We start from the raw sequence: 115343 nt of genomic DNA, 5'->3' as shown, positions 1-115343 counted from the left end.
CGCGCTACGGCGACTAACAACACCTGTGCCATCGCTATATTGCACTCCCCATTGCGTTAGCATTTGCTCAGGACATAACATCCAGCCAAGGGCTAAAGCTAGAAACAATAAGGAAGTGAGTATTGCCACATGTCGAAAGCTCACAGGTGTTATCCTCTCTCATCAATCCGTAAGCTTTTACGTATGCCTTTATCCAATACGGAGGCAGGGGCAAATCTGCGTAAAAATCTAAGCTGGCTGGCTGCCTTACCAGCGGTATAACGTAATTGAGGCTTAGTTGCCTGAGCCGCTTTTAGCACCACTTCCGCGACGACTTCAGGCGTGTCGCCACCTTCCATCGCCTCCTCTACAACTTTAGTCAGCTTAGCGCGGATCTTGTCGTATTCAGGAAGCATAGAATCAGGTTGGACATTGTTTGCTTCGAATTTGGTTTTGGTAAACGCCGGCTCGATTAATGACACTCTAATGCCGCGTGTTCGCAATTCATGATCTAACGCCTCCGAGTAACCCTCAACGGCATGCTTGCTGGCTGCATAAAGGGCCACATAAGGCATAGGTACAACACCTATGATTGAACTAATGTTAATGATCCGGCCTGATCCTTGACGGCGCATATGTGGCACGACTGCACGAGTCATACGGACAATACCGAAGAAGTTTGTGTCTAGAATACTCTTGGCTTGTTCTATTGAACTTTCTTCAGCGCCTGCGGGGGCAACGCCAAAACCCGCATTATTAACTAAAAGGTCAATGCGTCCCTCAAGACGAAGCAGTTCGGTAACAGCAGCTTCGACAGATTCATCATTAGTCACATCAAGCGCCAGCATTGGAAAGCGAGCGCCACTCGAAGTTGCCCCACGTCGGCTGGTGCCGTAAACGCGGTAGCCAGCTGCTGCAAGTTTGATGGCCGTGGCTTCGCCAATGCCGGATGAGGCGCCCGTCACCAGCGCGACAAGTTTATTGGTCATTTTTTAAATCCTTAAACAAGGTTTTGATTGTCAATGCCTTAGGAACGCACTGAATTAAGGTTCGAACGTTATTTAGGCTGTTTTATAACGCGCAGCTGCATGCGACATCTCGATGTCTGAAAGCAATCCTTGTCGCGCCTTCTCTAAATCATCCCAACGTGTCTCTTTATGCAATGGCGGAATGGTGACCAGTTCTTTGCGATCGAAACCAACCAGTGCCGCATCGACGAGTTCATTGACTTCCATCATAGGTGAGGAGTTGCTGATATCGATTCCCGCGCGTTCCCAGATTTCGGTATAAGTGCCTGCTGGCAGAAGCGCTTGTACGTAAATGCCTTTAGGTGACAATTCTTGGTGCATGCCTTGAGATAAGAACAAGACGAACGCCTTGCTAGCACCGTAGACAGACATTTGGTATTCAGGTGCCAAACCGACAACAGATGACACATTGACTATGGCGCCTTTGCCTTGTTGGACTAAACGTGGCGTTACCGCATTGGCAAGTCTGGTAAGTGCTGTGATGTTAAGCGCGATCAGTTTTTCGATTGAATCTGATGTTTGTTCAACAAAGCTACCAGATTGCGCGATACCCGCGTTGTTAATCAATGTATCGATACGTGCATCGTCTTGCAGACGTTTTTCAACGATAGCAAGGTCGCTAGATTTGGTTAGATCAGCAGGCAACACATCGACATTGACGTTGTATTCCTGGCGCAAGCGGGCGGCCAGAGTTTCAAGTTTTGCGCCATCACGGGCAACAATAACCAAATCGTGACCACGACGCGCAAAGCGATCCGCATAGATAGCGCCAATACCAGTAGAAGCGCCAGTGATAAGAACTGTAGAAGTTGTCATTATGTTTTACTCTCTAAATAGTTCGTTAAAAAGTCGCGAATTACCTTATGTATTTCGCGAGTTAATGTTTTTAGGCGTTAGCATCGGCCAGCGTTGGGTAATCGATATACCCTTTGGCACCACCACCATAAAGCGTTGAACCATCCAGCTCATTTAACGGCGCGCCTGTTTTCAATCTTTCAACGAGATCAGGGTTTGAAATGAATGGGCGGCCAAGGGCAAATAAATCTGCCTTGCCTTCTGCTAACTGAGCAGACGCCAGTTCGGTGTTATAACCATTGTTGCCCATGTAAGTGTTTTTGAAACGTTGGCGGAGTGAACCGTAGTCAAACGGAGCGATATCACGTGGGCCACCTGTTGCGCCTTCGACAACATGAAGATACACAATGCCAAGCTCATTCAACTTATCCGCAACATAGTTGTATTGTTCCTGTGGATTGCTGATGGAGATTGCGTTTGCTGGTGAAACGGGAGAAATACGTACGCCGGTGCGATCCGCGCCAATTTCTTTACTAACGGCTTCGGTCACTTCTAATAGCAATCGCGCACGGTTTTCAACAGAGCCACCGTAAGAATCGGTACGTTGATTAGCGCCATCTTTTAAGAATTGCTCCAATAAGTAACCATTGGCACCATGGACTTCAACACCATCAAAGCCCGCTTTGATTGCGTTCGCTGCCGCTTGGCGGAAATCTTCAATAATGGTAGGGATTTCATGAATTTCTAATGCGCGAGGCTCAGAAACGTCAGCGAAACCGTTATTCACAAACACTTTGGTTTCCGCTCTGATCGCAGAAGGCGCAACAGGCGCATCACCATTGGGTTGCAAATCAACATGAGAAATACGGCCAACGTGCCACAGTTGAACAAAAATCTTTCCGCCCTTGGCGTGTACCGCATCGGTCACTTTTCGCCACCCATCGATTTGGTCCTGAGTGAATAGTCCAGGTGTGTCTTGGTAGCCTTGCGCTTGCTGTGAGATCTGCGTTGCTTCGGTAATAATCAGGCCCGCTGATGTGCGCTGTGCGTAGTAAGTGGCAGCATATTCACTCGGCACTAAGCCTACACCCGCACGGTTACGAGTTAATGGTGCCATCACAAATCGATTAGCAAGAGTAATCGATCCAAGCTGGTAGGGTTGGAATAAAGCACTATCTGTCATTTTTGCGTTTTCCGTTTTATTACTGGAGAATGACCTTTATGATGACGATCATAATCTAAAAAGTCAACACTTTGATTATGACCATCATCAAAGTATACTAAGCATGATTTTTACGAGGAGACATAATCAATATGAAAGTGACAAAGGCACAAGCCCAAGAAAACCGTGAGCGAATCGTTAGAACAGCTTCGGTATTGTTTCGTGAGCGTGGTTATGATGGTGTTGGCATCGCTGAGTTAATGTCTACAGCGGGATTTACTCATGGAGGGTTTTATAAGCATTTTCAGTCTAAAGCTGACTTGATGGCAGAAGCTGCTGCCTACAGCTTTGCACAATCAAATGCACAAATGTCTGATTTTGACATCGTCTCTTTCGTGCAAAAATACCTCTCTAAGGAACATCGTGATGCACCAGGTAACGGCTGTATCATGGCTGCACTTTGTGCTGATGCTGGACGTCAAGCAGAGCCACTCAAAGAAACATTTTTGACTGGAATTGAGAACCAACTGTCAAGTTTTTCGAATGGAAAAGAGTCTACTTTGGAAGAGCGCAAGAGCAGAATAAACGCAATTGCTCATGCTGTTGGTGCTCTTGTTTTGTCTCGATCTTGTCCTGCTGATTCTCTTCTTGCTGATGAGATTCTTGATGTATGTCGTGAAGACATACTGTCAAAACTAACCTAAAAAATAGAAAGTGTTCCGCAGAGCATCATCGAGCGAAATTGCTGTAATACCTTTAGGGTTTAAAAACGAGATTAGCTAGTACCACATAGCATAAAACGGGTCGAGGCGTTAAATTCAACTATTTCCAAAATTCCTAGGAATGAATTAGCTGTTGAGTATAGATAAGACTCAGTACAAGTTAACGAGCTGTTTCTAACCTTGGTGCCCTTTTATCAAATTTTACATTAATTCAAGTATTGCAAGTTCATTTGTTCAAAGTGAACTTGATTTTTACTCGCAGCACGGAATGGGGCAATAAAAGCTTTTAGCCAGATGAACTGTTGTTATCTTGTGTTAACAATTAAAGAGCAATGGCGGTTATCTAAGATTAACCGCCATTGACTTATAACCGTGCGAAGTAAACCTCCACTCTACGAAGTATTTCACCCATCGCTTTAATTAATCAAGCCCATTAGAAAGCACACTATTTGCCGCAGTTAACTCAATAAAGGCAGCGGTGTACATTTTCAGATTCAGCATAAACTGTTTATGGGTAATAAATTCTTTCTCCGTGTGGCCAGTGTATTCCACGCCCGGCATGGCGGGGCCAAAACTTAAGGCATTGGGAAATAATTTACTGTTGGTTGAGCCGCCAATAGCAACAGGTTTGGGAGATGCTATGCCGGTAAAGTGGGCAAATACATCGAGTAAGGTCTGCTGATGCGGTGCATCCTTCATCACCATAGGCTCGCCCCAATAACTTTCTACGTCGATGAGTGTCACTTGATGCTCAACTTGCCATTTGTTCAGTGCATCCTTGGCTTGGGCGGAGAGTAACTCAGGCGTTTTGCCCACTGGGCGACGTAGATTAATGGTGACTTCCGTCCCTTTACTCGTTTGCGCAACGACTGTGGGAGCCAGCGTTAAAGCGCCCATGAAATCATCTTTATAGGCCAGCTCGCCAAACTGCTCGGCATAAATCCCCAACCCCACTAACTCATTCATGGCGGCGACGGTTAAAGCTGCCGTGGTTTTTGGCCAAGTGTATGGCTGCAGTAATGCGGCCAAATGCGTCACGGCATTCACCCCATCTTCTGGTGTGGAGGAATGGGCCGCCTTACCGTCGGCAAAAATATGTAAGTCGCACACGGCCTGCTCGCAAGTCCGTTCGAATCGATACTTCATCCCCTGTTGGTTGGCCACGCTCGCCTGTAACTGTGCCAATAAGCTTGGGGTGATGGCATGAATTTTCGCCTCGGCTTGCTGTGGCACTTGGCTAGCAAAATAGCCGCCGGAAAATGCCGTTAGGCTCGGGACATTCGTTGCCGCGCCCGGCTCCTGCGTTGACTCGAGATTCGGTACAGTAAAGCCAATCTTACTCCAACCCTTTTCGGCGGTAACCACAGGATACTCAGCATCTATGGTGATATTCATCTGCGCTGGGGTGTAATGGGCTAAAAAAGCCTTTAGCGGATCCCAATCGGACTCTTCGGCTAAATACACCAACAGCTCAATGCGTTTTTCCCGTTTGAGTTGTTTATCTTTGATGGCCTTCATCGCATACATGGCGGTGACAATCGCGCCTTTATCATCTTCAGTGCCGCGACCTATCAGCTTGCCAGGTTCAGACTCGGTATCCAGCACATAGGGGCTCTTGGCCCAGAGCGCGGGATTGGCAGGCTGCACATCGCCATGGGTGACGATGCCCAATTTCTCAACCTGTGAGCGCTGGGTATCGACAACATTGGCATCGAGGCCAATCAGCACCACATAACCGTGGTCGGCATAATCGAGTCCGAGTTCTTGGCTCAAGCTTTTTAAACTCGACTTAAAACCAATGAATGCAGGGTTGGTATCGGGCGTTTGCCCCTCCACCGCTTGGGTATTAAAACTGATTAAATGCGCCAGACTCTCGACCATCTGCGTGTCATAGGTGCTCACCGCATAATCGGCCACCTTAAGCGCATCTTGGCTAAGCGTGGTTGGCGATGCTGCTGCTTGCGTCGATGTCCACAGCGCAGCGGCTAATAGGGAATAAGAAAAACGACGACAGAGGCGCGTATAGTTAAACTGAGGCAATTCCATAGAGGTCCTATTTATTATTTGTATGATTAGGGACTTACATAAAAACGCACCAATGCAATGGCTTTATCCTTTGCCAAATATTGCCTTAGTGCGCGGCTCAGTTTGCCATAGTTCTTCGATTAAAAACCGCAGACTAACCATTTGTTACAAACAAAACACAAAATCGATGGAACCCTTAGTCGGATACATGCTAAACAGTCACCTTAAAATAATATTAATGGTTTGCGTACCATTAATCCGACAGAATAATAATCACCTAACGGGGAATTGACATGAAGGGACTAAGCCTAAAATCACAGGCCCTTAACGCGCCGACACTCAAACCACGCGCAATCACACTAACCTTTAGCGCTATCACGCTCGCCCTCGCCTTAAGTGGCTGTAGTGCACAGCACAGCGATATTGCGGCGCAGGCGAAAGTCGCACCGAATGCCATGTCGGCACAGATCATCAGCCAAAATGCCAGCAACCCATTCTTTAAACCCTATGATACGTTTATGGAAATTCCGGCCTTCGATAAGATTAAGCCCGAGCATTTCCTCCCTGCCTTTAAGGCGGGTATAGCCCAGCAACACGAAGAAATTCAAGCGATTATCGATAATAAAGACAAGCCTACTTTCGCCAATACCATTGAAGCGATGGAGTTTTCGGGCGATCTCGTCACCCGCGTATCCAACGTCTTCTTTAATTTAACTGGCGCTGATACCACTCCTGAGTTGCAAGCGATTTCTAAGGAAGTCTCGCCGATGTTATCGTCTGCCGAAGACGATATCTTACTGAACGATAAGCTATTTCAACGCGTTAAAGCCGTTTACGACAGCAAAGACAGCCTAAAGCTCAACACGGCGCAGGCTAAATTACTGGAAGACACCTATAAGTCGTTCACCCGTGGAGGTGCTAACCTCAGCGAGCAGGATAAAACCAAGCTGCGCGCCCTGAATGAAGAAATCGGCAAACTTAACTTAGCCTTTGGTGACAATCTGTTAGCTGAAACCAATGCCTTCGAGCTAGTGATTGATAAGCAAGCGGACTTATCTGGTTTACCCGCCGATGTGATTGCTACTGCCGCCGAAACCGCGAAAAAGCGTGGCCATGAAGGTAAATGGGTATTTACCACGTCACGCCCGTCTATCACGCCGTTTTTAACCTATGCCGATAATCGCGAATTACGCGAAAAACTCTATAAGGGGTATATCGAGCGTGGTAACAACAATAATGCCAATGATAACAAAGTCATTCTGGCAAAAATTGCCGCGCTGCGCGCCGAACGTGCACAGCTCATGGGCTATAAAACCCATGCGGATTTTGTGTTAGAAGAGCGCACCGCCAAGACACCGGAAAATGTCTATGGCTTACTCAACAAAGTCTGGCCAGCAGCCCTTGCCCAAGCCAAGGCCGAAGTTGCGGATATGCAGGCGTTAATCGACAGCCAAGGCGGCAAGTTTAAGCTGCAAGCTTGGGATTGGGATTACTACGCCGACAAAATCCGTGTCGCGAAGTACAGCTTTAACGAGCAGCAAACTCGCCCTTATTTCTCCCTCGACAGCACTTTAAAAGGCGTGTTCTACACGGCTAATCGCCTCTATGGCTTGACCTTTAAAGAACGTACCGACTTACCCAAATACAACCCCGAAGTGCGTACCTGGGAAGTGTATGATAAAGACGGTAAGCTCATGGCCATCTTTATGGGTGACTATTTTACCCGTGATAGCAAACGCGGTGGCGCCTGGATGAACTCGTTCCGCAAGCAATACCATATGAATGGTGTCGATTCTAAACCCATTATAGTCAACGTGTTGAACTACCCTCGCCCAGCGGGTAATGAACCTGCGTTACTCACCTTCGATGAAGCCAGCACCCTGTTCCATGAGTTTGGCCATGCGCTGCACGGCATGTTATCCAATGTCGAATATCGCTCACAAGGCGGAACGGCAGTTCCTCGCGACTATGTGGAGTTCCCTTCACAGGTCAACGAAAACTGGATGACTCAGCCTGAAGTGCTCGCGCAATTTGCTAAACACTACAAAACTGGTGAAGTGATCCCGCAGGAACTGGTGAAAAAAATCCAAGCCGCCAGCAAATTCAACCAAGGCTTTGCGACCGTTGAATATATGGCCGCCACTAAGCTCGATTTAGATTGGCACACCCTAACCGATACCACGCCTAAGGATGCCGCCAAGTTTGAGGCCGACTCCTTAGCTGCCATGGGATTGATTAATGAGATCAGCCCACGTTACCGCAGCACTTACTTCTCGCATATCTTCGCGGGCGGTTATTCAGCCGGTTACTACAGCTACCTCTGGTCAGATATTTTAGGCGCCGATGCCTTCGAAGCCTTTAAAGAAAATGGCATTTTCGATAAAGCGACTGCCGATGCCTTCCGTAACAACATCTTGTCTAAGGGTGGCAGTGACGACCCTATGCTGATGTATAAAAACTTCCGTGGTAAAGAAGCTGGCATTGAGCCGTTGCTGCGTAGCCGTGGTCTGTTAGCGGATTAATCGCATTCCCTAAGGGGAAAGCAAAAGAGATAAAAATGGGGAGCTTAGCTCCCCATTTTATTGCGCGTAGACGCACTCACTCGCACATAAAACCACTGCTTAGCTGAACAGCTCCACCGGCGCATCGTTAGGGGTAAGCTGCAACTGGGTTTCAAACGACATGCCCAATTTATTCAGCAGCGACTTAGAGGCCTGATTATGCGGGCTGACGATCGCGACAATTCGTTCAATCCCTAAGGTTTTACCGAATTCCAGTGAGGCCTTAGCGGCTTCAAACGCGTAACCTTTACCCCAATACTGTGGCAAAAAAGCATAGCCTAAGTCCACGTCCGCCAGCGTTGGCCGTTTAATCAGGCCGCAAATGCCAATCGGAAAACCATTTTCGGCCAGCACCACGGCAAACAAGCCAAAACCATGCTCGCGATAGCTAATCGCGGGTCCATTGGCGATATAGTCCTTGGCATCTTGCAAACTACGCACACCCTTATCACCGATATTGTCGATAAATCCTTGGGTGTTGAGTAATACCAAAATAAATGACGCATCATCGGGCGTTAACTGCCGCAGCAGCAATCTTGGGGTTTGGGCAACTTGCATACTAAGGACTCCCATTCAGAGGGGATAAACTAGGTTATAGGTAGCGGGCGTACTGGCTGCCATCCTTTTGCGGTTTTTTCGGTGCGGCTACCGCTGGGGTGCCCACGTATAAAAAGCCGACGATTTGATCCTCTGGCGCTAAGCCTAATGCCGCATTCACGTTAGCGTCGAAGGCAAAATCCCCAGTGCGCCACACAGCGCCTAATCCCAGCGCGAATACCGCTTGCTGCATCGCCATCGTGGCGCAGCCCGCTGCGATTTGCTGCTCAAGCACTGGCACTTTAGGGTGTTGTTGGGTTTTCGCCACAACGGTAATCACCATAGGAGCGCGCATCGGCATCCCTTTGGCTTTATTGATAAAATCTTCATCGGCACCGCTGGCTTTAGCCGCGTTGACATAGATATCCGCTAAGGTGTCTAACCCTTGGCCTGTGGCAATAATAAATTCCCACGGTGCTAAGGCGCCATGATCTGGCACTCGAATCGCCGCATCTAAAATGATTTTAAGCTCATGCTCGTTGGGCGCTGGCGCGGTTAATCTTGGGGTGGATTGGCGGGTAAGTAAAAGTTCGATAGCGTCCAAGTGATTATCCCTGTTCTGAAAAATAGGTGCGTGTAAATTGGCTCAAGCATAGCAAATTGCGGCTAAAGAGGTACAAAAAATCCCACGCAAAGGTGGGATTGAAAGTGTTACAAGCAAAGTCACTTGGCTTACTTTACGTTATAACGCTTCGCGATAAAGTAATCGAGACTGGTATAACGCCCGCCTCCTAGGCTAAAGAGTGCCAGCAACATAATGAAGTAGGTCGCCGCGAACTCAATACCATTATTCAGCACCACCAAGTTACCCGAGCTGGTCAACCAATCGTAATTGCCGTATTCCTGCAACAGGGATTTGGCCTTATCCAGCTTATCACCCGCCTCGAGCACCCGCTCATTGGCGAGCCATGAACTGCCATCGGCAATCGCCAGCCAACCATTAGGCCAATGCACAGTAAACGCCGCCACCAGCATGGTTATCATCAAAGGGATAGAAATCAGCCGCGTCGCTAAGCCAACGAGTAATAAAAATGCGCCAAAAAACTCAGTGCCCGCCGCCATCGCCGCCATTAACGTCGGCATAGGTAAACCCAATCCCCAATCGGGATTAGCAAACCAAGCCACTGTGTCTTCAAAGTGCGCGAGTTTGTTATAGCCAGCTTGCATTAGCACTGGCGCGAGATACAGCCTAAGGGCTAAGGAGGCAAGCCCCTCAGCATAACGGCTCGCATTGAGGAATTTTTGATAAAGGTTAACAAGGGACATGGGCAATCTCAGAATTAGATGGAGTTGCCCAATAGACCTTGGCTTAAGGATTAATCTTTCGTGACTTCTGCCACTTTTTCGATCCCCTCTTGATTTAATTCACGAAGATCCTGAATAAGCTTATTCAGCTTTTTATAAAAATGCTTGGACTGCTTCGCCGACAGACTGGCATTGATAGTGAGTAACAAGCCGCCGAAGGCTTCGGTGTTTTGCCTTAAAATGGCGCGGTGTTTTTCCGACTTTAGCTCGTCAGGGCGCGTCATCAGCAGGGTCAATCGTTCGGTCAACAGCGGAATATCGCTGCGCTGCCCAAGGGCAACCTCAAATTGGCGCAGCCATTCGTGGCGGTAATCGAGCCACATGTCTAAGGTCGACAGTCGCTGCTGGTTATATTGATGAATAAGCGTTTTTTGCTCATCCGTTACGCTACCCAGCCAGTCATCAAATTGTTCAATAAGACTCTCATCGGCCTCTTGCTGTAACTGCTCGGGGGTTTTACCGGCAAATTCCTTAATCAATTCCTGCTCGTCTTTTCGCGACTGGGCAAGAATTTGCTTCACTTGTTCATCAGTTAAAGATGAGATGATCGGCAACATTTCCGGCAGTGCAAACTCAAATAGCCGAAACCAATGCCGTTTGGCGAGTGTGACATGCTCGGCCCACAATGCGGGAGTTAAGGTATTGGTTTGGATCTGCTGCTCAACTTCGGTTAGCTGCGCCACATAATGGCCGAGTTCTTCGGATTGGTGCCAAAGTACAAACTTGTCGATAAGCCCATCGACGACCTTTTGCTGGTTTTTATCAAGGCTGACATAGTCATCCAGCTCCCAACCTATGGCCCAGTCGAGAAAATGATAACTAAATTTGGTCGAGCAGGCCGTTAAGCCAAACAGCAACACCAGTAACAACACACCTTTTTTCATCAATTTGCATCCGTTCAGCCTTAGTCATCCTATGACACTGAGGTTAATAGAAAGTTTATTTTTTTAACACAACAACCTTAACCAAGCCGTGGCAATGTGAAACAAAATACTTAGGATGCATGGCTGATAAGTGGCCAGAATTGATCGAACCAGTCGAAGTATTCCTGCTGCCGCTCGCCATGGGTGTGCGCCGCCATCAATAATGCCCAATACACGGCAAACACCCAATACATCTCGATGGCAGCGGGTATCGCCTTGATGGCATCCGAGGTTAAGCCGGTGTGTCCAGTCAGATACTGTCGCACTAACAGATGCCGCTGCGCGGGCGTTAATAGGTGCGTGGCGAGCACAACGGCCAGTTCACACAGTGGATGGGAGGCGGTTGCATACTCAAAATCGATGCAATACAACTGGTTATCTTTAAGCAGTAGATTATGGGGATTTAAGTCGCGATGGCAAAACTGCGGTTTGAGTAAACAATCGGCTAGGGTTGCCGTCCAGCCATGGATCTGCCTTTGAATGCTGAGCAATTGCGCCAATCGGCTCTGCCACGCCTCGCCCTTATCCGCTGCGGCAAAGTCTAGCAACTGCGTGTGATATTCCTGCCATTGCTCAGTGATACTGATGTGGTACGGCCCAGTCGCTTGCTCGCGAAGCTGTTGCAGCAATTGCAGTAACAGGCTGTGGGCGCGATTCGGTGTTATGGCTTCCAATAGGGCGAGCCGTTCGGACGGATACCAAGCCTGCTTGTCCGCTGCGCCCTTGATATCGGCATGAGATTGCAACCAAGCCTCAATATGCGCTTCACCTTGGCAAAAGGTCGCCGCACTGCATTGAGACTCTAGTTCTTTCCAGCTAAATTCTTTCGAGCTTAATTCTTTCGAGCTTAAGTTTTGCAGGGTCAGTTTTTGATAACCTGATGTCATACTTGGCTCGCGTGGCACCTCGGGGTGCTCAAGTGTATAAGTCCCACTTGCCGTAATAGCCTTTTCAATGACCAGATTATCACTCCCCTCAATATCCTCCATCAGCGGCGCAAACTGAGATGCTATAGGGAGACTTGGAAGAGATTGTGCGAAGATATACTGGCTTAGGTAATAACGCTGATCGCCACTCACCCACAGCAACTCGGGGGCAAGCTTTGCCTTGGCAAGATGGCGCCAATAGAACAACTCTTGCTCCCGCGAACAAAAGCTGTCGGCGGCATCGGCGTTTTCACGCAAGACATAATGCGCCGTCGGCGTTTCGATATGATAGTTGTGGTTACTTAATCCATCCGCTAACGGCTGGATTTGGCTGATATCAGTAAGCCCTGCCTGCGCTAATACCGCAAGCAGCGCATCCTTGTCCTGCCCAATAATCGGCGGCATTAGCGGCTTACCACAACAATCATGTTAAATAGCTTATTAGGCATTCGCGGCTTACCACAACAATCATGTTAAATAGCTTATTAGGCATTCGCAGCCCTTGTGTATTGGCTATCATCTGTTGATATCTGCCGCCGTTAGCCGAGTAGTTTTGCAGCGCTCGACTCAATATGGGGATTGCGGCTATCGGCAAGGGCGGCGCGCCAGAGGAAATAGCCAACAACCGCTAGACCAACGTAGAGCACGAATAATAAGGAGGTCAGCATCAGTCCCTTGCTGAGGTAAAGGTAAATCGATACCAGATCGATAACCACCCAATACAGCCAATTTTCCAACACTTTTTTGGCGACTAAATAGGTTGTCATCACTGCAAAACAAGTGGTCGCCGCATCGAGGTAAGGAAAGGAAGCCTGGGTAAAAGTTGCCATTCCATGGCCAACGCCAAGGGAGACAATACCGGTCGCAACAATCAACTTTAAATGGGTTTTCAGCGGCCAAGTAGTCACTTTCACCCCTTGATGTTTGTCGCCGCCTTGGGTCCAGAGCCAGTAACCATAGAGTGCCATGGCCATGTAATAGATATTCAGCACCGACTCCATCAGCAGTGCGACTTTCCAAAATAAGACAGTGTAAATGGCCGTGCTGGTAAATGCCGCTGCCCAGCACCAAACGCTTGCCTTCATGGCCAGTAACACATAGGCCATGGCCAATACCACGGCTAAGGCTTCCCATGCGGTCATCACATGAACTTCCCCTAGGGCCGCATTAACACTATTGACCAGCGTTAACCATAATTCTGTCATTGCCTTGCTCTCACTCTATATCGCTTGCTTGAACCACTTCGCTTTAGCGTTCAAGTTAACTCAGGGCGTTACTCGCTATGGGCTAAATTCAGCTCACCACCAATAAACTTACATACAAACACCGCTTTGCCCCATTTTTCATGGGCGGCTTGCATCTCGGTCGCGAGCATTGCCATCACGTCTTGATAGTCGCCACACACTTGCGTCGCCATGGCATTGGTAACACGTTGAATTGTGGGGTAACTATCCAAGCGATGGATAAACCATTTGATCGGATCGAGATAATTTTCATTAAAGGGATACATGCTAATTTCGGCGGTGAGTTTCATCTTCACTCCTTAGGTCAAATGCTAATAATGCAATCGTCAGGCGGTGACGCAATGAGCGAGCACAGCCTGACATCTGATGTATCATTCTTAAGGGATTACATAAACTTAACGTTTAGTGTCACCCCGATTTGGCGTGGGTCGCCGTAGCGGATATATTGCTTTTCCGCCCAGCCGTTATCCGGCTCATTACCAAAATAGAAACCACGCACGCCATATTCTTCATCGAACAGGTTGCGGCCCCATAAATACGCCGACCAAGCACTCGCCTCGTAACCTAAGCGCGCATTCACAATGGTGTATGGCTCAGAGCGCGAGTCGTTGCTGTCTGAGTAGTAAAACTCACTCTTACCACTCATGTTGACGTTGGCAAACCAACCCGAGTTCGCACGATACGTACCGCCTAAGCTGTAGGTCAAGTGTGGTGAATGGGCCAAATCGCGACCCGTTAAATCCACATCGCTACCGTATTTATCTTGGTACTGGTAATCGCCGTACGCCGTCTCTAACCAACCTAGGCTTGAGTAAAACTGGAGATTATCGGTGGTATACCAAGTGGCGTCCAACTCGGCACCGTAGTTGTGTGAGCTACCCGCATTTTCAGTGTAGAGGATAAAGCGTTGTGGCTTATTAGGATCTTGCTGGGATGCGGCCACTTGCTGATCCTGTCTGTCCATATAGAACAGCGCCAGATTCGTGTCGATAAGTCCTTCAAACCAATGGGATTTAAGACCGATTTCGTAGTTATATAGGGTTTCGGTATCAAACTCTTTTTTATCATTGAGTTCGACTGGCAAGGTCATGTTAAAACCGCCCGCCTTGTAACCGCGCGCCACTCTGGCGTATACATTATGGGATTCATTCAGCACTTTGCTCAGCGCAATATGGCCGCCCCACATAGTTTCACTCGGGTCAAAATTATCATTGTTGGTGTCTGAGTAGTGGCTATTGCGACGCTCGACACGCAGTCCCACAGACAAGGCATAATCGGCGCCTAAATCCGTATCCAGCTGACCAAATACGGCGTAATTAGTTGCTTCATATTCAGAATCTAACACCTCATCGGGCCAAGTATTATATTCAGAATACAGTTGGTTATCTTCTTTAAGGTTCATCGCATAAACCCCAAGTAACCAGTCGATTGAGCCAGCAAAAATACGCCCTTGGTCGGTCGAGCTTAAGCGGAACTCTTGGGATAAGGTCTTACGCTGACCGGTTTTGTCCCAGAAGTAATCGTACTGACAAGGGGCGAGATTGCCCTCATCCTCACATTGCTTGGAGGCCCAATATTCAGGGTTAGCCCAATCGCCATCGTAACTATAATGGTGATCGGTATTGGCAAATGAAGTCAGCGAGGTTAACTCAAACGACTCTGCGCCCGAGTAAGTGGCTTTAAATCCTGCGCCCGTGGTGCGCTGGCTATCGACACCCGGCTGATCCGAAATAGTATGTTTAGGATCGTTGGTTAAGCTCCAGGCATCGTAGCCGTTATCAAAATCGGCATGCAGCAGAGTTAAATCGAGTTGCAGATTGTCGGTGGCATACCAGCGGAATTTAGCTCGGCCAGTAAATTCATCACGGCCATTGGTATCTTCTTTATTTAAATAGAGATTATCGCGATAACCGTTTTGTTGATGTTGCTGCAGCGACACGCGGTACAACAATTTGCCCGAATCGCTCAACGGCCCTGAGCTAAAACCGCTAAAGGTTTGCAAATCGTCATTGCCTAAAGAGACCTCGGCGCCATGTTCAAACACATCGGTCGGGTCATTACTCTTAAGGTAAATCAAGCCCGCTAACGCATTGGCGCCATAGCGGGTACCCTGCGGGCCGCGTAACACTTCGACTTGCTGCAGATCGTACATGCTCGACACCATACCGATACCAGATAAATCAATATCATCAATGATATAACCCACAGATGAGTTAGGCGCACCTTGATATTGCTCCTGCTCTCCTACGCCGCGGATCTGGAAATACTTAGGACGTGAGCTGCCACCCGACCAGTTGAAGTTAGCAATAGAATTCATCACGTCTTCAAAGTGCTGGGCACTTTCATCTTGAATTTGCTGGGCATCGATAACGGTAATGCTCGATGGCATTTTCTCTAAACTGGCACTGCGAAAATCTGCAGTCACCACCATGATTTCCATATCATTGCTAGGCTCAGGTTTATCGATAGCATCGGTTTGCGCCCATGCGGCCGTGCTTAACGCAGCCGAAATGGCCAGCGCTAATGGCGCACGCGTTAACGAAAAGGAGAAGTTGGAACTCTTGGTAGACTTTTTGTTATACATAGGACCTCAAATACATGTTTGAGATCCGGCAACGAATAAGCGATTCAGAAGTGTGCTGTTGATTGGCCCATTCCTACGCCGGTATTAGCCGGATCAGGTTCTAAGGGTTCGTCTGATGACATCTCAGTCTGCCACTTTGATTGGCAAACACCCCTTGGCGGCGCTAAGTATACATGACGAAAATCATAAAGTAGACACTCTTGTATCTGCACATAGGTAAATGACGCTTAGCTCACGCCATTTAAGCCCCGATTGAAACATCTGACAGCTCACAATCGGCCGATACAAACGCCCTTCTCTCCTTAGGCTGATTTGACCCAACATGCTTTCTAGTGCTATAGAAGGCGACGATTTTAAGTATGGTAGAAGGGTCAACTCAATGCAGCTAAAACCGTTAGCCAAGGGACGTTATAGCCAGCGATGGGAACAAGACTATCCTCTTATTGAAGCTGTGATTCTTAGCTGTATCAGCGAAGTCAAAATGCTCAAAAAAGGCGCTCACCTGATGACACAAGGTGAAGCCATAAACTCGCTGGTGTTAGTCAAGCAAGGCCGTGTATCGCTGGGGCACACCGCCAGAAATGGCCGTTGTTTCCAATTAGGGACTATCGATTGTGATTCGCAACTATTTGGTGAGATGGAGTTTTTTACCCAATACCAGTGCCAGCTGGACATCATCGCCAACGAGCCCTTGGAAATTTCGCTAATTAGCACCGAAAAGTTGCAACACTCCCTCGACCAACACCCACAACTGGCGCTGTTTTTTGCCAGTGCCATTGCGATTGATTACCAAGATACCGTCGATATTTTTACCCGCAGACTACTTTATCCCATCAGCTATAACGTGGCATTCGATATCTACCATGAGTATTTAAACGATTTACCCGTCGATGGTTTTAGTAAGCGTTATTTAGAGGCGGAGCGTTTTGGTACCACTGACAGAGTCTACCGACGGGCATTACAACATTTGGAAGAGCGCGGTTTAATCGAGCGTAAAAAAGAAGGCATTCGGATTAAAAACCTGAATGCACTTAAAGCTTTTGTCGAAGCAGGCATTTAACCCACTTCGACAACATCCATACTCGGCGGATATCAACTGAGTATGGGCCTTTAGCTTAACTTGCCGAAAGTGATTGTGCAGACATCGAAGGCTTCATCCGGCTCGATGCAATCAGCAGCATAAAGATTGCGGCGTAAAGTACGGGGATTACATACATCACGGTTTGTAAGCCGATAATACGCTCGAAGAACGAACTGATAGCCGGGCTAAACATGGCGCCCGTACTGCCACTGATCAAAATGTAGGAGACATTCTTGCTGCTGGCTTGCTTCACAAACGACACGCCATAGGCAATAAACGCATTGTAAAGTGCCGCGCAGACAAAGCCGTAACCGTAGGTTAAATAAGCAATCCAATTCAACTTGTCGGTAGTCACAATCACAAAGGTGATCACCATGGCTAAACCAATAATACCAACTAAGAAATGATGAATTTTTACCCGAGTCACGATTAAGGTTGAAATCAAAGCACCAATCAGCGCGGCAGACCAATATTGGGTAATGATATTGCCCGCCTCCTCAAATGGGATATCAAATTTTTGTTTTACAAATAACGGCGCCCACGTGAGAAAGGTATACAGTGCCAGCATGCCTAAAAATAAGCCGATGCCGCCGCTGATAATACCGAAATTCCACTCCGATTGTTGTTTCTCTTCAGTATTCGATGATTGCTCGCACAGAGAAAAATTGGTGAACAAGCTAATAATTACCGTGCCTAAGGCAACCAAACCCACGGCTAAGTAACTGTAACTCCAAGACAGGGCATTGGTTAAGGCGTAGGTTGTGATCAGCGGAAACACCACCCCAGCAACATTAAAGGTCGCATCCTGCACCACTAACATAGTGCTCTGCATTTTGGCTTGCCATACAGACACCACAATGGTGCCCGCGATACACAGACCAATCCCACCACAGACCCCAATTAAGGTCATGGCAATCATCACCACTTGTAGCGAACTGGTAAGGTGTAATGCCAGCGCAGAAAGCGCGACTAGACTGTAACTGAGTAAGGTGATCCGCTTAATGCCCAACTTTTCAATAAAGAAAAAGGCGGCAATGGTCCCCGCCAATGCGCCACCATTAAGTAAGGAGAAGATTGAGGCCACATCATTCACATCGGCCGCAAACTTCTCCGCTATGGGTTCTATCAACATCCCAAATTGCGTCGCAAAACCTGCCATAATAAAGTTCGCGAGAAAACTAATGGCGGTTAAGGTGATTTTATTATTCATTTTTGTCATTCCATCGTGAAATGCGAAAGGTGCAAAGGTTAGCGTGTGACCTAATTCAGCGCAGTCGCGAGCGCAAGTTCGATCATATTATTGAAGGATAACTGACGCTCTTCGGCGGTAGTTTCCTCACCTGTTAGGCAGTGATCGGATACAGTCAGAATGGCCAATGATTCAATGCCCTGTTGATGCGCTAAGCCATAAAGACCTGCGACTTCCATATCGATACCCAATACCCCAAAACGCTCTAGAGCCGGGATCATATCTTCGTCGGGATCATAATAAAGATCGCCACTAAATACGTTGCCGACTTTCACGCTAATGCCTTTTTCAGTGGCTTGGGTATAGGCTTTGTGCAGTAAGGAAAAGGTGGCCGAGGTTGCCATATGATAGCCACTGCTACGCTTGGCATTCGTGGGTGAGTCGGTACCCGCCGCTTGCGCTAAAATCACATCACGCATTTGCACGTGTTTTTGGGTTGCGCCTAAACTGCCGATACGAATGATTCGTTTAACACCAAAAAAATTAATCAACTCATGGCCATAGAGCACCATTGAGGAAATCCCCATACCGTGACCCATCACAGAAATACGCTGCCCTTGGTAATAACCGGTGTAGCCCAGCATATTGCGAACGTTGGTGACTTCTACAGCATCGGTAAGGTAGGTTTCAGCGATATATTTCGCCCGTAGCGGATCGCCAGGCATAATTACAGTTTCAGCAAAATCAGTAGGTTGTGCATTAATATGAGCAGTCATAGTTCTATCCTCATCTAATATTATGCTGATAGTAGTGCTCAACCCTGAAATAGTTTTAGGACTAAAGTCCGCTTTTCTATCGCGGCTAAGTCTTTTCCGTCAAACTGAGTCAGTTATCGCAATTTTGCTTCTCGGCGTAGCAACCGTCACTGGACAAACTCATCTCGCGCAAACGAGCAGAAGGAAGATGGGTTGGTGAGGATGAGGATAGATAAAATCAAAAGACTTACGTCTCAAAAACGTAAGTCTTTATCAATGTGGCGTAAATCTTTATCAATGCGCGTTAACTTAGCTTTGAAGTGCCAAATGCTCTAACGCGATTGTGACAACTAAACCCTATGGTTCAAGTTTAGTTTGAATAGGTCTCGCGCACATAGACATCGAATTTCGCCACTTGCGCATTTGGGGCCACGGCCGACACTTGTAGCTGTTGTTTACCGTGTAATTTCACCGATTTCCAACTGGTGGCTTCATCTTCGATGGTAAAGCCACTGGCGTCGTACCAAGTGAACTTATATTGCACTCGCATATCGCTTGAGGACTTGCTGACGATCAAGGCCGAACCTTGGATCAGATCGCCAACGCGGCGCGCCTCAACCCCTTCAACACTGATATCACGGGCGAAGCTGTTGTTATCGACGCGGGTTTCTCCCAGTGAGTTCACCGTAATGCCCGCCGTATTGGTGCAAGCGCCGAGTGTCAGAGCTGCAGCCAAGATTACTCCACTGTAAATTGCTTTCATTTTGTTTTCCCTCACTCACAAAAACCTAGGTGCCGAACAACGGATGGGCAATGACACTACGTTACGCCAGCTGAACTTATGCTTAACGTGCTCATCATGCTCCCCGCTCGCGATTAATCGATCAAAAAGTGTGCCCTTGCGGTAGCGATCAACTGCTTACGATTGGTTTGCCAACAATTGATGTTCACATTGGCGACCCGTCGACCCTGACGGGTGATACGGCATTCGGCAAAGCTGTCCTTATGCAGGCCTGCTCGCAGGTAATCAATCGAGAAATCAACTACTTTTGGCACTTTTGCCGTTTGCATAAACACCATTAATTGCACTATGGCCGACATTTCCATAAAACCAGCAATCACCCCACCATGAATCGCGGGCAGAATGGGATTACCGATATTGTCATCCTTAGCGGGGAGTTTGAAAATCAGCTCATCGCCAAAGCGCTCGACCTTCATGCCAATAAACTTAGCATAAGGTACATGTTCGAGCAGATGACCAAAGTCATTCAGCTCGGTGGCGCGTTTTACAATTCCCTGCACATCGAGGGTTTTCTGCTCGGTCGGCTTATTTGAGTTCATCTGTCTCTCCTAAGGGCGGCACGGCTTCTCCCATCAAGGCTTGTCTAAAGGCATCGCCCACCATTTCGGGGCTGATCCGCATAAAAGAGCCCACCGCATGGGCGATAGGATCATCAATGCTGTCCTGATAGGCGATGGCGCGGGTAAAGGCGATATTAGATGACAACTTATAGCACTCGGCGAAGCCATAAACTGGCTTATGGGGCTGCGCGGGCTTCATATAATCGACCCGTAAGTCGAGGGTGGGCGAAATCTCTAAGGATTGATATTTTTGAAAAATCGCACTCACTACCGCACTGCCACAGGCCGTGTCCATCAGGGTAGTGATCACCCCGCCGTGGATAACGCCCGTATCGGGATAACCAATTAACTCAGTGCTATAGGGCAACTCAATCAGTACATGGTGCTCACTGGCTTCGAGCACGGTTAACCCTAAGCGACGGCACTGGGCGAGCTGATCGACAAATCGCTGCGCCATTTGAGTCAGCGGAAAAAAATCAGGATTTACCTTCATTGACCTTGGCTCAGCATGGGTCCCAGTGGCTCTCCGCCAACGAGATGAATATGGATATGGTACACTTCCTGTCCGCCATGTTTGTTGCAGTTCATGATCAAACGATAACCGTCTTTGGCAATCCCCGCCTCTGCCGCCAATTTGGCCGCCACTGTCATCATCCGGCCGAGTGCAGGCTCATCCGAGGCTTTCATATCATTTGCAGTTGGGATCAAATGATTCGGCACAATCAGAATATGGGTTGGCGCCTTTGGTGAGATGTCTCTAAATGCGGTCACCAGCTCGTCTTGATACAGGATGTCGGCGGGAATTTCGCGGCGGATAATTTTGCTGAAAATGGTTTCTTCGGCCATGGGGAGTCCTCCTTGGGTTAATTGGGATAGTATACTAGCAATTCAACGCTTTGTGTCTCCAGATATTTTGCGTTTCATTTGCCTGTTGTGCGCATTTTTGGCAGCATGACGCCCATTAAAACGCATCGGTTTTACAGGATAAATTATGATCCACTATCACATCATTCCCGTCGATCCCAAGGCGCACTTGTTCGCCGTTACTATGACGGTACAAAAGCCTCACCCTAAGCAAGTTTTTAGCCTGCCCGCATGGCTTCCTGGCAGTTATATGGTGCGGGATTTTGCTAAGAATATTATCGATCTTAAAGCCACGGGCGATAACGGCGAGCCGCTTAAGCTCACTCAACTGGATAAACAAACCTGGTCGGTCGAACATCACAGCACCCAACTCACCTTAACCTATCAAGTGTATGCTTGGGACTTGTCGGTACGCACCGCGCATCTGGATATGACCCACGGTTTCTTTAACGGCAGCAGTGTATTTTTAGCCGCCCACGGCTTTGAGGCAGGCTTACACACAGTAACAATGGCGGCGCCGACCGAGCCAAGCCTAAGCGAATGGCGACTCGCCACTAGCATGACACGCCAAAGCGGCGATGAATTTGCCTTTGGTGAGTTTTGCGCGCAAAGCTATGACGAACTTATCGATCATCCGGTTGAGATGGGGCTATTCACCCACGCCAGTTTTGAAGCCTGCGGCGTAAGACACGATATCGTACTAAACGGTCGTCACCGTGCCCATATGTCGAGACTCTGCCAAGATTTAAAGGCGATTTGCGAGTATCAAATCAAGCTGTTTGGCACGCCAGCGCCCTTTGAACGTTATCTGTTTATGACGACAGTGCTCGACAATGGCTTTGGTGGTTTAGAACATAGGGCATCGACGGCACTCATGTGCTCGCGCAAGGATTTGCCGCTGTCGATGGATGCGCCGATCAATAATGACTACCGCACCTATTTATCGCTCTGCAGCCATGAATATTTCCACAGCTGGAACGTCAAGCGCATCAAGCCAGAATGCTTCTTACCCTATCAACTCGAGGCGGAAACCTATACGCCGCAGCTGTGGGCCTATGAGGGCATCACCTCCTATTATGATGATTTCCTTACCTATCGCGCAGGCTTAGTCGATGAGCAAAGCTACTTAGATATGCTGAGCGAAACCTTTACCCGGGTATACCGCAGTCAAGGCCGCTTTAAACAAAGCATTAAGGACTCGAGTTTTAACGCTTGGACTAAGTTCTACAAACAGGATGAGAACGCCCAAAACGCCATTATCAGTTATTACACTAAGGGCGCCCTGTTTGCTCTGTATCTGGATTTAACCCTCAGAAGCGAGACTCAAGGAAAATACAACCTCGACGATCTAATGACCATTCTGTGGCAGGAATATGCCCTGCAAAATCGCGGCACCACGGATGAATGTCATCAAAGGATTGTTGAACGCTTATTGGGGCGCGATTGCCAAGATATCTTCGCCTATCTAGACAATACCGACGATATCCCGCTGGCACCGTTACTGGCCGAGTTTGGGGTTGAATTGACCCTGAGAGCGAGCCAAGGCGCGCAGGATGTCGGCGGTGGCTCGGCCAAAGGGTATGAGATTGCCTTTGGCGCTAAGACGCAAGCCGCACCAATCGGCCTTAAAGTCACCACGGTCGCTCAAGGCAGCCCTGCGCACCTCGCGGGCTTAAGCGCCGGAGATATCTTAATTGCGGCGGATAATCTGCAGGTGACAGGTCAATTTGAAGCTCAGCTTCAGCAATACCCACTCGGACAACGCCTAAGCCTGCATTGGTTTAGACGCGATGAATTGATGACGGGAGAACTGATTATTGCAGAGGCGCCAAAGGATACGATTGCCTTAAGCATCACAGATAAAGACAAAATGCAGGCTTGGTTAGGTCTTTGATCTTTAATGTATTAGTCTTTAACCCATAAAGCACAAAAGGGGCAATCGTATCGACGATTGCCCCTTTCTATTTGTTTCTTTGTTTGTGCAATTGAATATTGGCTTAGCGAACCATCAACAATGGGTTACACCACCACATCGTGTAAATAGGTTTGCGCCCAAGCAATGGCTTGACCACGGCTCGACACACCAATCTTACGGAAGACACGGTACAAGTGAGTCTTAATGGTGCTCTCACTCACAAACAATTGATTGGCGATATCGAGGTTAGTGCTACCAGACAGCAGGGCTTGTAACACTTCGCGCTCACGGATGGTCAATGGCTCGGTATCTTCGAACAGTCCAAAGTCATCATTCACCCCGTTCACCAATTGGATAGGGATCACTCTGTGTCCACGCAGGATGTTGGAGAGGCCAAGGCTGATTTCAGTCAGTCCTGCATCCAGATAAAACACCCCTGCCGTAGTCGAGGCTTGCATTAAGAAACGGGCATCAACCTGTTTAGGGAACTGGATATAAACGACTCGCACACTCGGGTGTTCGCGGGCAAGTAAGCGTTGAAATTGATAGGCTTTTTGAAGATCGACGGTGGAAAGGTCAATCACTACCATAGAGGCTTGGTTATCTTTGATTTGATCACACATCTCGTCTGGACTGACTTGGGACAGCTTAACGAGAAACTCCTGCGGCCAGCGTCCGGCCAGTAATTCCATCAGAACTTGCGATCTTGACACTACAATCCAATGTAATATTTTGAACATCCTGCTCACTCCCTGTCTGGTTAACGATTATTCATTTTGAGAGGAGAAACATCTCTCAATACCACTTCAACATCCGTTCAATAGACTTCCAAGTCTACCGTGCACACGATATTAGCATTAGATAAAACAGATTCAAAAGACTTACGATAAAAATATTTACCGTACGCAAATCAAAAACTTCTGCAACTTTAGCATTGAGTATTGTCAATCAGAAGGCTGAATCTAAACTGAAAATAATGCGCTATTCATGATTGAAAGGCGTAAGATAAATCAACACAAATAATAAGGAAATATTATGTCCAATCAACAACCAATCCCAGTCGAAATGAAATCATATCGGGTATGGGACAGACCGACCCGCCTGTTTCATTGGATCAATCTGCTCCTCGTGCTCGCCCTACTGATTGTGGGTGGCATGATGATGTTTCGCAGCGACTTAGGCATAACCGAACTCTCCGGTAAAATCGGGCTTAAAACCCTGCATGTCATCATTGGCTATGGCTTTGCGATTAATTTACTTATTCGTTTAGCGTGGGGGTTTATGGGTAATAAATACGCCCGCTTTAGCCATATGTTCCCCAATGCCAATAGCAAGGCCGAGTTACAAACCTATAAAGCAGAGCTTGCCGCGGGTAAAAATCCCCAATACCTAGGCCACAATCCTAAGGGAAAATTTGCCGTACTCGCCATCATGCTCTTATTGGTCACTATAATGTTTACTGGCCTGATCCGCGCTGGCACTGATATTTACTATCCACCGCTCGGCAGCACAGTACAACAGTATTTAGCGGCAGCGAATGTCGACCCGAGTAGTTTAAAACCCTACGATGCCACGGGCGTAGATACCGATAAAGCCAATGCCATCAAGCCCATGAAGGGGCTGGCCGGTGAAGTCCACGTATACGCAGTGTATTTATTAATGCTCCTTATCGTGCTGCATGTGTTTGCGGTGGTCTATACCGAAATCAAACGTCAACCAGGGATCATTTCGGCCATGTTTTCCGGTAAAAAACTGATCCAAGGGCAACCCAAGGACGAGTGAGATAAATCCTGCATATAAAAAACGCCAGCAATTGCTGGCGTTTTTTTATCAAGCTTATACCGAAGTAGGGATTACTTCTTCAGGATAGAGTCTGGAGTACGACCATCATCATGGCAGCTTTCACAGGTAGGTTTTTGACCTACGTTCATATCGTGTGGAGCGTGGCAGTCAGCACAAACTAAGTTGCCATCGTGTGGCTTATGTACTGCGTCCATTTCAGCCAAAGAGCCGTGGCAGCTTTGACATTGTTCAAATTCGAAAGCACCATCAGCAGAAGGCGTACCATCCTTATGACAGCTTTCACAACCACCTGACTCAGCATGGAAGTCTGATAATTTTTGATCCGCGGCAAATGCGGTTGGTGACAGCGCCAGCGCTGCAAGACTTGCCCCGAAAAGCGCACTTAATAGTTTTTTGCTCACAATTGTATCCTCCAATGGCGATTGACAGTGGAAATTCTTGTCAGGGTGACTTCCATCTCGCAACCAATGTAAATAGCACGACTCGATTTAACTTAGCTAAGGATTGAGCAATAAGCAACCCAATCTTAATGCAAAGTAACTTTATCAATATACCAAGGGGTAAAATGTGCGCTGCATCATGTAACCACATGCTTATATAAGAGTTTTACATTGACTTAACCTATCGCTCACAACTAAAAACGGCCCTAGCCTAATCCGTAGAAAAAGAAAAGCCCCAATAAAAAAGGAGACACTAGGTCTCCTTTTTTAATCTTACAGCCTCGATTAACGGGTCTGTAAAGCGGCGATACGCTTCTCTAATGGCGGGTGGCTCATCATCAGCTCTGCCATTGAACGCTTGCCGTTAATACCGAAGGCAGACATTTGCGCAGGCATTGCTGAGCTTTCAGGGCCTTGGCGTAAACGCTCAAGCGCTGCAATCATCTTATGCTTACCCGCTAAACGTGCTGCACCTTCGTCTGCACGGTATTCACGGATGCGTGAGAAGTAAGCCACGATAATCGAGGCCAAGATACCAAACAACATATCGAGGACAAACACAACCGCCATATAAGCGAACATGCCTAGACCTTCACCTTCTTCGTCGTTGCTCGAGACGAAGTTATTGATAATGCCCGCAACAACACGCGCGGCAAAGATAACAAAGGTGTTCACCACGCCTTGAATTAAGGTCAGTGTCACCATATCGCCGTTAGCAACGTGGCTCACTTCGTGGGCGAGAACCCCTTCTACTTCGTCTTGGCTCATACCGTATAACAGACCGGTACTCACGGCGACTAATGAGTTGTCTTTACTTGGGCCAGTGGCAAAAGCGTTCATCTCTGGCGATTGGTAAATCGCCACTTCTGGCATTTTAATTCCAGCTTGTTGCGCTTGACGGGCAACCGTTTCCAATAACCAACGCTCAGTGCTATCACGTGGCGTGGTGATCACTTCACAGCCCATGGTCTTTTTCGCCATCCATTTTGAAATGGCTAAGCTGATGAAGGCTCCGCCGAATCCAAAAATCGCAGCGAACACTAACAGTCCACCCATAGTAGACGTATTCACGCCCAGAATAGACATCACAATTGAGGCTACCAGCAACACGGCTAGGTTAGTCGCAATCAATAAAAAAATACGCTTCATTTCAGCTCCTTTACGGCAAACACATGCCATTTAACTTTGCTCAAAGACATAATATGTCCAATTAATCGAAATTCAAGGGGTAAAGATAAGAGTTTTTCTACTCGCTAATTTTTCTCTCAATTTAGACATTGCCTTTCATGGCTCGTGAGTCTAGGGACAGTATATTAATCCAAGCTTAAATCTAGGCTCTGTCAGCATTACAGCCAAATTCATGTGTGTTTATCTATGTTTATCGCGATTAAACTTTGTTAACATGCCAGCACATTCCGAGATTTCAGGATAAAAAAATGACAGTTAATGCCCTACTACTGAGCAGTTCTCGCGTCGGTGATACGCCTTACCTTTCCCATGCGATTCCCTTTATCAAACCGCTCACCGCTAACGCCCAAAAATGGATCTTTATCCCCTATGCCGGTGTCAGCATGAGTTACGACACTTATTTGGCCTCAGTCGTGGCGGGATTAAGCGAACTCAGGCTCGATATCAGCGGCATTCATCAACATCCTGATCCGCGCCAAGCGATTAAAGATGCCGACGGCATTTTGATCGGTGGCGGCAACACCTTCCATTTACTGCACGAGCTCTATAAGTACGATTTAGTGCATCTGATCCGTGAAGAAGTACTGAATGGTAAACCATATATTGGTTGGAGCGCGGGCTCTAACGTCTCTGGATTGAGCATTCGCACCACCAACGATATGCCGATTATCGAGCCGCCGTCGTTTACCGCGTTAAATATAGTGCCATTTCAGTTAAATCCACATTATTCGAACTACCGCGCTCCGGGACATAACGGCGAAACCCGCGCCCAACGCTTACTCGAATTCACCCGTGTCGATCCTATCACCCCGGTTGTGGGTATCGTCGAAGGCAGCGCTCTCTGGCGTCAGGGAGACACTTTATCCCTGCTCGGTGACAACCCAGCCTATTTATTCTGTGGTGAGCAGCAGGAAATCCCTATCCCTGTGGGCAGCGATTTATCCCATTTACTGAAATAAGATCTATTCGGCGGCATTGCCAGGTCTAATCTGCTAATATCGGCCACCGAGTGTGAGTTTGTCATCAGACTGGCTGGCCGATAAAATGCCGCAAAATGTCATATAAAAGAGGCCTCTATACCTCGTACGGTGAAACCGGATAGCAGTAATATCCCAAGTTAACACCCAAGCTACCTGATGCTTTAACCGATAAGGTCAGCACTTATCCTGCGGGAGAAAATACTTGCACCACTTAAGTAACTGCTCTAATTTCGTTGTCGAACACTTTGATTAACAAGATTAAATTTTTATCCACCCCTAAGCACTTCCCGAACTAATGCATTCTAAGTGATTTATAAATCGGGAGTTTTGGGCACGTTACGGGTGCCAATCTTGCACCTTAGCCCATTGAAGTGAGGAGTTCCTATTTTGCGACTGCATTCAACAATCAATCATTTAGCCCCTATCACACAGCGAAAAACGAGCCAACCGCGGTTTTTTCTCGGTTCTTTACTCGCTTGTATGGTGGGCATCAGCAGTTTAATCCCTGCCTATGGTGCCGACTCGACCCCAGAGAAAAAAGCCAAGGCCTTCTCCCATGACACTGTCATTGAACTGGCTCAGCAACTGGCACAAAAACCGTTTAAAGAAGCAAGAAAAGCCCCCAAAGAGCTCATTGATCTTGATTACGCCACCTACGGCAAAATTAATTATCAAGAAAACGCCGCGATTTGGGGCGGCACTCCCACTAAGTTTTCGGTACAACTCTTTGCCCCCGGTTTTTTATACAAAAACCTCGTGGATATCGATGTAGTTGAAAACAGCCAAGCCTTGCCCATCGAGCTAACTGAGTATTCCTTTAGTGTCCCTAATGGCGCCATTGAAAAATTACTCACTCAGGTTGGCCAATATGCGGGCGTGCGTCTGCACTACCCTATCAATGACGATGAGGTAAAAGACGAGTTCATCATGTTCCAAGGCGCGAGCTATTTTAGAGCGCTGTCTAAAGGACAAATTTATGGCTTATCTAACCGTGGGCTGGCTATCGATGTGGCCCAGCCCAAAGGTGAAGAATATCCATTATTCAAGCGTTTTTGGGTAGAGCGCCCCTCTAAGTATCAAACCGCCATTGTGGTGCATGCGCTGTTAGACAGTCAGAGCGTTACTGGGGCCTACCGCTTTGGTATTTACCCTGGCGCGCCAACGCGGGTCGAAGTGGATGTCACGCTATTCCCACGCAGAGACATCGCCCATGTGGGCCTCGCACCGCTGACCTCGATGTTCCTCTATGGCGGGTTAGATACTTCAGATAAGCCAGACTATCGTCCTGCGGTACATAACTCCGAAGGATTACAAATCGATCGCGGAAATGGCGAGCGCTTATGGCGCCCACTTAATAACCCAAATAAATTGCAGATCAGCGCCTTTGGCGACGAGGACATCAAAGGTTTTGGCTTAATCCAACGTCATCGTAACTTCGATTACTATGAAGATCTGAGCGCAAACTATCAGCAACGTCCTTCCGCTTGGATTGAACCGCTAAACGATTGGGGTAAAGGCCAGTTAGTGCTGCTGGAAATCCCATCGAGCGCCGAAACCAACGACAATATCGTCACCTACTGGGAGCCTCAGGGCGGCTTAAAGCAAGGCGAGCCCTATCGCTATTCCTATCGCATCACGGCGTCTAACGATAGCCCTAGTGCCAACACTAAGGCTCGAGTGGTTCGCAGCTCTAAGGGACAAAAACAAGCGAAAGGTAAAGAGTTGCTGATCGATTACAGCAATATCAAGCCGCAAGAGATTGAAAAAATTGCCATTGATGCCAGTATCAGCAAAGGCAAAATTCTGTCTTCCCGCATAGTGGCTCATCCCGATATCAATGGTGCTCGCGTTTTCGTGACCTTTGAACCTGAAAGCACCAATGTGGCAGAGCTCAGAATTCAACTGCGTAAAGATGAAAAGCCCCTTGCCGCTACTTGGTTGTATCGCTGGAACAGTGATGATTGGCCCTAGGCTAATAAGCTAACACTCGATTATCGCTTTACTTAACACCATAAAAAACGCCGGAAGTCCGGCGTTTTTTATGGGGAAAATTGATATTGCAATACTCAGTTAATAACCTTACAGTTAAGCGGTTTAATATTTCCGCTGACTTATCACAGTATTTTGCGGAATAAATAGGATTATTTTTATCTAACAAAAATAGGGATTTTCAGTTCCAGTTTTTGAATCCTATTTCACGGCTCATAAGATTTACTCCCCAATCCTACGGCGTTATATTAGCCCCTCAAAGCAACTGAATACTTGCACAAATCACGTTTTTATAAGATATCTATCTATTGCGCTCACCATATTCAGTTTTTGTTATATTTCGCATCATGAATATGTCAGAGATAAAATGAAGTTACCCATATTAACGGCTGCATATTTGCGTAAGCCAACAACAATATTGTTAATTATGAGTGTATTACTCGCCCTGTATTCACTCCCCATGCTGGGGCGTGTTATTTGGCTTGCGATCGTATTACTTTGCTACACACTGCTCTAAATGAAATTAAAATGTTAATTTCGCCACAATAATTAACATTTTAATTTCTATTGCGTGCGCACTTTCTTTGCTCGCAATATTCAGTTTCATCAACCATCGAACCGACTCTATTTTTAATAAAGTGGGTGGATATTTACGCTATGCCATTGTTACCTCTAAAACCAACACTCGCGCTTTCGTTGCTGCTGGTGCCTAATGCCTTTGCTAACACTGTCGATTATCACGATTACGGCCCACTACGCAGCTATGCGCAATCTCCGACCCAAGCGGGCAGTTTGACCCCAATGTTACGCTCGGGATTCTCCTTACCCGAAGGACAAAAAGAGTTACACCTCTCCGCCAGTGCCGCCAGCGTCTGGGCTGAAACCGATGATTACTTTGCCGATTATTACCATAACACCCTCGAAGGCGGGCTCTCTTGGCAAATCAACGATAAATGGCTGTTAGACACAAGCTATCACTGGCGCTTTAGTGGTGATAATCACTTAGACTCAGTGACTATGTGGTTCCATGATGCATTTGGATTTAGCCAAAATGGCCGCGAAGATGCCGCTAAACATCAGAATCAAATCTTCTCCAAGGATGGAATTAATCAGCAAAACATTTCGGGGGAAACCTTAAATAATGCGATAACGCTTTATCTTGGCTATCAATTATTTGAGAACTCACACCACGGCTTATCTCTTGGCGGCAGTTTATATTATAACTATGTCGACACTGGCCCCTTTGAAAATGAGGCCTTTGAACAAGCACTGCAGCTTAATTACAGTTTCCGCTATGCTAATCATTATTTTCACTCCACTGCCGCCGTCAGTTTTAGGCAGGGGAATGAAGTGCTGTCCGGGATCCACTACGATAATCATGCTTATACCGTTAATTTAGGCTATGAATATATTACGGGGCGCCATGGCTGGTTAATTGAACTGCATCATTACCAAGGGTTACTCGAAACCGAAAATGATTTTTCAAAAGCCTCAAATGAGATATTACTCGGCTACCGCTATTACTTAGACAATAGTGCAATAGAGTTCGCCATCGTTGAAAATTATTTCAATATGGATAACAGCACCGACATCGCCTTTAATATTGGGTATCGCGTTAAATTATAATCACAATATTTTAAAGCTATGCTAACAAAAACAGAGGCGATATAGCCTCTGTTTTTATATCAAACTTATTATTTGAATAAGCTTATTTCAGCAATAAGGGCTGGATATCGATAAAGTTGGCGGCATGTTCCGCATCCGCTTGTGTAAGATGAGGAATACAGCCAAGGAATGGCGCTGTCATCATCTCTTTGAGCGATGCTAAGTTTTCATCGAACACGCTCATATTGGGATCGACACAGTTTGCCACCCAACCCGCTACGGTTAAACCATCGGCTATTATCGCCTCTTGAGTTAATAACGCATGATTTAGGCAGCCAAGTTTCATCCCCACGACCAAGATCACCGGTAAATTAAGCTGCTGCACTAATTCCGATAAATAACGTCCGTCCCCTAAGGGTAATCGCCAGCCGCCCGCACCTTCTATCAAGCAAAAATCAGCCTGTTCAAAGGCTTGTCTGTCGAGTTTTGCCAAAATCGCCTCTGGCGATATGTTAATCCCCAGCTGTTTTGCCGCTATATGCGGTGCGATGGCAGGCTCAAAACTCACTGGGTTGACCTGGTCATAGCTAAGCTTTAAAGATGAGGCCGACATCAGTTTCAACGCATCACTATTACGTAAACCCAGCTCTGTGATTTCACAACCCGAGGCCACAGGTTTTACCCCAAGACTTAAGTGTGCAGCGCCTGTACGAGCAGCTTCACGATTGAATGCGGTTAAAAGCGCCGTCGACACTAAGGTTTTACCGCTGTCGGTATCTGTTCCTGTTACGAAAAACATGATTTTTCCTTGTAAAGCTGTACCAATAATCCGCTAAGTCATGGCCTAGCGTCTTATACCGAGCCGCCTTGGCGACGTACACGAAATTGGGCAATTTGATAAGTTAAAGGCAGGCCTTGTGTTTCACGAAACTGCTCTGCACGTTGCTGTAAAGCCTGCCAATCGCGACGGCCACGCAATTTGCCTAAGTGGGAGTGGGAGCCAGATACTGATATATCGCTCCCCTGCTCTGCTGACATTGATGGCTCTATAGATGATTGGGCAAAGGATTGTACCGATGCGCCCACACCTTTAATGGAATAGAGCAAGGTTTTAAGGTCGTGAAAATAGACGGTCATTGGCACAAGTTGGACATCAAACAACTGCCAATCAGAGGTATCAAAGGCCGCTTTTAAGCTTTCAAGGGAGAGAAAACCGTTCACCCTCAAACCAAGATGGGATAACTGAGCCAGACTGCCTTCAGCCACGATACTCAGATGCGCTTCTCCACCGGATTTTAAGACTCTAGCCATTTCACTGGTCGCAGCCGGAAAATCCTGGCACCACTGCAGGGCTAAATTGGAGTAAATACTATCGATACTGCCATCTGCAAAGGGTAATTGCTCGGCATTACCGCACACGCATAGGTAGCTCGGGAAAGTCGCTTGAAGTTGTTGTAGCATCCCCTGGGCGATATCGAGGGCATAAACCCTCATCTCCTCACCCATTGCTCGGTTAGCGAAATCGGTCCCCGGCCCTGCGCCAATATCAAGAATTGCGCCCTTGGCAGCAAATCCCTGCAACAAACTCGCGCCGCTTAAACGCTGTAAACAGTTATGCTCTTGATAGTGCTTAGCCGCAGCAGAAAACCTTTCGGCAATATGCTCGACCTGACTGGCAGATTGATGGGAATTAACACTCACGCCAAGCGGCATAGACATCACAGATTATTCTCACTTTAACATCAAACTTTTACTTATAAGCTTTTACGTTCAAGCTCTTACTTTCAGACTTTTATCTTCAAGCTCTTATCTTCAAGCTCTTATCTTCAAGCTCTTATCTTCAAGCTCTTATCTTCAAGCTCTCAGTACACGAGCATTGAAGTGCCCTGCCATTCACCGGATATTCTGAATCAAACACGGCTTACCGTTCAGGCCGCTCAGAAATCCTCGGCAATACACACTCGGCCAGCACAGTGGCAATCCCATTGACGCAGCGCCGTATTGCCGCCTCGCTATGGGATGCGCTTAAGGTGATGCGCAATCTTGCCGAGCCAACGGGCACTGTGGGTGGACGAATGGCGCCGACCCAAATACCTAATGCCTTTAGCTTTTCCGCCACCAGCAAGGTTTGAGCCGCATCACCAATAATCAAAGGTTGAATCGCGGTGTCGCTACCTAGGAGTGGAATGTCAGCATCTTGGCACAACTGCTTGAACAATAAGATATTGCTCTGCAATTTTTGCTTAAGCTCAGGATGGGCCTCAGCGTATTCAACTGCGGCCAAGGCAAGGGCCGCATTGGCGGGCGACAAGGCAGTGGAATAGATATATTCCCGCGCATTGCTGACTAGAAATTCAATCAACTGCCGACTCCCGAGGATCGCCGCGCCCTGACAGCCTAACGCCTTACCAAAGGTCACTATCTGGATATCGATAAGGTTGGAAGCTGGAGTCGACTCAACTTGAACACTCACTGCATCCACCACGCCAAAACCATGGGCATCATCGACAATTAACCAAGCATTATGTGCCCGGCAAAGTGCGGATAACGCCGCAATCGGCGCGATATCGCCATCCATGCTGAACACACTCTCAGTGATAAGGGCAGATACAGCGTTCTTTTCTAATAAACGCTCGGCACTTTCGATGGAATTATGTAAAAAGCGCTTAAAATCCGCGCCACTGTCGCGCAATCCATCGATAATCGATGCATGGACCAGTTTATCGGCCAGTACCACATCCTGTTTATCGAACAAGGTTTTACACAAGGTGGTATTAGCGCTGAACCCTGAGCTAAAGAGTAGCGCCGCCTCAAATCCGGTAATCTGGCACAGCTTAGTTTCTAGCGCCAAATGCGCCTCGCTGTAGCCCGTCACCAGTGGTGATGCGCCGCTACCCACGCCATATTGCTTAGCGCCAAGGTGCAGCGCCTCGACCAATGCGGGAGCACGGGATAGGCCTAAGTAATCATTACTGCTGAAGTTAAGATAGTGCTGCTCCGCTAAGCCAAACTGAGGGCCATCCTTACTGAGTGCTGCCGCGCTCGACAGCGCCTGACGCTGCCTAAGCAAACCTTGCTCGGCTAACGCCTGCTGACGGGCGAGGATTTTTGAACCCAGTTTTGAGGTGAGTGATGAATTCATTTTTTCTTACTCAACTTGTCTTGCTCAATTTTTCTTGCTGTGCATTTTACTTTGCTGGCTTACTCGGCGTCTTGACTGGTTTTTCGCTTAGTCTCTGGCATAACGACGGCTCAAATGCTCGCTGAATCTCACCGCCGGCATCATTCTTTGGGGCCTGCGCTTCAGCACTTAACGAAGCGCAAGTCCAAAAAACGAGTTTTACTGAGGAGATAAGCCTTAGTTACAGCGCCGCCGCATCATAAAACTGTGCCGAGGCTTTATCTTGGTGAGCCGCGGCTTTGGCTAATACCGCTTGTTCATCATCGATAGTCGCTACTGCGCCCTGCTCAGGGCGTAAGCCCAGACGGCGGAACAGGCCCATATCATCACTTTCTTCAGGGTTTGGTGTTGTCAACAGCTTGCAGCCGTAGAAAATCGAGTTCGCGCCCGCAAAGAAACACATAGCCTGCAACTCGTCAGTCATGTTTTCACGGCCCGCCGATAAACGCACACGGGACTTAGGCATTAAAATACGCGCCACGGCGATGGTACGGACAAACTCCAGCGGATCTAAATCATCAAGTTTTTCGAAGGGGGTGCCCGCCACTTTGACCAACATGTTAATGGGCACAGAATCCGGATGCTGAGGCAAATTCGCCAGTTGTTGCAATAGACCCGCTCGGTCGGTGGCCTTTTCGCCCATGCCAACAATACCGCCAGAGCAAACTTTCATGCCCGATGCGCGCACGTGGCTTAAGGTATCTAAACGGTTTTGATAGGTGCGGGTGGTGATCACATCGCCGTAGTATTCAGGCGAGGTATCTAAATTGTGGTTGTAGTAGTCAAGGCCCGCATCGGCCAGCTCATTGGCTTGCTCGGCACTTAACATACCTAAGGTCATACAGGTTTCCATACCGAGGGCTTTCACCTCTTGCACCATTTGCTTGAGGTATGGCATGTCTTTATCTTTCGGGTTACGCCAAGCGGCGCCCATACAGAAACGCGAAGCGCCCGCGGCTTTAGCACTGCGTGCTTCGGTCAATACGGTTTCCATCGCCAATAAGCGCTCTTTTTCAAGGCCAGTGTCATAACGCGCACTCTGCGGACAATATTTACAATCCTCAGGACAAGCACCGGTTTTGATCGACAGTAATCGGCTGATCTGCACTTCGTTAGGATCGTACACTTCACGGTGGATACTGTGTGCTTTAAATAATAAGTCATTCATCGGCAGCGCAAATAAGGCTTCGATTTCTTCCCGCTTCCAATCATGACGAACTTGCAACTGCGACATTGAACACCCTTTTATTTTTGTATTTTACCTTGGCTAGGATAACCTCAGCCCTTAAACTGTCAACGCCAACCAGTGATACAGGTTTACCACTGATTAATTTTAAATCAACGCTGTGAGCTTTTATGCGCAATTTACTCGATTTTGATTTTGATAGCGCCCATATTTGGCATCCTTATACCTCCATGACCCGCGCACTTCCTGTTTTTGGGGTACACAGTGCCCAAGGCTGCGAGCTGGAATTGGTCGATGGCCGTAAGCTTATCGATGGCACCAGCTCCTGGTGGGCCTGCGTACATGGCTACGGACACCCGGCGATATTAACGGCGATGGAGCGGCAGCTGCACCAACTCAGCCATGTGATGTTTGGCGGCATTACCCATGAGCCCGCCATTACACTCTGCAAAAAACTGCTGGCGATGACCTGCGAGCCCCTCACTAAAGTCTTTCTCTGCGACTCAGGCTCAATTGCCGTAGAAGTCGCCATCAAAATGGCGCTGCAATATTGGCAAGGGCAAGATTTACCTTTAGCGCAAAAGGCCCAAAAACAGCGCATTCTTACGGTGAAGAAGGGTTACCATGGCGATACTTTTGCCGCCATGAGTGTCTGCGATCCCGAAGGTGGCATGCATATCATGTTTGGCGAGGCCGTCACGAAACAGTGTTTTGTCGACGCGCCGCAAACACCCTTCGGTGAGCCATTACGCCAAGATGATTTAGCGCCAATGCAGCGCATTTTACGCGAGCAACATCAAGACATTGCCGCCGTAATTATCGAGCCGATTATGCAGGGCGCTGGGGGAATGCGATTCTACAGCAGCGAGTATTTACGTGGCCTACGTACCCTGTGTGATGAATATAATGTGTTGCTTATTCTCGATGAAATTGCCACGGGTTTTGGCCGAACCGGTAAGTTATTTGCTTATGAACATGCCGACATCACGCCCGACATTCTCTGCCTAGGCAAAGCCTTAACGGGGGGTTATATCAGCCTTGCCGCCACCTTATGCACGGATAACGTCGCACAAGGCATTAGTCAATCACCCGCCGGTGTCTTTATGCATGGCCCCACATTTATGGGCAATCCCCTCGCCTGCGCCGCCGCCTGCGCAAGCTTAGATTTAATCAATCAGCAGGAGTGGCCTGCACAGGTTGCCGCCATCGAGCAGCAAATGCAGCGCGAGCTTGCCGATGCCATCGATATTCCCAGCGTGAAAGAGGTGCGCGTGCTCGGCGCGGTGGGTGTGCTCGAAATGCACCAAGCGGTCAATACCGCCGAGCTGCAGCAGCAATTTGTCGACTTAGGCGTATGGGTTAGACCCTTTGCCAACCTGATTTATATTATGCCGCCCTATGTGATAAGTTCGGCTCAGCTGACCAAACTCACCCAAGCGATGAAGCAAGTGGCGGCCACCATCACACCGCCCAAGCATAACCTAGATGAGTTATCCGCAAGCCAAGACATCACCATCAGCCACGGCTAGCGAATCTCGGCATCGTAGTGGTGAAAGCCACTGCGATGCCTTGATTGTGAACATCAATAGACTCTTTCCCGCCCATCACCGCCTCACATCATTTAATTAAATTCTTAATTAAGATCTTTTTATTTAAGACATTTTTTAATATGTTAACTGGAAATTTTGTCAAAGATGGCAATGCTTATATCGCTTAAACAAACAAAATATTCCCATTAGCATAGATAAATACCTGAACTGAGGAACAGCCTAGGGTGCGCGATAAAATAAGGAGATTATATGTTCAAACTCGCTGATATCTCTGTGAGTCGAAAACTGATTCTGCAAGTCATTACAGCTCTCATCGGGGCGTTAATTCTACTAACGCTTTCAGTCACTACCTTAAAGCATAATTTAGTCACAGAGCGCGAAGCCCGGCTAAACGCAGTGCTTAGTCTCGCCCTCAGTCGAATTCAATCTTTAGAGCAAACCTTACCTACTGAACAAGCCCAACAAGCTGCGAAAGACATGCTCAACAATATGCGCTTCGATGGCGACAATTACCTGTTTGTGATTGATGAATCTCGCCATGTTGTAGTGCATCCCATCAAACAAGAACTCGTTGGCCAACAAATGGGTAATAACGGCAGCGAGCAATACTGGTTTGATATGGTCAAACTCGGTCGTGATGGTCAGCAGGGAATGCTCCAATATCCATGGGTAACCAACTCAGGTAAGAAAGCGCAAAAAATGTCCTTAGTCGTGGGATTTAAACCTTGGGGCTGGATTATCGGCTCTGGTATGTTGCTGCAGGACATCGAAAATACGATTTGGCATGAATATTTGCTGATGGGAAGCACCACATTGGGATTGATTATAATCATGGCATTGCTGGGATATGTTATCAGTCATTCCATCACTCGGCCCTTAGATCAAGTCAATAAGGCAATGAAGACTATTTCCAAAGGGGATCTCACGACTCGTTTAAGTGTGGAGGGTAAAGACGAGCTTGGGAGTTTGGCCCACAATATTAACCAAAGTATGGCAGCTATCCGCGCAGCGCTAACAGAGGCCAGTGCGGGAGCGGAAAATGTCGCCCAAGCGGCTTCACGCATCGCATCAACCGCCGAAGAAACCAATCAAGCGGTAAACAATCAGCGGGACCAACTCGCCCAATTAGCGACGGCAATGAATGAGATGAGTGCCACCATTGCCGATGTGGCCAATAATGCCGAAAGTACCGCTAAAGATACCAAAGAAGCCACATGGGAGGCCGGACTTGGCGATAAGGACGTGCACGCCAGTGTCGATGGTATCCATGCGCTTGCCAAAGAAGTGGAACAAGCCACGCAGCAAGTGAACAAATTAAAAGAAGAAGTGATGCAGATCAGTGAAGTGACGGCGGTGATCAGCGCCATTTCGGATCAAACCAATTTATTGGCATTAAACGCCGCCATTGAAGCAGCTCGTGCTGGTGAGCAAGGTCGAGGGTTTGCTGTAGTGGCCGACGAAGTGCGGCAATTAGCCAGCAGAACGAGGCAATCCACAGAAGAAATCCAAAATACGATTTCGCTACTCCAACAACGCGCAGTCAGTGCCGCTAATGCGATGGATACCAGCCGTAATCTTGCCGAAAAAAGCGTTGGCCAGTCCGCAAAAGCGGGAAATGACTTATCGCTTATCGTGGCTCATATTAAACATGTAAGCGATATGGCAACCCAAATCGCAACCGCGGCCGAAGAGCAAAGTGCAGTGGCAGAAGAAATGAACCGTAACGTCTGCGGGATTAATAGTTCGGCGCTTGAAGTGTCTGAATCAGCTACTTATCTTGCTCAAGAAAGCGAAAGCCTCGCTGAGTTATCGCTTAATCTCAATACCAAACTGGCGGCGTTTAAGCTCTAAGTTCGATGCAATTCATTAACAGGCCAACATCCTTATGCTGGCCTATTATTTAACGACTCGCCTTGACTAGGCTCGAAATCAAGGCCCGCAGCGCCGCCGGTTTAATCATTTTCGCCATATAGTGATAACCCCGGCGCTGCACATCCTCCACCAACTCTTTACGGGTATTGGCGGTGATTAAAATCCCCGGTAACTCTTTGCCATAGAGCGCGCGGATCCCGTCCATCGCATCGACGCCGTTTTGGCCATCGTCCAAGTGGAAATCCGCTAACACTATGTCCGGCGCAACCCCTTTTAGGCCTAATTTTATTCGCGCATCGGACAAGTCTTTGGCACATATCACCTCGCACTGCCAGCGGCTGAGTAGACTCTCAAGCCCCGCTAAAATGGCTTCTTCATTGTCGATACACAGGACTTTAATCCCTGACAAAGGTTGCAATAAGGATGGCAATGCCTTCACCTGCGGCTGACGCACGGTTTCTCCTAGGGGCACGCAGATAGAAAACACTGAGCCTCGTCCCAATTGCGACGACACTTGGATCCCGTGATTCAGCACCCGGCTGATCCTATCGGCAATCGCCAGCCCTAGGCCGAGGCCGCTGACGCTTTTACTACGTGGATTATTTAAGCGCTTAAACTCTTTGAAAATTTCGCGGGTTTCGTGCTCATCAATCCCGCAGCCCGTGTCCAATACTTGGATCTCTAACTCACTGCCACGATGGCGACAGCCAAACAGCACCCGTCCACCACGGGCATAACGGTAAGCATTGGTTAAGAAGTTTTGCAGCACGCGCCGCAGTAGCGAAGGATCGGAGTTAACCGTCGCGCTACAGGGGATCATCTGAAAGCGAATTTGATTGTCCGCCGCCATCGCCTCAAATTCGACTGACAGACCATTGAGCAGCTCGGATATGGCAAAATCGCGGCGATTGACTTCCACCATGCCGGAATCCAGCTTCGAAATATCCAATAAGTCAGTAAGTAACTCGCCAGCGGTTTTGAGCGAGCTATTCACATGGGATAAGGTGGTGCGCGCCTCGCGGTCCAAATTAGGATACTGGGACAAAGACGCGGTAAACAATCTCGCCGCATTCAGAGGTTGCATTAAGTCGTGCCCTACCGCCGCTAAGAAGCGACTCTTAGAAGCGTTCGCCATTTCTTCCTGCGCCTTGGCCTCAAGCAACTCACTGTTTAGCATGGCTAACTCGTAGGTTCGCTCTTTAACGCGTGATTCGAGGGTTTCATTAGCCTCAAGCAAAGCCCGCTCCTGCTCGCGATACTGAGTAATGTCGGTAAAGGTCATTACAAAGCCACCATCGGGCATAGGATTGCCTTGAATTTTAATGACTTTGCCGTCTTTGCGTTGCCGCTCTGAGGTATGCGGTGTGCCATTACGCATATGCTGCACGCGTTTTTCGACCTGCAACTCAATATCCCCCTCGCCGCAATATCCCCGCGCCGCGTTAAAGCGGATCACTTCGCCAATCGGCATGCCTTGCTGTAAAAATCCTTCAGGATATTGATACAGCTCGACGTATTTGTAGTTCCATGCCACCAAGTTGAGGTCGCTGTCGATAACGCTCATCCCTTCATAGGCATGCTCGATAGCCCCGCGCAGCATATCTTGGCTGAGCATAATTTTGGATGAGGCTTCATCCACTAGGCTAAAGACTTCATCCAAGGCCAAGTCGCGCCCCTGTAACACCGAGTCCATCACCAAGGAGGCACTGGAAGCGCCAAGCACACCGGCGAGTAAACGTTCGGTGTGGGCGATAAGCTCAGGTGTCGCAGCCTTGTGCCAGCTATCACTCTTGACCGCCTCGGTGGAGAATCGGCTAAAGCTTTCATAGGCGCGGGTTGGGCTAACAAAGCGGCTGGCTAAGATCAGCAAATCCTGCTGAGAGATGGGACCATTTTTCTTATTGGCATTATTTTTAAGCTTACCCGGGCTGACAAAGGCGCTAGCCTGAATACGCTCGGCCACCCCCGCCCTAAACCAAATAGAGCCTAAGATGTAGCAGGCAATATTGGCGAACAAGGCTGTGAGGGCATCGCGCACATTGGGGGTAATGGCATCTAACAGATCGATATTACTCGACAATAATGTCGCCACATTTTGGCCATCGTTCATGCCACTTAGCATGATGTAAAACCACAGGCCAAAACCCACACTCAAGCCTAAAAACACCCCGGCGCGATTACCGTGTTTCCAATAGAGCCCACCCACCAGCGCGGGAGCAAGCTGGGCAAACGCCCCGAAGGATAACATCCCAAGGTGCGATAGCGAGTCACTGTCGGCGAGCGCCAGATAACTGCCATAACCCAAACCAAGGATGATGACGATGGCAAGGCGGCGCGCATTTAACAGCATCTGTGAAAACTGGCTAAAGTTTTTCTCACGGATATTGCCCGTGCGCAGCATCACTGGCACCAGCCACTCGTTACTCACCATCACGCTTATCGTCACTACCGCCACAATCACCATGCCAGTTGCTGCAGATAAAGTGCCTAACAGCGCAATGACGGCGAGCAGTGGATGATCTAAGGCAAGCGGTAAATTGATCACATAAGTATCGGCGGCAACGCTATCCCCGAGGATGACTTTACCCGCCAAAGCCAGTGGCCCAACGAATAAGCCAAATAAGGCCAAATACAGCGGGAATAACCAGCGCCCCTTGGACAACACCGACTCATCGGCGCACTCCACCACCATCACGTGGAATTGCCGCGGCATACATAAAAATGCCGCCATGCCGACGAGCAGCTCAGGCATTAAGGCTTCGATTCGAGGATTTGGGTAATTAATTAATGCTTTTTCGCTCGCCTGCTGCCAGATATCACCAAAACCGTCAAACACGCCAAAGCTAATCACAATCCCCACCAGCAAAAACGCCGCCAGTTTGACTAACGATTCAAAGGCAATCGCCAGCATCATGCCGGGGTTATGCTCGGTGGCGTCGAGCTTACGCGTTCCAAATAAAATGGCAAAAATCGCCAGCAACGCTGTGATAAGTAAAGGAATAGTAATGCCGTTTAAAGGATCGTCTGCTGGCTGAAACAAGTTAAGGCTAAACACCATCGCCTTAAGTTGCAGGGCAATGTAGGGCATGATGCCAAATAGCGCGATGAGGGTAACAATGGCCGCTAAGGTTTGTGACTTACCGTAACGGGCGGCGATAAAGTCGGCGACCGAGGTAATATTTTGCGCCTTGGACACGAGCACCATCTTGCGCAGCATGCCAAAACCTAAGGTGAAAATAATAATAGGACCGATAAAAATCGGGATGAAGGACCAAAAATCATTAGCCGACTGCCCTACCGTGCCTAAAAAGCTCCAGGAAGAACAATAAACCGCCAGACTTAAGCCATAAATGCCGACCTGCAGCTTCTTGGTCACGCCGCTAAACCAACGCTCCGCGCCCCAGGCTAAAAGGAATAAAAGTGAGACATAACAAATAGCAATAACGGCGACGACTAAGGTTAGATTCATATTTTTGCTCTTTTTTTCCATTATTGTGCGATAAATAATGGCTGAAATCTAGCCAGATTTTCGAGTGCAACAGCCTAAATATAAAGGAAATTTTAAAACTAGACCAAGGTCTAATGGAGTTGCCCGCCCCTTGCATACCATACTCAGACTACGCAATTTTTAGAAAGGGAAGCCCTATGAGCTCGCAGTCTCTCTACAAAGTCTCCGGCAATATCGCTGCCAATGCACTTGTAAATAACGATCAATATAAAAAAATGTACCAAGAGTCGATTGTCAATCCAGAGGGTTTCTGGAGAGAGCACGGCAAACGGATCGATTGGATAAAGCCATACACTAAAATCAAAAAAACCACTTTTGACGATCATAACTTATCGATTAACTGGTTCTACGACGGCACCCTAAACGCCTCAGCCAACTGCTTAGATCGCCATCTAGCAGAACACAGCGACCGCGTTGCCATCATTTGGGAAGGCGATAACGCCAGCGAACAACGTAAAATCACCTACGGTGAGCTGCACACTCAAGTGTGTAAGTTTGCCAACGCCCTACGCAGCCAAGGCGTGCGTCGTGGCGATATTGTGACCATTTATATGCCAATGGTGCCAGAAGCGGCAGTGGCCATGCTCGCCTGTGCTCGCATCGGTGCCGTACACTCGGTGGTCTTTGGTGGTTTCTCACCCGATTCTATCGCTTCACGGGTCATCGACGGTAAATCTAAAGTGGTTATCACCGCCGATGAAGGTATGCGTGGTGGCCGTGCGATTCCACTCAAGCGCAACATCGACGATGCGCTCAAGCATCCCGATGTCACCAGCGTTGAGAAGGTAATTGTACTTAAACGTACTGGCGGCAAGGTTGATTGGGTAGAAGGCCGCGATGTGTGGTGGCACTCTCTGGTTGAAACCGCATCCGAGCACTGCGCCATTGAAGAAATGGGCGCCGAAGATCCGCTCTTCTTACTTTATACCTCAGGCTCAACTGGTAATCCCAAGGGCGTATTGCACACCACAGGCGGTTATATGGTGTATGCCTCTATGACCCACGAGTATGTGTTCGACTACAAACCCGGTGAGATTTACTGGTGTACCGCCGACGTGGGTTGGATCACGGGTCATTCCTACATGGTGTACGGCCCACTCGCGAACGGTGCGACCGTGCTTATCCACGAAGGGATCCCTAATTACCCAAGCCCTGCACGTTTAGGCGAGATGATTGACCGTCACAAGGTGAATATTCTCTATACCGCACCGACACTTATCCGTGCACTGATGGCCGAAGGTAAACAGCATTTTGACAAGTATGATGGCAGCTCGCTACGCATCATGGGCTCAGTGGGTGAACCTATCAACCCTGAAGCTTGGCGCTGGTACCACGAGGTCATCGGCCATGAACATTGCCCGATTGTCGATACTTGGTGGCAAACCGAAACCGGCGGCATCTTAATTACGCCATTACCCGGCGCAACCGATACCAAACCCGGCTCGGCAACTCGCCCTTTCTTTGGGGTACAACCGGCGCTCGTGGACAACATGGGTAACATTTTAGAAGGTGCAACCGAAGGTAACTTAGTGCTGCTCGACTCATGGCCAGGTCAAATGCGTACCGTATATGGCGACCATGAACGCTTCGTACTGACCTACTTCAAAACCTTCCGTGGCATGTACTTTACCGGTGACGGCGCGCGCCGCGATGAAGACGGTTACTACTGGATCACCGGCCGTGTGGACGATGTGATTAACGTCTCCGGCCACAGATTAGGTACAGCTGAAGTAGAAAGTGCACTGGTATCACACGAACTGGTCGCTGAAGCCGCTGTTGTGGGCTATCCCCATGATATTAAAGGCCAAGGTATTTACGCCTATGTGACCTTAACCCGCGGAACAGAAGAGAGTGAAGAACTTCGCCAAGAGCTGCGCCAATGGGTTCGCAAAGAAATTGGTGCCCTAGCCACACCGGATCTTATCCAGTGGGCAACAGGGTTACCTAAGACCCGTTCTGGCAAAATCATGCGCCGCTTCCTGCGTAAGATTGCCGCGAACGAAGTGACCAACTTAGGTGATGCATCAACACTGGCCGATCCAGCCGTGATTGAGACCTTGATTGAAACTCGCTTGAATCGTAACGAGTAATCGTTATCCCGCGCTTAATCGTGATTTATCACGGTTAAGCGCTGCTTTAGCTCCTGTACGTTTGAACCAGACTCCGTCGAGTACTGGTTCTTTTAAATGAAGCAAACCCTGTTGAGAAAGTGCCTGATTGCCCCTTTCTCTTAGTTGCCCCTCCAACCAAGGGGCATTTTTTTGGTTCTGTGTTAAGCTTGGCGCCAAACTCAGTCGACCAAGAATATCTAGCAGCGTGTCAGTTAATTCCAGCCCAAGCGTTACCCTCAGGGATTATCAGCAACAAGCCGTCGATGCCGCCATCGCGCATTTTAAAAAAAGCACCGATTCAGCCGTGTTAGTCCTGCCAACGGGTGCCGGAAAAAGTATCGTTATTGCCGAGCTGGCCCGCATCGCCAGAGGACGAGTGCTGGTTTTAACCCATGTGAAGGAACTGGTTGCCCAAAACGCGCAAAAGGTCGGATTACTGACGACTGAGGCCAGCATTTACTCCGCTGGGTTAAATCAAAAATCGACTGACGGCAAAACCGTCGTGGCCAGTATCCAATCCGCCGCGCGCGCCTTAACTCAATTCGATGAGCCCTTCTCGCTGGTGATTATCGATGAGTGCCACAGAGTCAGCCTCGAAAAAACCAGCCAATATCAGCAGCTCTTAAGTCATTTACAAGAGCGTAATCCCAAGCTCAAATTATTAGGCCTCACGGCCACTCCCTATCGGCTCGGGACAGGTTGGATTTACAAACGCCACTACCACGGCAAAGTCGGCTCGCCTGAACTTGGGATCTTCGAGCAGTGTATTTTCGAGCTCCCCATCCGTCCGCTGATTAAACAAGGCTATTTAACTGCGCCCACCTTGTTTGATGGTTTAAGTGCCCAATATGACTTCAGCCAAATCAAGCCCAATGACAATGGCGAATATCCCGAGGCCCAAGTCAATGCGCTGCTGAACCACGCCGGACGAGCGACAACGGCGATTGTGAAGCAACTAATTGAACTGAGTCACCACCGCCAAGGGATCATTATTTTCGCGGCGACAGTGCGCCATGCAGAAGAGATTGTCAGCCAGCTCAACAAGCAGCACAGCGAGCAAACGGCAATCGTCACGGCGCAAACGCCAGATAATGAACGTGATGAACTTATCGAACGCTTTAAAGCGAGGGAGCTTAAGTTCCTCGTCAACGTCGCGGTATTGACCACCGGATTCGATGCGCCCCATGTGGATTTGATTGCGATTTTACGCCCCACCGCATCGGTGAGTTTGTTTCAGCAAATGATTGGCCGCGGTCTTAGGATCTGTGAAGGTAAAAAAGATTGTTTAGTGATTGATTACGCTGCCAATGGCTATGATTTGTATTTTCCAGAAGTCGGCCAAGCTAAGCCCAATAGCAAGTCGGTTCCGGTACAATTGCACTGCCCTGTCTGCCAGTTTGCCAATATCTTTTGGGGATTAACCGACGATGATGGCGATATTATCGAACACTTTGGCCGTCGCTGTCAGGGCATAGTCGAGCATCATGGACAAAAGCAGCAATGTGACTTTCGATTTAGATCTAAATCCTGTCCCGATTGCGGACAAGAGAACGACATAGCAGCGCGTATTTGCCAGCATTGCCAGTCGACCTTAATCGATCCCGATAAACGCCTTAAGCAAGTATTGAATAAGCAACACCATCATCTGTTCCGCTGCCAGCATATGACGTTAATGGATGATGCGGGCGATCTTAAGGTGCAATATCTAGACATTGACGGAAATGAGTTTAATCGGCACTTTAAGCTGCAAACGCCCGCCCAATGGCGTGCCTTGTATGCGCTGTTTATTTTCCCCCATAGTCGCACGCCAGGCATTAAACCTAAGCAATACAAAAAAGTGTCTGAGCTGATTGCCGATAGTGCCGCCTTTCGGATGCCAGATCTGTTATTACTGAAAAAGCACAAAAAAGGCTGGGATCTGCTCGAAAGCTATTTCGATTACCAAGGGCGCTATCAAACTGAAAATAAACACATCTGACATTATCAATTCGGTTAGCGCTATGGTATAAAACGCTTAAAGTAATCCTAAGGAGCTATTATGTACGTTGTTATTTTTGGCCGTCCTGGCTGTCCTTATTGCGTGCGAGCAGTACAACTGTCAGAGCAACTCGTTGAAAAACGTGATGACTTTAAATTTAGATACGTGGATATCCACGCCGAAGGGATTTCTAAAGCGGATCTCGAGAAGACTGTCGGCAAGCCAGTCGAAACTGTGCCACAGATTTTCGTTGATGAAAAACACGTAGGTGGTTGCACCGATTTCGAACAATATGTTCGCGATAACAATCTGTTAGGTTAATCCTAATGTGATGTAAAAGGAGACCTGAGGTCTCCTTTTTATTTATCTCTATAAAACCTTAGAGCACATACTTCGCCGAGAAGATGATCCGGCTTAAATCACCATCATCACCATTCTCTTTACTATTCTGGGCATACATATATTCCACCCCAAAGGTCAGTGGTTTGCTAGGGGAATACAATAGGTTGATATAGCCAGAATAAGCATCCTTATTCACCCCTGTGCCCGTTAAGGCCACATCATTATCTGCTTGCATGCCTGAGAATGTCACACTGGTGCGCCACTGTTCGTTCCACCAATGACGGTAAGACACAAAGCCGCCGAAGGTACGAATGGATTCAATATCACCGCTCGCATCTAACACGCCGGCATTAATATAGTTAAGCGCCATATAACGCCCTAAACCGTCACCATAGGTTGCGGTAAAGCGCAGATCATCTTTCCCAATGGGAATAATCCCCGCCACACTGGCGCCGTAGCCGAAGCTCGAACTATCGATTTGAGTCGCACCGATTTTGGTTTCTAAATTGAGTTGACGGGCGATACCCGCAAACGAGAATGAGGCGCCGCCGTCCGTCTTGAGATTGTATCGAGCCACCACATCAGGCACGACACCGTTACCACTGGTGATACGTGCACCACCTTGGTTCGGTGTTACCGTTGTTTCAGGGTTTTCTATCGCAAATTGGAAATTACCATGGGTATAACGCAGTAACGATTGTCGCACAAAGGGCGTACCATCTGCAGCACCCACAAAGTCGAGGTTTTCAGGCAAGGCAGCAGGGTTTTGGAATGTGGTCCAGGTTTGACCTACGGTCCAATTATCATAGGACACATAGGCATGGCGGATACGTGGTGAATAGCTGTTAGACACCCGCTCATTGCCATCTGTGTGGGTCATAAAATCCAGCTCAATAAAGCCCGATAAGCTATGACCATCAAGATCCGTTGCCGCTTTGAAATTGAATCGCGTCTCACGGGCTTGGAAATCCACCACTTGGTTACCATTGCCTTCTTTACCGTAAATGGTACCCGGTACATAAAACTGACGGGATAAATCCCCCGAATCTGGTGCCCCATTGCCATAATCGCTGAACATTACGTCAGCCTTGATATAGCCACCAAATTCAACGTCAGTATTTTTTAAAGAAGCCGCATTGGCAGAGCCCATAAATGCCAATAAGGTTGCAGAGTAAAGCAAGCTAAGTTTTGCTTGTTTCATTTTATGTTTCCCCAGTTGTTATTATTTGTCCGCAGCCAATATGGACAATTTAACAAGCGAGCAACATTGGCAATAAGTCTATGAGACAAAAGTATAAAATGCTAAAAATAAAGCGAAAATGCTTTGTGATTACAAGCTGAGGAAGAGTTTACTAGGGAATTTAAGAGTGGTGGGTCGTGAAGGATTCGAACCTTCGACCAATTGGTTAAAAGCCAACTGCTCTACCGACTGAGCTAACGACCCATTTAAGGACTCTGAGTTTTACACTTTCAGAAAAGTGGTGGGTCGTGAAGGATTCGAACCTTCGACCAATTGGTTAAAAGCCAACTGCTCTACCGACTGAGCTAACGACCCATCTGTTTTTGCGCTGATTTATTCACTTTCAGTAAAGTGGTGGGTCGTGAAGGATTCGAACCTTCGACCAATTGGTTAAAAGCCAACTGCTCTACCGACTGAGCTAACGACCCATCTAGGACTCTGAGTTTTACACTTTCAGAAAAGTGGTGAATCGTTAAGGATTGAAACCATTCGACTGATTGGTTAAAAGCCAACTGCCCTAGCTTTATAAAAAAAGCGACTGAGCTAACGACCCATCTATTTTTTCACTGATTTATTCACTTTCAGTAAAGTGGTGGGTCGTGAAGGATTCGAACCTTCGACCAATTGGTTAAAAGCCAACTGCTCTACCGACTGAGCTAACGACCCATCTAAGGACTCTGAGTTTTACACTTTCAGAAAAGTGGCGAATCGTGAAGGATTTAAACCATTCGACTGATTGGTTAAAAGCCAACTGCCCTAGCTTTATAAAAAAGCGACTGAGCTAACGACCCATCTGTTTTGGCACTGATTTATTCACTTTCAGTAAAGTGGTGGGTCGTGAAGGATTCGAACCTTCGACCAATTGGTTAAAAGCCAACTGCTCTACCGACTGAGCTAACGACCCATCTAAGGGTTCTGAATTTTACACTTTCAGAAAAGTGGTGGGTCGTGAAGGATTCGAACCTTCGACCAATTGGTTAAAAGCCAACTGCTCTACCGACTGAGCTAACGACCCATCTTATTTACAACACTTCAAATACCGCTAACTTATTCTATTTACTAGAGTAAGTGGTGGGTCGTGAAGGATTCGAACCTTCGACCAATTGGTTAAAAGCCAACTGCTCTACCGACTGAGCTAACGACCCATTTACTGGTATTTTTCGCCCCGAACGACCTCGCCGTTCCGAGGGCGCCTATAATACCTTTTTCATTTTCCCATGCAAGCGTAAATTCCCAATTTTTTGTCGTTTGCATGAAAAACAGACTAAGAGTATGTTTTTTAGTTAATTATGCTTTAATTGCAGCCAATTGTTGTTGGGCAATGCGTGCTGCAGCGCTGTTGGCGTAGTCTTTTACCACTTGTTGGTAGTATTGAGTCGCACCGGCTTTATCACCTGTTTTCTCTGCGATCATGCCAAGCTTCACTAGACTATCACCACGTTTATTGGAATCACTAAAACGGGTCACGACGGTATTGAAAGCTTGTTTGGCTTCAGCAAATTCACTCTTATTAAACAGCAGCTGGCCTAACCAATAGTTGGCGTTGGCAGCATAGACGGAATCTGGATACTGTTTAATGAAGGCACGAAACGCTGGGATAGCATCGTCATACTTGCGCTCTTTCAGCACTAAGTTCACCGCACTTTCGTAGCTGGCCGTTTCACTTAAGCTACTGGCGGCGGCATTGGCACTTGCTGCGGCAGCCGCGGGCGTTGCTGGGGTAGAAGCAGCTGGCGCGGCAGCGGCTTTGGAGGATAAATTGGCAATTTCATCGTAAAGCTGACGCTGACGTTGTTGCATCTGCTCTATTTGATAATTCTGTTGTTCGGTCAAACCACGTAAGTCGAGAACTTCTTGCTGCAAAGTATCCAGACGGCGCTGCATATCAATTTCGCTTTGTTGTCTCGATTTTACAATGCGCTCTAAACGAGCAAGTCTGTCATCACCTGAACCACCAGCAATATCTTCAACAGGAGCAGGAGCTGCAACTGCAGCTCCTGCGCCGAAGAACATTGCCGTAATTAAGACGGCACGTTTCATCTCGTTACTCTCCGTAATTCAATCTTAGTAAACTAAAACTGCACGACGGTTTTTAGCAAAACCTTCATCGGTACGAGTGAAGTCTAGAGGCTTCTCTTCGCCATAGCTTACGATGCTCATTTGGCTAGGTTGTACACCCATGCCTTGTAAGTATTTAGCAACAGCTTTAGCACGACGCTCACCCAGTGCGATGTTGTATTCTGGTGTGCCACGCTCGTCGGCATGACCTTCAATCAATACGCGTACGCTTGGGTGCTCAACTAAATAAGTACCGTGGGCTTCCAGTACGGCAGCAAATTCAGTTTGAACTTCACTGCGGTCGAAGTCGAAGTAAATGATGTGTTCTTTTCTCAACTGCTCGAGTTGCTGACGTTGTTGCTCTTCAGGTGACAACATTCCACCAATACCGCCAGTTTGAACGCCACCACCATTCAGTTCGCTACCAGAACCGCTTGTAGAGCCCATTGCATCAGTTTCTGATTCAGAAGTTGAGCTACACGCACTAATAGCCATAATTGGAAGTGCTACCAACATAGCTTTTAACAACTTGTTCAGATCCATTATCTGTTCCTTATAAAATTAAATGTGAATAAATCTAGCTAATACATTAGAGAAACGGAGACCAAGAAGGTGATTTCACCTCGCCCTGACCTACCGGTAATCTCGCTTTAAAGCGTCCGTCCGTAGAAACAGCTGCTAAAACTTGCTTGCCTTGATACGTAGTGCCATAAATCACCATAGTACCATTAGGGGCCACACTTGGAGATTCATCCAAACGTGTCGATGTCAGCACCTGCATAAAGCGCGTACTTAAATCCATACGTGCAATATTAAATTTACCGTTTGTGCGATTCACGAAAATCATGCTGCGACCATCAGGGGTAATTGAACCACCTAAATTCCATTCACCTTCAAAGGTTTCACGGGTCACTTTGCCTGAATTTAAATCTACACGATATAACTGTGGTCTACCACCGCGCTCGGAGGTAAACAACAATGACTTGCCATCGGGATACCAAGAAGGCTCAGTATCGATGGAATAGTGGTTGGTAATGCGTTTTGCTGCCTTAGTGGCGATATCGATAACGTAAATCTCAGGTTGACCATCCTTTGAGAGGGTCACTGCCAAGGATTTACCATCGGGCGAGAATGTCGGTGCACCGTTAATGCCAGGGAAGCTACTCACCTTAGTACGTACTTGGGTGTAAAGATCCTGAACAAAAATCTCAGCCTTTTTGTTTTCAAAGCTCACATAGGCCAAACGACGGCCATCGGGTGACCAAGAAGGAGACATCAGCGGCTCTGGAGAGCGCAGTAACATCTGCTCGTTGTAACCGTCATAATCGGCGATCATCAGTGAATAAGCCGCTTTTTGGCTATGGTTAACCACCACGTAGGAAATACGGGTTAAGAAAGCGCCACGAATACCCGTCAGCTTCTCATAGACGATATCGCTGATACGGTGACCATATTGACGGAACTGCGCCGCAGAAATGACCGTTTGGCGACTATCCATCAAAAACTCTGTCGCACTGGTAGGCCCTTTTAGCGCTTGGTTTTGCGCCTTAACCAAATCGATAAGGTCAAAGCTCACCAAAAACTGATCTGTGCCATAGGGTTTTACCGAACCCACAACAACGGCTTCAGCACCCACATTGGCCCACGCACTCGCGTCAAACTGGGCTAAAGCACCGATACCACGTTGTGGTAACCCTAATTCATCTAATGGTTTGAAGGTACCGCTACGTATTAAATCAGACATCACCACATCGGCGATCGCCTGAGGTGGCGCACCCGCACCTTGCCATTGGAATGGCATCACTGCGATTGGACGCGCCGCATCCACACCCTCAGTGATCACAATATCCAGCGCCGCTTTTGCTGGCATAGTGCAAAGCAGAACCGCCAATGCTAACCATTTTGCCAAAATTTTCATGGGACTCCTTTAATTAAACGTTGGTTCAACGATTAAGTTAATTTCTTTCATCAAGTTATAAACCGCAGGGTCCGGAGACACTGGTAACTTGCCCGCTTTTAAGATCGCCGCTTTAGTTGCACGGCACACGTTAGGATCGCCACCCTGTGTCTGACTGCTGATCACAAAACCATCATTGGCTAAACGCACAGAAACAGTGCAGGTTTTACCACGCATCGACTCGTCAACCACTAGGTTGCGTTGAATCGTCGATTTAATCATCGCGGTGTATTTACCCACTTCCGTCTGCATTTGCTTATTCATGGTTTGCGATAACGCAGCCTGTTCGGCGGCTAATGCATCGGCCATTTCCTGCTCTTGCTGGGCGCGCGCTTTAGCTTCTGCATCCGCTTTTGCCTTAGCTTCGGCTTTTGCTTTCGCTTCAGCATCGGCCTTGGCTTTTGCCTCCGCTTTGGCCTTAGCGTCTGCCTCTGCTTTCGCCTTGGCTTCAGCTTCCTTCTGCTTACGGTCTGCCTCGGCTTTCGCGGCTGCGGCCTCTTCTACTTTGCGTTTTTCCGCCGCTTTTTGAGCTGCATCCTCAGCAAGTTTACGTTCTTGCTCCTTCTGTTTGCGGTCGGCTTCAGCTTTCTGCGCTTTTTCCTTTTCCTGTTGCTGCTTCACCTGCGCGGCTTTCGCGGCATCATTGGCCTTTTGGGTCTCAATTTCCTGCTGCTTACGTTCTTCCGCCAGTTTCTTCAACTGTGCTTGTTCACGCTCACGGGCTTGCTTTGCTTCCTGTGCTTTGCGTTCAAGTTCGGCTTGGCGCTCACGTTCGCGGCGCTCAGCATCGCGCTTTTCCTGCTTAAGCTTTTCAACTTGATTAGCCACTTTTTGCTGATCAACCATAACAGCTTTTACTGCAGGGGCGCTAACTTGTTGCACAGGTTCAGGTTTATGGGTGAAATCTATGCCAATGGCCAGAATAATTATCACGCCAATATGAATACCTGCTGAAATTGACAGAGGTAATGCAACATTTGAATTATCCGCCACCTATTTCTCCTTGGGTGAATCCGTCATCAAACCGACTGAGGGAACGCCTGCCTGCTGCAGGGTCACCATCAATTGGATCACGTTATCGTAAGGAATATTTCTATCGGCTTTCACCACCACTGGGCGCTCAGGCTCTGTCACCATGATCGCCGCGACGGCGGTGGCTAACTCATCCAATTCCATCTCTTCGTTATTAGAACCGCCCTGATTGAGGAAATAAGCACCGTCAGCATCGATAGACGCGACTACTGGCGGCTTACTGTCCGCAGGCAATACTTCAGCCGCCCCTTGAGGCAGCTCCACTTTCACCCCTTGGGTCACAATCGGTGCTGTTACCATGAAAATAATCAGCAGCACGAGCATGACGTCGATATAAGGCACCACGTTGATTTCGGCAACGGGGCGACGACGTTTACGCTGATAACCGACTTGCATTATACGCCTTCCTTCTCACTGTATGCTTGGCGATGCAGGATGCTAGAAAACTCTTCCATAAAGTTAGCGTAACCGATTTCCAGCTTTTCAACTTGAGTCGCAAAACGGTTATAAGCGATAACAGCTGGAATGGCCGCAAACAGACCCATTGCGGTTGCGATCAGTGCTTCTGCAATACCTGGCGCCACCATGGCAAGCGTCGCGTTTTCCATTGAGCCGATAGCGATAAATGAATTCATAATACCCCATACCGTACCAAACAAACCGATATAAGGGCTAGTCGAACCAATAGTTGCCAATAAAGGTAAGTTGGCTTCTAACTTTTCTAATTCACGGGATAAGGTGACGCGCATGGCACGTGAAGTCCCATCCATCACTGCATCGGGCACTTTGTTATTTAATTTATTTAGACGTGAATATTCTTTAAAACCCGTCACAAATAATGACTCTAAGCCAGTATTATCTGGACGAGCCGATAATTCTTTATACAGACGATTTAAATCAACGCCTGACCAAAATTTATCTTCAAATTTTGCCGATTTACTTTTTGCAGATGTCAATAAGCTACGGCGTTGTAAAATCACCGTCCAAGACATTACAGACAAGCAAAGTAAAGTGAACATCACAAATTTCACTAATAAACTGGCTTGTAAAAATAACCCAACAATCGACATATCAGCTTGCACTGTCAAACTCCTGCACAATATTTAAGGGAATAGCTCGGGGACGCATTCGTGATAAGGCAACACAGGCCACTAGCACTGTACCTTCACAATAACAGTCTCCCTGATGATCAACCAAACGTTGATGAAATACCAACGAGGCCTTTTTCAACTCTATGACCTTAGTTTCTACAATAAGGTTCTGTTCAAAACGCGCGGCTTTTTTAAAATCCAATTCCGCCCGCTTAACCACAAACGCCGTATCATCGGCTAACAGTGCAGTCTGGCTTACGCCTAAGGCTCTTAACCACTCGGTTCGCGCCCGCTCAAAAAAATTGAGATAGTTCGAATGATAGACAACGCCGCCTGCGTCGGTGTCTTCGTAATAGACTGAAATGGGCCAATTAAACGTCATTTGAAATCAGCAAATTTTGGTTGAAAAATTGACGCTTACTATACCTAGGGAAACAAGACTTGTGAATGACCCGACGAAGATATAGATAGGGATAGCGCGGGTTTCAGCGCAATTGAGGGATTTGTAAATAACAATGGGGTCAAACGACCCCATTTCATTAACATAGTTCGCTATTTTGCGAGAGTTTGCGGCAATGTCAGCCCAAAGCTTTGCCACAGGAAGCTGTAAATGTCGGCAAACTCGTCAATCTTCATCGCCGTCGGTTTGCCCGCACCGTGCCCGGCATTGGACTCAATGCGCATAATGACCGGTTTATCGCCCTGCTGCTTCTCTTGCATCATGGCGGCAAACTTAAAGCTATGTAGCGGAACCACGCGATCATCATGATCAGCCGTCATCACCATAGTTGCAGGATAGGCTTGGGCTTTAACGTTATGGTATGGCGAGTAAGCCAATAACGCAGGGAATTGTTCAGCGTTGTCAGCACTGCCGTATTCACTGGTCCAAGCCCAGCCAATGGTGAACTTGTGGAAACGCAGCATATCCAGCACACCCACGGCCGGTAACACGGCGGCGAACAGTTCTGGACGTTGGGTAACCGCAGCGCCCATCAACAAACCACCGTTACTGCGACCATAGGCACCTAACTTAGTGCTGTTGGTGTATTTTTCGTTGATTAGGTATTCGGCCGCCGCAAAATAGTCATCAAACACATTTTGCTTTTTATCGAACATCCCTGCTTGGTGCCAGCTTTCGCCGTAATCCGCGCCGCCACGTAGGCTTGGTACGGCGTAAATGCCGCCCATATCTAACCAAGCGATGTTGGCAGGACTAAAACGCGGTGTCATTGAAATCGCAAAACCACCATACGCATACAGTAACGTTGGGTTTTGACCATTCTTCACAAGACCTTTCTTGTAGGACACCATCATAGGGACGCGAGTACCATCCTTACTGGTGTAAAACACTTGCTCAGACACATAGTCATCGGGATTGAACGACACCTGCGGCTTAGCGACTACTGTCGACTCTGCCGTTTTAAAATCGAACTTATAGGTGGTTTCGGGTTGAATATAGCTGTTAAAGACATAGTAGAAATAATCTTTGCTCGCCTTACCGAAAGGCCCTGCGACATTACCTTTGCCAGGCAAAGTGACATCCTGACGCTTTTGTCCACCCATGCTGAAAATCGATAACTGTCCCAATACATCGTGCAAATAACTCACGACTAAATGGTCATTAATAATGGCCACTTTATTAATAGGATCTTTCGATTCTGGAATAATGGTTTGCCATTGGGATTTATCACTATTACGGGTATCGATGGCAATCACTTTACCGTTTGGCGCATCTAAATCGGTCTTGAAATAAAATACCGCGCCATCATTCCCTAAAAACTCATATTCCGCTTCGAGGTTAAGGATTAATTCAACCACCTGCGCTTTAGGTTCAAACAGTGATTTATAGAAGAAACGATTACGTTTGTCTGTGCCTTGCGAAATTGACAACAGTAAATATTCGCCCTGCTCAGACACATCGATGCCAAAACCCCAATCTTTATTTTGTGGGCGCTCGTAAATCAATAAATCTTGGCGCTGATCTGTGCCTAATTTGTGGTAATACACTTTTTGATTAAAATTCACATCGGCCAGTAAATCACCGCCCGCGGGCGCATCGTAACGGGCATAGAAAACACCTTGGTTTTCCTTATCCCACACTGCGCTGGAGAATTTAATCCAGTTGAGTTCATCTTTCAGCTTTTTACCCGTGGCAATATCGATAAACTGCCACTGTTGCCAGTCAGAGCCCGACTTAGACACACCATAGGCTAAAATCTTGCCGTCATTACTGACAGAAACACCGGAAAGCGCCACAGTCCCATCGGCTGAAAAACCATTTGGATCCAGTACTGGTTTCTCAACGCCGTCTTTGCCTTTTACATACAGCACCGATTGCGCTTGTAAACCATCGTTACGGTAATAAAACTGGTTATCGCCATTCTCGAAGGGAGCAGAGATTTTCTCGTAGTTCCACAGCTCTGTGATACGGTCAACAACGGCTTGTTTGTTGGGGATCTTCGCCAAGTAAGCTTGACCAAAGGCCTGTTGTTCTTTTACCCAACTTTCAGTTTCTGGCGTGTTTTCTTCAAGGTGACGGTAAGGGTCTGCCACTGCAACACCGTGAATAGTCTCGACTAAGTTGTCTTTTCGAGTTTCTGGGTAAACCAATTTGTTTGCGCTGACCTGCTGTGCGGCCTCTTCTGGCGTATTGCCACTCTGGCAGGCGGCCAACGCCATGCCCAATGTGGCCACTAATAAACCTTGCTGGGCAAGGCGAAATCTTAATGCCATCTTTTATCGTCCTTTTGGTGATGTCCGGCTTAACGCTCTTTTGCAGCAAGTACTATACAAGCAAAATTTTTCATGGCAATGCCGCAGCAAAAGATGAGCTTTTCTAGCGAAGAGGCAAGATTTAACAAAGTGGTAGCAATGATGAGTTTATTGAAGTGTATTTTTATGCATTAATTCTGACTGACAAGCTGTTAATCAAGCTAAATAGTGACTTAAGTGAGCAAGATCACTTAATTAGTCATTAGTTTTGCTAATGTGTTAGGGCAATTTTTCTCGTTTGCTTGAGCCCTTGGGACACACTAGAATGTGCTTGTTTTCAGGAGATATCCGCTAGCGGATATGGAAAACAAAGAACTTTTAAACTGGTGTCTTTTCAAGACGTCAGTTCATCCCTGGTTCTTATGCTTGACTTCCTTCCTTCAATTTGTTGATTGCAAATGCATTTTTTGCGGCCCGCTTAGTTTAAGCGGGCTTTTTTTTATCTCGATTCAAACACACCGCGAAAATCTTGCGATTTTCAGTCGTCTTTTGTTACATAAAAATCTAATCCTCTTCCCTAAAAACGCAGCAATGACCTCATGCCTTAGCGTCACTCTTAGCATTGCCGCACTTTTAATACCAATCACACTAAATATCTAATCAGTTCAGAGCCTCACAGGCATTTCAATCCAAGGCGCATTGACGAAGAAATGGTTATTCCCTTTTAAGTCAATGTAACACGGGAGTGAGATGCCTGTGAGGCTCCCGAAGGGCGGGGTTGAACGGGCTTTATACTGCGTTTAAGGCATTCGACAGAGCGCCACTATGCCTTCAAGCCTTCGCCTTGTCTAAAGCCCGTTTAACTCCCGCTGAATGAACAGATATTTAATACGATTGGTATAATAAGCCAAAAGCTTGAATGATTGAGATTGGAATAACACGCATGCATTCGCGAGATGCACGCTGCAGAAATGACAATACCAAGTCCGAATACTTGGTATTGTTGTTTGTGGCTTATTTCATCGAGCCGTAACGCTATCCTGTTAGCGATAAGCTTCGGGCATTAACGTAGAAACGATAACTCACATTAGCGGCTTACTGATCCGAATAACCACGCGGCGGTTGAGTGCTCGCTCCTCAATATCGTCATTCGACGCCACATGACGGCGCTCACCATGGCCGACGGTGACAATCCTATCCTGTGGGATCCCACTGGCGACAAAGAAATCTTTAACCGATTCAGCGCGCTTATCCGAGACTTTTTGGTTAACGGAGCGGCCACCGTAACTGTCAGTATAGGCATCGACTAACACCAACTCCACATCCGGATCGTAGGACAAATATTCCTGAATACGCGAAAGCTGTTGCTGCGAAAACCGCGTTAAGTCGGTTCCACCTTCTTCGTAATTAAGTACGGTAAAAGCAATATCTTCGAAGCTATAGGGCAATAAATGCGATAAGCACGACTTAAACTCAGCATATTTACGGCCAAAGTTCGCCGCCGACAGCCCTACGGCAATTTTATTCGATTCGTTATACCAATCGGCATAATAAAAAGTGGGTTCCATACCACGGCTCAACTCAGTCAACATTGACCAAGCGGCGCGCTTAGGCACTTCACCATTAAAATACTTCTGGTAACGTAATGAGGTGATTTCTTTCGATACCACGCCAGGACGCCATTGTGGAGCACGACTCATCAAGGTCGCCTGTGTGACTTGGTCCGGCTTCACCCACATGTCCAAGGTAAAGTTAAGATTTAACTGTTTACCGGCTTCGCTGGTGAAAATCGCCTTACCATAAGACGGAATATCATGCTCAAGACGGCATACGATGGGGCTGTTTTGACTGACTCGCCATTGGGATTCCCCCAAAGAGGCCACATAGTGGCGCAACTCTGCCATTGCAGTTGCTGGAACGCATAAAATTGATACTAATATCAGTTTTCGCCACATAGCCCTTACTCGTGTTTATTCGGTTACGAAGTTTTATCGGCAAACTTTTTAGTTCCTTTAGCTCATAAAACCACCAATCAAACATGACACATCCTAGTACATTTAGCATAATAGCGCCCTGTAATTTTTCTTGGGTACTTTAATGAGCGATATTAGCGACGCAAACAAATTGAAACACCGATTTCGAGGCTACTTTCCTGTAGTGATAGATGTCGAAACCGCGGGCTTCAACTCTCAAACCGATGCGTTGCTGGAAATAGCCGTCACGCTGTTAAAAATGGATGATGAAGGCTTGCTCGGGATTGATAAAACCCTGCATTTCAATATTGAGCCCTTTGAAGGCGCCAACTTAGAACCCGAGGCACTGGCCTTTAATGGTATCGATCCCACCAATCCATTACGCGGCGCTGTAAGCGAAAAAGAAGCCTTCTTGGAGATTTTTAAAGCCGTTAAAAAGGCGCAGAAGGCCTCGGATTGTCACCGCAGTATTATCGTGGCGCACAATGCTGCCTTCGACCATGGTTTTGTGAGTAAAGCGATTGAGCGCTGTGACTTAAAACGCTCCCCCTTCCACCCTTTTGCTACCTTTGATACTGCGACACTCGCAGGTTTAGCGATTGGCCATACCGTGCTGGCCAAAGCCTGTATTATGGCGGGGATCCCCTTCGATAATAAGGAAGCTCATTCAGCACTCTACGATACCGAGCGCACCGCTGAACTCTTTTGTTATATCGTCAACCGCTGGAAATCTTTAGGTGGCTGGCCACTCTTAGCCACCAACGAACCTGATGATTCGGTTAGCGAAGCATAGCTTTACCAACAATTGCCTAAAACAAGAAAGCTGCCATTTGGCAGCTTTCTTTTTACCTAACTAAAGGTTTGCAAATTACAGAGAGCTTGCGTTTTCTGCTAAGTAAGCCGCAACACCTTCAGTGCTTGCGTTCATACCTTTGTCGCCTTTTTCCCAACCTGCTGGGCATACATCACCGTGCTCTTCGTGGAATTGCAGAGCATCGATCATACGCAGCATTTCGTCAACGTTACGACCTAATGGCAGATCGTTAACTACTTGGTGACGTACCATACCTTCTTTGTCGATCAGGAATGAACCACGGAAAGCCACGCCAGCTTCTGGGTGCTCAACATCGTATGCTTTACAGATGTCGTGTTTAACGTCAGCAACTAAAGTGTATTTCACTTGGCCAATACCACCTTTTTCTACTGGGGTGTTGCGCCATGCGTTGTGAGTGAATTGAGAATCGATAGACACACCGATCACTTCAACACCACGCTTAGTGAACTCTTCCATGCGGTGATCGAAAGCGATCAACTCTGATGGACAAACGAAAGTGAAGTCAAGTGGATAGAAAAATACAACCGCTGGCTTACCTTTGATGGCCGCAGTTAAGTTAAAGCTATCTACGATTTCGCCAGAACCTAATACAGCTGCAGCAGTAAAATCAGGAGCCGGACGGCCTACTAATACGCTCATTTTATATCTCCATCTATGAGTTGAACTAACTATTAAAGTAAAACATCTCTTAAACACGCTAGCACCGATTTGCGCGAGTGTATTTGAGGGAGCTTACCAATCAAATCTTTAGGCATTATAAGTCGTGCGTTTTGCCTTACAACCTATTTAAGACCAATATCACATTTTTCAAGGGCATTTTGACACTACTGCTTAAGGATAGAGCAATCTGGACGAGTGGTAAGCGTACGAGAACACATTCGTCTAACAGTAAAAACCCACCCATTTCACATTTTCAGATATTTTTCAGATTAAGCCGCCGTAAACTGGACAGACACGGCCTTTGCAGTCAAAAATAGTCCCTTTGGTTTACAGAATTAAGATATTGTCTATGAATGCAGTCGTTATTGCTGTGTGTTTAATGTTAGCCCTCAGTTTAGCGAGGGTGAATGTGGTTATTGCCCTCACCATCAGTGCCCTCGTTGCCGGTTTAGTGGGGGGAATGGATCTGCATCAAACGATTGATGCCTTCAATACGGGATTAGGTGGCGGTGCACAAATCGCCCTCAGCTACGCCTTACTCGGTGCGTTTGCCGTAGCACTATCCCATTCAGGCTTAACGACACTGATCTCCAACTCCATCATTAAAAGCCTTGGCAAAGATCCCAATGCCACCAACACCAACTGGGTGCGCTGGTTATTGTTGTTATCCCTGCTCGTGATGTCGATGGCATCGCAAAATATCCTGCCGATCCATATCGCCTTTATTCCGATACTCGTGCCGCCGCTGCTGCATGTGATGACCAAGCTGAATATCGACCGCCGTCTGGTCGCCTGCGTGCTGACCTTTGGCCTTGTGACCACCTACATGATTTTACCCGTGGGCTTTGGCGGGATTTTCTTGAATGATATTTTACTCTCTAATCTGACGGGCAATGGATTGGTCGCCGTACGCGATCAAATTCCCCCTGCTATGCTGATCCCCGCCGCCGGTATGGTGGTCGGCTTGCTGATCGCGGTATTTTTCAGCTATCGCAAACCTAGGGTTTACGATGAAGCTAAGGTCCTGACTGCAGAGCCTGAAGAGACCCTCAATAAACGCAATATCGCTATCGCCGCATTTGCGATTCTGGCGACGCTGTTTGTGCAACTAGAAACCGATTCGATGATCTTCGGCGCCTTAGTCGGCTTTATGATCTTCAGTTTTTCAGGCGCGCTAAAGCACGTTGCCGATCAAGATATTTTCACCCAAGGCGTGCGCATGATGGCCAATATAGGCTTTATCATGATCTCCGCTGCAGGCTTTGCTGCGGTAGTCAAAGAAACTGGTGAAGTCGGCACACTTGTCTCGTCACTAAGTTCATTGATTGGCGACAATAAAGCCCTTGCCGCCTTTTTGATGTTACTGGTCGGCCTTTTGATCACTATGGGCATTGGCTCGTCTTTCTCGACCATTCCGATTATCGCGACGATTTACGTCCCCTTAGCCCTAAGCTTCGGGTTTTCCGTGCCTGCGACTATCGCACTTGTGGGTACCGCTGCGGCATTGGGCGATGCGGGCTCACCTGCATCTGACTCAACATTGGGCCCCACATCGGGTTTAAATGCCGATGGTCAGCACGACCATATTCGCGACAGCGTGATCCCAACCTTTATCCATTACAATATTCCCTTACTGGTCTTTGGTTGGATTGCCGCCATGGTGCTCTAGGACCTAGACTCATGGGCGCTAAAATAAAAAAGCGTGGATAATTCCACGCTTTTTTATTTGCTAGGCACACAAGTCAGGTACGAATAACGACCGTCCCGGCTAAATAGTCATGAATGGCTCTGTTTTTCTCATTAAATAACATGGTAATGATTTCGAGTAGATGCCATATAAGAAAAAAAATACTTAAACCTATGATGGTATAAAGCTTCCAACTCGACAAATCCTCTGTAGTCTCAAGCGGGAAAAATACACTGAAAAACACAAGTAAAATTAACATGATGATGGGAACACTATCCCTTAATAGCGCTTGATTAAGACTAATGGATCCTTCAGTTTTATAGTCAACTACCTTGATATCAAAGATCATTTTCCCAAATGTTTGACCATAAAGGGTGTGGAGCAGCACGGAATACAATGCAAATTTCCAAGTATCGAAATAATTTAACGCGACTTGGAATACGGGCGCTACGTGCGTAATCGCAGATACAATAATCACAGAACAAATACTGATGATTACGCTATCGATTATAGAGGACCAAAATCGAAGACCAAACGTTGCGTACTTTTCTGATTCCGCTTGTTTATCCATGATCGATTTAATCTCAGGATCCTGAAGTTTTAGCGAGATAAGTGCATCAACTACTGCCGCTCTATCAGGATATTTGTCCCGATTGATATTTCTTTGGACATCAATCAGTTCATCCAAGGTGTAATTATCATAATTTGGAACAAAATCCATTAAATGCATTCTCCGTGCACATTCGTCTTAGCCTCAACCAAAAACAATGATTAATACTAGGCATATCATTAAACGCAGAAAAATAGCACTGCCACCGCTCCAACTCAACAATTCATTAACACGCAGAAATATCACAACTCAAGAGTCATTAGGAAAAAGCGCATTAAAAAAGGGAGCTAATGCTCCCTTTTTTAATGGTAAAAATTAAATCAACAGATTATTTAGTACCAAAAATCTTATCACCCGCATCGCCTAAACCAGGCAGAATGTAACCCTTCTCGTTTAAGCATCTGTCGATAGCCGCAGTATACAGCTCAACATCTGGGTGAGCCGCTTCAAGGGCTTTAATCCCTTCAGGCGCAGCGACTAACACTAGGGCTTTAATTGACGTACAACCGCGCTTTTTCAGCAGGTCGATAGTCGCAATCATAGAGCCGCCGGTTGCCAGCATAGGGTCAACGATCAGCGCGATACGCTCGTTCATGTCGCTGGCCAGCTTCTCAAAATATGGCACTGGCTCTAATGTTTCTTCGTCGCGGTAAATACCCACAACCGAAATACGCGCACTTGGAATATGCTCAAGTACGCCGTCCATCATGCCTAAACCTGCACGCAGGATAGGCACAACAGTCACTTTCTTGCCCTTGATCTGATCCACATCCACTGGACCATTCCAGCCTTCAATCGTAACAGTTTCGGTTTCGAAATCTGCGGTAGCTTCATAGGTTAACAAGCTACCCACTTCGGCGGCTAGCTCACGGAAACGTTTAGTGCTAATGTCACCTTCACGCATCAGGCCGATTTTGTGACGCACTAACGGGTGTTTAACCTCGACAACTTTCATTTTTCTCTCCTACTGTTGTTCGCGAAATATCTTAGGCAAATTTTTCAGATTTTAGATGATTTGTTTATTGGGTAAAACATAAAGTTTTGCCATTCGAGCTAATCGTGAGCAATATCCCAAGAATTATTGCCTATCGCTTAAGATACACCCATTAAGACGCTATTTTATGACCAATTGCAGGATAGAAAATGTGAAATATCCCGCTGTGAAGCTAAAAATACTCCCCACAAGTCGATAAATCCAAATCATGGCTTTCGACCCCTAGCACAAGCTGGTAGAATACCGCCGCATAAAAATCCAATAACGATGTACCCGAGAGGATCCTCCGTGAGCACTCCTACCCCACTGAGCTATAAAGACGCTGGCGTTGATATTGATGCTGGTAATGCACTGGTAAGTAACATTAAAGCGGCTGTTAAACGTACCCGTCGTCCAGAGGTAATGGGCAACTTAGGTGGTTTTGGCGCATTGTGTGAATTACCCACTAAATACAAGCAACCTGTTTTAGTGTCAGGCACCGACGGTGTTGGTACTAAATTGCGTTTAGCTATCGATTACAAAAAACACGACACAGTCGGTATCGACTTAGTGGCCATGTGTGTGAACGATTTGATCGTTCAAGGCGCTGAGCCGTTGTTTTTCCTCGATTACTACGCAACAGGCAAGCTCGATGTAGAAACAGCAACCTCTGTTGTTAACGGCATCGGCGAAGGTTGTTTCCAATCTGGTTGTGCGTTAATCGGCGGCGAAACCGCTGAAATGCCAGGCATGTATGAAGGCGAAGATTACGACCTCGCAGGTTTCTGTGTGGGCGTGGTTGAAAAGGCCGACATCATTGACGGGAGTAAAGTGGCTGCGGGTGATGCGCTGATCGCCTTAGCCTCAAGCGGTCCTCATTCAAATGGCTATTCATTAGTTCGTAAAGTATTAGAAGTCAGCCAAGCGGATCCTCAACAGGACCTCAATGGCAAGCCATTGATCCAACATCTATTAGAACCAACCAAAATTTACGTTAAATCATTGCTCAAGCTGATCGAAGCATCGGACGTGCACGCAATGGCGCACATCACTGGCGGCGGTTTCTGGGAAAACATCCCCCGCGTACTGCCTGAAAACTGCAAAGCCGTTATCCAAGGTGATTCATGGCAATGGCCTGCTGTTTTCAATTGGTTAATGGAAAACGGTAACATTGCAGAATATGAAATGTACCGCACCTTTAACTGTGGTGTCGGCATGATCGTTGCGCTGCCAGCCGATAAAGTTGATGCCGCACTGGCACTGCTCGCCGCCGAAGGCGAACAAGCTTGGCTAATCGGTGCTATCGCTGCTCGCGAAGGCAATGAAGAGCAAGTGGAGATCCTGTAATGCCCCAAAGCTGTCGTGTAGTTGTATTAATTTCCGGAAATGGCAGTAACCTGCAAGCCGTTATCGACGGTTGTGACGATAATCTGCAGGCCGAAGTTGTCGGAGTGATCAGTAATAAACCCGATGCCTACGGTTTAATTCGCGCCCATCATAGTGAAATTGATACCAGCTGCGTGATTGCTCATTCAGGTGAATCTCGCTCTGATTACGATGCACGGTTAATGGCAACGATTGAAAAGTACCAACCTGATTTAATCGTGTTGGCTGGATTTATGCGCATTCTTACCAACGATTTTGTGAATCGTTACTTAGGACGCATGATCAATATCCACCCTTCATTGCTGCCTAAATATACCGGATTAAACACCCACCAGCGCGCCATTGATGCGAAGGACACTGAACATGGCGCCAGTGTGCATTTTGTCACCCCAGAGCTGGATGCAGGCCCAGTGATTTTACAGGCAAAAGTCCCTGTTTATGAGGATGATACTGCTGAGATGCTCGCCGCTCGTGTCCATGAGCAAGAGCATGCGATTTATCCTTTAGTGGTGAAATGGTTCAGCCATCAACGCCTCAAGATGCAGGACGGCCAAGCCTATCTCGATGGCACGTTAATCGGACCTAACGGCTACGCCCCCGATTAAACACTGCCTCACGAAAAAAAAGAGACCCTAAGGGTCTCTTTTTTTTCGTCTTGTCATACAAAATCATTGTTTTCTCGCCTAATGTGGCATTAGATAAGCTAACGAAAAGTGATTTTGTTCGGCATACAAGAGACTATTAGATGAAAAATATTATCTGCGATATCGATGGTGTACTCCTGCACGACAATAAGCTGATCCCCGGCAGTGATAAATTTATCCACCGCGTTCTCGACCAAGGCAATCCCCTCGTTATTCTGACCAATTACCCGGTACAAACGGGCAAAGATCTGCAAAATCGCCTCAGCGCCGCCGGGATAGACGTACCAGAAGAATGTTTTTACACCTCAGCCATGGCCACCGCCGACTTTTTAAAGCATCAGGAAGGCAGTAAAGCCTTTGTGATTGGTGAAGGCGCCCTCACCCATGAGCTCTACAAGGCAGGCTTTACCATTACTGACATTAATCCCGACTTCGTGATCGTCGGTGAAACTCGCTCCTATAATTGGGATATGATCCATAAGGCCGCCGGATTCGTCGCCCGCGGCGCCCGTTTTATCGCCACCAATCCCGACACTCACGGCCCCGCTTACAGTCCGGCCTGCGGCGCCCTGTGTTCTCCGATAGAGCGGATTACTGGCAAAAAGCCCTTTTATGTGGGCAAGCCCAGCTCGTGGATTATCCGCTCGGCGCTCAACCATATCGACGGTCACTCCGAAAATACCGTGATCATTGGCGACAATATGCGCACCGATATTCTGGCGGGGTTTCAAGCGGGGCTTGAGACCATTCTGGTCACCAGCGGCGTAAGTAAGCTTGAAGATATCGATAAAGAGCCTTTCCGCCCCAATCATGTATTCGCCTGTGCCGGCGATATTGATGTAGTTTAATCCTTAAATCGTCCGATTCTCAGCACCTTAGCGTGCTGAGAACCACAACAGACTCGATACGGTAAAGCAACATTAAGTAACATTTTTCCCCTTGGCTCTCCCTTGTCCCCCATAAGCGCTTGCTTCATGATAAGGCGCGACATACCCCTTTGATATATGCGTGAAATACGCCCTAAAAACAACAGTAGGATTAACCTATGCGACGTTTGTATCCTGTCTGCGCGCTTGCCATGCTCAGCGCCTGCAGCCCTAATTCGGCCCAGCCCGATGCCAACAGCAGTGCAGCCCTGAAACCCGTGCAAATGAATGAAGCACGTTTTAGAGACGATATTAAAAACCTTTCCTCCGATGAGTTTGAAGGCCGCGCCCCCACCACCCACGGTGAAAAGCTCACCTTAGACTATCTATCTAAAGCCTTTGCCGAGATGGGACTCAAAGGCGCCTATCAAGGCAGCTTTTTACAAGCTGTACCTATGGTGAGTTATACCGCCGACGAGGCGCAGCAAATCAGCTTGGCAGGATTGCCGTTAACCTACCGCAAAGATATCGTCTTAAATAGTCGCCACGATAACGGCGGCGTCAATATCGAAAACGCGCCCTTAGTGTTTGTTGGCTACGGTGTGAATGCGCCTGAATATGGCTGGAATGATTACCAAGATGTGGATATGAAAGGCAAAATTGCGGTGATCCTTGTGAACGACCCCGGTTTTGCCCGCCCCGACTCTGGTAAGTTTAACGGTAAAGCCATGACCTACTATGGTCGCTGGAGCTACAAATTTGAAGAAGCGAGCCGCCAAGGTGCGCTCGGTGCATTGATCATTCACGATACTGAGCCTGCGTCTTATCCTTGGTCCGTGGTTGAAAACAGCTGGACTGGCGCGCAGCAGGATTTAGTCCTCAGCAAAGCCGAGCAAGACAGCCGCGTGCAAGTCGAAGGCTGGTTAACCTTAGATGCTGCAACACAATTATTTGAAAAAGCGGGTTTATCCCTACCAACGCTGATGGCGCGCGCCGCCGATAGCCCGATTAACTTACCCCTTGAGCAAACGGCCAACATCGCCTTTAAAAACAAAGCCGAATACGCCAACAGCTATAACGTTGTCGCCACCCTTCCCGGCACTAAGCAAGCCGATGAGCAAATCCTGTTTACGGGCCACTGGGACCACATTGGCAAAGATGACAGTAAAGAAGGCGATAAAATTTACAACGGTGCCATGGACAACGCATCGGGCATAGCGGGCATTTTAGAAATCGCCAGACAACTGGCCGATAACGCCAAACAGGGCCACGGCTTAGCTCGCTCGGTGACCTTTATCGCAACGACAGGTGAAGAGCAAGGGTTGCTTGGCTCACGCTATTACGCTGCCAACCCTATCTATCCCATTGATAAAACAGTGGCAGTGCTCAACTTAGATAGCACCAATATCTATGGAAAAACCAAGGACTTCACTATCGTCGGTAAAGGCAAGTCCGAGCTTGAAAACTACTTAGTCGATGCCGCCAAACAGCAAAACCGTATTGCTTTGGGTGAAAAGAATCCTGCATCGGGTGGTTTCTTCCGCTCTGATCACTTCAGCTTTGCCAAACTTGGCGTACCTGCGGTCTTTGCTGGTGGCGGCAGCGACCCCATAGATGCCGCAACAGCAAGCTATAAGACTCAGATGCAGGCGACCATGAAGGGCTGCTACCACAATGTCTGCGACGAATACCATGAAGACTGGGATCTGAGCGGTGCGATTCAAGATCTCGAAGTTTACTATCAAGTGACTCGCAGCTTAGGTAACAGCCAAGATTGGCCTGGCTATTATCAAGGCACTGAGTTTAACAGCCTGCGTCCTGCCAAAACGGAACTTGCCACGGCCGCAAAGTAAGCTCTTGAAAACGATTCATCGCTGAAAAATCCCATAAGGCACCTTTAGAGGTGCCTTATTATTTTATGAGCCGCCCCACTTTATACCAATCACATTAAATATCTAATCAGTTCAGAGACTCATAGTTTAACCTTGACTGTCACAACACGCGCAATGACCGCCGACAAACTGGTTATTAAATCAGCAACATTTGTGCTTGGATCACTATCTTGCTCACATTTATGATGATTTTGCCAAAAACGGATTTTCTTGAGTGAACATTACGTATTTACTAATATCCCGCTTTGCAACCAACATGCGAAAACACTTTATTCATAAAAATACGAAATAAATTAAATAAACACCAATCAAAAGCATTTTAAAGATAAAATAAACTCACCAAAAACACCTAAAAACGAATAAATCAACAAAAATAATATTTGGCAAAATCCTGAATCGCTGGCACATTGATACTCAATTGAGACATCCTCAAATGAAATAAGCAGTTTAGGAGTTGCATTATGTGTTCGATTTTTTCAATTTTAGATATTCAATCCGATGCGAAAGAGCTGCGCCAAGTGGCACTGGAAATGTCCAAACTGATGCGCCATCGCGGCCCAGATTGGTCAGGCATTTACGCCAGCGATAAAGCGATTTTGGCCCATGAGCGCTTGGCGATTGTCGATATTGAACACGGTGCGCAGCCACTGTTAACCGAAGACGGCAGCCTTATCCTTGCGGTCAACGGTGAGATCTACAACCATAAAGAACTCAAAGCCCAACTCGGCGATAAATACAGCTATCAAACCAACTCTGACTGCGAAGTGATCTTGGCGCTATACCAAGAATATGGCACTGAATTTCTTGATAAATTAAACGGTATTTTCGCCTTCGTACTCTATGATAAAGCCAAAGACGCCTACCTTATTGGCCGCGATCATATGGGCATTATCCCACTGTACACTGGGCGTGATGCAGCGGGTAACTTCTATGTTGCCTCCGAAATGAAGGCGCTGATGCCCGTCTGTAAAACCGTGGCCGAATTCCAGCCAGGACAATATCTGTACTCAACCACAGGTGAGCCAGTGCAATACTACACTCGCGATTGGCAGAGCTTTGATGCGGTGAAAGATAACGGCGCCAGCCAGGAAGAATTACGCGATGCCCTCGAAGCCGCCGTTAAGCGCCAATTGATGTCCGACGTGCCCTACGGCGTGTTATTGTCTGGCGGCTTAGATTCATCGGTGATCTCGGCGATTACCCAAACCTTTGCCAAGCGCCGTATCGAAGATGACGATCAAAGTGGCGCTTGGTGGCCACAGCTGCACTCCTTTGCCGTGGGTTTAAAGGGCGCACCCGATTTAGCCGCCGCGAAGAAGGTTGCCGATGCGATTGGTACCATTCACCACGAGATCAACTTTACCTTCCAAGAGGGTTTAGATGCGATTAAGGAAGTCATCTACCACCTAGAAACCTATGATGTGACCACCATTCGTGCCGCGACACCTATGTACCTGATGGCCCGTAAAATCAAGGCGATGGGGATCAAAATGGTGTTATCGGGTGAAGGGGCCGATGAACTCTTTGGCGGTTACTTGTACTTCCATAAGGCACCAAACGCGCAGGCCTTCCACGAGGAACTCGTGCGTAAACTGGATAAACTGCATCTATTCGATTGTCTGCGCGCCAACAAAGCCATGGCGGCGTGGGGACTCGAAGCTCGCGTGCCTTTCCTCGATAAGGAATTTATGGATGTGGCGATGCGTATCAACCCTGAGGCAAAAATGTCTAAGGATGGCCGGATTGAGAAACACATTCTGCGCCAAGCCTTTGAGCATAAATTGCCAAAAGAAGTCGCCTGGCGTCAAAAGGAGCAATTCAGCGATGGTGTGGGTTACTCTTGGATCGATGGTTTAAAGGCCCATGCCGCTGAGCAAGTAGACGACTTGCAACTGGCCAACGCGAAGTTCCGCTTCCCGTACAACACGCCAGAAACCAAGGAAGCCTATTTCTACCGTTGTTTCTTTGAGGAGCATTACCCCTTAGCTAGCGCGGCCGAAACCGTGCCCGGTGGCAAGTCAGTCGCCTGCTCTACTCCAGAAGCGCTGGCATGGGACGAAAGCTTACGTGGCATTATCGACCCATCGGGCCGTGCCGTACGCTCAGTGCATGCTGCCAGCTATTAATCGCTAACGCATGTCATCAAGATAAAAGCCACCCTAGGGTGGCTTTTATTTTTCACTCTTTCACTCACTTCTTTAAGAATCGGATCTAGCACTGCCACGCTAGGTAAACGCAAAGACGGCCAAACAATATCGCCTTAAGTGCTTTAGCAAGATAAAAACCTAATGACCTAGGCCGATATCGCCAGTGGTGAAACGGGCGTTGCATCTTTAACCTTGGCAATTTGTCGAGAGGACGTTGCAAGAAACGCCTTCCCCGCTTTTATCCCTTGTTGGTAATCAATTCGTAAATCCGCATCTGTGCTACCTAACAACTTGCTCTGTAATGGCGCCTTCGCAAAAATCTGCACAATTTCGACATCATCGGGAGGATTGGCAATAAAATCTAACTCGGCCTGATAGGCCTCTTCATGCTGCACTAAGTAATCAATGGTCTTTGGGCAAAAACCAGAAACACAGATCCACGATTTAAGCTTATGTACCCAAGCCGATTGGGCTTGAAAGTCTGCATTGACCGTCCTCACTACCACAATTTTACGGGCACCCCGTTTATACGCCTCACGCACGGGCAGCGGCGCCGCTAAACCACCATCGAGATAAAAGTCCTGCTCGGGTTCGAGTGTCGCATCGCTATGATTGGCAGATTCAATCCCTAGCCAAGGCGTTAACTTCACTCCCTGTTTATATAAAAAAGGCAATGCGCTAGAGGCTTTAAGTAACTCACGCCAGTGCTCATGACTGGTTGGACTCAAGAAATACCCTTGGCGATCGCTAACTCTCGTGGTGGTGATAAGGAGTTCTCGCCCATTGAGGGATTGACTCGCCGCGGCTAAATCCAGCTTAAAGCTGCCACGCTGAGTCTGGGCAAAATACCAGTCGAGATCGATAACATTCGCACCAATCAGACCGCGCCCTAGTTGATAGAAACGTTTATGGCGCGTTAGCCCCCGGATAAGTTTTTTGGCGTAACCCTTTTGTCTGGCTAAAAAGCTGGTCAAGTTTTGCGAGCCTGCTGAGGTACCAATCAATAAATCGAATGGGTCGAACTCCGCCTCAAGCCAAGCATCGAGTACGCCTGCGGTAAAAATGCCACGCTGGCCGCCACCTTCTGCAATTAACGCCACTTTCGGCGCAGTAACAGGTTGAGAGGCAGAAGATAAATGGCTAATCGGCGGCATAACTGACCTTATCGCAACAAAGACGCAATGGAGAATAGATAAGCTCAGTCTAAACAAAGATTGCTATAGCAAAAACCGGATAGAATCAATCGCGGTAATCGAAAATTAAAATAAGCTGCGAATGACATGCATGATGCTGGCGTTATCATCTGGCGTGGGCGACTCGCCAATCGCGGGTTGATTAAGGGGGCATGGTTAGAGAGTGAATGATTAACCATGCCAGCCGCACAGGATAAAACTAATCCTTGGCAGCACATTCGCATGAGAAAAACATGAGAAAGAGATGAGCGAGTTATCAAATAAATATCGAGTAAAAGATAACGAGCCAACCCGAGTTAGCTCGTTATCTGTAAGGGCCTATCCCACTAGAACTTATGGCTCAGTTCAAGCGTGACATTGCGAGGCTCGCCAGGGAAATGGCCATTGCGCTCACTAAATCCGCTGACAGCATATTCCTTATCGAAGATATTCTTCAGATTTACGCGCACTTGGGTTTGGTCCCACTGGGTCGTCCAGCTCATATCAAACACAGTATGGGGTTTTACCGTTTGACCATTGAGGCTAAATTGCTCGCCCACATAGTCCATCCCAAAGGCGATGGCCGAATCAATCGCTTGAATATCATAGCGTGTCCATAACCCTGCTTGATGGCGCGGCGCATTGGCAAAACGTTTACCGTCACCGAAGGTGTTGGTCAGGCTGTCGTTGGTCACACCTTTGATCACTTCGGTATCGTTATAGGCATAGTTGGCGGTCATGGTCAGGTTATCGGTTAAGTCCCCCACCAGCGTCCATTCGATGCCTTGACTGCGCACTTCGCCTAAATTCACTAAGTCAGGGATACCATCATCCTTGCCGGTATCGAGCGGGTTCGCCTGAGCCACGTTTTGTTTTTCAATACGATAGAGCGCGAGTGTGGTCATAAACTGGCCATCCAACCACTCGTTTTTCATCCCAAGCTCAATTTGATTACCGGTTTCAGGATCAAGATAGCCATCGCCCCCTTCCTGCTCCTGATCGCTCAATGAAGCGGGATTAAAGCTCTCTGAATAGTTCAAGTAAAAGGACATAGACTCGAGTGGACGATAATTCAGGCCCGCCCTTGGGGTAATGGCATTATCGCTAAAGGAGAATCCGGTCTTCTTGTTGTAATCTTCAAACTGACTAAAACGCAGGCCTGCAATCAATGACCACTGTTCGTTAAAATGCAGATGCTCTTGCAGATACAAGCCAAAGCGGTTGGCACGGGTACCGTCAGTATCCATGTCTTTTAACTGATAAGTACTAGGATCAGTCTCACCGTAGTTAAGCTCATAAATATTCAGGTTACCGACGCCGGTTTTGTCCGTCGCCAGTTTGTAATGGTACTCGGTTTCAACATAGTGATAATCGCCGCCGAACAGAAACTCATGCTCAAAACCTAAGGCATCGAAGCGATAGACGAAATCATTGGTTAAACTGATTTCATCATTAGCACGGGCTTGCACCCGATATTCACGTTTGATGGTGCCATCCGCGCTGTTAGCTTTGCCATCACCGTTGACATCAACCCAACCACGGGACTCGTGGTACTGCTGATCGGAGTCATTCGTGAGATAACGGAGCTGCGTTTTGACCGAAAAATCATCCGTAAATTGATGATCGAGAATCGCTTGCAGCACCAAAGCATCCATCTTTTGAAAGTCGCTCTTCTCGTTAGCATTGTAGGAAGGATCAACCAAAAAATTACCCGCATCATCCACGGGTACGCCACGGAGTCGATTGCCACCCAAATCCTGTTTGATCAGATCGAATGTGGTGGTGAGCTTGGTATCTTCACTGATTTCATACAGTAAGCCACCCGCCACTTCGGCATTCATGCTATCGGCATTGTTACGAAAGCTATTTTCCTGCTGATAATAGCCCCCTAAACGATAGGCTAAATCCTCGGTTAAGCCGCCGGTGAAATCCAGCGAACCGCCCATCATGTCGTAACTGCCCGTGCTTAGGGTGAGCTCTTTACGCTCAACAAACGTCGGCTTTTTAGTGACATAGTTGATCATGCCGCCGGGTTCACCGCCGCCATAAAGTGCCGATGCGGGACCTTTTAACACTTCAACCCGCTGCACGTTGAACAGTTGTGGCACCGAAAAGCCCGAATACGGATCGCCACGCACGCCATCGTAAAACACGTTGGCATCGTCGCGAAAGCCACGAAAGGTCACACCGGAATAGCTAAATTCACTCACTCCAGCAATGGAGCGGTATAAGTCGGTAATACTGCGGGCGGCTTGGTCGTCAATCAGTTGCTCGGTCAACACTTGTACCGACTGCGGCAGCTCCATCACATTAACCGCCGTTTTTGTACCGATTTCCGTCTCTTTATCGACGTACATTTGCATGGCGCGACCACGTACCACAATCCGCTCGGGCGCTTTAGTGTCAGTCTGCACATTGATTTGCGCTAAAGCTTGAGTGCTTGCTTGGGTAGCGGATTGTGCCGCTGAAGCTTTTTCTTGCTCGGGTTTGCTCTCTTGAGCGTTAGACGCTGCCGCCAAGACCAAATGCGGCATCAGGGCAAGCGTTAGTATTGAATAGGCAAAACGAGATTTCACAAAGTCCCCCAACCTCGAGTAGACCTGTGGTCTACTCCTGTCATCTTAAGTTGGCGTCATTATAAAGTTTGAATTTTAGATGACAATAATTCTCATTTAAATTTACATCGATGGGGTTTTGTAACAATTGTAAAGATGGGCGCGTCACTCAAATGCAGGAGCGCAGCTCTTATCTAGGCCAGCGCCAGCATAAATAAGCCAGCATCACTCTGCTGGCTTTTTACTGTGTTTACTGGATATAACGCTTTGAATGTAAAGACTTAAAAAATAGCCTCATCGAGCGTTGTTAACATCTCACTCGCCTGCTCCAACTGTTTACGCAGGCTGCGGCTTTGCACGGCCCAATACGCCATATAAAAGTCCGCCGTTTTCAGTTTAGCTTGATAAAAGTCGGTCTCTTGCGTGCCATTTTCGAGTGCCGTCAGGGCAATCTTAGCCATACGCGCCCACATCCACGCAAGGGCGGTAATGCCAAATAACTCCAGATACGCCATCGATGCCGCGCCGATAATGTCGGGATTGCTCGCCGCATGGGTCGCTAAATAACCACTCGCCTTTTGTAAATCGGTGGCGCAATCCATTAGCCCGCTCACATAGGGCTGCATTTGCGGATCTTTGCCCTGTGATTGAATGAACTCAGTCACTAGCGCTGACCATTGCTGCATGGCAGCGCCGCGATCGCTCAGCAGCTTACGCCCGACTAAATCGAGCGCCTGAATCCCGTTAGTGCCTTCATAAATCAGTGCAATACGGCTATCACGTACAAACTGCTCCATTCCCCACTCGTGGATATAGCCATGACCACCAAACACTTGCTGGGCATCCACACAAGCATTAAAGCCACGATTAGTGATAAAGCCTTTCACCACTGGGGTAAATAACGCCGCTAACTGGGCAGCCACTTTCGCCTTGGCTGGATCGCTATGGCGCTCAGCCTCATCGAGCCACAGAGCCTGCTGGCCAACGAGTGCACGGGCACCTTCGTTAAAGGCTTTTTGCGATAACAACATCCGGCGCACATCAGCGTGCACCAAAATCGGATCGGCGGCTTTTTCGGGCGCTTTAGCGCCACTGATGGCGCGGCTCTGCAATCTGTCCTTGGCATAGGCTAAAGCGTTTTGATAGGCAATTTCGGACACGCCTAACCCCTGCATTCCAACACCTAAGCGTGCTTGGTTCATCATGGTAAACATCGCGCGTAACCCTTGGTGGGGTTCTCCGACTAACTCACCGAGTGCCCCCTCAAATACCATCACGCAGGTCGAGTTGCCGTGGATCCCCATTTTGTGCTCAAGACCGCTAGCATAGAGGCTGTTCGCCTCTCCTAAACTACCATCACTGTTAACTAACACTTTGGGCACGGCAAACAGCGAAATCCCCTTCACAACTTCGGGCGCATCGGGTAAACGGGCGAGTACCAGATGCACTATGTTATCGGTAAATTGATGGTCGCCCGAGGAAATAAAAATCTTCTCCCCAGTGATGGCAAAATAGCCGTCCGCCGCGGGAACGGCCTTAGTGCGCAATAGCGCTAAATCGGTTCCGGCATGGGATTCGGTGAGGTTCATGGTGCCAGTCCATTCACCACTCACTAATTTGGCTAAGTATTTCTGTTTAAGTGCCTCACTGCCGTGGGCGTGAATGGCCGAATAGGCGCCATGGGTAAGGCCGGGATACATGGCAAAGGCCATGTTGGTCGAGGTTTGCATCTCGGTCGCAAAAATCCCGACCACTTCGGGCAGTCCTTGACCACCAAAGGCGGGATCGCAGGTCAGTGTCGGCCAGCCATTGTCGACAAATTGCTGATAGGCGTCGGCAAAACCTTCGGGGGTGACCACTTTGCCATCGACGAGTTTGCAACCCTGCACATCCCCCACGCTATTTAACGGCAACATCACCTCTGTACTGAAATCCGCCATACCTTGAAGGATGGCATCGACCAGATCGGGGTCGATTTCATCGAAGCCTTTAAGAGCATCTTGCTGATAAATATGCAACATTTCATCGAGGATAAATTGATAGTCACGTAGTGGTGCTTGATAGACTGGCATAATCGCTTCCCTTTCTTGTTTTATGACAATGGACTAAGTGCTCTGACCACTTTAGCTAAATCTGTTGAAAAAGGAAGCATCTGAGACTCTGTGCAGTACTTTTGTTTACACAATCGAACAGCGAAACCGTAAATTGATCGCAACAAAGGCTTATGCTCAAGTGCAAAAGTTTGTAAGCTAAGTGTCTGTATTGCTGATACGTCATCAGGTTGAGGATATTGTTACTATGGGTTCTGTTACCACCAAAAAACACGCAAACGGACTCGATTATGTCGAAGTAAACACTGCGTTATGCCAAGCAAGGATTTTTTTACAGGGCGCGCAAATCGACCATTTTCAACCCGTAGGTAAGCCGCCCTTGTTATGGGTGTCTTCGGCGGATGACTATCAACCCGGTAATGGGATCCGTGGTGGTGTACCCGTCTGCTGGCCTTGGTTTGGCATGAGCAATCAAGCTAATTTTCCACAACATGGTTTTGCCCGCACCCGTATTTGGACACTCGAGTCGGTTGAGATGCGGAATCAACTGGTGGATTTACGTTTTAGCTTAACCATCAGCGAAGAAGACAAGGTCTTTTGGCCGCACCATACCCAAGTCAACGTACTCTTTACCTTAGGTGAAACCTTAAGCATCAGCTTAGTTAACACTAACCTTGGCGATGTGCCCGTTACGCTCACCCAAGCACTACACAGCTATTTTCCGATTGAAGATATTCACCAGCTTAAAGCCACTGGTTTTAGTGGCGCTCAATATATTGAGTTTGCCGAAGGGCCTTACCCGCAAACGACAGATGATGTGCTATTTGACCGCGAAACCGACCGCGTTTACACCAACCTAGCTCCAGTACAACACTTATATACGCCCCAAGGTGTGATTGAAGTGAGCCGTGAAAATAGCCAATCGGCCGTGCTGTGGAACCCTTGGATTGAAAAATCGACTCGCCTTGCCCGCTTTAATCACGATGACTATCTGACCATGGTGTGTCTCGAAGCCGCCAATGTGCTTGAAGATAAATTAACGCTGGCTCCCGGCGAGAGTCACAGTTTAGTTACTCATATTCGCTGGGCAGACTAATCCGTCTTTATCCCCCATCAATGCAAAAGCCCAGTGCATGACTGGGCTTTTTTATGCCATCACATTCACGATGGTTATCTGTTTGGCAATCACCGCCTACTTAGTGCTTTTCTCAAAACGCGCTAACAAGCTTGAGGTATCCCAACGATTGCCACCCATGGCTTGAACTTCGGAGTAAAACTGATCCACTAGCGCGGTTAAGGGTAAGTGCGAACCATTGCGGCGAGCTTCTTCTAGGGCGATGCCTAAATCTTTGCGCATCCAATCGACGGCAAAACCAAAATCATAGCTTTGGCCCCACATGGTTTTGTAGCGATTTTCCATCTGCCAACTTTGCGCCGCTCCTTTACTGATCACTTCAATCACTTTTTCACCGTCAAGACCCGCTTTGCGGGCAAATTGCAGTGCTTCGGCAAGGCCTTGAACCACACCTGCGATACAAATTTGGTTGACCATCTTAGTGAGCTGGCCTGCACCAACCTCACCTAAGCGCTCTGCGCAGCGTGCAAACGCTTCGATAACGGGCTTAACACGTTCGAATACGGCTTGATCGCCCCCGACCATCACGGTCAGTACGCCATTTTCGGCGCCAGCTTGGCCACCCGATACAGGCGCATCGAGAAAATCGACGCCTTTTTCGGCCAGCACTTTATGTAATTCACGGGCCACATCGGCAGAAGCCGTCGTATGGTCAACTAGTACTGTGCCTGGCGCCATGCCATGGATCACGCCATCATTGCCTAATACCACTTCACGCAAGTCGTTATCATTGCCTACACAGGTAAATACAATATCTTGGCCAATAGCCGCTTCTTTAGGCGTTGGGCAGCAACGACCGCCATAATTCTCGACCCAAGTTTGTGCCTTAGCAAAAGTGCGGTTATACACAGTAACCTCATGGCCCTTGCTGAGTAAGTGTCTTGCCATGGGGTAACCCATTACGCCTAAACCAATAAATGCGACTTTTGCCATGAGGAATTCCTTTGATTGATAAACTGGGTGAAACGTTTTACACCACACATTTGTACTGCGTTCATTAACATCGCTCAATTGACAACACTGAGTTGACAACAATGGACTAACGACACGCAGAACGCGCGCTTATGTTACTCCGAGAAAGACCCGACCTAAACTAAAAAAATGCGAGCAAGTGTTTCAACTTAAAGGGTCAATCCGTAGCAAAAAACGCTGGCGCGCAGTGTAGCACTCGCTTAGGCAAGCGTCAGAGTAAAAATGCCCTCGGCAGCAAACGCAGTGTTCGACAGAAACAACAAAGGCGCACATCGGCGCCTTTGTTTTGTATCACAAGCCAAAATCACTTTTGCACGTGGGCTTCCATTTCGGCGCCAATTTTCTTGCGCATCTCCATTAAACGCAGCGCAGAATCACGCAGATGAATATCATGCTCAGTCTGCGGCACCCATTCAGGCACAGGTGTCGGTTGCCCGTTTTCATCCACGGCCACCATGATAACGATACAGTGAGTCGTGAGATGGCGCTCAGAAACCTTAGGATCCCCTGCCCGCACATCAATACCGATATGCATCGAGGTCTTGCCGGTATAAATCACCTTAGCGCTAACTTCGACAATATTGCCAACGAGGATCGGCTGTACAAATCGAATTCCCCCCGCATAGGCAGTTATGCAATATTTACCACTCCAACCTGCTGCGCAGGCATAGGCCGCAAGGTCAATCCATTTCATCACAGCGCCGCCGTGAACCTTACCACCAAAATTCACATCTGCGGGTTCTGACAAAAATCTCAGGGTAATTTGTCTATCGATACCAGCCATATAACCTCAACTTATTCAGCCTCTGTGGCTCAATGATTTTGCAATAAGTTGAGTTTACGATAGAAATGGTCAATAGCGTAAAGATAATTGCGATTGTCTTGGCGAAGATAACCGATTTAGCCAAAGTAGCTTATCAGCCCACAGGAGAGTAATAATCCCGGCAACGCTAAGCGATACAACCACAACTGTAATTGGCTGCTAACAAAACGAGTACCTCTGCCGAAGGTATAAAGCCCTAGTCCAAATAGAAACAGCCCAATCACTTCAAATCCCGACGATAAATGGTTGTTACCACCGACGCTGATGGCAGTCACCAATAAGGCGAACCACACCAGCACATATGCCGCAATCGCAAAAGTGAAGGTCTTCATGCCGATATCCATATTAGGATGCCAAGCTTTAGATTCACCACGAATTAATTCGGTTAAATTAGCGGTTACCGCACCAACGATAGGCACAAGCGGGATCACCAGAGGGTTGAGCATGACAAGCTTCCTTTTAGACGGAGTATGCCTGTCATTATCGGCGCCAAGTAAGATTAAACAAGTAGGATGAACAAAGGTTAACCCTCAGGATATCAGCATGTTAGAAAGTGATATTCGGCACAATTTGAGCATAAAAAATGCGCCCATAGGCGCATTTTTTTATCGAGCTTATCGCTATTTAGATTTTCTTAAACAGCAATGAACCGTTAGTGCCACCGAAACCGAAGGAGTTACACAGAGCATACTCTAACTTCACATCGCGGGCAGTGTGTGCCACGAAGTCTAAATCACAACCTTCGTCTGGATTATCGAGGTTGATGGTCGGCGGTACGGCTTGATCGCGCAGCGCAAGCAAGGTGAAAATCGCTTCAACCGCACCCGCAGCGCCCAGCAAGTGACCCGTCATAGACTTAGTCGAACTGACCAGCAGATTATAAGCGTGGTCGCCAAATACAGATTTCACCGCTGCCGCTTCGGCTTTATCGCCCGCTGGCGTTGAAGTACCGTGCGCATTGATATAACCAATTTTTTCAAATGGCAGCTTGGCATCATTCACCGCATTAACCATAGCAGCAGCGGCGCCCGCACCATCGCTTGGAGGCGATGTCATGTGGAACGCATCACCGCTCATACCAAAGCCAACGAGTTCGCCATAAATGGTCGCACCGCGCGCTTTAGCATGTTCGTATTCTTCCATCACCATCACACCCGCGCCATCACCGATGACGAAACCATCACGGTCTTTGTCCCACGGACGGCTAGCCGCCGTTGGGTCATCGTTACGGGTTGACAGAGCTTTGGCCGCGCCAAAACCACCTACGCCTAATGGACAAGTCACATCTTCGGCGCCGCCTGCGATCATCACATCGGCATCGCCATAGGCAATGGTGCGCGCCGCAAAACCGATGTTGTGCACACCAGTAGTACAAGCGGTCGTGACGGCAAAGTTAGGGCCAGTCATACCGTACATAATCGATAAATGGCCAGCAATCATGTTGATAATGGTGCTTGGCACGAAGAAAGGCGAAATTTTACGAGGGCCACCGCTTAATAGCGCGCTGTGGTTTTGTTCGATTAACCACATACCGCCCATGCCCGCACCGATAGCGGTACCGACGCGGCCTGGGTTTTCTTTGCTCATATCCAGACCCGAGTCTTGGATAGCTTGGATGCCAGCAGCCATACCATACTGAATAAAGAGGTCCATTTTACGGGCGTCTTTTTTGGTTAAGTACTGCTCAACATCAAAATCTTTTACAGAACCACTGAAACGAGTGGTGAATTCGCTGGCATCAAATTTGGTTATAGGTGCAATACCACTCTTACCCGAAAGCAGCGCCTTCCAAGTAGTATCGACAGTATTACCCACGGGAGTTACTAACCCTAAACCGGTTACCACTACACGACGTTTAGACACGGCAGTCACCTTTTAATGCTAAATAGATAAGGTTATGACAGACAATGGTGTTTCTATCATAAAGAGTCTTCGCCAATCTGCGGCGAGCATCTCATGGACAAATGCAACACAGGTTCCAGAGACGATTGAATGGCACTATTGCAGAATTTGGCGGGGCTAAAACAAAAACAGGCGGCATATTTGCCGCCTGTTCTCTAGAATTCAGAATTACTGATTCTTAGAAACGTAATCGATCGCTGCTTGAACAGTAGTGATCTTTTCAGCTTCTTCATCAGGGATCTCGGTATCAAACTCTTCTTCCAGAGCCATAACCAACTCAACAGTGTCCAGAGAATCTGCACCCAGATCGTCAACGAAAGATGCCGCTGGTTTAACGTCTTCTTCTTTAACGCCCAGTTGCTCTACAATGATTTTCTTTACACGTTCTTCGATGTTGCTCATTAGTTTTCTTTCCTATTCAAATTACGCACTTGCGTAAGATTGCGAGTAGTTTATTAGATTTGGCTGACAATGCAAGCTTAGTTTTCGTGGTCTAACCACGAAATTTAGCGACCAATTGATACAGATCACTACTCAGTTGCGACAGTATCCCTGCCATCCGCCCTTAAACCATGTACATTCCGCCATTCACATGCAAGGTCTCGCCTGTGATATAAGCGGCAGAATCCGACGCCAAGAAGAGTACGGCATTAGCAATTTCTTGCGCTTGCCCTAATCGTTCCATCGGAACCTGAGACATGATAGCTTTTTGCTGATCTTCGGTCAGCTCATCAGTCATATCGGTCTGGATAAATCCAGGAGCGATAGCATTAACTGTAATTTGACGAGATGCAACCTCTCTTGCAAGAGATTTTGTAAATCCGATCAAACCAGCTTTTGCTGCCGAGTAGTTAACTTGACCTGCATTGCCCATAGTGCCTACCACTGAACCGATATTGATGATCCGGCCGAAGCGCTTTTTCATCATGGTACGCATCACAGGTTTTGATAGTCTGAATAATGATGTCAGGTTGGTATCGATGATATCGTTCCATTCATCATCTTTCATTCGCATCAGCAAGTTATCACGGGTGATACCCGCGTTGTTGACTAGAATATCAACATCACCCGCTTTTTCTTTGATCGAATCGAATAAATCGGTGACGGATTGACTATCGGTAACATTAAGCACTAAACCAAAACCTTTGTCACCCAGATATTCTTGAATTGCTGCGGCGCCCTTCTCACTTGTGGCAGTTCCTACCACAATCGCACCGGCTTCGACTAAGGTTTCGGCAATCGCGCGGCCAATACCACGGCTCGCGCCTGTCACTAAGGCAACTTTGCCCGCTAAACTCAGATTGATACTCATACAAACTCCTTATTCAGTTAACGCGGCAAGGGATGCAACGTCATTAACTGCTTGGGCAGAAAGAGATTTATTAATGCGTTTCGCAAGACCTGTCAATACTTTACCAGGACCACACTCAACTAACTGGGTAATACCTTTTTCGGCCATTAATTCAACAGTTTCGCTCCAGCGTACAGGGCAATACAGTTGACGAACCAGCGCATCTTTAATGTCGGCAACCACAGTGGGTGATGCCACATCTACGTTATTGATAACAGTGATGCTTGGCGCATTAAACTGCACATCGTTTAAAGCAAGGGCTAGTTTATCAGCAGCAGGTTTCATTAATGCGCAGTGTGATGGCACGCTGACAGGCAACGCTACCGCCATTTTGGCGCCCCCCGCTTTACAGGCCGCAGCGGCACGTTCAACAGCCTCTTTTTGACCGGCGATAACCACTTGGCCTGGGCTGTTAAAGTTAACAGGACTCACCACTTCGCCTTGGGCAGCATCAATACACGCATTAGCAATGCCGTCATTATCCAGACCGATAATCGCGTACATAGCGCCAGTCCCTGCGGGGACTGCTTGCTGCATCAGTTGACCACGGAGTTCAACCAGTTTGATCGCATCTTTAAAGTCAATGACACCTGCACAAACCAATGCAGAATATTCACCTAGGCTGTGACCCGCTAACATCGCAGGCATAGCCTTACCAGAAGCAACATAGGCACGCCAAATCGCCACACTTGCCGCTAATAAGGCAGGCTGGGTTTTATCGGTTTCATTTAAGGTTTCAACGGGGCCGTCTTGCACTAATGCCCACAGATCATACCCTAACACCTCACTCGCTTCGGCAAAGGTTTGTCCCACAATCGGCTGCGCACCAGCCAACTCGGCTAACATGCCTAGGGCCTGTGAACCTTGGCCTGGGAATACAAAAGCTACATTTTCCATATCAAATTACCTATGGCGAACTTAATTTATTGAACACTAAACCGTTATCTTGGACAGCAAACCAAGATAACGATAGTTAGGAATTTAGTCGTATCCAGATACGGTTAAAAACGGACGAGCGCACTGCCCCACGCAAAACCGGCACCGAAGGCTTCGAGCAGCAATAGCTGGCCACGTTGGATCCGGCCATCACGCACGGCTTCGTCTAAGGCAATCGGTACCGACGCCGCCGAGGTATTACCGTGTTTGGCAAGGGTTAACACCACTTTATCTAAGCTCATGTCCAGCTTTTTTGCCGTGGCATTAATAATGCGGAAGTTAGCCTGATGGGGAACCAACCAGTCGATTTCCGACTTATCGATATTATTCAGGCGCAATGTTTCAGTGACTACATGGGATAACTGAGTCACCGCCACTTTAAAGACGTCATTGCCTTTCATGGTCATAAAGCCAACCGCTTCAGAGGTTTCCCCCTGACGAGGTGGGAAGGCGCACTTAAGCAAGTCACCTTGACGACCATCGGCATAAATATGGGTTGAAATAATCCCTGGCTCATCGGAAGCGCCGATAACCGCAGCACCTGCACCATCCCCAAACAGAATGATAGTAGTACGGTCTTCAGGCTCACACAGACGGGATAATACGTCAGCACCAATCACTAATACTTTTTTCGCGGTACCATTTTTAACGAATTGGTCCGCCACAGATAAGGCATACACAAAACCTGAACAAGCCGCCGCAATATCAAAGGCTGGAATGGTGTGTACGCCGAGCATGGCTTGAATTTCGCAGGCCGCCGCAGGAAAGGCATTTGCCGCACTGGTGGTGCCACAAATGATCATATCTAACTCTGATGCTTCTATGCCGGCCATCTCGAGCGCCTTTAATGCCGCCTGATAGCCCATAGTTGAGACAGTTTCGTCTTGCGCCGCGATGCGACGCTCTGAAATACCTGTACGTTCAACAATCCATTGGTCACTGGTTTCCACCATTTTTTCCAAATCTTGATTGCTACGCACCTGCACTGGCAGATAACTACCAGTTCCGAGAATTTTTGTATGCATAAGGAGGAATCAGTTATTTATATCTAAAAGAATCGACTCCAAACGATCTTTTATCATTTCGGGGAGTCGACGTTGCGCTTCAGTCACTGCCAAACTAATTGCTTGTAAATAGGCAGTTTCATCCGCATTTCCATGGCTCTTTACAACTATGCCGCGCAATCCTATCAGACTTGCACCATTATAGTGGTCGGGGTTCATCTGGCTGAGGACCGCCTGAATGCGTGGGGCGATGAGTTTTGCCAAAAAACGCACAAAGAAACCTTGGGTTAGGCCACGTTTTAACTGATGAACCAATAACTTGGCAATGCCTTCAGAGGTTTTGAGCGTGATGTTACCCACAAAACCGTCACAAACGATCACATCCACATTACCCGAGTAGATTTCATCACCTTCAATAAAGCCGGTGTAATTAATTTGATCGGTGTTTTGCAGTATTTGCGCCGCTTGTTGAACCTGATCGTTGCCTTTGATTTCTTCTGTACCCACATTAAGGAGTGCAACTTTAGGGCGGGATTTTTTATCCACCGCCTCACACAGCACAGAGCCCATCACGGCAAATTGGAAAAGCGTTTCTGAATCGCAGGAGATATTGGCACCTAAGTCCAATAAATAAACTGGCTTTTGCGTGACCGAGGGTAAGCAACTGACCAACGCGGGCCTGTCTACACCGGGCAAGGTTTTTAATAACACCTTGGCCATGGCCATTAAGGCACCAGTATTGCCCGCACTCACACACGCCGACGCTCGTCCATCACGCACCAGTTCAATCGACAAGCGCATCGAACTATTCTTGCGGGTACGCAAAGCGTGCACGGGTCTATCGGACATGCTCACCACTTCATCGGTGTGAATGACTTCAATACGTGAGAGTAACTGTTGTTCTGCTTGACGCAGATAGACATCAATTTCAGTCTTATCGCCGACTAAAATGATTTTAAGAGAAGAGTGAGATTTTAGTGCCCGCAAGGCTGCAGGCACCGTGACGTGGGGGCCATGATCGCCACCCATCGCATCTAACGCGAGCGTCAGACTCGTCATTAGGAAACCAACAAATTACTTGTTGATTACCTTTTTACCGCGATAGAAACCATCAGCAGTCACGTTGTGACGCATATGGACTTCACCGCTGGTAGCGTCAACAGACAGCTGAGCAGTGCTCAGTGCGTCATGTGAACGGCGCATACCGCGCTTAGAACGAGATTTTTTATTCTGTTGTACAGCCATTGGCCCTGTCTCCTAGATTACTTGCTCTTCAGTTTTTCTAACACTGCAAACGGATTTGGACGCTCCTCTTGAGCGGGTTCGATCTCGCCTACAACTATGTCCATTGACCCGATGTTGCAATCAGTTTCTTCATGCATCGGGATGATAGGCATAGCGACTATCAATTCATCTTCGATCAATTGATGCAGACGTACTTCGCCAATCTCATTGCACTCAATTGGGTCATACGCATCCGGGAGCTCATCGATTTCTGCCTTAGTCCGGCATGGACCGAAGCAAAACTCGACCGTAACCTCAGTGGTAAATAGCGTCATGCAACGTTGACAAACCAGAGTGAGCTCCGTCACAGCCTTCCCTTTCAGGTAGACTATCCCCTGCAAATCTACGCCACATTCAATCGACACTGCCACATCGGAACAGTCGCCGGCACATAACTCATTTAATCTTTTCAATTGCTGCCCTGGCACTATCCCCTCATAGGTAGAACGGCTCGAGGCGGCGCGAATAGGATCAATTGAAACCGGTATCTTTACTGTTTGCATAAGGCGCGCATATTATAGTTTGAAAACGCTAGAGTCAAAGAAAAATTTCTAACTTAAGTCCCAGTTTGCGACTTAAGTGATTCTCTAGCCCCAACATTGAAATTAACGGAAGCGAAATTTTACCCAAGCACGGGGCGGCGCACAAGCGTAAGCCGTCTAAAATAGCCGCACTCATCGTAAGAATCCCCGATTACCGCCCTAAAGTCATGATATCTGCCACCACTCGCTTGCATTCAAGCGGCCAGGTTGGCGACAATAAGTCAGGTTTTCTTATGGATTTTACCGATGACGCCCCAGTTAATCCTCGCTTCTACCTCTGTTTACCGACAAGCACTATTGCAAAAATTAGGCTTAGCCTTTGAGACTTGCAATCCGGATATCGATGAAAGCCCCATGGCAAATGAGTCCGCTCAAGACTTAGTCTTACGACTCGCCAAAGCCAAGGCTGAGGCAGGTGCAAGCCATTTTCCACATGGATTAATTATAGGCTCAGATCAGGTCGCCGTGATTGACGGCAAGATTATTGGTAAGCCATTAAATCGAGACAATGCGATTAAGCAGCTTAGCCAAGCCTCGGGCAAAGCTATCACCTTTTATACCGGTCTTGCGCTCTATGATGCCAAGACTGGAGAAGTGACGGCTCAGGTCGAACCTTTCACCGTGCATTTTCGTCAGCTGACGGCCGCGCAAATCGCCGCTTATGTCGATAAAGAGCAACCTTTTTATTGTGCGGGTAGCTTTAAGAGTGAAGGTTTAGGGATTGCTTTGTTTACTCGCTTAGAAGGTCGAGATCCTAACACCCTGATTGGGCTGCCCTTAATATTGTTAACTGAAATGCTGCTCAATCATGGAATCGATGTCTTAGCCGACTAGTGTGAAGTGGTTATTAAGGTGGCTGACGTAAGTGCGGTTCGAGATGGGCAAGCGAGATGGCACTGTTATCCATAATCGCTTGCCTAGATAACTCAACAAGCACTTAGGTTATTAGCGATTCAGCTCAGCATTCTTCATTAATCGGCGCTGATGAGTCAATCACTATAAATGCAGCAAGAGTTTTTCAGGGGAATCAATTAAGGCGATGGGATTAGCTTGCTTGAGTATTTCTTCTCTATGAGCGCCGTAAGTGACACCCACACCGTCGATACCCGCATTCGCCGCCATGGTTAAATCCAACAAAGAGTCTCCGACCATCAAGGCGCGTTCAGGCGGAACACCTAACTCCTGCAGCAAACTTAAGATCATTTCTGGGTGAGGTTTACTCTGCGCCTCATCGGCGCAGCGCGAAGCAATAAAGTAGTGACCTAAGCCGGATTGCTCCCACACGCGCACTAAGCCTGCTCTCGCCTTACCCGTTGCGACAGCAAGTTGATATCCTGCTGTTGATAATGATTCGAGTAGTTGGGGGGCTTGGTTAAAAATCGGCGTCGGCGTGGTATCAAGGTGCAAATACTGCGTCTTAAACTCAGCGCGCATCTTAATATAGCAATCATCAGTGCCAACAAGCGCTTGAGTCGCCCCCGCTTGTGCTGCGCTGCTTGCAGATCCGTTACGCGGCGGCACTGAAGTCAAACCTTCGGGAAATAACACCTGTAACGCCTGCGTCATCGACAAGCCAATCACATTGCGAATATCCGCCTCAGCAGGCACTGGTAGCGCCAGCGCCCTAGCCATATTCTCAATACAAACAATGATTTTACCGATGGAATCCATTAACGTGCCATCCCAATCAAAAATCACTAAATCATATTTTCGTTGGCTTGAATGACTCACTGACACTTTCATGCTCTCAGGTTATCCGTAGGTAATAGGCGCAGACACAAACACTAAGCCACTAAGCCACTAAGCCACTAAGCCACTAAGCCACTAAGCCACTAAGCACGCTTTAACTTGCCTAGCAGTTGCTGCAAATTATCATCGAGCGGCGCAGAGACTCGCATCACCTCATCGTTTTCAGGATGAATAAACATTAATTCTGCCGCATGTAAAAACAGCCGGGTCAGACCGAGTGCACGCATACTGTCATCAAACGCCTGCTCGCTGTATTTCTCATCACAGGCGATAGGATGCCCCATATATTGGCAATGCACACGAATCTGATGAGTACGTCCAGTCACAGGGCTCGCCTGCACCAGAGTACAACCTTGATAACGTTGTACAATTTTAAAGCGCGTTTCCGAGGGTTTGCCTTCGGCATTGACTCGAACGATACGCTCGCCCGACTTAAGCGTTAATTTTAATAGCGGCTGTTTAACCACTTTATCCTGCGCCGACCACTCACCTTTGACTAAGGCCAAGTAATCCTTCTGCATCTTTTTATAACGCAACTGATCGTGCATATGTTTAAGGGCACTGCGTTTTTTGGCCACCAACAACACACCCGAGGTGTCTTTATCGAGACGATGAACCAGCTCTAAAAACTTTTGTTGCGGACGTAAGGAGCGTAGCGCCTCAATCACACCATAATCGACACCACTGCCACCATGTACCGCAATGCCAGCAGGTTTATTCAATACAATCAGATGATTGTCTTCATGCAAAATACGGTCTTCAAGCTGCGAGACTCTGCTCAAGTTTGCAGAAGGCGCGGTGCGATTATCCTGCTCAGCCATTCTGACCGGCGGCACACGGACCACATCACCGATTTGCAATTTGTACTCGGGCTTAATGCGTTTTTTATTCACCCGTACTTCACCCTTGCGGACGATACGGTAAATCATGCTCTTAGGAACGCCCTTTAGCACTGTGATTAAAAAATTGTCGATTCGTTGGTCGAGGTGGTCTTCGTCAATCGTGATCAACTGCACCTGTTGCTGTGGAGATTCTGTATTCATGATGTGCCATCTGCTTAAAACGGCGGCCATTGTACAACACTTAAGAAGAATTGTGCCTTTCCATTGCTGAATTTTTTGATTATTGCTATATTTCACCAGCGATTAGGGATAAGCCGTGAATAAAGTGTTCACAAGGTCCCAGTCCCAAGTGAAAAGCTTTATAGATTAAAAAAGATTTTCTTGATAGCAACTCATTGATTTGCAAATCGTATACTGAGTAAAAATACCACAAATGCGTTTTTTACGATTAAATCGAGAATCTAACCTTACTTTGACTAGGTTTATCTAAAGTTTTTCTCACCGATTTCGAAATATATTTTAACTTGTCGTCAGACAAACCGATTCGACTTGGGCATTACCGGAACGAAATTAAAGAATTTATGGGGTTGGTTGATGTTTTACAACGAATTCCTTGTTTTTGTAATCATTAAAAAATAAGCCATAAATAGGATGCGACACGCAGCGACTGCGTCTAACAGTAATGCGCACCTTGCCTAGCCACCAGCCGTGAGGCTTCGTTGACCTACTGCTAGGCCCGTAATGCAGCGAAACGCGATTGTTTGATGACCTCCATTTAAAGAAGAATGACGTCATCATGAAACGTATGTTAATCAATGCAACTCAATCAGAAGAGTTGCGTGTTGCCCTGGTTGACGGGCAACAACTGTACGATCTGGATATTGAAAGTCCTGGTCACGAGCAAAAAAAATCCAACATTTACAAGGGTAAAATCACCCGCGTAGAACCCTCTTTAGAAGCAGCTTTCGTTGATTATGGTGCTGAGCGCCACGGCTTTTTACCGCTAAAAGAAATCGCCAGAGAATACTTTCCTAAAGGTTATTCTTTCCAAGGTCGCCCAAACATCAAAGAAGTGGTCAGTGAAGGACAAGAAGTTATTGTTCAAATTGACAAAGAAGAGCGCGGCAACAAAGGTGCTGCACTGACGACCTTTATCAGCTTAGCGGGCTCTTACTTAGTGCTGATGCCAAACAACCCTCGTGCTGGCGGTATTTCTCGCCGTATCGAAGGTGATGAGCGCACCGAATTAAAAGAAGCCATGGCCGATTTAGAAGTACCAGCGGGTATGGGACTTATCGTTCGTACTGCGGGTGTTGGCAAAGAATCGACTGAACTGAAGTGGGACTTAAAAGTTCTACAACACCACTGGGCCGCCATTACCGAAGCCGCACAAAGCAAAGCCGCTCCTTTCTTAATTCATCAAGAAAGTAACGTGATTGTACGTGCAATTCGTGATTATCTGCGCCGTGATGTGGGCGAGATCCTCATCGACCACCCTCGCATTTTTGAAGAAGCCAAACAACATATCGCACTGGTGCGCCCTGATTTCGTCGAACGCGTAAAACTCTACGAAGCCGAAGTGCCATTGTTCACTCACTTCCAAATCGAGTCGCAAATCGAGTCGGCGTTCCAACGTGAAGTGCGCCTGCCATCGGGTGGTTCGATTGTTATCGACCCAACTGAAGCATTAACCTCAATCGATATCAACTCTGCCCGTGCAACTAAGGGCGGCGATATTGAAGAAACCGCATTAAATACCAACCTTGAAGCCGCCGATGAGATTGCCCGTCAATTACGTCTGCGTGACTTAGGTGGTCTGGTCGTGATCGACTTTATCGATATGACGCCCGTGCGCCATCAACGTGAAGTAGAAAACCGCCTGCGTGATGCCGTACATCACGACCGTGCCCGCGTACAATTAGGCCGCATTTCTCGCTTCGGTCTGATGGAAATGTCGCGTCAACGTCTGCGTCCATCCTTAGAAGAATCAGCTGCACATATCTGCCCTCGCTGTCATGGCCAAGGCACGATTCGTAGTACCGAATCTTTAGCGCTGTCTATTCTGCGTTTGATGGAAGAAGAAGCCATCAAGGAAAACACCTCACAAATCGAAGCCATCGTGCCTGTCGATGTGGCGGCCTTCCTGCTGAACGAAAAACGCAAAGCGATTCGTATCACTGAGCAACGCCATGATGTAGAAGTCTATGTGATCCCAGATCCACATATGATGACTCCTGATTATCGCGTTATTCGTCACCGCACTGACGATGAAATCGATGAATCCAGCTACAAGCGCATCGAACAGCCAGAAGCCAAGTTATACGAACCCCGTAAACTGGAACGCACTGCTGCGCCAGCACCAGCCCTAAAAGGCTTCACCGCACCGCAGAAAGTCGAGCAAGCCGCTGCACCTGTTGCCAACAAAGTGGAAGCAACTGAGCCTGGTTTCTTCAGCAAACTGTTCAGTGCCATTGGCGCGTTCTTCAGCTCAAGCGATAAGCCTGCGGCTGAAAAGACGACAGAAACCAAAAAGTCTGACAGCCAAACGGCCAATGCGAACCGTCGTAATCGTCGTAATGACACTCGCCGCACTCGCAATAACCAAGATACTGACAAAGCGAAAGAAGGCACCCGCGAGCCACGCACTCGCAATGCCAAGAAGTCGGCTGATGCGCCTCAGGCTCAAGAGCGCCCAGCTCGTGAAAAAGACGAGAATGCAAAGCGCACTAAGCCAGAGCCTAAGAGCCGTAATCAAGCGCCGAAAGAAGTGGTAGCTGAGTCTCAAGACGACACACCAAAGCAAGAAGTGGCCCGTGAGCGTCGTCAGCGCCGTAACATGCGTCGTAAAGTACGCATCGATAACGCTAATGAAACTACCGAAGCGCCAATTCAAGAAGAAGTGGTATTAGCCGAAGTGGCCGCCGTTAATGCTGCCAATACTGACGTTGCAACTGAGCCACAAGCTGAAACCAAAGCTCCTCGCTCACGTCGCCAGCCACGCAAAGATGCCGCTGTTGCCAATGAGACAGCAGAAGCAACTGACGCAGTAAGCCAAGTGGAAGCAAGCGCTGAAGTTACCGCTGAAAAGCCAGTGGTTGAAAACCGTGCTGAGGCCCCAGCTGACGTAATCGAAGTGAAAACCGAAGCCGAGACCGATGCAGATAGCGCAGAAGTCAGTGCCGATGCAGATGATAAAGCGAAACGCGAATCTCGCGATGGACAACGTCGTAGTCGCCGTAGCCCACGTCATTTAAGAGCGGCCGGTCAACGTCGTCGCCGTGATGAAGATGAGCAAGGCGTCTCTGCACCTGCGCAATTCGTACCAAACGATGCACTCGGTGATGCTCAAGACTACCCAGCGCCAACCGCTCAAACTGCAGAAGCAGCAGAGACCACAGCAGCAAAAGCAATTGAAGCCATCGCTGAACCGACTGTGACTTCTCCTGCAACTGTAGTCGACACGGCAGATGTCAGTGTGGTTGCTGAAACCAACGCCAATAACGCTGTTGAGACTGAAGTTGTTGAGGTAGTAGCTACCGAGCAAGCGGCCGAGATTAAAGCTGAAGTTGAAGTAACAGAAGCGCCTGCTCATACTGCGGTAAACAACAAGCCGGAGACAAGCGTTAAGGCTGAAGAAGTTACTGTTGAGCCAGCTAAAGCGGTAGAAGCGGTTACAGAAGCCATTGTGACCACTGCCGAAACTCCAGTTGCTCAAGCAAAAGCAGAAACTGTTGCAGTTGAGGCAGTAGCGCCCGAAGTAGAAAAAGCCGAAGTGAAAGATGCCGTGAAGTCTGTGGCCTCAGCTCCAATGGCAAAACCTGCACCTATCGTTAAACCTCAGGCGAAACCCGTTGTGACTCAAGCTGTCGCAGCCCCTGCAGCTGAAGCCGAAGTGAGCAAGCCCAAGGCGGCGAGTCGTTTTGGTTCAATGGTGTCATCTGAAATGACCAAGCCAACGGTAGAAGTCAGAGCTCAGGTTGAAGTGCCGAAAGGCCGCGAGTATGACAATGTCGCCTCCGCCGAAGCCGCTGCGCCTAAACTGAAACACAGCAACAGCGCCGAATCGGATATGGCTCGTCCATAATCCTCAAACTGTTGTGAAAAAAGCCATGCACTTGCATGGCTTTTTTATTTTCAGCAAATTCAGCCATATTTAAGGTTTAGCTGAATCGGCTTTTTTGTTAGTATTCGCGGCTATTTTGCCAACACAAATGATTAACAGAGGTTTCATGTTCGATCTCTTTCGCCACAAAACATCTAGTCACAAAGCCGATATTCTCTCGGGACTGACGGTCGCCCTTGCGCTAATCCCAGAGGCGGTAGCCTTTGCCTTTGTCGCCAACGTCGAACCTATGGTCGGCCTCTATGCAGCCTTTATTATGGGATTAGTTACCGCATTAATTGGCGGACGCCCAGGCATGATTTCTGGCGCGACGGGAGCGATGGCCGTAGTGATGGTGTCATTGGTAGTTGAACATGGCGTGCAATACTTATTTGCCGCTGTGGTACTGGCTGGATTGATCCAAATCAGTGCTGGGATATTTAAACTGGGGAAGTTTATCCGCATCGTCCCCTACCCTGTGATGATAGGCTTTGTGAATGGCCTAGCCATAGTGATTTTTTTGGCTCAGCTCGGCCAATTTAAAGTAAAAGATGCTGCCGGGAATTTAGTCTGGCTCCCCCAAGAACCTTTGATGCTAATGCTAGGGCTAGTCGCACTGACTATGGCGATTATTTACTTTCTCCCCAAACTGACTACAGCTGTGCCCTCATCGTTAGTTGCGATTCTAAGCGTGACCGCCATCGTGGTCGGTTTTGACTTAGACACCCGAAATGTGTTGGATTTTCTTAAAACCATGAGTGGCGATGAGCATGCGACCATCGCAGGTTCACTCCCAAGCTTTGCGATCCCACAAGTGCCTTTTAACCTTGAGACACTCTACATTATTCTGCCCTATTCCTTTATTTTAGCCGCCGTCGGATTAATCGAATCCCTGTTAACATTAACGGTTATCGATGAGATGACTAATACCCGAGGACGAAGCAATAAAGAATGTATTGGTCAAGGCGTAGGTAACATCACTAGCGGCTTTTTTGGTGCCATGGGCGGTTGTGCCATGATTGGTCAATCTATGATCAACATTAACTCAGGTGGACGCGGCAGATTATCTGGTATAACTGCGGCTATCGGTTTACTGACTTTTATCCTCTTTGGTGCATCCTTTATCGAAATTATTCCACTAGCAGCCTTGGTTGGGGTGATGTTTATCGTGGTGCTCGGCACATTTGAATGGGCAAGCTTTAAGTTTATGGGCAAAGTGCCGAAACATGATGCTTTTGTCATTGTGCTCGTGACCACTGTGACCGTCTTTACCGATCTCGCCTTTGCCGTCTTTGTCGGTGTCGTGGTGTCAGCGCTTGTGTTTGCATGGCAACATGCCAAACACATCAGCGTAAAAGTAACCTCAAATAGCCTTGGCTGGAAAGTCTATGAGCTAAACGGCCCACTCTTTTTTGGCTCAGTGGCCAGCTTCCTCGAACTCTTCGATGCCTCGCAGGATCCCCAAGATGTTATCATCGACTTTAAACATTCACGTGTAGCCGATCACTCGGCGCTAGAAGCCATAGATACGCTTGCCGAACGTTATGTCACGCTGGGCAAAAAACTGCATTTGGTGCATTTAAGTGCCGACTGCAAGGCCTTACTTCACAAAGCGGGCGATCTGGTTGAAGTGAATTTGCTAGACGATCCCCACTATAAAGTCGCGGACGATAAGCTAGATTCTTAAAAAGCACCTAATAAAGCTGCATAACCCACGGTCTGAAGGATAACTTCACAAAAGATCGTGGGTTTATTTTTATATTGAAAACAAGAGTTGATGTGTATAAACACCTGATGACTTAACATTCACACCTAAACTTAGGTTTGTTCAATAGGAGCGAACAATAGAGAAAATGAGCTATGAGCAATGAGCTATGAGCTATGAGCAATGAGCTATGAGCTATGAGCTATGAGCAATGAGCTATGAGCTATGAGCTATGAGCTATGAGCTATGAGCAAGAAAACTATCGAATCAACACGCGGGGACGTAAAGCAATAACGCAGAAAACTTAAACGCGGCACAAATAAAAAGAGCCACGGTATTAACCACAGCTCTTAAATCCATTGCTATCAGCACTTAGGCTAACAGCACTGAAAATTAACCGATTACGGTTACGTTTTCAGCTTGAGGACCTTTTTGACCTTGAGTCACAGTGAAAGACACTTTCTGACCTTCGTCAAGAGTTTTGAAACCGTCAGAGTTGATCGCACGGAAGTGTACGAATACGTCTGGACCAGATTCTTGCTCGATGAAGCCGAAACCTTTGTCAGAGTTGAACCACTTAACAACACCAGTAACTTGAGACATGATATAAATCCTGTAAATAAAAAATTAAAGCCTTAACGGCGGTGGAGCTGGAAAATGCCGGTATTACTTATGTTTACAGGACGAACTGGTCGTATTGAACACATAAATATAAGCCCAACCTTCAAGCTAGTAAGACTATAAACCATTCTAAAGATAAGTCAACATACTGCGACACTTTGAAAAATTTATTTAAACCAAGCCAATCTCAGGTTTTGCTACCGGCTCGCAGAACAGCATGTTCTTACGGCGTAAGCATCGACAGTTAAGCATTTTAAATAATTTATTTCAATAGGTTAAAATCAACCTCTAGACTGAAATGCGATGTACTTCAATCTGAAAGTCTAATTCGCAGCTTAATCCGCTCTGGGCAAATAGGTGCTTTTGCTCGGCCGTAAACTTCCAAGCGTAGGGCGTCATTTCCAGAAAATGGCTAATATCTTGGCTGTTATTTAGCTCAAGTTGTGACCTAAGCCGCTCTTGGTGTAAACATTCGAACCCCTCAATCTTGGCATCGGACGCTGGATGCAATCTCGGTTCAGCATAAATTTGCTGTTTTAGCGTAAAATGATGTAAAGGTCCTGGCGATACTGTGATCAAAATGCCATTTGGCGCCATGACCCGCTGTAACTCTTCCTGCTTCGATGGCGCATAAATACGAATCGCTAAATCGATACTCTTTGATGGGATCGGCATTTCGTAGGCGCTCGCCACACAAAAGCTGAGGTTCGGGTAACGTTTAGCCGCATATTTTATCGCCGATTTGGAGATGTCTACGCCCTGTAACTGGCACGGATGCTTGGCGACAAGCGCATTGTATATACGATGGCTGTAATACCCCTCACCACAACCGATATCGAGGATCTGCTGCGCCTCGCAGGCATACTCAAGTGCCAACGCATTCACTCTGTCACTTAAACTTTGATAGTAACCCGCATTTAAAAACTCCCTGCGAGCCAACATCATCTGTTGATTGTCACCGGGATCTTTGGAATTTTTCTTCTGCACGGGAAGCAGATTCACATAGCCTTCTTTGGCCATGTCGAACTTATGTGCCTGCGGGCATCCCCAAGTTCGTTCAGTCAAGGTGAGCGGTAAGGCACACAAAGGACATATATATTGCATTGGTTAACTCTATAAATGATTGGAATGTCTGGCTTATGCCTCATCTTCCATGAGTCGCTCCACCATTTGCAGTAATTCAGGGGAGGCGAGCAGCTCAAAACATTCGAGCTTCCTTAAGGCTTTATCGATATTCAAACCGTCATTGGCCGCACGGCTGAAGTTAGGTCGTTCGAACATATGAGTATAAGTGCGAAATAACCATTGACGCTTTTGTTGCAGCAAGGGGTCAAGTCGCACAGCTTCTTCGGCTAACCCCATATGACAATGCCCCAAGTCTCCGCGCAAAAACGCTTGTAGCTCGAGCCGAACTTGTTCTATTTCAGTCAAGCATACGGCTAAAGATTCAGCGGTAGCATTATAGTCATATTCCCGCGCTAATATCGCTTTCGCCATCATCAACACTTTGGGCTCATGCAAACCTCGGCCATCGGACTCGAGTGCGATGAGCTCAAATTTAGATGCTGCTTGCAGTGACACACTGATCCCAGCCTGTGCATCGATCTTAATGGCAATGCCTGCCCGCAGTTCCTGCGCGCAAAATTTAGGTGCAGTGCCTAGACGATGGTAAAGCCGAACTCCTTGCCCTAAAGATCTTGACGTCGATGCGGCAAAACTTGTCGCTTCCACTATCGCGGCATTGAGTTTAAGTCCTAAGATGGGTTGAAAACGGACAGCAATCTGTGGCTGCGGTGTTTCAGACACCACAATCAACTCAAGCAATGGTGCCCCCATCGCCTCAAGCACAATAAAATCGCTGATATTGCCGGGCAAGGTTAAGGTCAGCGTCGAGCTCTGCCCGACGTCGAGTACCATAGGTTCATTAAGATATTGATGATGCATAAGACTCATTCCCTGTTCGAAGGGGAATTGTAACTGCCAACCGAGGTAAAGATCACCTCTTAAGCGCTTATCTTTTCAATATAATTTCTCAATCTCGGTTTTTGCTAATGAATATTGCGGTGAGTTTAAGTGTTAAGATGCTATCATTCGACAAAACCGTCATTTGATTGAAATTATGTATACAGCATCTCAGCCAAGTATTTTTTGGCACGATTATGAAACCTTCGGAGCCAATCCCGCTAAGGATAGACCGGCCCAATTTGCCGGGATCCGTACAGACTTAGATCTCAATATCATCAGTGAACCCGAGACTTTTTACTGTAAACAATCAACGGATTATCTCCCCTCGCCCGAAGCCATTTTAATCACAGGGATCACACCACAATTAGCCAACTTAAAGGGGTTGCCTGAAACCGAGTTTATGGGGCGCATTCATGCACTCTTTAGCCAACCGAATACCTGTGTCGCAGGCTATAACTCCTTACGCTTTGACGATGAAGTCACCCGTTATGGATTCTACCGTAACTTTATCGATCCCTATGCTCGCGAATGGCAAAATGGCAATACACGTTGGGATATCATCGACTTAGTCAGAGCTTGCTATGCGTTTAGGCCAGACGGGATCCATTGGCCATTAAAAGAAGATGGCTCACCCAGTTTTAAGTTAGAGCACTTGACGCAAGCCAATGGTTTAAGCCATGAAAAAGCCCACGATGCCATGTCCGATGTGTACGCCACCATCGCCATGGCCAAACTAATTAAAGAAAAGCAACCCAAGTTATATCAATACTATTTTGAGCTGCGCCGTAAACAGGCCGTGAGTGCACAAATAGATGTATTGAATATGCAACCGCTTGCCCATGTGAGTTCCAAAATCAGTGCGCTGCAGGGTTGTACGACGCTGATTGCCCCAGTAGCACACCATCCAAGCAACAAAAACGCCATTATTTGCGTTAACTTAGCGATGGATTTAAGCCCGCTGTTTGAGCTGGATGTCGAGCAAATAAAAACTCGCATGTATACACCAAGAGCCGAACTTGCCGAAGATGAGTTACCGATCCCAGTCAAACAAGTTCACCTTAACAAATGTCCTTTTATTACCTCGGCCAAGATTTTGGATGATGCCCAGGCTGAAAGACTCAATATCGATAAAGCCTTTGCCAGGGAGCAATACAAACGCTTAAAGGCTCACCCAGAATTGCGGGAAAAACTCGCGCAACTCTTTGAGTATGAAGGTGAAGTGACAACCACAGATCCTGACTTGATGCTGTATTCCGGTGGTTTTTTCAGCCCCGCCGATAAAGCCAAGATGGAGATCATTCGCCATACCTTGCCACAAAATCTAGCGGCGCTAGATCTGCAGTTTGACGATGGACGTATCCCCGAGATGCTGTTTCGCTATCGGGCACGTAACTACCCTGAGCTGCTAAATGATCAAGAAGCCCAGCGTTGGCGCACCTTCTGCCAGCAACGTTTAAGCGATCAGGATTATTTACTCAAGCTTGAAAATCTGCTGCAAGATACCGAGGGTGATGAACATAAACAGAAGTTACTCGCGGCCCTGTGTCACTATCTACGCGGGCTCTAAAGCGACGCGAATGCTACAACACCGATAGTGAATTGCTAAGCAGAGAGTTCTATCAAATAAGACAGTTAGTTAACGCCAGACAATGATAACGACTTTCAGATGTAACCTATCTGGCGTTAAATTGAGGTGTAAACGCGAACTAACTCGCATTTATACCGTAACAAAATTACTAGAATGTTCTTCCATGAACTTAACAAACAAGGAGTCGGGAAATGCAAGATAGATTTATAAGAAGCATAACCCAGCTGCCAACACCATTGGCTGACGCATTAATTCCCCTATTACATCAAAATTTTGCGGGACATATTGATGCACAGCAACTGGCAGAGTTAGTCCAAAGCAGCAAAATGACCGAAGCCGAAGTGTTACTAGCTCTGCTGCCTATTGCCGCCGCCTTAGCGAAACCGCCGATCAGCGAGTTTTATGTCGGAGCAATTGCCAAAGGCAAAAGTGGCGACATCTATATGGGCGCCAACCTAGAACTGCCCGGCGAGGCCCTGTTTCACTCAGTGCATGCGGAGCAAAGCGCCATCAGCCACGCATGGTTAAGTGGCGAGAGCCAAATTGTCGACATGATAGTCAATGCCAGCCCCTGTGGTCATTGCCGTCAGTTTATGAACGAACTCGTCGAGGGTGGCCAAATTAAGATCCATCTGCCATCGCAAGACAGCCATTTATTGTCCTATTACTTACCCTACGCATTTGGGCCAAAGGACTTAAATGTGCAGTCGCCCTTGCTGGTCAAGCATGAAACCGAATTTGCCCTCGATAGCAGCGATCCTATGGTGATTGAGGCATTAGATCATGCGGGTTTAAGCTATGCACCTTATACCCAAAGTTACGCGGCTGTCGTATTAGAAACGGCAGATGGTGCAACCTATTGTGGTCGCTACGCTGAAAACGCGGCGTTTAACCCTTCCATGCTGCCAATGCAGATGGCCTTATCGAATCTGACTCGACATAACCGTGATTTTGGCGAGATCCGCCGCGCGGTGTTGGTCGAATCGTCACAGGGGAAAATCAGTTTAGTGGGCGCAACCATGGATGCTTTACATGCCGTTGCGGCCATCGAACTTGAGCACATTGTGGTCGACCCCGTCTAACGCGAGTCTAGCGGCGCTTTAGCTTTATACACTTGTATTTGCTGAGCGCCGTTTTTCTAGCTGTTACAATAAGATACCCTTAATTTACCGCCTACAACTTAAGGATTTGTGCTTCGTTTGGCCTCGAACAACGCCTTTCGCTCAGCCATTCTCAAGTAACAATCATCGCGCTGCGCCTGTGTCATGGTGCGCCACGCTAAGATCTCATCCAAATGCCTAAAGCAGCCCATGCAGATATCTTGCTGATCGAGGCAGCAATTTCGCACGCAGGGATGTTCGAGATGATTACTCTGACCAGACCGCATATTCGTTGCCCGCAGGCTCGATAAAGTGGAAACGCCGTCCACCGGGAAAACTGAAAATCGCCGTGCTGATTACACCGCCCGCCGCCTTCACCGCCGCTTGAGTTTGTTCTAAGTCCTTGCTGTACAACACGATGAGCGGACAACCTTTTTCGAGGTTAAAATTCACCTCTGCTTGATAAAACCCTCCCGTGATCCCCGCATCAATAAAACAGCTGTACTGCGGGCCGTAATCTTCAAAGCGCCAACCAAATACCGTATTAAAAAAGGCCTTGGAGCGGCCAATATCTGTGGTGGGGATTTCTAAATAATTAATACTGTGGTGATCCATAACGTTCCCTGCTCATGATTAATCAAAATAAAAAAGGGAGCCAATGCTCCCTTTAGTATGGTGGCGATTGCCAGATTAACCTTGTACTAAGGCGGCGACAAGTCCGATGGCGCCACCAAATACCCCGCCCCACACGACCAGCCAACCTAAATGCGTCTGGATCATTTCCTGCACGATTTGTTTAACCATTTGCGGGGTTAATTCATTCAGGCGTTGTTCAACGATATTCGCGATCTTCGTTTGCAGATCGGCCATCACACTCGGCTGTTCAATCTCTTGTTTCAATAAGTTGCGGAACTGTTCACTCTCGGACATTTCCACCAAGGAGGCTTTCATTTTCTCGATAAAGGGTTCCTTTAACGGCATTAACGCCTCAGTGCCGCCAAACATGGATAACATGCCGCCGAAGGAAGATTGTGCCACAGTGTTAACTAAGGCATCGAAAGAAGGTGCTAAGTCGACTTTATCAATCACTGGCGCCAAATCGATTTGGCTAATACCCTCTTTTTCCGACAGAAAACGGTCAATATTCTCTGTGGTGAAGAACTGCTTCATCATAAGATGTGCTATCCCCGCTTTGAACTCTTCAAAACGCGATGGCACCACGCCCGAACCATATAAACCTGGGACCTTCTCAAACAGCATATACACCGCAAGCCAGTTAGTTATGGCGCCAGATAGGGCAAACAAACCCACATTAAACAGAATGGGTAAGCTCAGTGCGTATCCCAAAATCACACAAATGGCCGCTAACACATTTGTCACTAAACTCTTATTCAATCTTACTCCCCTCTTAAGCTATCGATGCGATTGCAAATGGCGCTAGTTTAGCAAGCGAAGGGGATGCAGGTCTAATGCTGAAAAGAGATGCGAAGCGTCACCAAAGATCAATAAAACATCGCGAAAACCCAGCTAACTCAAGCGGTATCGAACCGACGTTACTTAGATAACGATGAGCGAAGCGAATGAGGTTATTTCATTAATTAACATTAACTTAGTTTAATGATTTTAAGACAAAAATAATTGCACATTTCTCGAGGCGCTTAGGAATTATTGAAAAGCATCGTCTACACTCAAGGTGGCTATTACTTCACCCGTTTGCTCAATAACTCAAAACATAAGGGATGCGCTTATGGACTCTGCATTTAACACCGCTGGTGCCTTAGGTTGGCATGAACTCAGTACCCACGATTCCGAAGAAGCCATGCGCTTTTATGGCGAAGTGTTTGGTTGGCAGTTTAGAACGGTCAAAATGCCCCATGGTCAGTATCACCTCATTGAAAATCAAGGTGTCGGCATCGGAGGGATCACAGATAATCTTATCCCCGCACTGCCTTGCCATTGGACGGGTTATGTTACTGTCGCCGATGTCGATATAGTGGCAATTAATGCCAAAAAACTTGGCGGTGACATTCTCTTTGGCCCAGAGGATATTCCCAAAGTCGGTCGTTTTTGTTGGATAAAAGACCCACAGGGTGCCATTATCGCCGCGATAAGTTATCTCTCGGTATAACAGAGTATTGAGCTCGCGCATCTTCTGATTATTAATATGGGGCGAAACTTGTCAGCCAAACCTGAGCAGCACAAAAATGTTGCCCCTGTGAATCTAGGGTTATCACTTAATATCGCTTATCACCTAAATGGGTTGCCACAAGGTAATACTCAGATTTTATTGGGAAAAATCAAAACAAATCATGCACACTTAAGCATTATTCGCTAGAATAGCCGCATTAATTGATAGATTTCGCGCCAGCGTGCGTATTGGAGCCTTAATCTCACTATGTTGACTCAGCTATCACGGTTAAAACTCGCGTTCTTTAGCCGCCCACGATACCAACGAATTCTCGCCTATTTAGCGATAACCTACTTAAGTTACCTGATTATCCTTGGACTGGTACTTCCCAAGGCCGTAGTGTCTTTCGCCCCAGAGAAGCTTACCGAAGTCTTGGGCCGTCCTGTGTCATTACAGGATCTGCGAATTAATCCTTTTACCTATAGAGTCAATATCAAACAGTTCGAAGTTAAAGAAAAAGACAATCAAGCCTTTGCGGGATTATCTCAACTTCAATTTGAAGTGAACTTCTGGCAATCCGTGTTTAATCAAGCCCTGGTGATTGACCATATTCAGCTGCAAGGGCCCTTCGCCAATGTCAGCCGTTTTCAATCTCAAGGGGCAACTCAGTTCAATTTTGACGACATCCTGACTCGGCTGAATCAGGCGAAAACTCCGAATGAGCCAGAAACCACCACTGAAAATACCCGCCCACTGCGAGTAATATTAGGTGAATTCAGCTTAACGGCGGGTAAGGTCAAATTTGAGGATAACATCACCCATGCTTTGGTTGATTATCCCAATATCAATTTCAAACTCAGTCAGTTAGATACTGAGTATTTGATGATGGCCAAACCCACTAGCCCTTCAAATGGTCAAGCGACTCAATCTCAGGATAAGCCTGCAACGGCTGCGCCTACGGCTCAGGCCAACACGGCATCGAATCCTCCGAGCATCCTGCACAACCAATTTGTCGCCCAGCTACAGGATGCCCATGCGGGTGAAGTCAGCCTTGCCGGACAATTCCAGCTTTTCCCTTTTAAACTTGTCGGGGATGTACAGCTCGCAAAACTGCAACTCGCCCCCTTCTGGCCATTTGTTGCTGAGCAATTCAAGGTAAAACTGGCAGCGGGTGAACTCAGTATCAACAGTCATTACCAAGTTGAGTTGCCAGCGGATGGAAACGTACAATTCACGGCCGATCGCGGCCAAGTGGTTGTAGAGAAAGTTGATTTCCTCAATGGTGACCAGTCCGTTATCGCCTTACCCTTGCTGGCGATTGATGGAATTAACCTCAACCTTGCCAAGCAGCTCGTCGACATTAAGCAAATCCACAGTGAAGGTTTAAGCCTTAAAGCCAAGCTGGATGAACAAGGCATCGATTTAGCGCAGCTGTTAATGCCAAAATCTATGGCTGCCAGCCCAGATACCGCAACGCCGAACTCGCCTGCTGAATCGCAAACAGCAGAAGCGCCAGCAGAAACGAACACGTCAGCCGCATCGCCTTCCCAAACGATCTCGGAAAAGAGCGCAACTGAACAGCAAGATACCTGGTTAGTGACTCTGGGCGGGCTGAGTATCGAAAACTACGATATTCACCTTGAGGAACATAAACTCACCCAAACCCCACAGCAATGGCGTGTTTATCCCCTTAATTTTGCAACACAAGCCATTGTGAGTGATTTAAAGGCACCCATCGACTACGAACTTTCCTTTGGTCTGAATGATAAAGGACGCTTTATCTCCAAGGGGCAGGTCGATGTGCCTAGCGAGTCAATTAACGCCGACCTTAAAGTCGAGCAGCTCGCCTTAGCCCAATTCCAACCCTATCTTGCACCCTATGTGAATATGCAACTCAGCAGCGGCCTATTCAGCAGTGAGGGTAAGCTAAACGCCGATGGCAAAGGTAAGGCGATTTATCAAGGCAGTGTTCAACTGGATGAGCTGAGTATCCTCGACAACATTCGCAAAGCGCCCTTGGTTAAATGGCAAAAAATGCATATTAATCAGCTCGATTTTGACCAACAGCTGAATAAAATTAATATCGACCATTTAAGCTTTGACCAGCCCTACGCTAAGGTGGTTATCGCTAAGGATCGCACGACCAATATCAGTAATCTGATTGTGGAAACGCCTGCGACCGACACGTCTAAGACTACTGCGTCAACGGCAAAGACTGTGGCTAAGCCGCAGAGCAGCCCCAATGCAACGGCTCAACAGCCCGAGCTAAGCTTAGATATTCAGAAAATCAGCTTTAACCAAGGCTCGGCGTTTTTCGCCGATAACTCCCTCACGCCTAACTTTGCCTCCGGCATTGAGCAGCTTGAAGGCAATATCAGCCACTTATCTTCCAAACCCGGCACTAAGGCATCGGTCGATATTAAGGGGAAAATTGACCGTTATGCGCCAGTGACCCTAAAAGGGGATATTAACCCACTGCTGGATAAGCCTTATCTTGACTTAGACCTTGTGTTTAAGAGTGTTGAGCTAACCTCTGTGAATCCTTATTCAGGCACCTATGCAGGCTATTACATCGATAAGGGACAATTATCCTTAGCGCTCAACTACAAACTGGAGCAAAACCAACTCAAGGGCAGCAACCACTTAGTGATTGATCAGCTCAAACTGGGTAAACGCAGTAACAGTGACTTAGCCACCAGTTTACCGGTGACATTAGCGATTGCCCTGTTGCAGGACCGCCACGGCGTGATTGACCTTGGGATGGAAGTCTCCGGCGACTTAGACTCACCCAGCTTTAGTGTCGGCGGTATTATCATGACGGCCATCACCAATGTGATCACTAAGGCCGTAACAGCGCCCTTCTCTTTCCTTGCGGGTCTGGTGGGCTCCGATGAAACCTTGGATAAAATCCCCTTCAATCCAGGGCAATTTGTACTCAGTCCACATGAGCTGGAAAGCTTAGATAAACTCGCTAAAGGCTTAGACGATCGCCCAATGCTCAAGTTGAGCCTCGAAGGCAGCGTGGATGCCGTCAAGGATAGCCAAGCGATTGCCGAGCGTATGATGAAGCGTAAGCTGGCCACACTAGCCAATCTGCCACTGACGGAATTGCCCGCGGATCTCAGTCCGAGCCAATTCCCAACCGAAGGTCCACTGGCCGATGCTTTGGTCAAACTGTACGAGCAGGAAGTCAAAACCAATCCGGATGATGTGAAAGATACTATTATTGCCGAGACCAAAAATGCACCACTCAGCAAAGAGGAACTCACTACCCGTTGGCACATCGCCCTGTATAACCTCACGGTAAAAGCGCAAAACGTCAGCCAAGGTATGCTTGGTGATTTAGCCCAAGAGAGGGCGAAGTCGGTGAAGGCCTATCTTGTCGACAGTAAAGGGATCGCGCCGGAGCGGATTTTCCTACTCGAGAGCCGCGTGACCCTGAACCAAGATGCGGCGCAGGTGAATATGAGTATCGACGCGAACTAATACTCACCAATATCAAAACATGGATAATAAAACGCCCAGTGCCCACTGGGCGTTTTTATACCGCGAGTCGACAAGCAGCCTAACTCTCAATTGCTTGGCCTCACGCATCCCTTAGGTTACACTCTGCGGCTTTATGCGAGCGGAATCACATTTCGCCAAGTCTTTTCGACAACGAAATGCCCTTTTGCACTACCCATACTGCGGCGCGCTAACACACTTTATTCGAGGTAATTATGTTTATTATTCGCTGGATTTTAGGTCGGATCATTTTGTTACTGAACTTTGTGTTCACTCCAAAGAAGCGCAAGCGCCCACAGGCAGAGCAACAACAGATTGACGCCCAGACCCAAGCACTGGCCTTATATCAGTACAATGCCTGCCCTTTCTGCGTAAAAGTGCGCCGCGCCATGCGTCGTCAAGGACTGAATATTCAAACGGTTGATGCAAAACAATCCCCTTACAAAGATGAGCTCATCGCTCAGGGCGGTAAACAACAGGTTCCTTGTTTACGCATCGAAGAAAATGGCCAAGTACAATGGCTGTATGAGTCAAAAGAAATTATTAATTACTTAGATCAACGCTTTGCCTAAATGGAATGCGCGCCCTATGGCGCGCTTTTTATTTACGCCTTTCTTTACTTACGCCACGTTTATTTACGCCAAAGATATTCGCGATCGGAATAGTCAAACAACCACTGGGGTTGGTACACCACCAAAAGCGTCACCGCCATGCCGTTGAGCAGCGCTTCGGGGAAGGCTAATAGCGGGATTAACATCAGATAGTTATCAATCAACACGCCCCAGTCATAATCCATTGACCACCACAGCCAGAATGCCCAACTGAATTGATGAAAAACCGTCGATAAGCCAGCATTAATAAAAGCGCCGACAAAAATAAACACAAAAATATGCTTAGGAAACAAATGATAACTACGGCTGTAGAGAATAAAGGCGCAGAACAGCGGGATCGCAATCGCAAACAGGCTAAAGGCACCAAACTCAGCAGGCTGCTTTAACACAAAGATACTGAAAAAAGCGCTCGGTAGCAGCAAGGCAACCGTGGCTAAACGCCAACCAAACATCAGTAGGCAAGTGACTATGCCTAAAAAGTGTAAATGCAATCCCACTTGAATACTGGCATTGAGCAGCCACAGGGTGTTCACTGCAATCAGGGTCAGTAACAGACGCCATTGTAGGCCTTTGTCCTTCAGTACCTGTTGTAACTCTTCCTTGGGCCAGATGGCATAAATCCACAGCCCTAGCAGCAACAGACTCAGGCACTGCAATGGGCTGATATCCCATTCGATTTGTGCAAAACGATTCGCCCAAAAGTCCAACATGAGTAAGGCTCCCTCGGTACAGCGCCATTCGGCGTGCGAAAGCGGTAAAGATAAGCGGTATACGAGAGTGAGTATATCGCGAATAAAACCCATAATTGCATGATATTTCGCGGCATATTAAGGTATTCTTCGATAAGTGAATCACCTAAGAGTAATCCCTCATATGCCATTAAGATCGTTAAGTCTGACACTGCTGAGCTGCTTTACCCTACTCGCCTGTAGCAGCGCCCCGATAGATCCCGCTGAATTTGCGGGGAAGTTTAAAGATAAGCTCACCACAGATATCCGCGCCGATGGCCTGAAACTCTTTACCTATCAAGCCGGTTTAGCCGATGACAAATCGAAAAAAGATAATGCTGAGCGCCCCTTCCCCCACGAAGAACGCATGCGCCAAGTCGCCCAAGATCCTAGAGAGCAACGCCGTAGCCGCAAGGAGCAGGCTGACTCACTCGAGATTTGGGGCAAACAAGTCGAGCTGGGATTAGATAAAACCTTAGAAATGACAGGATATTGCCGCGAGGGTTATTTCGAGTTGAGTCGAAATATTGAATCGGGACGTGGCGAAATTCGCGGAGAATGCAAAGAAGGCGCCACCGAGGAAGACAAACAAAAATTCGTGCGTTTTTAAAACATTAAGAGGGCGAGATTATCGCCCTCTTAAGCTTGCCATTTATAGACTGAATGCTTCTTAAGCCCCAAATGACCTACCGATGATTCACAATGTTCCTGCAGATTAAACCGCTTCGTTTAAAGGAACGGCACGGTTTTCGAGTAACACAGGGATCCCATCCGTGATTGGATAGGCTAATTTGTCTGCCTTACAAATCAATTGCTGCGTTGTTTTATCGTATTCCAATTTTCCCTTACACACTGGGCAAGCGACTATGTCTAACAGTTTTTTATCAAACGCCATGGGATTTTCCTTGTTTAGCTGCAGCCACAGAGCGCACACGGCTCAGCAGCTGTTGATCAAATTGTGGCGATAGCTTGGCATCCACAGCCAAATACCACCAGTTTTCTTGTGCAAAATCGCGACATTTAACCGCATCTTTTTCTGTCATCATCAGCGGGCGAGATGCCGCAAGCTCGCATAACACGTGTTTATCGTAGGCTTGGTGATCATCAAAACCATGGGATAACACGAGTTGAATACCTTGCTGCGTTAACGTCTCAAAAAAACGCGCCGGATGACCAATGCCCGCCATCGCCACCACGGGTTGCGTCGGGTCAAACACGGCCTCAGCCTTGGGATTTACCGGCAACACCGCACTCGGACTCAGCTGCATCTCATACTGATTCGCCTGCGCGGGCCCACCATTGACCACCACAAAATCCACTTGATTAAGACGCCAAGCACCTTCACGTAGTGGCCCTGCGGGAAGTAAATGACGATTCCCTAAACCGCGTTTTCCATCAATCACCACCAGCTCAATGTCACGACCAAGGGCGTAATGCTGCAAGCCATCGTCACAGATAATCACATCTACGGCAAACTGTGCCAGCAACGCCTTGGCGGTATCGACACGTTTGGCGCCCACCACCATAGGCACGCTGGTGCGCGCGACTATCATGGCAGGCTCATCGCCTACAGCCGCCGCACTATCCGCTGCGGTAACGACTTTTACCCCTTGGATATCCGCACCATAACCACGGCTGATAACGCCAGGGTTAAACCCCTGTTGCCGTAGCAGTTCAATCAAATAGATAACTGTAGGGGTTTTACCGCTGCCACCAACGGTAATGTTCCCCACCACAATAACGGGCACGGGTAATGGGGTTGGGGATTTGAATCCTAAGCGAAACAGGCTGCGACGAATCGCGGTGATTAAAGCGAATAGCACAGAAAACGGCAGCAAGAGCCACCGCAATGGGTGGCCCTCGTACCAAATTTTATTCACCAGTGCCTGCATTTAGCTACCAAACTGCATTTGGTATAACTTGGCATACATGCCGCCAAGTTCCAGCAGGGATTTATGGGTACCGCGCTCGACGATACGGCCTTGATCGACCACTAAAATTTGATCGGCACTTTCAATAGTCGACAAACGGTGGGCAATCACAACCGAGGTACGGTTTTGACGTAGATTATCGAGCCCCTGCTGAATCGCCTTTTCAGATTCGGTATCGAGTGCCGAGGTGGCTTCATCGAGGATCAGCACAGGCGCATCACGCAACATAGCGCGGGCAATCGCGATACGTTGTCTCTGGCCGCCCGATAATAACACGCCGTTTTCACCCACTTGAGTATCTAAACCTTCGGGCAATTGCTCGATAAATTCCATCGCATGGGCCAAGGTCGCCGCTTGGATAATCTGCTCGCGGGTTGCTTCGCCAGGATAGGCATAGGCTATGTTGTTGGCAATGGTATCGTTAAACAGGGTCACTTGCTGCGACACTAGTGCCACTTGATTACGCAATGATTTCAATGAGTAATCATAGATGCTGACATCATCGAGCAGAATATCACCAGATTCCAAGCCAGTATAAAAACGCGTTACCAGACTGGCGATAGTGGATTTACCCGAGCCAGAGCGGCCGACTAAGGCCAAGGTTTGCCCTTGGGTGACCTCGAAGTCGATTTTATCTAAGGCGCGGCGCTCCTGCCCATCATAACTGAAGGAAACATGATCAAAACGTAAGTTGCCCTTAGCACGCTTGACGGTATAAGTACCGGTATCGGATTCAGGCAAAGTGTCTAACAATTCAAAGACCGTGGTACAGGCCGCGATACCGCGCTGAAATTCGGCATTTACTCGGGTGAGGTTTTTGATCGGTTGTAGCATTGCCATCATAGCGCCGAGGATGGTCGCGAAGGTACCTGCGGTCAGATCGGCTTTCATGCTATCGAGGCTCGCAGCATACAGCACAAAGGCCAAGGCAAAGGAGCCAATCACCATGATCAGCGGCTGGCTAATCGCCTGCGCCACGGCGAGTTTCATGTTTTGGTGACGGTTTCTGTCATTAATTTTGGCGAAACGCGCCGTTTCGGTTTCTTGTCCACCGAAGGCCAACACGTTTTTATGGCCTTTGATCATCTGCTCGGTCGCGGCACTGACATCGCCCATCGCAGTTTGGATTTGTTTCGATACCTTACGGAAGCGGCGACTGACAATAGTGATCACTAGCCCCATAATCGGGCCAATCACTAAAATGCAGAGGGAAAGCTTCCAAGAGTTATAAAACATCAGCGCAAGCATACCGATAACCGTCACCCCATCACGCACGATGGAAATCAAGGCACTTCCCGATGCTCGGGCAATTTGCTCGGTATCGAAGGTCACTTTTGAAATCAAGTTCCCAGTGTTTTCTTTGTCCATGTAGCTCACGGGCAAGCTCAGATAGTGCTCAAACACCTGCTGACGCATATCCATGATCAAACGCGCACTCATGTAAGAAATGCCGTAGGTGGAGACAAAGTTCGCAAAACCGCGCAGGGAGAACATCAAAATAACCACTATCGGTGCCATTAATAACACTTGGTTATCGGCATGAAAGCCTTGGCTAGTGGGGAGTGCGATACCGTTACTGATCGCCGGAGCACTGGAAAAGCCTTTATCGATAAAAGGACCGATAAAAGAAATAAAGGCCGCGTCGACAAGCCCATATACAATCAGGCCGACAACTGAAAGCAAAAACATGCCCTTCATCGGTTTGAGGTAGCTCAGTAGTCGCTTGAAAACTGTCCACATTTCGTCTTTAGGAGATGCTGTCATTGAAAACACTAAATTATGGCAAAGTGCTCATTCTACTCTGGATTAATCAAGTCACCAAATCTAAACAAGCGGTTATACCAAAATGGCGCAAAATCACGCCGATAGGTCTTCACCTCCAATCGTTCAGCACTAAAAGAAACGCTGATCTGCCCTTCTCGCCCCGTCGTTAAATAAGCAATCCCCCGCGTCTGATAACGCGCAACCACATCGGGCTTTGGGAAACCATAACGATTATTAAGACCTGCCGGAAACAACACGAGCTCAGGGGCGAGCGCATCGATAAAGGCGGGGGTTGATGAGGTGCGGCTGCCATGGTGCGGCGCAATAAGCACTTGGCTTTTAAGCTCGGCGCCTTTGAGTGCTTGCTCAATCAATACCGCTTCGGTTTCCTTCTCAATATCACCACTGAGTAACAAACTGTGCGCGCCATCATCAATACGCAGCACACAGGAGGCGTTGTTCCCCCCCTGCGCTGTCTGCGTGGAAATAAAGTTTAACGTTAATTGCTGCCACTGAATTTGCTGCGGCAAACAGGGCATGCCAGCTAAATGAGCCACATCGGTTATCCAGTTTGCCCTTGGATAGGCTCTGGCCAACACCTCGGAACCGCCTGCATGATCGTTATCGCCATGACTCACAACAATATAATCCACCTGAGCTAAGCCTTTGCTGTTAAGAAACGGGATAATCACCCGTTCGCTATAGCTAAAATCCTCACCAAAGGCGGCGCCCGTATCATAGATAAGTACCCGTTCATCCTGTTCAATCACCACGGCTAAGCCCTGTCCGACATCGAGAAGATGCAGCGCCCACTGAGGCGAAGATGACTCAGTCATCCGTGGAAAAATCACTAATATGAACGGAATAAACAGCAAGGTTATGGGTAAATGCCATAGCCCATATCGACTATGATGCGGAAGGTAACGCCACAGTATTAAGGCCAGCAGTACGCACAGACTGGCCCCGAGTAAGGTCTCAGAAACCGAATGCCAATGGGCGGGTAAATCACCACTAAGTTCGAGCAACCAGCCATAGGGTAACAGTGTTAAATCAGCCAGATGGAACAACCCAAACCATGCTTGACCAAAAAACGTACCCAACCACCAGAGGATAAACGCCATCATAGACAAGGGGATAACGATTAAGCTAAACCACGGCACCACCAGCATATTCATCCACAGACTGTGTACACTAAGGCCGCCGAAAAACACCGCCTGCACCAACCCTAACACCAGACTTAAACGCCATTGAATTGACCAAAACTGCGCAAGTCTCCCTCTCGCTTTTGCTCTAAAGCTCGCGTTACCTTCAACGGGCTGAATACGCGGCACGCTTTCCAAGGTATACAAAATAATCGCCAAGGCGCAAAACGATAGCCAAAAACCGGCACTCAAACTGGCAAGCGGATCGAACAAAAGCACAATAAAAAGTGCAAACAGTAAACGATCCCACGCACTCGAGTAGCGTCTTAATAAACTCAGAAGCATGATCAATAGGATCATCACTAACGCACGTTGGGTCGAAACGGCAAATCCCGCTAAATAGCTATAAAATAAGGCACAGCCTCCAGCGAGCAATAGCGCAATCACCAGATTGCGCCGACTGGGATGCGCCGCGAAGCGGCTCAATAGAAACAGCGTACACACATAAACCCAAGCAGTGACCACAGATAAATGCAGTCCAGATATCGCCACTAAATGCCCGGTTCCCGTTTGCCTTAATGCCTGCCACTTACTGGCGGGTATGAGTTGCTTATCGCCCAAAATCAGCGCCAGCAAAATATCTCCCTGCGTGAATGTCGACAACTTAGGGGATAATTGGCTAATCAGGTGATTCCTTAATGAAAAATGAGTCGTGAGCAGTTGAGCATGAATGACTCGTCCCTTGCCAACAATATGCTGACTAATCAATTGCTTTTGTTCGTTGTAACCGCCTTGATTTAACACGCTTGAGATACTTTTAGGCATCAGCGTAAATGACCAAACTTGCCCCACTTGCACCGCTTCGGGAGATTGCCAAGTGAGTCGCAACTTAGCCCTTGGCCAAAAGATTAAATTTGGTTTATCGACAATAATATCGAAGCTAACCCAGTCGCTGTTTTGACTAACTAGTGATATGATTTCGGCCCTCACTTGAATTGGCTGTTGCGATAAAGGAAGATCCTGCCGAGATAAGACTAAGCAAAACCCCGTAAGCCAACACATCGCGAAAAGCATGCCAGACAAACTAGGCGCTTTTTTGAATAAGATGAGTGCCCCAAGGCAAAGGTAGGGTAAACAATTGATTGGCAGCAGCGAGGGCCACAACATCGCTGATAATAAGGTGGCACTAAAGCCAAAAATGAATCCATTCATAGTGAATTAAGTTAAGACAGCAATTTCAGCCTATGCCAAAAAAATTAATCAAAAAATATATGCCTAAGCCTGAAACCCTGCGTGAGCACAAACACCTACGCATTTTCGGTCGCTTATTACATAACCCCAATCTGTGGGCGCTTAATCGCCGCTCTGCCCCGGGGGCCTTTGCCATAGGTTTGTTTGTCGCTTGGATCCCAATGCCGTTTCAAATGGTCGTCGCCGCCGCTTTCGCCATCCTGTTTAATGTCAATATTCCTGTCTCTGTCGCATTAGTGTGGATCACCAATCCGCTCACCATGCCGGTGATGTTTTATGGCGCTTATTTATTGGGCGCAAAAATTTTGGGCCATGCGCCGCAGGAGTTTGCCTTTGAAGCCAGCTGGCAATGGATTGAATCCTCACTAGCCACCATTGGTCCCGCATTTTTGCTTGGTTGCTTAGTGTTAGGGGTAATATTTTCCGCCGTGGGATACCTGACGATCAGTAATCTGTGGAAATACTCCATCATGTTTAAATGGCAAAAGCGTAAGACAAAATAATTTGGCGAATCTTTACCGCACCATCCCATACTCACCCGGGTTGTATCTAAGCGCATCCAATAGCATCTAAGCACTTTGACTAGCGCTTAGATGCTTTGTTTTGATTCAGCCTAGATACATTAGCTTAATCTGTAGTATCGAGTTTCTCTGGCTCATCCCCAAGATATTGAACCAGTTAATTCCTCGCGCTTTCCCCTCCCAGACCTTGTCACACCTGCAGCTTACTAAACTCGAATCGTTAAGCTGCCAGCTATCTCGTCTCGTATCTAAGAGCCAATCTGTTGCATCTAACAGCAAAATAAACAGCTTTCACCGCAGTAAACTGTCTGTTACTCAAAAGGAGATATATACATTCATTTTATTTGCAGCTTAAAATATTCCCATGTTCACCTTCACCACTGCTCTGTATGCTGAATATTGATGAACCCGCACATTTACAACCTAAAGTGGCTTTGTTTCGCTTAGGTTTTAGACCCTTTTTCCTGTTTGCCAGCCTGTTTAGTCTCTTAAGTTTGGGCATATGGGGCGGCTTGCTCTCAGGCAAGTCGTTACTGCCAAGCACACTCAATCCACTCTGGTGGCATGGCCATGAGATGATTTTTGGCTTTGTCTGCGCAGTGGTTGCAGGCTTTTTACTGACGGCCGTTCAAAACTGGACGGGCCGTCCCGGCGTTAAAGGCTTGCCTTTAGCTGGGCTATTTTTAGTCTGGCTACTGCCTCGGTTGCTGTTCATATTGCCCTTCAACATTCCGTTTGTTGCCATTATGATCATCGATCTGCTGTTTTTACCCTTAACTGCGGTCTTGTTAGCCATTTCGGTGATTGAGGTTCGCCAGTGGCGCAACTTTGTGTTTATTCCCATTCTGAGTTTACTCACCCTCTTCAACGGCGTGAGTTATTACGGCTTAATGACGAATCAATTGAATTGGATGAATAACGGACTCTATGCCGCTGTGGTATTAGTCGCCGTGATCGTGGCGCTGCTCGGTGGACGGGTGATCCCATTTTTCACTGAGCGCGCAACCCAATGGCAAAAGCAAGCCCCGATCCCAGCCATTGAGTTTGTCAGTTTTGCGAGCCTCTTTGCCCTCGTGCTGAGCCTCTTTTTCACTGAAACCCTATTAACTCGCCTTATGGCGGGCGTCGCAGGCGTAGTCCTGTTATTTCGCTGGTCACGTTGGGGATGGCGCGCGAGTAGGCCTGTGCCGCTATTATGGTCGCTGCATTTAAGTTACTTATGCATCCCCATCGGCTTAGGGCTGATTGCAGCGGGATTGCCACTTTCCGTTGGCATGCATGCTATTACTGTTGGTGGATTAGGCGGAATGATCCTCGCCATGATGTCACGGGTCTCGCTCGGACATACTGGCCGCACGCTAACACCGCCACGACCCATGGCGTTGGCTTTTGCCTTGATCCTCTTCGCCACAGTGCTGCGCGTCCTCGCGGGCTTGTTCAGTGCCTGGTTTATCGAACTCATGCTCGCCGCCATTGCGCTGTGGATCATAGCCTTTGGTTGTTTCTGTTACTGCTATGGACCCATGCTTTGTCGCGTAAGAGCCGATGGACGCCCAGGCTAACGCGGCGTCTAAAATCGTGGCGCTTGATTCTGTGGCTCAACGAGCATTTGTTATGCTTGTGAATTGAGTCACAGAGAATCACGCCTCTTTTCCCTACCTAAAGTATTTTTACTGTTACTATTTATAAAAATATTCAGTAGGGAGTACCTATGCCATTTTATCGTCAATACGGTGCCAAGGGCTTAAAAGCCGTTGAGCATCTAGTATTAATCATCATTGCGATTGCGACCGTTGTCGCCATCGGCCAAGAAATTGTCCATGTCTTTAATGTCGGCGCCGTAGCGCTTGC

General features: G+C 47.7%; 100 protein-coding genes, 9 tRNA genes and 1 riboswitch (2 of these 110 running past the window's edge). Of the genes, 33 read left to right on the top strand and 76 right to left on the bottom strand.

Annotated elements, in window-relative coordinates; translation table 11 throughout:
• The 4 genes from CBX96_RS03515 to CBX96_RS03500 form a co-directional block, all read right to left on the bottom strand.
• Positions 1–144, bottom strand: the start of a protein-coding gene (locus tag CBX96_RS03515) for a hypothetical protein (RefSeq protein ID WP_109285708.1). 267 nt of this gene lie to the left of the window's left edge; 144 of the gene's 411 nt are visible here — the first part of the coding sequence; the start codon lies at positions 142–144; the stop codon falls past the left edge of the window.
• A gap of 5 nt (positions 145–149) precedes the next feature.
• Positions 150–968, bottom strand: coding sequence for an oxidoreductase (locus tag CBX96_RS03510; protein WP_109285707.1), 819 nt, complete (start codon positions 966–968; stop codon positions 150–152).
• Between the two features lie 72 nt (positions 969–1040).
• Positions 1041–1823, bottom strand: coding sequence for an SDR family oxidoreductase (locus CBX96_RS03505; protein ID WP_109285706.1), 783 nt, complete (start codon positions 1821–1823; stop codon positions 1041–1043).
• Between the two features lie 70 nt (positions 1824–1893).
• Positions 1894–2985 (bottom strand): alkene reductase, encoded by a 1092-nt coding sequence (locus tag CBX96_RS03500; protein WP_109285705.1) that lies wholly within the window; start codon positions 2983–2985, stop codon positions 1894–1896.
• Positions 2986–3116: 131 nt separating this feature from the next.
• Between CBX96_RS03500 and CBX96_RS03495 the strand changes: the two genes are divergently transcribed.
• A complete protein-coding gene (locus CBX96_RS03495; RefSeq protein WP_109285704.1) occupies positions 3117–3668 on the top strand; it encodes a TetR/AcrR family transcriptional regulator in 552 nt (183 codons plus the stop codon).
• Positions 3669–4106: 438 nt separating this feature from the next.
• On the opposite strand, the gene CBX96_RS03490 is transcribed toward CBX96_RS03495, so the two are convergent.
• Positions 4107–5732 (bottom strand): dipeptidase, encoded by a 1626-nt coding sequence (locus tag CBX96_RS03490; protein WP_109285703.1) that lies wholly within the window; start codon positions 5730–5732, stop codon positions 4107–4109.
• Between the two features lie 272 nt (positions 5733–6004).
• On the opposite strand from CBX96_RS03490, the gene CBX96_RS03485 reads away from it, so the two are divergent.
• Entirely contained in the window at positions 6005–8233 is a 2229-nt protein-coding gene (locus CBX96_RS03485; RefSeq protein WP_109285702.1) for a M3 family metallopeptidase, read from the top strand.
• Between the two features lie 99 nt (positions 8234–8332).
• On the opposite strand, the gene CBX96_RS03480 is transcribed toward CBX96_RS03485, so the two are convergent.
• From CBX96_RS03480 to CBX96_RS03445, 8 genes are all read right to left on the bottom strand, one after another.
• Positions 8333–8830 (bottom strand): GNAT family N-acetyltransferase, encoded by a 498-nt coding sequence (locus tag CBX96_RS03480; protein ID WP_164717868.1) that lies wholly within the window; start codon positions 8828–8830, stop codon positions 8333–8335.
• A gap of 34 nt (positions 8831–8864) precedes the next feature.
• A complete protein-coding gene (locus CBX96_RS03475; RefSeq protein WP_109285701.1) occupies positions 8865–9413 on the bottom strand; it encodes an NAD(P)H nitroreductase in 549 nt (182 codons plus the stop codon).
• A 128-nt stretch (positions 9414–9541) separates the two neighbouring features.
• Entirely contained in the window at positions 9542–10135 is a 594-nt protein-coding gene (locus tag CBX96_RS03470) for a DoxX family protein (RefSeq protein ID WP_109285700.1), read from the bottom strand.
• Between the two features lie 50 nt (positions 10136–10185).
• On the bottom strand, positions 10186–11058 hold the full coding sequence (locus CBX96_RS03465) for a DUF6279 family lipoprotein (protein ID WP_109285699.1): 873 nt from the start codon (positions 11056–11058) through the stop codon (positions 10186–10188).
• Between the two features lie 110 nt (positions 11059–11168).
• Positions 11169–12428 (bottom strand): phosphotransferase, encoded by a 1260-nt coding sequence (locus CBX96_RS03460; RefSeq protein WP_109285698.1) that lies wholly within the window; start codon positions 12426–12428, stop codon positions 11169–11171.
• Positions 12429–12562: 134 nt separating this feature from the next.
• Positions 12563–13228: a nicotinamide riboside transporter PnuC gene (gene pnuC, locus CBX96_RS03455; RefSeq protein WP_109285697.1), complete on the bottom strand. Its 666-nt coding sequence runs from the start codon at positions 13226–13228 to the stop codon at positions 12563–12565.
• 68 nt (positions 13229–13296) lie between these two features.
• Positions 13297–13557, bottom strand: coding sequence for a YkoF family thiamine/hydroxymethylpyrimidine-binding protein (locus tag CBX96_RS03450; protein ID WP_011626476.1), 261 nt, complete (start codon positions 13555–13557; stop codon positions 13297–13299).
• Between the two features lie 95 nt (positions 13558–13652).
• A complete protein-coding gene (locus CBX96_RS03445; RefSeq protein ID WP_109285696.1) occupies positions 13653–15851 on the bottom strand; it encodes a TonB-dependent receptor in 2199 nt (732 codons plus the stop codon).
• Between the two features lie 53 nt (positions 15852–15904).
• A riboswitch (TPP riboswitch) is annotated at positions 15905–16016 on the bottom strand.
• Positions 16017–16230: 214 nt separating this feature from the next.
• Between CBX96_RS03445 and CBX96_RS03440 the strand changes: the two genes are divergently transcribed.
• Positions 16231–16911, top strand: coding sequence for a Crp/Fnr family transcriptional regulator (locus CBX96_RS03440; protein WP_109285695.1), 681 nt, complete (start codon positions 16231–16233; stop codon positions 16909–16911).
• Positions 16912–16966: 55 nt separating this feature from the next.
• Here the strand turns inward: CBX96_RS03440 and tsgA are convergent, their stop codons facing one another.
• From tsgA to hinT, 6 genes are all read right to left on the bottom strand, one after another.
• Positions 16967–18142 carry an MFS transporter TsgA gene (tsgA, locus tag CBX96_RS03435; RefSeq protein WP_109285694.1) on the bottom strand — a complete coding sequence of 392 codons (1176 nt, stop codon included), beginning with the start codon at positions 18140–18142 and terminating at the stop codon, positions 16967–16969.
• Positions 18143–18192: 50 nt separating this feature from the next.
• Complete coding sequence (gene deoD / locus CBX96_RS03430; RefSeq protein WP_109285693.1) at positions 18193–18897, bottom strand: purine-nucleoside phosphorylase; 705 nt, start codon at positions 18895–18897, stop codon at positions 18193–18195.
• A gap of 349 nt (positions 18898–19246) precedes the next feature.
• Positions 19247–19639, bottom strand: coding sequence for a YcfL family protein (locus CBX96_RS03425; protein WP_109285692.1), 393 nt, complete (start codon positions 19637–19639; stop codon positions 19247–19249).
• A 113-nt stretch (positions 19640–19752) separates the two neighbouring features.
• Positions 19753–20217: a PaaI family thioesterase gene (locus CBX96_RS03420; RefSeq protein WP_011623073.1), complete on the bottom strand. Its 465-nt coding sequence runs from the start codon at positions 20215–20217 to the stop codon at positions 19753–19755.
• Positions 20204–20731 (bottom strand): PaaI family thioesterase, encoded by a 528-nt coding sequence (locus CBX96_RS03415; RefSeq protein WP_011623074.1) that lies wholly within the window; start codon positions 20729–20731, stop codon positions 20204–20206. The genes CBX96_RS03420 and CBX96_RS03415 overlap by 14 nt, the downstream gene beginning before the upstream one ends.
• Positions 20728–21084, bottom strand: coding sequence for a purine nucleoside phosphoramidase (gene hinT, locus CBX96_RS03410; protein WP_011623075.1), 357 nt, complete (start codon positions 21082–21084; stop codon positions 20728–20730). The genes CBX96_RS03415 and hinT overlap by 4 nt, the downstream gene beginning before the upstream one ends.
• A 145-nt stretch (positions 21085–21229) precedes the next feature.
• Here hinT and CBX96_RS03405 point away from each other — a divergent pair, with 145 nt between their 5' ends.
• Positions 21230–22996, top strand: coding sequence for a M61 family metallopeptidase (locus CBX96_RS03405; RefSeq protein ID WP_109285691.1), 1767 nt, complete (start codon positions 21230–21232; stop codon positions 22994–22996).
• Between the two features lie 125 nt (positions 22997–23121).
• On the opposite strand, the gene CBX96_RS03400 is transcribed toward CBX96_RS03405, so the two are convergent.
• Positions 23122–23757 carry a LuxR C-terminal-related transcriptional regulator gene (locus CBX96_RS03400; protein ID WP_011717426.1) on the bottom strand — a complete coding sequence of 212 codons (636 nt, stop codon included), beginning with the start codon at positions 23755–23757 and terminating at the stop codon, positions 23122–23124.
• Between the two features lie 295 nt (positions 23758–24052).
• Here CBX96_RS03400 and CBX96_RS03395 point away from each other — a divergent pair, with 295 nt between their 5' ends.
• Positions 24053–24799 (top strand): cytochrome b/b6 domain-containing protein, encoded by a 747-nt coding sequence (locus CBX96_RS03395; protein WP_109285690.1) that lies wholly within the window; start codon positions 24053–24055, stop codon positions 24797–24799.
• A gap of 71 nt (positions 24800–24870) precedes the next feature.
• Here the strand turns inward: CBX96_RS03395 and CBX96_RS03390 are convergent, their stop codons facing one another.
• On the bottom strand, positions 24871–25221 hold the full coding sequence (locus CBX96_RS03390) for a cytochrome c3 family protein (protein WP_086902136.1): 351 nt from the start codon (positions 25219–25221) through the stop codon (positions 24871–24873).
• Between the two features lie 324 nt (positions 25222–25545).
• A complete protein-coding gene (htpX, locus tag CBX96_RS03385; RefSeq protein ID WP_011623112.1) occupies positions 25546–26409 on the bottom strand; it encodes a protease HtpX in 864 nt (287 codons plus the stop codon).
• 287 nt (positions 26410–26696) lie between these two features.
• On the opposite strand from htpX, the gene pepE reads away from it, so the two are divergent.
• The 3 genes from pepE (at position 26697) to CBX96_RS03370 (ending at position 31043) form a co-directional block, all read left to right on the top strand.
• Complete coding sequence (gene pepE / locus CBX96_RS03380; RefSeq protein WP_109285689.1) at positions 26697–27407, top strand: dipeptidase PepE; 711 nt, start codon at positions 26697–26699, stop codon at positions 27405–27407.
• A 408-nt stretch (positions 27408–27815) separates the two neighbouring features.
• Positions 27816–29399: a glucan biosynthesis protein G gene (locus CBX96_RS03375; protein ID WP_109285688.1), complete on the top strand. Its 1584-nt coding sequence runs from the start codon at positions 27816–27818 to the stop codon at positions 29397–29399.
• A 675-nt stretch (positions 29400–30074) separates the two neighbouring features.
• Entirely contained in the window at positions 30075–31043 is a 969-nt protein-coding gene (locus CBX96_RS03370; RefSeq protein WP_109285687.1) for a DUF3187 family protein, read from the top strand.
• A gap of 82 nt (positions 31044–31125) precedes the next feature.
• Here the strand turns inward: CBX96_RS03370 and bioD are convergent, their stop codons facing one another.
• From bioD to bioB, 4 genes are all read right to left on the bottom strand, one after another.
• A complete protein-coding gene (gene bioD, locus CBX96_RS03365) occupies positions 31126–31821 on the bottom strand; it encodes a dethiobiotin synthase (protein ID WP_109285686.1) in 696 nt (231 codons plus the stop codon).
• Positions 31822–31874: 53 nt separating this feature from the next.
• Positions 31875–32741, bottom strand: coding sequence for a malonyl-ACP O-methyltransferase BioC (gene bioC, locus CBX96_RS03360; RefSeq protein ID WP_109285685.1), 867 nt, complete (start codon positions 32739–32741; stop codon positions 31875–31877).
• Between the two features lie 202 nt (positions 32742–32943).
• Positions 32944–34164, bottom strand: a complete 1221-nt coding sequence (locus CBX96_RS03355) for an 8-amino-7-oxononanoate synthase (RefSeq protein ID WP_109285684.1) — start codon at positions 34162–34164, stop codon at positions 32944–32946.
• A 220-nt stretch (positions 34165–34384) separates the two neighbouring features.
• Positions 34385–35437 (bottom strand): biotin synthase BioB, encoded by a 1053-nt coding sequence (gene bioB, locus CBX96_RS03350; protein WP_023267877.1) that lies wholly within the window; start codon positions 35435–35437, stop codon positions 34385–34387.
• Positions 35438–35559: 122 nt separating this feature from the next.
• Here bioB and bioA point away from each other — a divergent pair, with 122 nt between their 5' ends.
• Both bioA and CBX96_RS03340 read left to right on the top strand, forming a co-directional pair.
• Positions 35560–36918, top strand: coding sequence for an adenosylmethionine--8-amino-7-oxononanoate transaminase (bioA, locus tag CBX96_RS03345; protein ID WP_109285683.1), 1359 nt, complete (start codon positions 35560–35562; stop codon positions 36916–36918).
• Between the two features lie 270 nt (positions 36919–37188).
• A complete protein-coding gene (locus CBX96_RS03340) occupies positions 37189–38790 on the top strand; it encodes a methyl-accepting chemotaxis protein (protein ID WP_109285682.1) in 1602 nt (533 codons plus the stop codon).
• A gap of 49 nt (positions 38791–38839) precedes the next feature.
• On the opposite strand, the gene CBX96_RS03335 is transcribed toward CBX96_RS03340, so the two are convergent.
• Complete coding sequence (locus CBX96_RS03335) at positions 38840–42280, bottom strand: NahK/ErcS family hybrid sensor histidine kinase/response regulator (RefSeq protein WP_109285681.1); 3441 nt, start codon at positions 42278–42280, stop codon at positions 38840–38842.
• 176 nt (positions 42281–42456) lie between these two features.
• Between CBX96_RS03335 and acs the strand changes: the two genes are divergently transcribed.
• The 3 genes from acs to CBX96_RS03320 all read left to right on the top strand — a co-directional run bounded on the left by acs (position 42457) and on the right by CBX96_RS03320 (position 46729).
• A complete protein-coding gene (gene acs / locus CBX96_RS03330; RefSeq protein ID WP_086902146.1) occupies positions 42457–44409 on the top strand; it encodes an acetate--CoA ligase in 1953 nt (650 codons plus the stop codon).
• A 226-nt stretch (positions 44410–44635) separates the two neighbouring features.
• The gene (locus tag CBX96_RS03325) at positions 44636–46408 is read left to right on the top strand and encodes a DEAD/DEAH box helicase (RefSeq protein WP_109285680.1); all 1773 of its coding nucleotides are present in this window, start codon (positions 44636–44638) and stop codon (positions 46406–46408) included.
• Between the two features lie 60 nt (positions 46409–46468).
• Positions 46469–46729, top strand: coding sequence for a GrxA family glutaredoxin (locus CBX96_RS03320; RefSeq protein WP_011072684.1), 261 nt, complete (start codon positions 46469–46471; stop codon positions 46727–46729).
• Between the two features lie 58 nt (positions 46730–46787).
• On the opposite strand, the gene CBX96_RS03315 is transcribed toward CBX96_RS03320, so the two are convergent.
• The 19 genes from CBX96_RS03315 to motY all read right to left on the bottom strand — a co-directional run bounded on the left by CBX96_RS03315 (position 46788) and on the right by motY (position 58795).
• Complete coding sequence (locus CBX96_RS03315) at positions 46788–47951, bottom strand: DcaP family trimeric outer membrane transporter (protein WP_089067565.1); 1164 nt, start codon at positions 47949–47951, stop codon at positions 46788–46790.
• A 167-nt stretch (positions 47952–48118) separates the two neighbouring features.
• Positions 48119–48194 (bottom strand) — tRNA-Lys (locus CBX96_RS03310).
• 35 nt (positions 48195–48229) lie between these two features.
• Positions 48230–48305 (bottom strand) — tRNA-Lys (locus CBX96_RS03305).
• A gap of 37 nt (positions 48306–48342) precedes the next feature.
• Positions 48343–48418, bottom strand: a tRNA-Lys gene (locus CBX96_RS03300).
• 34 nt (positions 48419–48452) lie between these two features.
• A tRNA-Lys gene (locus CBX96_RS21525) sits at positions 48453–48543 on the bottom strand.
• 37 nt (positions 48544–48580) lie between these two features.
• Positions 48581–48656 (bottom strand) — tRNA-Lys (locus CBX96_RS03295).
• Between the two features lie 35 nt (positions 48657–48691).
• Positions 48692–48781, bottom strand: a tRNA-Lys gene (locus CBX96_RS03290).
• Between the two features lie 37 nt (positions 48782–48818).
• Positions 48819–48894 (bottom strand) — tRNA-Lys (locus tag CBX96_RS03285).
• 35 nt (positions 48895–48929) lie between these two features.
• A tRNA-Lys gene (locus CBX96_RS03280) sits at positions 48930–49005 on the bottom strand.
• Between the two features lie 54 nt (positions 49006–49059).
• Positions 49060–49135 (bottom strand) — tRNA-Lys (locus tag CBX96_RS03275).
• 142 nt (positions 49136–49277) lie between these two features.
• Positions 49278–50030 (bottom strand): tol-pal system protein YbgF, encoded by a 753-nt coding sequence (gene ybgF / locus CBX96_RS03270; protein ID WP_011623126.1) that lies wholly within the window; start codon positions 50028–50030, stop codon positions 49278–49280.
• Positions 50031–50054: 24 nt separating this feature from the next.
• On the bottom strand, positions 50055–50591 hold the full coding sequence (pal, locus tag CBX96_RS03265) for a peptidoglycan-associated lipoprotein Pal (RefSeq protein ID WP_011623127.1): 537 nt from the start codon (positions 50589–50591) through the stop codon (positions 50055–50057).
• 46 nt (positions 50592–50637) lie between these two features.
• The gene (gene tolB, locus CBX96_RS03260) at positions 50638–51966 is read right to left on the bottom strand and encodes a Tol-Pal system beta propeller repeat protein TolB (protein WP_011623128.1); all 1329 of its coding nucleotides are present in this window, start codon (positions 51964–51966) and stop codon (positions 50638–50640) included.
• A 9-nt stretch (positions 51967–51975) separates the two neighbouring features.
• A complete protein-coding gene (tolA, locus tag CBX96_RS03255; RefSeq protein WP_109285679.1) occupies positions 51976–52998 on the bottom strand; it encodes a cell envelope integrity protein TolA in 1023 nt (340 codons plus the stop codon).
• The gene (gene tolR / locus CBX96_RS03250) at positions 52999–53433 is read right to left on the bottom strand and encodes a protein TolR (RefSeq protein ID WP_011623130.1); all 435 of its coding nucleotides are present in this window, start codon (positions 53431–53433) and stop codon (positions 52999–53001) included.
• Entirely contained in the window at positions 53433–54119 is a 687-nt protein-coding gene (tolQ, locus tag CBX96_RS03245; protein ID WP_011623131.1) for a protein TolQ, read from the bottom strand. The genes tolR and tolQ overlap by 1 nt, the downstream gene beginning before the upstream one ends.
• Entirely contained in the window at positions 54109–54510 is a 402-nt protein-coding gene (gene ybgC, locus CBX96_RS03240; RefSeq protein ID WP_011626519.1) for a tol-pal system-associated acyl-CoA thioesterase, read from the bottom strand. Before ybgC ends, tolQ begins: the two co-directional genes overlap by 11 nt.
• 170 nt (positions 54511–54680) lie before the next feature.
• Complete coding sequence (locus CBX96_RS03235; protein ID WP_109285678.1) at positions 54681–56861, bottom strand: prolyl oligopeptidase family protein; 2181 nt, start codon at positions 56859–56861, stop codon at positions 54681–54683.
• A 1061-nt stretch (positions 56862–57922) separates the two neighbouring features.
• The gene (gene motY, locus CBX96_RS03230) at positions 57923–58795 is read right to left on the bottom strand and encodes a flagellar protein MotY (protein ID WP_109285677.1); all 873 of its coding nucleotides are present in this window, start codon (positions 58793–58795) and stop codon (positions 57923–57925) included.
• 142 nt (positions 58796–58937) lie between these two features.
• Here motY and rnt point away from each other — a divergent pair, with 142 nt between their 5' ends.
• Positions 58938–59606 carry a ribonuclease T gene (gene rnt / locus CBX96_RS03225; RefSeq protein WP_023267864.1) on the top strand — a complete coding sequence of 223 codons (669 nt, stop codon included), beginning with the start codon at positions 58938–58940 and terminating at the stop codon, positions 59604–59606.
• A gap of 75 nt (positions 59607–59681) precedes the next feature.
• Here rnt and CBX96_RS03220 read toward each other — a convergent pair whose 3' ends face one another.
• Entirely contained in the window at positions 59682–60287 is a 606-nt protein-coding gene (locus CBX96_RS03220) for a peroxiredoxin (protein ID WP_011623136.1), read from the bottom strand.
• Between the two features lie 370 nt (positions 60288–60657).
• Between CBX96_RS03220 and CBX96_RS03215 the strand changes: the two genes are divergently transcribed.
• Positions 60658–61977, top strand: coding sequence for a Na+/H+ antiporter family protein (locus CBX96_RS03215; protein WP_109285676.1), 1320 nt, complete (start codon positions 60658–60660; stop codon positions 61975–61977).
• A 73-nt stretch (positions 61978–62050) separates the two neighbouring features.
• Here CBX96_RS03215 and CBX96_RS03210 read toward each other — a convergent pair whose 3' ends face one another.
• Positions 62051–62716 (bottom strand): RDD family protein, encoded by a 666-nt coding sequence (locus CBX96_RS03210; RefSeq protein WP_109285675.1) that lies wholly within the window; start codon positions 62714–62716, stop codon positions 62051–62053.
• 217 nt (positions 62717–62933) lie between these two features.
• A complete protein-coding gene (gene upp, locus CBX96_RS03205; protein ID WP_011072698.1) occupies positions 62934–63560 on the bottom strand; it encodes a uracil phosphoribosyltransferase in 627 nt (208 codons plus the stop codon).
• 327 nt (positions 63561–63887) lie between these two features.
• Between upp and purM the strand changes: the two genes are divergently transcribed.
• The 5 genes from purM to asnB all read left to right on the top strand — a co-directional run bounded on the left by purM (position 63888) and on the right by asnB (position 70492).
• On the top strand, positions 63888–64925 hold the full coding sequence (gene purM, locus CBX96_RS03200; RefSeq protein ID WP_011623139.1) for a phosphoribosylformylglycinamidine cyclo-ligase: 1038 nt from the start codon (positions 63888–63890) through the stop codon (positions 64923–64925).
• Positions 64925–65569: a phosphoribosylglycinamide formyltransferase gene (gene purN, locus CBX96_RS03195; protein WP_011623140.1), complete on the top strand. Its 645-nt coding sequence runs from the start codon at positions 64925–64927 to the stop codon at positions 65567–65569. The genes purM and purN overlap by 1 nt, the downstream gene beginning before the upstream one ends.
• A gap of 140 nt (positions 65570–65709) precedes the next feature.
• Positions 65710–66456, top strand: a complete 747-nt coding sequence (locus tag CBX96_RS03190) for an HAD-IIA family hydrolase (RefSeq protein ID WP_011626525.1) — start codon at positions 65710–65712, stop codon at positions 66454–66456.
• A gap of 197 nt (positions 66457–66653) precedes the next feature.
• The gene (locus CBX96_RS03185; RefSeq protein ID WP_109285674.1) at positions 66654–68327 is read left to right on the top strand and encodes a M28 family metallopeptidase; all 1674 of its coding nucleotides are present in this window, start codon (positions 66654–66656) and stop codon (positions 68325–68327) included.
• Between the two features lie 500 nt (positions 68328–68827).
• On the top strand, positions 68828–70492 hold the full coding sequence (gene asnB, locus CBX96_RS03180) for an asparagine synthase B (RefSeq protein WP_088211528.1): 1665 nt from the start codon (positions 68828–68830) through the stop codon (positions 70490–70492).
• A gap of 167 nt (positions 70493–70659) precedes the next feature.
• On the opposite strand, the gene CBX96_RS03175 is transcribed toward asnB, so the two are convergent.
• The 3 genes from CBX96_RS03175 to CBX96_RS03165 form a co-directional block, all read right to left on the bottom strand.
• Entirely contained in the window at positions 70660–71667 is a 1008-nt protein-coding gene (locus CBX96_RS03175; RefSeq protein WP_109285673.1) for a patatin family protein, read from the bottom strand.
• 365 nt (positions 71668–72032) lie between these two features.
• Positions 72033–74261, bottom strand: a complete 2229-nt coding sequence (locus CBX96_RS03170) for a TonB-dependent siderophore receptor (protein ID WP_109285672.1) — start codon at positions 74259–74261, stop codon at positions 72033–72035.
• 260 nt (positions 74262–74521) lie between these two features.
• The gene (locus tag CBX96_RS03165) at positions 74522–76312 is read right to left on the bottom strand and encodes an acyl-CoA dehydrogenase C-terminal domain-containing protein (protein WP_109285671.1); all 1791 of its coding nucleotides are present in this window, start codon (positions 76310–76312) and stop codon (positions 74522–74524) included.
• A gap of 226 nt (positions 76313–76538) precedes the next feature.
• Here CBX96_RS03165 and CBX96_RS03160 point away from each other — a divergent pair, with 226 nt between their 5' ends.
• Entirely contained in the window at positions 76539–77387 is an 849-nt protein-coding gene (locus tag CBX96_RS03160; RefSeq protein WP_109285670.1) for a D-hexose-6-phosphate mutarotase, read from the top strand.
• Between the two features lie 96 nt (positions 77388–77483).
• Here the strand turns inward: CBX96_RS03160 and CBX96_RS03155 are convergent, their stop codons facing one another.
• The 11 genes from CBX96_RS03155 to yceD all read right to left on the bottom strand — a co-directional run bounded on the left by CBX96_RS03155 (position 77484) and on the right by yceD (position 86201).
• Positions 77484–78359: an NAD(P)-dependent oxidoreductase gene (locus CBX96_RS03155; protein ID WP_109285669.1), complete on the bottom strand. Its 876-nt coding sequence runs from the start codon at positions 78357–78359 to the stop codon at positions 77484–77486.
• A gap of 343 nt (positions 78360–78702) precedes the next feature.
• Positions 78703–79182 carry an acyl-CoA thioesterase gene (locus CBX96_RS03150; protein ID WP_011623149.1) on the bottom strand — a complete coding sequence of 160 codons (480 nt, stop codon included), beginning with the start codon at positions 79180–79182 and terminating at the stop codon, positions 78703–78705.
• Between the two features lie 116 nt (positions 79183–79298).
• Positions 79299–79667 carry a hypothetical protein gene (locus tag CBX96_RS03145; protein WP_109285668.1) on the bottom strand — a complete coding sequence of 123 codons (369 nt, stop codon included), beginning with the start codon at positions 79665–79667 and terminating at the stop codon, positions 79299–79301.
• 178 nt (positions 79668–79845) lie between these two features.
• Positions 79846–81084 carry a beta-ketoacyl-ACP synthase II gene (gene fabF, locus CBX96_RS03140; protein ID WP_109285667.1) on the bottom strand — a complete coding sequence of 413 codons (1239 nt, stop codon included), beginning with the start codon at positions 81082–81084 and terminating at the stop codon, positions 79846–79848.
• 207 nt (positions 81085–81291) lie between these two features.
• Entirely contained in the window at positions 81292–81525 is a 234-nt protein-coding gene (acpP, locus tag CBX96_RS03135) for an acyl carrier protein (protein WP_006081231.1), read from the bottom strand.
• 163 nt (positions 81526–81688) lie between these two features.
• Positions 81689–82435 carry a 3-oxoacyl-ACP reductase FabG gene (fabG, locus tag CBX96_RS03130; protein WP_011623152.1) on the bottom strand — a complete coding sequence of 249 codons (747 nt, stop codon included), beginning with the start codon at positions 82433–82435 and terminating at the stop codon, positions 81689–81691.
• 9 nt (positions 82436–82444) lie between these two features.
• Entirely contained in the window at positions 82445–83371 is a 927-nt protein-coding gene (fabD, locus tag CBX96_RS03125; protein WP_109285666.1) for an ACP S-malonyltransferase, read from the bottom strand.
• Positions 83372–83475: 104 nt separating this feature from the next.
• Positions 83476–84435, bottom strand: coding sequence for a beta-ketoacyl-ACP synthase III (locus CBX96_RS03120; RefSeq protein WP_011626536.1), 960 nt, complete (start codon positions 84433–84435; stop codon positions 83476–83478).
• A gap of 9 nt (positions 84436–84444) precedes the next feature.
• The gene (plsX, locus tag CBX96_RS03115) at positions 84445–85473 is read right to left on the bottom strand and encodes a phosphate acyltransferase PlsX (RefSeq protein ID WP_109285665.1); all 1029 of its coding nucleotides are present in this window, start codon (positions 85471–85473) and stop codon (positions 84445–84447) included.
• A gap of 15 nt (positions 85474–85488) precedes the next feature.
• Positions 85489–85659 carry a 50S ribosomal protein L32 gene (gene rpmF / locus CBX96_RS03110; protein ID WP_011072715.1) on the bottom strand — a complete coding sequence of 57 codons (171 nt, stop codon included), beginning with the start codon at positions 85657–85659 and terminating at the stop codon, positions 85489–85491.
• Between the two features lie 17 nt (positions 85660–85676).
• Positions 85677–86201 carry a 23S rRNA accumulation protein YceD gene (gene yceD, locus CBX96_RS03105; RefSeq protein ID WP_011623156.1) on the bottom strand — a complete coding sequence of 175 codons (525 nt, stop codon included), beginning with the start codon at positions 86199–86201 and terminating at the stop codon, positions 85677–85679.
• Positions 86202–86486: 285 nt separating this feature from the next.
• Here yceD and CBX96_RS03100 point away from each other — a divergent pair, with 285 nt between their 5' ends.
• Positions 86487–87074, top strand: coding sequence for a nucleoside triphosphate pyrophosphatase (locus CBX96_RS03100; protein WP_109285664.1), 588 nt, complete (start codon positions 86487–86489; stop codon positions 87072–87074).
• Positions 87075–87236: 162 nt separating this feature from the next.
• On the opposite strand, the gene CBX96_RS03095 is transcribed toward CBX96_RS03100, so the two are convergent.
• On the bottom strand, positions 87237–87983 hold the full coding sequence (locus CBX96_RS03095; RefSeq protein ID WP_109285663.1) for an HAD-IA family hydrolase: 747 nt from the start codon (positions 87981–87983) through the stop codon (positions 87237–87239).
• 89 nt (positions 87984–88072) lie between these two features.
• Positions 88073–89032 carry a 23S rRNA pseudouridine(955/2504/2580) synthase RluC gene (gene rluC / locus CBX96_RS03090; protein WP_109285818.1) on the bottom strand — a complete coding sequence of 320 codons (960 nt, stop codon included), beginning with the start codon at positions 89030–89032 and terminating at the stop codon, positions 88073–88075.
• A gap of 595 nt (positions 89033–89627) precedes the next feature.
• On the opposite strand from rluC, the gene rne reads away from it, so the two are divergent.
• A complete protein-coding gene (rne, locus tag CBX96_RS03085; protein ID WP_109285662.1) occupies positions 89628–92915 on the top strand; it encodes a ribonuclease E in 3288 nt (1095 codons plus the stop codon).
• A gap of 145 nt (positions 92916–93060) precedes the next feature.
• The gene (locus CBX96_RS03080; protein WP_109285661.1) at positions 93061–94620 is read left to right on the top strand and encodes a SulP family inorganic anion transporter; all 1560 of its coding nucleotides are present in this window, start codon (positions 93061–93063) and stop codon (positions 94618–94620) included.
• 411 nt (positions 94621–95031) lie between these two features.
• Here the strand turns inward: CBX96_RS03080 and CBX96_RS03075 are convergent, their stop codons facing one another.
• From CBX96_RS03075 to CBX96_RS03065, 3 genes are all read right to left on the bottom strand, one after another.
• Positions 95032–95241 carry a cold-shock protein gene (locus tag CBX96_RS03075; protein ID WP_011072720.1) on the bottom strand — a complete coding sequence of 70 codons (210 nt, stop codon included), beginning with the start codon at positions 95239–95241 and terminating at the stop codon, positions 95032–95034.
• A 306-nt stretch (positions 95242–95547) separates the two neighbouring features.
• The gene (rlmA, locus tag CBX96_RS03070) at positions 95548–96363 is read right to left on the bottom strand and encodes a 23S rRNA (guanine(745)-N(1))-methyltransferase (protein WP_109285660.1); all 816 of its coding nucleotides are present in this window, start codon (positions 96361–96363) and stop codon (positions 95548–95550) included.
• 33 nt (positions 96364–96396) lie between these two features.
• Complete coding sequence (locus tag CBX96_RS03065; RefSeq protein WP_109285659.1) at positions 96397–97203, bottom strand: hypothetical protein; 807 nt, start codon at positions 97201–97203, stop codon at positions 96397–96399.
• Between the two features lie 175 nt (positions 97204–97378).
• Here CBX96_RS03065 and sbcB point away from each other — a divergent pair, with 175 nt between their 5' ends.
• Together sbcB and cdd are read left to right on the top strand one after the other, a co-directional pair.
• The gene (sbcB, locus tag CBX96_RS03060; RefSeq protein WP_109285658.1) at positions 97379–98791 is read left to right on the top strand and encodes an exodeoxyribonuclease I; all 1413 of its coding nucleotides are present in this window, start codon (positions 97379–97381) and stop codon (positions 98789–98791) included.
• Positions 98792–99003: 212 nt separating this feature from the next.
• Positions 99004–99894 carry a cytidine deaminase gene (cdd, locus tag CBX96_RS03055; protein WP_086902612.1) on the top strand — a complete coding sequence of 297 codons (891 nt, stop codon included), beginning with the start codon at positions 99004–99006 and terminating at the stop codon, positions 99892–99894.
• A 98-nt stretch (positions 99895–99992) separates the two neighbouring features.
• Here the strand turns inward: cdd and CBX96_RS03050 are convergent, their stop codons facing one another.
• From CBX96_RS03050 to CBX96_RS03040, 3 genes are all read right to left on the bottom strand, one after another.
• The gene (locus CBX96_RS03050; RefSeq protein ID WP_109285657.1) at positions 99993–100199 is read right to left on the bottom strand and encodes a DUF1289 domain-containing protein; all 207 of its coding nucleotides are present in this window, start codon (positions 100197–100199) and stop codon (positions 99993–99995) included.
• Positions 100180–100527: a VOC family protein gene (locus CBX96_RS03045; protein ID WP_109285656.1), complete on the bottom strand. Its 348-nt coding sequence runs from the start codon at positions 100525–100527 to the stop codon at positions 100180–100182. Before CBX96_RS03045 ends, CBX96_RS03050 begins: the two co-directional genes overlap by 20 nt.
• A 75-nt stretch (positions 100528–100602) precedes the next feature.
• The gene (locus CBX96_RS03040) at positions 100603–101307 is read right to left on the bottom strand and encodes a DUF445 domain-containing protein (RefSeq protein WP_086902609.1); all 705 of its coding nucleotides are present in this window, start codon (positions 101305–101307) and stop codon (positions 100603–100605) included.
• 352 nt (positions 101308–101659) lie between these two features.
• On the opposite strand from CBX96_RS03040, the gene CBX96_RS03035 reads away from it, so the two are divergent.
• From CBX96_RS03035 to CBX96_RS03025, 3 genes are all read left to right on the top strand, one after another.
• Positions 101660–102040, top strand: coding sequence for a VOC family protein (locus CBX96_RS03035; protein WP_086902608.1), 381 nt, complete (start codon positions 101660–101662; stop codon positions 102038–102040).
• Between the two features lie 267 nt (positions 102041–102307).
• The gene (locus tag CBX96_RS03030; RefSeq protein ID WP_109285655.1) at positions 102308–105526 is read left to right on the top strand and encodes a DUF748 domain-containing protein; all 3219 of its coding nucleotides are present in this window, start codon (positions 102308–102310) and stop codon (positions 105524–105526) included.
• A gap of 233 nt (positions 105527–105759) precedes the next feature.
• A complete protein-coding gene (locus CBX96_RS03025; RefSeq protein ID WP_109285654.1) occupies positions 105760–106116 on the top strand; it encodes a glutathione S-transferase N-terminal domain-containing protein in 357 nt (118 codons plus the stop codon).
• Between the two features lie 59 nt (positions 106117–106175).
• Here CBX96_RS03025 and CBX96_RS03020 read toward each other — a convergent pair whose 3' ends face one another.
• Positions 106176–106865: an energy-coupling factor ABC transporter permease gene (locus CBX96_RS03020; RefSeq protein WP_109285653.1), complete on the bottom strand. Its 690-nt coding sequence runs from the start codon at positions 106863–106865 to the stop codon at positions 106176–106178.
• Positions 106866–107028: 163 nt separating this feature from the next.
• On the opposite strand from CBX96_RS03020, the gene CBX96_RS03015 reads away from it, so the two are divergent.
• Positions 107029–107493: a hypothetical protein gene (locus CBX96_RS03015; RefSeq protein ID WP_109285652.1), complete on the top strand. Its 465-nt coding sequence runs from the start codon at positions 107029–107031 to the stop codon at positions 107491–107493.
• A gap of 105 nt (positions 107494–107598) precedes the next feature.
• On the opposite strand, the gene CBX96_RS03010 is transcribed toward CBX96_RS03015, so the two are convergent.
• The 4 genes from CBX96_RS03010 to CBX96_RS02995 are packed head-to-tail and all read right to left on the bottom strand — an operon-like array spanning position 107599 to position 112932.
• On the bottom strand, positions 107599–107778 hold the full coding sequence (locus CBX96_RS03010; RefSeq protein WP_011623174.1) for a Trm112 family protein: 180 nt from the start codon (positions 107776–107778) through the stop codon (positions 107599–107601).
• Positions 107768–108775 carry a tetraacyldisaccharide 4'-kinase gene (gene lpxK / locus CBX96_RS03005; RefSeq protein ID WP_109285651.1) on the bottom strand — a complete coding sequence of 336 codons (1008 nt, stop codon included), beginning with the start codon at positions 108773–108775 and terminating at the stop codon, positions 107768–107770. The genes CBX96_RS03010 and lpxK overlap by 11 nt, the downstream gene beginning before the upstream one ends.
• Positions 108776–110578 (bottom strand): lipid A export permease/ATP-binding protein MsbA, encoded by a 1803-nt coding sequence (gene msbA, locus CBX96_RS03000; protein ID WP_109285650.1) that lies wholly within the window; start codon positions 110576–110578, stop codon positions 108776–108778. It lies immediately after the preceding gene.
• A 32-nt stretch (positions 110579–110610) separates the two neighbouring features.
• Positions 110611–112932: a DNA internalization-related competence protein ComEC/Rec2 gene (locus CBX96_RS02995; RefSeq protein ID WP_109285649.1), complete on the bottom strand. Its 2322-nt coding sequence runs from the start codon at positions 112930–112932 to the stop codon at positions 110611–110613.
• Positions 112933–112964: 32 nt separating this feature from the next.
• Here CBX96_RS02995 and CBX96_RS02990 point away from each other — a divergent pair, with 32 nt between their 5' ends.
• The 3 genes from CBX96_RS02990 to CBX96_RS02980 form a co-directional block, all read left to right on the top strand.
• The gene (locus tag CBX96_RS02990) at positions 112965–113474 is read left to right on the top strand and encodes a DUF2062 domain-containing protein (protein WP_089067530.1); all 510 of its coding nucleotides are present in this window, start codon (positions 112965–112967) and stop codon (positions 113472–113474) included.
• A gap of 407 nt (positions 113475–113881) precedes the next feature.
• Positions 113882–115054: an NnrS family protein gene (locus CBX96_RS02985; protein WP_109285648.1), complete on the top strand. Its 1173-nt coding sequence runs from the start codon at positions 113882–113884 to the stop codon at positions 115052–115054.
• 149 nt (positions 115055–115203) lie between these two features.
• A protein-coding gene (locus tag CBX96_RS02980; protein ID WP_011623180.1) for a phosphate-starvation-inducible protein PsiE crosses the window boundary here: on the top strand, positions 115204–115343 show its 5' end (the start). The gene runs 265 nt beyond the window's last position; 140 of the gene's 405 nt are visible here — the first part of the coding sequence; it begins with the start codon at positions 115204–115206; its stop codon lies off the right edge, out of view.

The sequence above is a fragment of the Shewanella sp. BC20 genome (assembly GCF_003129585.1).
Classification (GTDB): domain Bacteria; phylum Pseudomonadota; class Gammaproteobacteria; order Enterobacterales; family Shewanellaceae; genus Shewanella; species Shewanella seohaensis.
The sequence above is the reverse complement of the archived record's forward strand: the minus strand, read 5'-3'. Positions and strand labels throughout refer to the sequence as shown.

Bases quoted from the DNA above. Each gene is read 5' to 3' on its own strand.
- CBX96_RS03510 (WP_109285707.1), bottom strand. From the start codon at position 968: ATGACCAATAAACTTGTCGCGCTGGTGACGGGCGCCTCATCCGGCATT.
- CBX96_RS03505 (WP_109285706.1), bottom strand. From the start codon at position 1,823: ATGACAACTTCTACAGTTCTTATCACTGGCGCTTCTACTGGTATTGGC.
- CBX96_RS03500 (WP_109285705.1), bottom strand. From the start codon at position 2,985: ATGACAGATAGTGCTTTATTCCAACCCTACCAGCTTGGATCGATTACT.
- CBX96_RS03495 (WP_109285704.1), top strand. From the start codon at position 3,117: ATGAAAGTGACAAAGGCACAAGCCCAAGAAAACCGTGAGCGAATCGTT.
- CBX96_RS03490 (WP_109285703.1), bottom strand. From the start codon at position 5,732: ATGGAATTGCCTCAGTTTAACTATACGCGCCTCTGTCGTCGTTTTTCT.
- CBX96_RS03485 (WP_109285702.1), top strand. From the start codon at position 6,005: ATGAAGGGACTAAGCCTAAAATCACAGGCCCTTAACGCGCCGACACTC.
- CBX96_RS03480 (WP_164717868.1), bottom strand. From the start codon at position 8,830: ATGCAAGTTGCCCAAACCCCAAGATTGCTGCTGCGGCAGTTAACGCCC.
- CBX96_RS03470 (WP_109285700.1), bottom strand. From the start codon at position 10,135: ATGTCCCTTGTTAACCTTTATCAAAAATTCCTCAATGCGAGCCGTTAT.
- CBX96_RS03465 (WP_109285699.1), bottom strand. From the start codon at position 11,058: ATGAAAAAAGGTGTGTTGTTACTGGTGTTGCTGTTTGGCTTAACGGCC.
- CBX96_RS03460 (WP_109285698.1), bottom strand. From the start codon at position 12,428: ATGCCGCCGATTATTGGGCAGGACAAGGATGCGCTGCTTGCGGTATTA.
- pnuC (WP_109285697.1), bottom strand. From the start codon at position 13,228: ATGACAGAATTATGGTTAACGCTGGTCAATAGTGTTAATGCGGCCCTA.
- CBX96_RS03450 (WP_011626476.1), bottom strand. From the start codon at position 13,557: ATGAAACTCACCGCCGAAATTAGCATGTATCCCTTTAATGAAAATTAT.
- CBX96_RS03445 (WP_109285696.1), bottom strand. From the start codon at position 15,851: ATGTATAACAAAAAGTCTACCAAGAGTTCCAACTTCTCCTTTTCGTTA.
- CBX96_RS03440 (WP_109285695.1), top strand. From the start codon at position 16,231: ATGCAGCTAAAACCGTTAGCCAAGGGACGTTATAGCCAGCGATGGGAA.
- tsgA (WP_109285694.1), bottom strand. From the start codon at position 18,142: ATGAATAATAAAATCACCTTAACCGCCATTAGTTTTCTCGCGAACTTT.
- deoD (WP_109285693.1), bottom strand. From the start codon at position 18,897: ATGACTGCTCATATTAATGCACAACCTACTGATTTTGCTGAAACTGTA.
- CBX96_RS03425 (WP_109285692.1), bottom strand. From the start codon at position 19,639: ATGAAAGCAATTTACAGTGGAGTAATCTTGGCTGCAGCTCTGACACTC.
- CBX96_RS03420 (WP_011623073.1), bottom strand. From the start codon at position 20,217: ATGAACTCAAATAAGCCGACCGAGCAGAAAACCCTCGATGTGCAGGGA.
- CBX96_RS03415 (WP_011623074.1), bottom strand. From the start codon at position 20,731: ATGAAGGTAAATCCTGATTTTTTTCCGCTGACTCAAATGGCGCAGCGA.
- hinT (WP_011623075.1), bottom strand. From the start codon at position 21,084: ATGGCCGAAGAAACCATTTTCAGCAAAATTATCCGCCGCGAAATTCCC.
- CBX96_RS03405 (WP_109285691.1), top strand. From the start codon at position 21,230: ATGATCCACTATCACATCATTCCCGTCGATCCCAAGGCGCACTTGTTC.
- CBX96_RS03400 (WP_011717426.1), bottom strand. From the start codon at position 23,757: ATGTTCAAAATATTACATTGGATTGTAGTGTCAAGATCGCAAGTTCTG.
- CBX96_RS03395 (WP_109285690.1), top strand. From the start codon at position 24,053: ATGTCCAATCAACAACCAATCCCAGTCGAAATGAAATCATATCGGGTA.
- htpX (WP_011623112.1), bottom strand. From the start codon at position 26,409: ATGAAGCGTATTTTTTTATTGATTGCGACTAACCTAGCCGTGTTGCTG.
- pepE (WP_109285689.1), top strand. From the start codon at position 26,697: ATGACAGTTAATGCCCTACTACTGAGCAGTTCTCGCGTCGGTGATACG.
- CBX96_RS03370 (WP_109285687.1), top strand. From the start codon at position 30,075: ATGCCATTGTTACCTCTAAAACCAACACTCGCGCTTTCGTTGCTGCTG.
- bioD (WP_109285686.1), bottom strand. From the start codon at position 31,821: ATGTTTTTCGTAACAGGAACAGATACCGACAGCGGTAAAACCTTAGTG.
- bioC (WP_109285685.1), bottom strand. From the start codon at position 32,741: ATGTCTATGCCGCTTGGCGTGAGTGTTAATTCCCATCAATCTGCCAGT.
- CBX96_RS03355 (WP_109285684.1), bottom strand. From the start codon at position 34,164: ATGAATTCATCACTCACCTCAAAACTGGGTTCAAAAATCCTCGCCCGT.
- bioB (WP_023267877.1), bottom strand. From the start codon at position 35,437: ATGTCGCAGTTGCAAGTTCGTCATGATTGGAAGCGGGAAGAAATCGAA.
- bioA (WP_109285683.1), top strand. From the start codon at position 35,560: ATGCGCAATTTACTCGATTTTGATTTTGATAGCGCCCATATTTGGCAT.
- CBX96_RS03340 (WP_109285682.1), top strand. From the start codon at position 37,189: ATGTTCAAACTCGCTGATATCTCTGTGAGTCGAAAACTGATTCTGCAA.
- CBX96_RS03335 (WP_109285681.1), bottom strand. From the start codon at position 42,280: ATGAATCTAACCTTAGTCGTCGCCGTTATTGCTATTTGTTATGTCTCA.
- acs (WP_086902146.1), top strand. From the start codon at position 42,457: ATGAGCTCGCAGTCTCTCTACAAAGTCTCCGGCAATATCGCTGCCAAT.
- CBX96_RS03320 (WP_011072684.1), top strand. From the start codon at position 46,469: ATGTACGTTGTTATTTTTGGCCGTCCTGGCTGTCCTTATTGCGTGCGA.
- CBX96_RS03315 (WP_089067565.1), bottom strand. From the start codon at position 47,951: ATGAAACAAGCAAAACTTAGCTTGCTTTACTCTGCAACCTTATTGGCA.
- ybgF (WP_011623126.1), bottom strand. From the start codon at position 50,030: ATGAAACGTGCCGTCTTAATTACGGCAATGTTCTTCGGCGCAGGAGCT.
- pal (WP_011623127.1), bottom strand. From the start codon at position 50,591: ATGGATCTGAACAAGTTGTTAAAAGCTATGTTGGTAGCACTTCCAATT.
- tolB (WP_011623128.1), bottom strand. From the start codon at position 51,966: ATGAAAATTTTGGCAAAATGGTTAGCATTGGCGGTTCTGCTTTGCACT.
- tolR (WP_011623130.1), bottom strand. From the start codon at position 53,433: ATGCAAGTCGGTTATCAGCGTAAACGTCGTCGCCCCGTTGCCGAAATC.
- ybgC (WP_011626519.1), bottom strand. From the start codon at position 54,510: ATGACGTTTAATTGGCCCATTTCAGTCTATTACGAAGACACCGACGCA.
- CBX96_RS03235 (WP_109285678.1), bottom strand. From the start codon at position 56,861: ATGGCATTAAGATTTCGCCTTGCCCAGCAAGGTTTATTAGTGGCCACA.
- motY (WP_109285677.1), bottom strand. From the start codon at position 58,795: ATGTGGCGAAAACTGATATTAGTATCAATTTTATGCGTTCCAGCAACT.
- rnt (WP_023267864.1), top strand. From the start codon at position 58,938: ATGAGCGATATTAGCGACGCAAACAAATTGAAACACCGATTTCGAGGC.
- CBX96_RS03220 (WP_011623136.1), bottom strand. From the start codon at position 60,287: ATGAGCGTATTAGTAGGCCGTCCGGCTCCTGATTTTACTGCTGCAGCT.
- CBX96_RS03215 (WP_109285676.1), top strand. From the start codon at position 60,658: ATGAATGCAGTCGTTATTGCTGTGTGTTTAATGTTAGCCCTCAGTTTA.
- CBX96_RS03210 (WP_109285675.1), bottom strand. From the start codon at position 62,716: ATGGATTTTGTTCCAAATTATGATAATTACACCTTGGATGAACTGATT.
- upp (WP_011072698.1), bottom strand. From the start codon at position 63,560: ATGAAAGTTGTCGAGGTTAAACACCCGTTAGTGCGTCACAAAATCGGC.
- purN (WP_011623140.1), top strand. From the start codon at position 64,925: ATGCCCCAAAGCTGTCGTGTAGTTGTATTAATTTCCGGAAATGGCAGT.
- CBX96_RS03190 (WP_011626525.1), top strand. From the start codon at position 65,710: ATGAAAAATATTATCTGCGATATCGATGGTGTACTCCTGCACGACAAT.
- CBX96_RS03185 (WP_109285674.1), top strand. From the start codon at position 66,654: ATGCGACGTTTGTATCCTGTCTGCGCGCTTGCCATGCTCAGCGCCTGC.
- asnB (WP_088211528.1), top strand. From the start codon at position 68,828: ATGTGTTCGATTTTTTCAATTTTAGATATTCAATCCGATGCGAAAGAG.
- CBX96_RS03175 (WP_109285673.1), bottom strand. From the start codon at position 71,667: ATGCCGCCGATTAGCCATTTATCTTCTGCCTCTCAACCTGTTACTGCG.
- CBX96_RS03165 (WP_109285671.1), bottom strand. From the start codon at position 76,312: ATGCCAGTCTATCAAGCACCACTACGTGACTATCAATTTATCCTCGAT.
- CBX96_RS03160 (WP_109285670.1), top strand. From the start codon at position 76,539: ATGGGTTCTGTTACCACCAAAAAACACGCAAACGGACTCGATTATGTC.
- CBX96_RS03155 (WP_109285669.1), bottom strand. From the start codon at position 78,359: ATGGCAAAAGTCGCATTTATTGGTTTAGGCGTAATGGGTTACCCCATG.
- CBX96_RS03150 (WP_011623149.1), bottom strand. From the start codon at position 79,182: ATGGCTGGTATCGATAGACAAATTACCCTGAGATTTTTGTCAGAACCC.
- CBX96_RS03145 (WP_109285668.1), bottom strand. From the start codon at position 79,667: ATGCTCAACCCTCTGGTGATCCCGCTTGTGCCTATCGTTGGTGCGGTA.
- acpP (WP_006081231.1), bottom strand. From the start codon at position 81,525: ATGAGCAACATCGAAGAACGTGTAAAGAAAATCATTGTAGAGCAACTG.
- fabG (WP_011623152.1), bottom strand. From the start codon at position 82,435: ATGAGTATCAATCTGAGTTTAGCGGGCAAAGTTGCCTTAGTGACAGGC.
- fabD (WP_109285666.1), bottom strand. From the start codon at position 83,371: ATGGAAAATGTAGCTTTTGTATTCCCAGGCCAAGGTTCACAGGCCCTA.
- CBX96_RS03120 (WP_011626536.1), bottom strand. From the start codon at position 84,435: ATGCATACAAAAATTCTCGGAACTGGTAGTTATCTGCCAGTGCAGGTG.
- plsX (WP_109285665.1), bottom strand. From the start codon at position 85,473: ATGACGAGTCTGACGCTCGCGTTAGATGCGATGGGTGGCGATCATGGC.
- rpmF (WP_011072715.1), bottom strand. From the start codon at position 85,659: ATGGCTGTACAACAGAATAAAAAATCTCGTTCTAAGCGCGGTATGCGC.
- yceD (WP_011623156.1), bottom strand. From the start codon at position 86,201: ATGCAAACAGTAAAGATACCGGTTTCAATTGATCCTATTCGCGCCGCC.
- CBX96_RS03100 (WP_109285664.1), top strand. From the start codon at position 86,487: ATGACGCCCCAGTTAATCCTCGCTTCTACCTCTGTTTACCGACAAGCA.
- CBX96_RS03095 (WP_109285663.1), bottom strand. From the start codon at position 87,983: ATGAAAGTGTCAGTGAGTCATTCAAGCCAACGAAAATATGATTTAGTG.
- rluC (WP_109285818.1), bottom strand. From the start codon at position 89,032: ATGAATACAGAATCTCCACAGCAACAGGTGCAGTTGATCACGATTGAC.
- rne (WP_109285662.1), top strand. From the start codon at position 89,628: ATGAAACGTATGTTAATCAATGCAACTCAATCAGAAGAGTTGCGTGTT.
- CBX96_RS03080 (WP_109285661.1), top strand. From the start codon at position 93,061: ATGTTCGATCTCTTTCGCCACAAAACATCTAGTCACAAAGCCGATATT.
- CBX96_RS03075 (WP_011072720.1), bottom strand. From the start codon at position 95,241: ATGTCTCAAGTTACTGGTGTTGTTAAGTGGTTCAACTCTGACAAAGGT.
- rlmA (WP_109285660.1), bottom strand. From the start codon at position 96,363: ATGCAATATATATGTCCTTTGTGTGCCTTACCGCTCACCTTGACTGAA.
- CBX96_RS03065 (WP_109285659.1), bottom strand. From the start codon at position 97,203: ATGCATCATCAATATCTTAATGAACCTATGGTACTCGACGTCGGGCAG.
- sbcB (WP_109285658.1), top strand. From the start codon at position 97,379: ATGTATACAGCATCTCAGCCAAGTATTTTTTGGCACGATTATGAAACC.
- cdd (WP_086902612.1), top strand. From the start codon at position 99,004: ATGCAAGATAGATTTATAAGAAGCATAACCCAGCTGCCAACACCATTG.
- CBX96_RS03050 (WP_109285657.1), bottom strand. From the start codon at position 100,199: ATGCGGTCTGGTCAGAGTAATCATCTCGAACATCCCTGCGTGCGAAAT.
- CBX96_RS03045 (WP_109285656.1), bottom strand. From the start codon at position 100,527: ATGGATCACCACAGTATTAATTATTTAGAAATCCCCACCACAGATATT.
- CBX96_RS03035 (WP_086902608.1), top strand. From the start codon at position 101,660: ATGGACTCTGCATTTAACACCGCTGGTGCCTTAGGTTGGCATGAACTC.
- CBX96_RS03030 (WP_109285655.1), top strand. From the start codon at position 102,308: ATGTTGACTCAGCTATCACGGTTAAAACTCGCGTTCTTTAGCCGCCCA.
- CBX96_RS03025 (WP_109285654.1), top strand. From the start codon at position 105,760: ATGTTTATTATTCGCTGGATTTTAGGTCGGATCATTTTGTTACTGAAC.
- CBX96_RS03020 (WP_109285653.1), bottom strand. From the start codon at position 106,865: ATGTTGGACTTTTGGGCGAATCGTTTTGCACAAATCGAATGGGATATC.
- CBX96_RS03015 (WP_109285652.1), top strand. From the start codon at position 107,029: ATGCCATTAAGATCGTTAAGTCTGACACTGCTGAGCTGCTTTACCCTA.
- CBX96_RS03010 (WP_011623174.1), bottom strand. From the start codon at position 107,778: ATGGCGTTTGATAAAAAACTGTTAGACATAGTCGCTTGCCCAGTGTGT.
- lpxK (WP_109285651.1), bottom strand. From the start codon at position 108,775: ATGCAGGCACTGGTGAATAAAATTTGGTACGAGGGCCACCCATTGCGG.
- msbA (WP_109285650.1), bottom strand. From the start codon at position 110,578: ATGACAGCATCTCCTAAAGACGAAATGTGGACAGTTTTCAAGCGACTA.
- CBX96_RS02995 (WP_109285649.1), bottom strand. From the start codon at position 112,932: ATGAATGGATTCATTTTTGGCTTTAGTGCCACCTTATTATCAGCGATG.
- CBX96_RS02990 (WP_089067530.1), top strand. From the start codon at position 112,965: ATGCCAAAAAAATTAATCAAAAAATATATGCCTAAGCCTGAAACCCTG.
- CBX96_RS02985 (WP_109285648.1), top strand. From the start codon at position 113,882: ATGCTGAATATTGATGAACCCGCACATTTACAACCTAAAGTGGCTTTG.